Here is a 115,343-nt window from a genome sequence, read left to right as displayed (position 1 = left end):
GCGGGGCGTGCTCCGTGTTGATCGGCACAGAAATGCAGGCGATTGCGCAGGCTGACACTGCGTCTGATATATTGCAGCCCCATCATGAAGATGGAGCTTTCCGCTATCGCGCTGTTAACAGTTGCATCCTGACAATGGGGCAACTGGATGGCAAGGCGCTGGTTACGGTTGAGGGGCTTAAAAATTCACAGCTCCATCCCGTTCAGGCTGCAATGGCTGAAAACGGCTCGTCACAATGCGGGTTTTGTACGCCGGGCATTGTGATGTCCCTGAGCGGGCTTGCAGCAGAATGCGCAAGCACAGGCATCAAGGTTGATGATCAGCTGATTCACGATACTCTTGCGGGCAATCTTTGCCGTTGTACCGGCTACCGCCCGATTGTTGAGGCCGCACGCAAGGTGATAGCGCAAGGCGGAGCACCGGTTGCAATGCCGGCCTGCGGTTCCCTGCAGGATATCAGCCCGCAAACAGGTTTCAGCCATGGCGGCTCAACCTATCATCAGCCACATAGTCTTAAAGAGTTGCTGGCGCTGCGCAGGCAATATCCGCACAGCCTGTTGCTGGCAGGAGGGACTGATCTTGGCGTGGCATTGGCAGATTATCATGAAGACTGGGATGAGGTTATCCTGACATCGCATGTGCACGAATTGCGCGAGATCCGTGAGGATGCAACCTCTTTTCGGTTTGGCGCTGCGGTAATATGGGCAGAGGTGCTGCGTGCCATTCGTGATTTTTATCCCTCACTCACAGTTTTGCTGCGTCGTTTTGGTTCTGTGCAAATTCGCAATCAGGGCACAATCGGCGGCAATATCGGCACGGCAAGTCCGATTGGTGATGGTGCGCCGTCCCTGATAGGCCTTGGCGCAGAGATTGAGCTGGCAAACGCAAATGGCAGCCGTAGTCTGGCTCTGGAGGACTTTTTTCTTGATTACCGCAAAACGGAATTGCGCGCTGATGAGGTGATTGCTTCTGTTACTGTGCCAAAACTCAACTCAGGGCAGGATTATCGCGTTTATAAAATTTCCAAACGCTATGATCAGGATATTTCCACCGTTTGCGGGGCATTCCGGCTGACACGGGAAAATGGCATTGTGACAGATGCCCGTATTGCCTTTGGCGGCATGGCGGCAATTCCAAAACGGGTTAAAAGTGCTGAACAGGCTTTGCTTGGCAGGGTGCTGGATCAGGCGGCGGTTGCTGCCTGTGCGCAGGCTGTTGCTGCAGAGCTCAACCCTTTGAGTGACTGGCGCGGCAGTGCGCAATATCGCCTGATGGTGGCGCAAAATCTGGTGGAGCGTCTGCGCCGTGATCTTGCTGGTGAAGTGGTGGAGGTAATGGCATTATGATTGCACTTAATCAGCCTTTTCCCACGCCAAAGGGCGCTTTGGATAAAGTGGAGCGCAGCATTGTCGGGCATGGTGTTGTGCATGATTCTGCAAGCCGCCATGTGGCAGGCGCTGCAGCCTATATTGATGATATGCCGGAATTGCCGGATACGCTTCATGCAGCCTTTATCCTGTCGCCGGTTGCCCATGGCCGGCTAAAAGCTATGGATGCCAGCGCCGCATTGGCACAGGCCGGTGTTGTGGGGATATGGGATGCGCATGATATTCCCGGTATCAATGATGTTTCTCCCGGCCAGCCGGGCGAGCCGCTTTTTGCGGAAGAATTGCTGGATTATCAGGGGCGGCCAATTGCGGTGATTGCTGCCACAAGCTTTGAGGCAGCCTATAAGGCCGCCAAACTGGTGAAGCTGGATATTGAAGAGCTTGCGCCGGTCTTGGATGTGGAAGAGGCCCATGCCCGCAAAAGCTATGTCATACCGCAGCAGGTGGTGCAGCAAGGCGATGCCGGCACAGCCATTGCCAATGCAGAACACCGGTTTTCCGGCCGCCTTGCCATGGGCGGGCAGGATCATTTCTATCTTGAAACCCATATTGCCTATGCCATTCCCGGCGAGAACTGGCCGCAGGAAAACGGCGATATGCTGGTGCATTCCTCAACACAGCATCCAAGCGAGGTGCAGCATCACGTGGCGCATGTGCTGGGGCTTCATGCGCATGCGGTGGAATGTCAGGTGCGGCGCATGGGCGGTGGCTTTGGCGGCAAGGAAAGTCAGGCAACCATCATAGCCTGTGCTGCGGCACTGGTTGCCGCCAAGACCGGACGCCCGTGTAAACTGCGCCTCAAGCGCCGTGATGATATGATTGCCACTGGCAAGCGCCATGATTTTGTGGTGCATTGGCAGGCAGGGGCCGATAGCCGCGGCCGCATCAAGGGGCTGGATATTGAGTTTCTCGCCCGTGCGGGAAACCTGCCCGATCTCACAGGGCCTGTTATAGCCCGTGCGCTGACCCATGCGGATAATTCTTATTTTGTTGAACATGCGCATTTTATTGGTCATGCCTGCAAGACCAATACAGTGTCCAACACGGCATTTCGCGGCTTTGGGGGGCCGCAGGGCATTATCGCAATTGAGGCAATTATTGATACAATCGCCCGTGAGCTAAGGCTTGATCCCAATCAGGTGCGGGCAATTAATTTTTATGGTGATGAAACAGGGGATGAGACACCCTATGGCCAGAAGGTGGAAGATAACCGGCTGGTGCAGGTAACACAGGCTGTGCTCGATAGCAGCGAGTGGCAAAAACGCCGCGCGGAAATTGATGCCTATAATGCCGCCAATCCGCTTATCCGCCGCGGGCTGGCGATGATGCCGGTGAAATTTGGCATATCTTTTAACCTCACAGCACTTAATCAGGCCGGTGCGCTGGTGCATGTCTATCAGGATGGCTCGGTGTTTTTGAACCATGGCGGCACAGAGATGGGGCAGGGGCTGTTTATCAAGGTCGCGCAGGTTGTGGCTGAGGTGTTTCAGATTGATCTTGATATGGTGCGCATCTCGGCAACCGCCACCGGCAAAGTGCCCAATACGTCTGCAACCGCGGCATCAACCGGCTCTGATCTTAATGGCATGGCGGCTTTTAAGGCGGCAACGGCAATCAAAAAACGCATGGCAAAGGTTGCTGCCTTGCATTATGGCCTGGATGAGGGCGAGATTATATTTCGGGATAATCGTGTTTATGCAGGCAATGAATCCATGTCTTTTGGTGAGCTTGCCAGGCTCACATGGTCAAAACGTGTACAGCTATCTGAAGCCGCTCATTACGCAACGCCCAAAATCCACTGGGATGGCAGGACAATGCGCGGCCGCCCGTTTTTCTATTTCACCTATGGTGCGGCGGTTGCCGAAGTGGCGGTAGATACGCTGACTGGTGAGACGCGCTGTCTGCGGGCAGATATTTTGCAGGATGTCGGTTTTCCGCTTAATCCGGTAATTGATCTTGGCCAGATTGAGGGCGCTTTTGTGCAAGGCATGGGCTGGGTGACCTGCGAGGAATTATGGTGGGACAAGGCAGGGCGATTGCGTACTATTGGCCCTTCAACCTATAAAATTCCGGGGTCTCGTGATGTTCCTGAAATTTTCAATATACGTATATTGGAAAATGCACCAAACCGTGAAGAAACAGTATACCGCTCCAAGGCAATTGGTGAGCCGCCTTTGATGCTTGGCATTTCCGTCTGGCTGGCAATCCGTGATGCAATTGCTTCAATTGCAGATCATCAATGGGCACCGGAGCTGGATGCGCCTGCCACGCCGGAAACTGTGCTGAAATCGATTGTCAAACTGCGCGAGCGGTATAAGCAGGAACAGCAGGCATGAATCTGCAGGAGTTGAACACGCTGCCTGAGGGTGATTTTATCGCGGCTCTGGGTGGTATTTTCGAGCATTCCCCCTGGGTTGCTGAAACTGTGGCGGGCAAGCGGCCCTTTGCCTCTGTTTCAGCATTGCATCAGGCTATGGTGCGGGCAGTTACACAAGCGGATATCAATAGACAATTGGCGCTGATCCGTGCACATCCGGATCTGGCAGGCAAGGCGGCGCGTGCGGGCACCTTGACATATGCATCAACGAATGAGCAGAAAGGGGCGGGGTTAGACCAGCTGGATGATGCGGAATATGAGCGGTTTCATCGCTTGAATACTGCTTATAAACAGCGTTTTGATTTTCCTTTCATCCTTGCTGTTCGTGGTTTTGACGGCAAAGGGCATGATAAATTGTCCATTCTCGCCAATTTTGAAATGCGCTTGAAAAACACGCCTGAACAGGAAATTTCTGAGGCACTGCGGCAGATTGCGCGTATCGCTGAGTTGCGTCTGGGGGATATGCTTGGCCTGTAGATTATATGCAGCAGAAAAGGTGTGGTTATGGCAAAACTCTCAACCCATGTTCTTGATACTGCGCGTGGCAAGCCGGCCGCTGCAATGCGCCTTGAACTTTATCGGGTGAAGGGCAGCGGTGAGCTGGAACTGGTGAAACGTACAACCACCAATCTTGATGGTCGCACGGATGAGCCCTTATTGGGCGAAACGGATATGCGTGCAGGCATTTATGAAATCCAGTTTCATGTGGCTGAATATTTTGATTCACAAGGTGCGGATATGTCGAAACCGCCATTTCTTGATTTGATTCCGATCCGTTTTGCAATTGCGGATGAGGATGCCAATTATCACGTGCCGTTGCTGGTTAGCCCCTGGTCTTATTCTACCTATCGCGGCAGCTGATACATAAAGCGGGAAAATTTATCCCCCTCCCTTGTTTCTTTCCTAAACTTTTCCCGTTCTTGAACAGCGGGAAAAGCACAATATGGAAACAACACCTAATCTTAAAATGCCTTATATTCTGCCAAGTCAGGCGCAGAAGCACGTGACGCATAATGAGGCACTGCGCTCTCTTGATGCGCTGTTGCATCTCTCGGTTTTAAGTCGGCAATATTCTTCCCCTCCGGTTACTGCGCAGGAAGGGGCACGCTATCTGGTTGCGGCCACAGCAGCAGATATGTGGCAGGGGCAGGATGGCAATCTTGCAGCTTTTATGGATGGCGAATGGTTTTTTTTCACGCCGCTGCGCGGCTGGATAATGCATGTGGCGGATGAGAATGCGCTGTTTGTCTTTGACGGCAACCAGTGGCAAATGCTGCTCAATCCGCAGCCAATGGCCGGCATCAATACGCAGGCCGATACCTATAACCGCCTTGCTGTGGCATCAGATGCGGTTTTGCTCACCCATAATGGTGCTGGGCATCAGTTGAAAATCAATAAAAATTCAAGTGAGAATGCGGCAACTTTGTTATTTCAAAGCGGCTGGACAGGCTATGCGGAAATGGGTCTTGCCGGTGAGAATAATTTCAGCATCAAGGTTGCCGATGATGCAGGGCAATGGCGCCAGGCATTGCGGGTAGATCGCGCAAGCGGCAATATTGCCGTTGGTGCTGTGTGGCCAACTGCGCCTTTACATGTGGATGGAGCAATTCGTCCCGGAGCCTGTACTGTTGCAACTCTGCCCTCAGCACAAAATCATGGTGCCGGTTCTATAATTTTTGTAGAGACGCCAACCGGCGGAAAACTTGCTTATTCCGATGGTGCAAACTGGCTGTGGATACATGACAGCAGTTCTGTAACAGCGTAATTTCTTATAATTTTGTCAGGATTTTTATCCGGCCTTGGGGTGATATCATCATTGCAGGCCGGATATTTATTATTGAGTTTGAATTATTCATCAGGGCGCTTGTAAAACAAGCACCTGTTTATTTCACAAGCGTCATTCCCACGGCATTACGCCCCTTTAAAGTCGCACTATGTGGCTTAACGAAACAACGGTCACTGTGGAGGCTTTTTTGTTTGGGAATGCACATTCTTATAATGGGGGATTATAAAATCTTTAATGTAGTAATAAAATATGAATTGCTAATTTACTGATTTTAAAATTATTAATTATATTAGTTATTTTATATATAAGGCAGCTTCATCTGAAAACTGAGATGCAAGGCTACTGCCGGAAAAGGGGACAGAAAGAAGCATGATCTTGTTTGCAGGCCTTTCGACCCGGCTTTCAAAACTCCCACGTATAACAAAACAATTTATAACACTTTGTGTTGATATTCTTATTTTATTGCTGGCCGTCTATCTGGCTTATGCCTTGCGTTATGGTGTTCTGTTTGAACCGAATATAAAACAGGTATTTTTGATATTGGCAGCGCCTCTGGTGGCTGTATCGGTTTTTATCCGCTATGGCCTGTATCGTGCGGTTATTCGCTATTTGCCGGAAAAGGCGATCTGGTCGATTTTTCAGGCCACTGCTGTCGCGGCACTTTTATGGGTTGCGCTTGTGTTCCTCACCGAAATGACCGGTGGCACCGGTGTGCCGCGCTCTGTTCCGCTTATATATTGGCTGGTGGCAACAATTCTTATTTCAGCCTCGCGCTTTACGGCAAAATGGCTGTTGCATGATGCTTCCGGCCAGTTAAGGCGTGAGGCGGCGCTGATAATCGGCACAGGCGAGGCCGCGCAGCAACTTGCGGCAGCATTGCGCGCGCACAGTGATATGTTTGTTGCCGGATTTATCGGGCGTGAAACATCCCTGCAAGGAATGGATATTGCGGGCATCCGTGTCTATGCACCTGCGGCATTGGCGCAGCTTATTGATAATTATGGTGTCAGTCAGGTGGTGTTTTCTGATCCGCAAATGACTGAAGATGAGCGTAAATCCTATATTTCTATTTTGGGGCGCAAGAAAGTACGCAGCAGTATTCTGCCGCCGATTGCAGATCTTACCCGTGGCAAATATCTGCTTGGTGCTTTGCGCAAAGTGGAGATCGATGATCTGCTTGGCCGCTCTCCGGTGCCGCCGGATGAGACAATGCTGCAATCCATGATTGCGGGGCGCTCAATTATGGTCACGGGTGCAGGTGGTTCTATCGGCAGTGAATTATGCCGTACCATTATTAACTGGAACCCGCGCAGGCTGGTGCTTTTTGAGGCCAGCGAATTTGCGCTCTATCAGCTTGAACGCAAGCTGAAAATGCAGGCCCATTGCGAGATTGTGCCTGTGCTGGGATCTGTGACGCGTCAGGAATTGGTTGAGGAGGTGATTGCAGCACATCATATTGATACTGTTTATCATTGCGCTGCATATAAACATGTGCCGCTGGTGGAGATGAATCCGGTAGTGGGTATGCTCAATAATATTATGGGTACTAAAGCGGTTGCTGATGCCGTGCTGAACAGGCAGGTGCCGCGTTTTACTTTGATTTCATCGGATAAGGCCGTGCGCCCCGCCAATGTGATGGGGGCAACCAAACGCTGGGCTGAACTTGTGGTGCGTTATTATAGTGAGCTGGCACAGAAAAAGGGGAGTGGTCAGGTTTTTTCCTGTGTGCGTTTTGGCAATGTCCTGGGCTCTAACGGCTCTGTTGTTCCCCTGTTTCGCGAGCAGATTGCAGCTGGCGGGCCTGTTACGCTTACGCATGAACAGATGACCCGTTATTTCATGTCGATCAGGGAGGCGGCTGAGCTGATTATTCAAGCAGGCGCCGTTACCGGCAGTGGTGATACGGCGCTGCTTGAGATGGGAGAGCCGGTGAAAATTCGCGATCTTGCTGAAAATATGATTTTAATGGCAGGGCTGACAGTGCGTGATGAGGCTAATCCTGACGGGGACATTGCAATTTCTGTAACCGGTATCCGTGAGGGGGAGAAGCTTTATGAGGAGCTGTTCTATGATCCTGATAAGGCGCTGCGCACCAAACACCCTAAAATTCTTTGTGCAGAAAAACGTGGCCGTAAAGCCGCCGAAATACCTGAGCGCCTACAGCAATTGCAAATGCTGATTGATAATCATGATGTGGAAGGGGCAAGAAAGCTGTTGTTCAGCTTTATCAATTGATATTTATCTTGCGGCAGATTTGTCCGGCGCATTTATTTTCTTCGAAAATATTTTATCAATAATCCTGTAAGCAGCAGTGCAAACATAAGGCCTGCTATATGGCCTGACCTGTCGGGCAGGGCAACTAATATGGCCGCGATTGTGCCAAGCGCCAGATTAAGCAGTGCAATGCTTCCGGTAATTTTATAGACCGACATGCCGGAACGTTTGGCGACTTGATAGGCATGGGCAGAATGTGCCTGTAAAATATTTTCACCTCTGTAAAGGCGCAGCATTATGGTTGAGGCGGCATCAACAATATAATAGAGCGATAAAATAAGAGCAGGTATAATGCCTGCCTGCCGGGCAAAGAGCAGCAAGGTAACGGCACTGATCAGCCCCAGAGGCAAACTGCCGGAATCGCCGGAAAATATACGTGCCGGCGGACGGTTAAACAGAGCAAAGCCGGCCAATGCGCCGCTGGCGGCAAAGGCAATAATGCTGATGCTGTTATCCTGTAAAAAACAGGCGGCAATCAGGCCCAGTAAAAATAAGGGGATGCCCGCGCCGCTGACAGTGAGCCAATCCAGCCCGTCCATGAAATTGGTAACATTAATACAGCTGAGAATGGCAATAATCAGCAGAAAATATTCTGCAGGATAAGGCAGATAAGCCGGCAATAGCCGATACTGGCCGCCTAGTCCGTATAATGCGCAGGCTGCGGCTGCAAGCTGAAGGAACAGGCGGATGCGGACAGAAAGTTCATTCTTATCATCCAGATAACCGGTCACACATAAAAGCAGACAGGAAAAAACAAGGCTGCCGCCAAGCTGCAGCGGGATCAAACCAGCCGGCATGGCCAGCGTGATTGCCGCGCAGAATATAGGAATATAGGCCAGTCCGCCCAATTGCCGTGCGGCAGTGCTGTGATTGGAGCGCGAGGAGATTGCCGCTGCCAGAAAATCTTGCGCAGTAAAATGCGTGAGCAACAGGAGTAGCAGGCATGTCTGCGCCAGACATGAAATAAAGATCAGCATAAACAGCAACAAGAACACCACCCCATATTAAAAGAGATGATAGTATTAATAGCTGTTACTGGTTTGGTAAACCATTTCGGCTGTGCATCTGATACCGCAGTGAGCTGAAAATTTGCTGTGCGCTTGGTGTGGAAGCCAGGCAGCACGATCAGACATATAGGGCAGGTGCGGAGATTGAGCTCAACTGTTGGGGATTGGTTGTTTTAATTGTAAAAATCTCTTCACAGTGCATTGCACAATGAATTTCTTGCGGCTATAAGCCGGACGACCGCGAAAGAATCTCTTGATTTTTTGTTGGGGCGTAGCCAAGCGGTAAGGCAGCGGTTTTTGGTACCGCCATTCCCTGGTTCGAATCCAGGCGCCCCAGCCATATTTTTCCGTAAGAAGCCATATTTTTCCGCAAGCTTATTTTTATCACTGAATGAATAAAAAATAATTTTTATAATCTGTATTGCGGTTTTAATATATTTAATTAGTTTGTTTTAACAAAATAATGATCTTATTTTATGAGTTTTTTATTTTATTTTTTATAAATGTAAAATTTATTTTAAAATATTTTACTTTTAAAATTCTGTTAAATAAAAAAACATTTTTTGACTGGGATATCGATTTTTTTATTTAAAAATGATAAATAAATATTGCCTGTATAATTATATAAATAATGACACGCATTCCATTCTGCTATCTGTATAAAATTATTGAATAAAATTTTATAGAATGAACTGTGGTCAGTTGTTGTCAACAGCTTGAGAATGTGTTGTTGGAGGGGGTATTTGTTATCGACCCGGGAAGCGATAGTCGATGATTATACAATATATTTTGAATTTTGACGCACACTCATTATTTGTTGCAAATTCCATTTCGTTTGGAGCGTTTGCTGTTGCGTTTTTTTTCGCTTTTGTGAGGCAGCGTGATAAGGCCTATTGGTTTTATCTGATGATAGGCAATGTTGCTACGACATTGTGTTTTGTTACTTTTTTATTGGCAGATCGCGCGCAGGTATCGCATTTTATGATCGCCAATATTTTTCTTGTGCTTGGCATTGCATTGCGCTGGCAAGCGATAAGGGTATTTTTTTATCGTCAGCCTTCTTTTACCGTTCTTTGCGGATTTCCGGTTTTGGTACCGTTGCCCTATATGCTGTATTTTTACTGGGATTATAATTTTATTTTCAGTGCTATAAATATAATTATTCTCGTGGAGTTTGTATTTATTATTTATGAATTATTCCGTGACCGTAGTGAAAGCCTGCCTTCCCGCTGGGGGTTGGGAATTGCTTATAGTGTTATAGCTTTATTCACAGTCTTTCGGATTTTGCAGAGCTGGCTTGCAGAGACAGGAGCACTCTTTTTTTTACAGCAGAACAGCCTGTTGAACATTCATTTACTTGTGGTTTTAGTGCATATTATTGCAAGTGGTATTTTTGTAATTTCTCTGTCTTATGAGCGGGGTTTGTTTGAATTACGGCAAATGACGCTGCGGGATCCGCTGACAGATCTTTATAATCGCAGGGCATTTGAAATGATGTTGGGCAAGTTTCGCCCTGCAGACGGTTCTTTTGCGTTGATCATCCTCGATATTGATCATTTTAAGCGGGTTAATGATCTTTTCGGGCATGATGCCGGTGATATAGCTCTCAAACGATGCGCTTCCATTCTTAATCGGATGTTTCGCAAAACAGATTTTGTTGCGCGCATCGGCGGCGAGGAATTTGTGATAATCATGCCGGAAACAGCCATGGAAAAGGCGTTTGAATTTGCCGAGCGTGCCCGTGAGGCAATTGAGGAGGATGTATTTGAACACAATGGCAATCTGATCCGGCTGACAATCAGTGCCGGTGTTTGTCAGGCGGCGGCAGGTGCGGCATCTATGGCGGAAATTACCAGAAAGGCAGATGCCAGCCTCTATAGTGCAAAAAACAAGGGCCGCAACCGGGTGGAGATGTATGCAGCCTGAAAAGAGCAAATTTTTGGTTTGAAAAATGCCGGCAGGCTTTCCTTCAGCCTGTACAGTGCCGATATTTTGGCTCTTAAGATGTTTTTTTAAAAAGCCGTAGCGGGGTGTTTTTGCGCTTGAGGCGGATTGTGTTTTTTTCTGAAAGTGGCAGCTTCATTGGCGATAATGCCGGTATGCCTTGGCGATAGCTGAAGCTGATATTTGTGATTTTTTTGCGCTGTTATCTGCCGTAAACAGACATGTGTTTTATCGTCAGACAAGGCAGGATTATATAATATTCTGCGTTAATTCCTCTTGAAACCGGCCTTGGTTAAAAATTTTTCTATAGCGTGAGAACCGCGCAAATGCGGGCATTTATGCCGGTTTTACCATTGGAATTGCGTAAGTTTTTATAATTTCGCATTGATATCTTCTGCCATATCCTCATTATACGGGGCATGTCACAAATCTATAATAATATTTAACGGGCGAGGGGAGTAAGCTTATGCGTAAGACTTATCTGAAGATTGCAGGTGCATTGGCGGCTACAGTGTTGGCCGGGAGCGCATTGGCAGAAACCATCACAGTCTATACCGCTTATGAAGAAGATGAGGCGGCGGCATTTCTGGCAGAGGCAAAAAAGGCCTTGCCGGATGTGGATATCAATATGTTGCGCCTGTCCAATGGTGATCTTATCGCCCGTGTCATCGCTGAACAGGCTAATCCGCAACATGATGTTTTGTGGGGTGTTGCTGTAACATCACTTTTCAATCCGGATATTATCAAAACATTGGAGCCATATAAGCCGGCCGATGCGCAGGCCATTCCTGCACAATTCCGCGATAAGGAAGATCGCTGGTTTGCCGTTACCGGTTATATGGCGGCGTTTTGTGTTAATAATGAGCGCCTTAAAGCCAAGGGGCTGGCCATGCCAAAATCATGGGAGGATCTGACGGATCCTGCCTTTAAAGATGAGGTGGTTATGCCAAATCCGGCCTCTTCCGGCACCGGCTATATTCAGATTGATTCCCTTATTCAGCAGATGGGTGAGGAGAAGGGCTGGGCGTTTCTTGATCGTCTTGATAAAAATGTTGCGCAATATATCAAATCCGGTTCCAAGCCATGCAATGTTGCCTCTATGGGGGAATATACTGTAGGTGCATCTTTTGAGCTGCGGGCAATCAAGAATATTGCTGAGGGCTATCCTATCACTATGGTCATCCCTTCCGAAGGGGCGGGCAATGAGCTGGAAGCCAATGCGCTGGTTTCCACATCCAAACATAAAGAGGCTGCAAAACGTTTCCTTGATTGGACTGCGAGCAAGCCGGCTGCGGACGAATATTACAAGTGGAAGGCGATTGTGACTATTCCGGGCGGTGAAATGCCGGAAACATTCAAGAATGCAGGCCTGCCGGAAGATGTGTCGGAAGTCCTGTATCCGGTTGATTTTAAAGCAGCTGCCGATGAGCGCACCAAGATCATCGAGACATGGCAGAAAAAATACGAGCGCTAAAAAATAATGGCCGCCGGTTATCCGGTGGCCATTATGCCCGTAAGCTTGGCAATATCCGTTAAGCTTGGCGATATATTGTGAGGCAGGCAATATATTCTGCATGAATGCATAAGGTTGTCCGGCAAGCACAGCGGTGAAAACCGGTTCGGCAATATCTTCCTGCATATGTGAACAGGTTGCAGCTTATATCCGTCCGGCACTGCGCGGTAACCATTGCGTCCTTGTCAATATATGAGCTTTCCTCACAAGAGCAGAGAGCGAATTTTGCAAAGCGTGGCTGCGCGATTGTGCCTTTGCAGGCAAGACAGATAAAAATAATCATAAAACGGGGAAACTGCGGCGCATAATTATTCCGCAGGACAACAAAATACCAAAGGAAGCCGAACCAATGGATTTAAAAATTCAGAACATCATTAAAACCTATGGCACTGTTAAGGCGCTTGATAATGTATCTCTGAATATTCCGCATGGTTCTCTGGTGTGTTTTCTGGGTCCGTCCGGCTGCGGAAAAACCACTTTGTTGCGCTCGGTTGCCGGTCTGGAAGAGATTGATTCCGGTTCGATTATGCTTGGCAATGCCGATCTTTCCCGCACTCCGGCGCGTTCACGCAATTTTGGCGTGGTGTTTCAGTCATATTCGTTGTTTCCGCATATGACGGCGGCGCGCAATATTGCCTATGGTTTGGAATGCCGGCGCTGGACAAAAACGCAGATTGCAACACGTGTGCGTGAAATGCTTGATCTGGTGCATCTGGCTGATCAGGCTGATAAATTACCGGCACAAATGTCCGGCGGGCAGCAGCAGCGCATTGCCATTGCCCGCGCACTTGCGCCCAATCCCTCTTTGTTATTGCTGGATGAGCCGCTCTCAGCGCTTGATGCCAAGGTGCGTGAGGGATTGCGTAATGAGATCCGCTCTTTGCAGAAACGTGTCGGCATTACCACCATCATGGTTACACATGATCAGGAGGAGGCATTGGCCATGGCTGATGTGATTGTGGTGATGAAAGATGGCCATATTGAACAGGTTGGCACACCGCAAATGCTTTATCAGCAACCGCTTACCAGTTTTGTGGCTGATTTTATCGGCCGTATGAATATTTTGCCGCTGGATGAGGGGCAAGGCGGCGGGCTGCATTTTGCCGGCCAGAAGCTGCGGCTTCATGCGGATAACAAGGCAGATATGTCGCTGGTTAAAAAAGTTGGCATTCGTCCTGAGGCTGTCAGCCTTTTACCAGCCTCAGCACAGGTGGCGGGCGATAATCATTTTGCTGCAACCATTGGCGATCTCACTTATCTTGGGCATATATCCAGGCTGGATGTTATGCCTGATAACAGGCCGGATATAAAAATCAGCGTGGAAATGCATGGCGCCTTTAATGGCGGCGGGCATATTCCGCAAGCTGGTGATGCGGTAACGGTTCATCTTCCTGCTGAAGCCTTGCGGGTGCTGGCATGAGCAATTCGGAACTGACATTGACACAGCAGGGTGGCGCGGCACTCAAACGCGGTATTTTCAGCGATAATATGATCTCATGGGTGGTAACCATTGGTATGACTGCCCTGATCCTGATCTTTCTGGTGATGCCGCTCTGGGCAATTCTGGTGCTGGGTTTCAGCGCGCCCGATGGCTTTGGGCTTGGCAATTTTACCCGTACTTTCACCACCGCACGGTTCTGGACATTGGTGTTAAACAGCCTGGGCATGGCGCTTACCTGCACGGTTATTGTAACCGTAATGGCCTATATTTATGCCTATGCCCTGCAGCGGGCCAATGTACCGTTTAAACCCTTGCTGCGCATGGCGGCGCTGGTGCCGCTTTTTGCGCCCTCGCTGGTGCAGGCGCAGGGGCTGGTGCTTTTATTGGGGCGCAATGGCATTCTCAATCGGGAACTCAATCTTGATATTGATATTTACGGTTTCTGGGGGGTGGTGATCGCCAATGCGCTTTATGCTTTTCCCTATGCATTTCTCATTCTGTCAGCAGCACTTGCGGTGAGTGATGCCCGCCTGCATGAGAGCGCTGAGGTGCTTGGGGCGGGGCCGTGGCGCATTTTCCGCACACAGACTTTGCCTGCCACGCGCTATGGGCTGGCGGCGGCCTGTTTTGTCGTTTTCAATCTGGTGATGACCGATTTTGGTAATCCTATGGTGATTGGCGGTGATTTTAACGTGCTGGCCACAGAGGTCTATAATCAGGTGATTGGTCAGGCACAATTTGGCCTTGGCGCAGTGATTGGCATTGTGCTGCTGTTGCCGGCGGTTTTTGCTAAATTGCTGGAAAAAAGGCTGACGCGTCAGCAGCAGGCGTTGCTCACATCGCAGGCGCGGCCAATGGTGGCCAAAGCCTCGCCGCGGCGTGATCTGTTTCTGGGGCTTTATACCTATCTTGTCCTGGCGCTGATTATGAGTGTTATTGTGATTGTGGTATTGGCAAGTTTTGTCCGCCTCTGGCCATATAATATGACATTCACCCTGCAACATTATCAGTTTGATGTGCAAAATGGCACGGCACCTTTGTGGAACAGTGTCAAAATCAGTCTGGCGACAGCGGTAATCGGAGTAGCTATTGCCGGATTGACTGCCATTGCAGTGCAGAAGTTTAAAAATCCGCTGACAGGCCCGCTGGCTTTTCTGGCTATTTTGCCGTCGGCCGTGCCGGGGATGGTGCTGGGGCTTGGCTATGTGCTGGCCTTTAACAATCCGTCCAATCCGCTGCATTTTCTCTATGGCAGTTTTACACTGATTATCATTCTCAGCGTCTATTATAACCACGCCCATGCATTTCTGATTTCCTCAACCAGCCTGAAACAGATCAGCGGCTCCTTTGATGAGGCATCAACCATGCTTGGCGGCAGTGTTGTCACCACATTGCGCAAAATAACCCTGCCATTGCTGTGGCCGACATTGCTGGGTGTCGGGGTGCTGTTTTTCATGCGCACCATGGTATCTTTGTCGGCAGTGATTTTTCTCACCACACCGGCAACACAGGTGGCTTCAATTTCCGTACTGCAATTATCTGATCGCGGCGCGGTTAATCAGGCCGCAGCATTCTCGGTTTGTATCATGCTTATTGTGGTGCTGGCACTTTTGATTGTGCGGGGCATTCTCTGGGCGTTCGGTGCAAAAAATATAACGCTGATCCGCTAGAATAGCGCACTTAAGAAGGCTCGGATAAATAAAGCCCGCCTTGTTGATGAAGGCGGGCTTGTTATCCGGTGAAAGAGCGGCTCAGGCCGCTTTTTCAAGATTGATGCGCTGCGCAAGCCGCACAATGCCCGCACAGGCTTGGGCAATTTGTGCATCGGCAATGCTGAGGCTAAGCCGCAGAAAACCGGTGAGGTTGCTGCCAAAGGAATCGCCGGGCATTGTGGCAATTTTTTCTTCTTCCAGAAGGCGCATGGCAAATTCTGCGCCGCTCAGGCCGGTGGCGCGGATATCTGCAAGAATAAACATGCCGGCTTGCGGTATTTTGCAGGCAATGCCGGCCTTGCCATCTAGTTGCTGGGCAATCATCTGCGCACGGCGGTGGAAATTTTCCAGCATTTGCGCAGCAGCAGTTGCAGGGCGCGATAATGCATAGGCAGTCATATCCGCGATAAAGGGCTGTACGCCAAACAGGATGGATTCAGATAATGGCAACAGGCGTTCAGTAAATTCCTCCGGCCCCACGCACCAGCCGCTGCGAAAACCCGGCGCAGAATGTGATTTGGAAATGGAAGCAACAACCACAGTGCGCTCTGCCAGTTCCGGCAGATCAAGCGGCGAGGCAAATTCGCCATCAAAAACCAGCAATTCATAAACTTCATCGGAGATAATCCAGAGATTATGTTTGCGGCATATTTCTCCGATTGCGGCAATATCCTGCCGGCTTAGCATGGCGCCGGTCGGATTATGCGGGCTGTTAAGCAAAAGCACACGGGAGCGGGGCGTGATAACCTTTTCCAGATCTTCCGCCTGTAATCGAAACCCGTTTTTTTCATAAATCGGCACATAGACAGGGGTGGCGCCGGTGGCTTTGATCACACCTTCATAAGTGGCATAGCAGGGATTGGTGGTGATAACCTCATCACCCTTTTCCGCCAGACCAAGCATGGCAATGGCAAGTGCGCTTTGCGTGCCGGGAAAGCAGAGAATTTGTTGCTCGCTTATAGTGCGGCCGGTTCGTTTTGAATATTTGTCCGACAGGGCTTTGAGAACTGAGGCCTCACCACGCCCGCTTGTATAGCGGGTGCGGCCTGCCCGCATGGCGCGCGTTGCTTCGTCAATCATATCCGCCGGAGTGGGAATATCCGGCTCACCAATGGTCAGTTCAATAATTTCCTCGCCATTTGCCTTCATCTCGCGGGCGCGGATATGCACAGCCCATTTGTGCGATCCTTTATAGCCAAGACGCCCGGTAATCTGCGCATAATGCATTTTGAGCGTTCCTCCGTTTTTATTTATGCTTTGTTATTGATAAAGTTGCTGGCTTTGTAGCCTATGGCTGCAAACAAACACAGTGCTGTTTTGGTATGATGTCAGAAAAACAAACAAATTATGGTGAGGATGACGCCTTGCCTTTAGTGGCGAATTTTTATGCAGATTGTGGCGGCAGGGCAGGGGATGAATTAATCTGCTTGGAAGCAGCCAGCCATAGTGATAAGGCGGTAAAACACGGCCTGTGCCAATAGGACAGATGATAATAAATAGCCGCTTTGGCTGCCAATATACCGATGAGGTTGCAATGACAAATGCCAATCTGACACTTTTTATCTGCGAGGTGCTGATGGCGCTTGGCGCTTTTACAGCATTGACAGGTTTGGTGATTGTGCTCTTCTCCATTGATTTGCAGAAGAATGATGCACAAGCCGCATCGGGCAGGCCTTATATTTTGACAGGCTCCCGACATGTGCGCACAGGTCTGGTTCTGGCAGTACTGGGATTCCTTTTTATTGCACTGTCCAGTTTTTTTGAGCTGATTATATATTGATTGGCATCAGCCGTTAATCGGGGCATATATCTGTGCGGATATGTCCGGCGGCTATCAGGAACATCCGCCCCCCATATTGGCAAAAGCAAAGCAGATTTTAACAGTTTCGGTGTGTTTCATAAACTTGAATCATAACTGTTAAGCCGCTGTCATAATGAGCTTCTATTGCAGAACCACAGTTTCAACCAAGTGGGTTCTGCAATGTTCAGAAAAATTTCAATCGCTGCCTTGATGCTTTCAGTTTCTGCCACCGCTTCCGTGGCTGCCACCAATATCAGCTGGTGGCATGGTATGGGCGGTGCTAATGCCGATGTGATCAATGAGGTTTCCAAGCGCTTCAATGAATCGCAGCAGGCCTGCTCCCTCACACCGGTTTCAAAAGGCTCTTATGAAGAGGCTCTGGCTTCGGGTATTGCAGCATTCCGCTCCGGCGAGCAGCCAAATATTTTGCAGGTTTTTGATGCCGGCGCAGCCACCATCATCAATGCCAAAGGGGCAACTGTGCCTGCGGAAGATCTGATCAATAATGCCGGTTATAAATTTGACCGCAATGCCTTTATTGAAGGCGTGCGTTATTTTTATGCTGCGCCGGATGGCAAATTTGTCGGCATGCCGTTCAACTCTTCCGCGCCGATCATGTATATCAATACAGAGGCGCTGAAAAAGGCCGGTGTTGAGGTACCGAAAACCTGGGAAGAGTTTGAAGCCATTGCGCCAAAGCTTAAAGAAGCCGGCTATATTCCGCTTACCGCCTCACAGCTGACATGGCAATTTACGGAGAACTTTTTCTCCCGCCACAATATCCAGTTCGCCACCAATAATAACGGCTATGACAGTGTGCAGGACACCAGGCTGAAGGTGACGGATCCAAACCTCATCATGATGTTTGAGAAGCTGAAAGATTGGGCGGATAAAGGCTATTTCGGCTATTATGGAGCTGGCTGGGCTGATAACCAGAAACCGTTTGATGAAGGCAAGGTTGCTTTCTGGATCGGGTCTTCGGGTTCTTTTGGCGGCTTGCAAAAAGCTGCCAAAATGGAGTTCTCGGCTGATTTTCTGCCCTATTGGCAGGCAATTGACGGTGCAGGCACCAATACCTTTATCGGCGGTGCAGCCCTGTTTGCCATGGCCGGCAAGCCGGATGCGGAAAACAAATGCGTGGCTGATTTCTTCCAGTTCCTGACCTCGCCGGAAGTGCAGAAATATTACCATCAGGCAACGGGCTATGTTGCGATTACCAAGGCCGCTTATGAGTTGGCCAAAGCTGAAGGCTATTACGAAAAAACACCGGTTGCCGAAGTTGGCATCAAGCAGCTGATGCTGCCATCAGGTGAGTGGTCAAAAGGCTATCGTCTTGGTTTTTATCCGCAGATACGCAGCATCATGGAGCGTGAATATAACCGTATTTTTGCCGGTGAAACTTCAGTGAAACAGGCTTTCGAGACCATTGAAAAAGAAGGCAATGACCTGCTGACCCGTTTTGCGAAAACCGCAAACTAAAAAACATCTCATCAATATGATGAACGGGGTTGGCACGGAATATGCCGAACCCCGTTTTCAATCCGCTTCTTTTAAAATATGGGGATTTGCCGCGTGGCATATATCCAGACTTCACAATCATCAAAACTGGCAGGGCTGCGCTCACTTTTGCGGCTCTCAGGCAGGGCAGGGCAGGCAGAACCGGCAAAGCGTGTGCAGTTTAATGCGCAATGGCTGCCCTATCTGCTGCTGGCACCGCAATTGGCAGTGGTGCTGATCTTTTTTTACTGGCCGTCGGTACAGGCCATTCAATCATCCTTTTTTATCGAGGATCCGTTTGGCTTTGGTTCAACCTTTGTCGGGCTGGAAAATTACGCTGATGTTCTGATTAGCCCGGAATATCACAGCATTGCCGGTTTTACCGCAATCTTTACCATTTTAGTAACAGTCTTGTCGCTTGGTGCCGGCATGGTGCTGGCTGTCAAGGCTGATGCGGTTATCCGCGGCAATGCCGCTTATAAAACCGTGCTGATCTCAGTCTATGCCATTGCGCCGCCCGTTGCCGGACTTATCGGGATGATGATGTTTGATCAGCATATCGGCCCTTTCGTAAAAATGGCCTCATGGTTTGGCTGGGATATGAAAATCGGGCTGAATTATTTTGATACCGCCTTTGCGATGATTATCGTTTCGGTGTGGAAGCAGATCCCTTATAATTTTATTTTTATATTGTCTGGCTTACAGGCTGTTCCGGCTTCTGTGCGTGAAGCCGCGGTGATGGATTGCCGTTCCGGTGCGCGTCGTTTTTACACTGTTATCCTGCCTTTACTGGCGCCAACCGTATTTTTTCTGCTGATCATCAATATCACTTATTCGCTGTTTGATACTTTCGGCGTGATCGATGTGATGGTGAAGGATAAGGCGGCCAATAATCCGGTTACGCTGGTCTATAAAGTGTTTATGGATGGCTTCCGCGGCAATGATATTGGCAGTTCTTCGGCACAATCTGTCATTTTGATGCTGGTGGTCTTTGTTCTGACTATTGTGCAGTTCCGCTTTGTTGAGCGGCGTATTCATTATAATTGATCGGGTGACCCAAATGCATAAAACCAGATTGACCGATCATCTTATTCTGCTTGCCGGTGCATTATTTCTGATCTTGCCGGTGGTGGTGGCTTTTACCACTTCCAGCCATACAGCTGCGGATATTCATTCCAATGGCCTGTCTTTAAGCTGGGGTGATAATTTTACTGAAACTTACGAAAAAGTGCTGACCCGCGAGGGCGGTTTTACCGGGCAGATCACCGGTTCGCGGATGGTGATGAATTCGCTGATCCTTGGGCTTGGCTTTGCTATTGGCAAGATCGTGCTTTCAATGCTGGCGGCCTATGCGATTGTTTATTTCCGCTTTCGTTTTGCCACACTGGCTTTCTGGCTGATTTTCACCACACTGCTTCTGCCGCTGGAAGTGCGCATTGTGCCGTCTTATCAGGTTGTATCGTCTTTTGGCATGCTCAACAGCTATTCAGGATTGATCATACCCTTGCTGGCTTCAGCGACCGGAACATTCTATTTCCGGCAGTTTTTCAAATCCGTTCCTGATGAGCTGCTGGAAGCCGCCCGTATTGATGGGGCAGGGCCGGTCAAATTTTTTATTGATGTGCTGGTTCCCCTGTCACGAACCATGATTGCCGCCATGTTCATCATCATGTTCGTCTATGGCTGGAACCAGTATCTCTGGCCAATGCTGGTAACAACGGATGAGAGTTTTTTCACGCTGATGCGCGGTATCAAACAGATTCTGCAGGTGTGGGTGGGGTCGCAAATTCCTGATTATAACGAGGCTTTCGCCCTTGCTGTGCTGGCTATGGTGCCGCCGGTTCTGGTTGTGGTGGTGTTCCAGCGTTGGTTTATCAAAGGCCTGACCGAGAGCGACAAGTAACAAATTTCAAGGAGCCTTTGATGGCACAGGTTAAAATTGAAAATGTTTCAAAGATTTATGCAGGCGGTACCAAAGCCGTTAATAATGTAAATATTGATATCAAAGACGGCGAATTTATCGTGCTGGTCGGCCCCTCCGGCTGCGGCAAATCCACTTTGCTGCGCATGGTGGCGGGGCTGGAGACCATCTCTGAAGGCACTGTCAATATTGGCGGCCGTGCGGTTAATAATATGGAGCCGGCTGATCGTGATATAGCCATGGTGTTTCAGAATTATGCGCTTTATCCGCATATGAGCGTCTATGATAATATGGCCTATGGTTTGCGCAACCGCAAAACCCCGAAGGAAGAGATTGAAACACGTGTGGCAGAAGCTGCGCGAATGCTGGAGTTGCAGCCCTATCTGCAACGCAAGCCGCGTGCGCTTTCCGGTGGTCAGCGCCAGCGTGTGGCCATGGGGCGGGCAATTGTGCGCAAGCCTGCGGTGTTTCTCTTCGATGAACCCTTGTCCAATCTTGATGCCAAATTGCGCGTTTCCATGCGCGGTGAAATCCGCCATTTGCAGCACCGCCTTGGCACAACCTCAATTTATGTAACCCATGATCAGCTGGAAGCGATGACGCTGGCTGACCGTTTGGTGGTTCTGAATGGCGGACAGATTGAGCAGATTGGTGCGCCATTGGAGATTTATCATCAGCCTGCATCCACCTTTGTGGCCGGTTTTATCGGCTCGCCGGCGATGAACTTGTGTGATGCCACATTGCATCAGACACAATTGATGTTAGGCGCCGATGTGCTGCAATTGCATGATCTGCTACCGGTGCAGGGTGAAATTACCATTGGTATTCGTGCTGAGGATTTGCACCAGATTGCAGCAGATGAGCACACTCAGGAGCCGGTCTTGCAACTGCGCACGGATTATGTGGAGGAGCTTGGCGCGCAGCGCATTGTGCATGGTTATGCAGGCAATCAGAAACTGGTGGTTGCCCTGCCGCCGCAGGCACAGATCCATGAGCAGATGCGCCTGACCGTTGCGCGCGAGAAACTGCATTTTTTTAATAAACCAAGTGGTAAACGTATTGAAGTATCGCAAACGGCTGCAACTTCTATAAAAACCGCACAGGCTGTTTCTGCCTGAAGCCCGAGACATAGCATGACTGAAGTAAAAAGTGTTGAAACCATGATCCGCGCCACAGTGGATGCACTGGATGTGCCATCTCTGGAGGAGCGCCAGACTATTACACAACTGGATAAAACCGTATCTGCCCATGATGCAAAACTGGTTTCTATGGCCTGTATGACCCATGTTGAAACCGGCGGGCAGGCCGATGGGAAGAATTGCGCCGCTGCGCCGCTTGCTTTTCCCTTCAACGTGACGGCATGGAACATGGAGCGCTGCCTGTTTGCTAAAGAAAGTGCTGCCAAAATGCTGGCCGAAAAACCGGCAGTGGCACTTTTGAGCGAGATGGATAATGGCATGGCACGTACCGCACAGCGCAATACTGTTGCGGAACTTGCGCACCTTATGGCCATGGAATATGCCTATGGTGTGGAGTTTATCGAACTCGGCCTTGGCTCAGAGATCGAACATTCTTTTTGTAAGGATGATTTCAATGAAAAAGGATTTCACGGCAATGCGCTGATGTCCTCGGTGCCGATGCAGCGTATTTTTATTCAGCGTCTTGCCGGTGAGAGGCTGTGGTTTTTCAATGGCGGCGATCAACCCCGTCTTGGAGAGCGCAATGCCGTCGGCGCGGTGATTGAAACAGTTGACGGGCCGTTTCTGGCGGTTTCTGTGCATCTGGAAAGCGCCGCTCCGGCAGCTTATCGTGAAAAACAGGTGGCACAGCTTATTGATGCATTGGAAGCGGAATTCGGCACTATGCCGGTGCTGATTGGCGGTGATCTCAATACCGGCAATCATGCAGGGGGGGATTTTGAGGCGGAAGGTCTGTTTCGTGTGGCCGCTGAACGCGGCTTTACCCGTCACGGCGGCGCACCGGAACAGATGACCACCCGCCCGAGCCTGATCACCCGCTGGCCGGACCGCGCAATGAAACTGGACTGGTTCTTGAGCCGCGGGCTCAATATTACAGAAAGCAGGATTATCTCTTCACTGGATGAGAATGAACGCCCGCTCTCAGATCACGATATGATTGTCTGCCGTGTGGATGGTTTGGCATAAGCAGAAACAGCAGGGGCGCGGCGGTAACTCACGCGCCTTTATGCGCTCCGGCTTTGTGTAATTTCATTTCCCGCCGCCTTTGGGCGGAAGAGGCAATGCCCAGTTCCTCGCGATATTTGGCAACTGTCCGGCGGGCAATTGCAATGCCTTTGCCGGAAAGCACCTGCACAATAGCCTCATCCGACAGCACGGTTTCAGCATTTTCCTGGGCTATCAGGGCGCGGATTTTGCTGCGCACAGCCTCGGAGGCAAAATCGCCATGTGCTCCTTTGCCCTTGATAGCAGCATTGAAAAAATAGCGAAATTCATAAAGCCCTTGCGGGGTAAGCATATATTTCTGCCCTGCCACGCGGCTAATTGTGGATTCATGCATTTCAATGGCATCGGCCACCATTTGCATAGTCAATGGTTTTAATGCCTCAGCCCCCTGATCCAAAAAGTCCTGCTGTCGTGTGATAATTTCAGTGCCAACGCTTAAAATCGTATTGGCGCGCTGTTCAAGGCTGCGGATCAGCCAGCTTGCTTTGCTGCGGCATTGACGCAGAAAATCTTTTTCCTCTTTGCTGCGCGCTGCCTCACCAAGTTTGCGGCTGTAATCCTCATTCATTATTATGCGCGGCAAAGCCTGCGGGTTAAGCGTGGCCTGCCATTGCCCGTCTGTGGTTTTGCTGACCAGAATATCCGGTATGATGGTAATAGCCGGTGCGCTGTCAAAGATCAGGCCGGGTTTGGGGTTCAGCCCGCGCAATTCACCAAGTAAACCGGACAGGTCTTCGTTATCCAGATTACAGAGCTTTTTAAGGCTATTGAAATCGCGCTTTGCCACCAGATCAAGATGTTTGATAACAAGGCTCATTTCAGCACTCAACCGGTCATCGGCAATGAGTTGCAGGCGCAGACATTCCGCCAGATTACGGGCGAAAATTCCCGCCGGCTCAAAAGTCTGGCATTGGCGCAGTACTTTCATAATCTGCTCTGCTGAGACAGCAAGGCGTTTGGCAATCTGAGCAAAATCCGCATGAAGATAACCGGTATTATCCAGCGTTTCAGCTAAGGCTTCGGCAATCCTGCGCTCTGCAGGGTCACGAAAATCAAGATTGATCTGCTCTGCCACATGATCTTGCAGGCTGTGCTGCACAGTACCGAGATAATCGGCAGAGAAGCCCGCGCCGGATACGGATGAGGCTGAAGATCCGGCTGTTTTTTGCAGCAGCGGATTGGCTTCCGCTTCGCTGTGCACAAAATCCTCCAGCTCCGCACGGCTCATTTGCAGCAATTTGAGTGATTGCTGCATTTGCGGTGTCATTGTCAGCGATTGGGTTTGCCGTAAAACCGGTTTGGAAGATAGTGCCATTGCTCCAATTATAGCATGGTTTTCAATAGTGTTCACATATCATGAATTTACTATAGATCTGATATGGGAAATTATATTTTTGTATTTGAGGCTTGTCACAGGGCAAAAATATATGCGAGCGGCTCCCGCTTTTGCAATCATAAAGAAGCCCGTTTAGCACCGCCTGCCTGCGGTCATTTCTTCAGCTTGTCATAAGTGTTTTTGATTGGGGAGCGATCGCATCCGATCATCGCTTTTTGCGAGCGGAGCGGATGCGATCATTGTGAATTATTTATGGCCTCTGTTTCAGGACGGCTTCTTCAGTGCTGATACACCTTTCACGGCGGGTCGCAAATTTCCGCACGATAACATAGAACACCGGTGTCAGGAGCAGGCCGAAGAGTGTGACACCAAGCATGCCTGCAAAAACGGCAATGCCCATGACATGGCGCATTTCAGCGCCGGCACCCGTTGCGATGACAAGCGGGACAACCCCTGCGATAAAAGCGAGTGATGTCATCAGGATCGGCCGCAGGCGGAGCCGCGCCGCTTCAAGCACGGCGTTTAACGGGTCAACGCCCTCATCTTCCTTCGCTCGTGCAAACTCCACGATCAAAATGGCGTTTTTGGCGGCCAGACCAACCAGCACCACAAAGCCGATCTGGGTGAAGATGTTGTTGTCGCCGCCGGTAAGCCAGACGCCCGCTATAGCCGATAACAGCGCCATTGGTGCAATCAGCAACACGGCGAACGGCAATGACCAGCTGTTATATTGCGCGGCGAGAATGAGAAATGCGAGCAAAACAGACAGCGGGAAGATGTACATTGCTGTATTTCCGGCCTGTTTTTCCTGATAGGCAAGCTCGGTCCATTCAAAAGCCATACCGGACGGCAAGGTCTCGGTGATAATCTGTTCTATCGCGGCAGTTGCCTGTCCGAACGAGTAGCCGGCTGCAGGCCCGCCGCTGATATCGGCTGACGGGAAGCTGTTATAATGCATCACCCGATCCGGCCCCGAACTGCGCTTTATCGTTAGCAGGGCTGACAGCGGAATCATCGCGCCTTCTGCATTGCGCACTTTCAGCCGGCCAATATCTTCTGCCTGCATGCGGAAAGGAGCATCCGCCTGAACGATAACACGGTATGTCCGGCCAAAACGATTGAAGTCATTGGCATATAGCGAACCAAGATTAACCTGTAGCGTTTCGAATATGGTGTTGAGCGCAACACCTTGCGATTTGGCCTTCACACGGTCGATATCCACCTGAACCTGTGGCGCATTCACCTGAAAACTGGCCAGCATGCCGGCCAGTTCAGGCGCTTGCATCGCCTTTGCCATAATTGCACCCTGTGCTTTGGCAAGTTCTTCAAAACCAAGCCCCGCCCGGTCCTCGATCTGGAGTTTGAAACCGCCGGTTGAGCCAAGACCGGGCACCGGCGGCGGCGGAAAAATACCGGCGAAGCCATCGGGTATCTGGCTGAACCTGCTCATCAGACGACCTGCGATGGCGAAGGCAGACATTGAGGGATCCTTGCGCTCATCAAAAGGCTTGAGCATGGTGAACATCACGGCAGCATTAGGAATATTGACCATACCATTGACGGACAGCCCCGGAAATGCCACCACACTTTCCACGCCCGGTTCGGCAAGGGCGATCTGCGACATTTCTTTGACAACCGCCTCGGTCCGGTCGAGTGAAGCGCCGGTTGGCAATTGGGCTATCCCGACGAGATAATATTTGTCCTGAGCGGGGACAAAACCGCCGGGCACTGTCTGAAAGCCAATCCCTGTCAGAGCCAGCAGGCCGGCATAGACAAGTAGCACAAGTGAGCTTATTCTCAACGCACGGCGCACCGACCATACATAGGCATCAGAGGCAGCGTCGAAGAAGCGGTTGAACAATTTGAAGAACCAGCCGAACAGACGATCAATCACCCGTGTCAGGAGATCACGTTTCACTTTGCCGTGATGTGGCTTCAGGAGCACTGCTGCAAGCGCGGGGGAGAGCGTAAGGGAGTTAACGGCAGACAGGATTGTAGAAATTGCTATGGTGAGCGCAAACTGGCGGTAGAATTCGCCTTGCAGGCCGGACAGGAATGCAGACGGAATGAACACGGCCGAAAGAACAGATGTGATGGCAATGATCGGCCCTGTCACTTCGTCCATGGCCTTGCGGGCCGCTTCTTTCGGCATTTCTCCAAGTGCGATGTGACGCTCGACATTTTCAACGACAACAATGGCATCATCAACCACGATTCCGATGGAAAGTACGAGGCCGAAGAGTGACAATGTGTTCAGCGAGAAGCCGAACATATACATAAGTGCGAATGTGCCGACCAATGATACGGGCACTGCGACAAGCGGAATGATTGAGGCACGCCATGTCTGAAGGAAAAGCACCACAACAATCACAACCAGAACAATGGCCTCAAGCAGCGTCATCACCACTGCCTTGAGAGACGCCTTGACAAAGACGGTGGGGTCATAGGCAATGCGATATTCTATCCCTTCGGGAAAGCCTTTCTGCAATTCTTCCATAGTGCTGTGCACGGCATTTGCCACCTCCAATGCGTTGGCTCCCGGGCTCTGGATGATCTGCAATGCCAGCGCCGGCTTGCCGTCAAGAAGACTGCGCAGCGCGTAGGCATCTGCTCCAAGCTCGATACGGGCAATATCGCGTAAACGGGTAATCTGGCCATCCTTGCCGGTCTTGACGACAATATCGCCGAATTGCTCCTCGCTTGAAAGCCTGCCGAGCGTGTTGACCGTAATCTGGAATGCTGCCGTGGCATCCGGCTGCTGGCCTGTCGCGCCGGCAGCCACCTGCGCATTTTGCTCCTGTATTGCCGCCACCACGTCTGACGCGGTCAGGCCGCGCGCCGCCACTCTGGCCGGATCAAGCCACACCCGCATGGAATATTCACCGGCGCCCCAGACGAGTACATCCCCCACACCTGAGAGCCGTGCTAGCTGGTCGCGCACCTGCAATGTGGCGAAGTTTGACAAGTAAAGAGGATCATAGCGATCATCGGGCGATAAGAGATGAACAACCATCAGGACATCGGGCGAGGTTTTCTGTGTTACCACGCCGATACGCTGAACCTCCTGTGGTAAGCGCGGAAGCGCACGAGAGACGCGGTTTTGCACTTGAATTTGTGCCATGTCAGGATCAGTGCCCTGCTGAAAGGTCACTGTCAGCGTCATGCGCCCGTCAGTCGCCGCCTGCGAGCTCATATAGAGCATGTTCTCAACCCCATTGATCACCTGCTCCAGCGGGGCGGCAACCGTTTCGGCGATCACTTCGGGGCTGGCGCCCGGATAGCTTGCGGTGACTTGCACTGTCGGCGGGGTCACTTGCGGATATTCGCTCAAAGGCAGTTTCAGGAGTGTCAGACCGCCGCCGATCAGCATCAAAACAGACAGAACGACCGCAAAAATGGGGCGGTCGATGAAAAAACGCGGAATGTTCATCGATGCGCCTCCTGTGCTGCGGCAGTGATATGATCTTCATCTGCGGATTTGCCCGTCAGCATTGAAACCATCTGCGGATCAACTTGCATACCGGGGCGAACCAGCCCCTTGATGATGATTTTCTCACCGGGCTTGAGGCCGCTGGTAACAACACGCAAACCATCGATCATCGGCCCCAGTTCAACGAGCCGGTATTCGGCCTTGTTCTCAGCGCCAAGAGTGAGGACATAGCGGCGTCCCTGATCGGTGCCGATTGCCTGTTCGTCAATAAGTACGGTTTGAGCAGGCTCGGCGGTTGTAAGTTTTACCCGCGTGAAGAGGCCGGGTGCCAGCCGGCCATCCGGATTTTTGATAACCGCTCTGGCGCGGATTGTTCCTGTATTACGGTCGATACTGTTACTAAGAAAGTCAAGCTCACCGGGATGGGGAAAGCCTGTATCGGTCATCAGGCCGATATGCACCGGAAAATTGCCGCCATTCTGCCCTGAATTGCCTGCGCGTGCACGGGCAGCAAAATCAAGATAGGCGGCTTCGTCTATATCAAAATAAACATAAAGCGGATCGGTGGAGACAATTGTGGTAAGTAAGGTTGCAGCCCCTGTATTGCCGCCGGTGACGAGATTGCCTTGCGTGACAAGAATACGGTCAACCCGTCCGGCAATCGGTGCTGTGACGTGCGTGAAAGACAGATCAAGTTCTGCCCTTGCAACTGCAGCTTTGGCGATTTCAACCTGAGCCTGACGCTGACGGCGTGCGGCCCGCGCATCATCAAATGTCTTGCGTGAGACTGTCCCGTTCGGAGTGAGCATCTCAGCACGCCTGAAATCAATCTCGGCCTGATCGAGCAGAACCTTTGCTTGCTGCAACTCGGCGCTTGCAGCATTGAGGGCAACCTGAAACGGCCTCGGATCAATCTGGAACAGCAATTCGCCGGCTTGTACGAGACCGCCTTCCGGCACGCTGACCGCATCGATTGCACCGCCGACACGCGGACGCAACTCAACGGCTCTGACGGCTTCAATATGGCCGGAAAACTCCGCAAATGGTGCAATTTTACGCGTGATGACCTGTGCAACCGAAACTTGCGGGGCAGGCATTTGAGCCGGCTGTGCAGCAGCTTGTAATATGACGGATGACGAAACAAACGTCACCAGATTTGCAGCATATTGCCTGATCCCGTCACGATAGACAGCACCAAAAGTGCCTGCCGCAAGGATTGTCCCTGCAAATAGCAGGGTGGCGGCTTTACGACTCATGATCGTTCTCCTTCATAAGCGCGTCATCTCACAGGCTGAGATGACGGTAATTTTTTTATGAAGGTGCGGTTTCCAACCATGGTAAGGTCAAGATATGCAGAATAATTTTTTAAAGAAATTTTCTGATCTTGCTCGGCATGCATTCTGGCAGGATGCAGAAAGCAAAACAAATAAGCACGCCGCAATTCTTTCCGCGGCGTGCCTTTGGTTCATATGCAGATGTAAACCTTAAGCCCGAACGTCAATTATACCCATCATGCCGAGCTGTTCGTGTTCAAGTATATGGCAATGATACATACGCTGCCCCGGCAAATCCTGACGCAGCAGGATGCGAACTGTCTCTCCGGCAGTAATGTTTACGGTATCTTTCCATGCGCGGTAGGCCGGGCTGGAAACCTTACCGTCCTTTTCATACTCAACAATCTGGAACTGTGTCCCGTGTACATGAAAAGGATGATCCATATCCGCTTCGTTAACAATTTCCCAAAGCTCAACCTGACCGGCTTTCGAGACCTCATCAATGCGGTTCATATCAAAAGCCGCGCCATTGATCAGGAACTCCATCCCCATATTACGGGAAGACGGCGCCATGCCGGAATGATCCATAGCGTGCATCGGCATATTGCCATGGTTCATGCCGCCCATGGCTTCCGAAAGCACAAAACGGCGTGTAACAACCGGATTTTCAAGAGCCTCTATGGTGCGCAGCTTTGCCGGCAAGGGCGGCATTGCAGCCGCTGGCTTATCCGATATATGTGCTGTCAGCAGGGTCATGCCGGCCTCGTCCGGCTTGCCAGGCCCCATCCAGCCGCGATCATATTCAAGCGTTGTTAGCCTGGCTTCTCCCGGCTTGTCAAAAGCAACAATCAGCTCAACGCGTTCAGCCGGTGTGAGCAGCAATTCATCGATAGCGACCGGCTCTTCGATCAGGCCGCCATCCGTGCCGATAACGGTCATGCTGGCATTTTCGAATTTGAGGCGCAGAAAACGCGCATTGGTTGCGTTAAAGAGGCGTAACCGGCGTTTCTCGCCAAGGTTAGCAGCCATTATCGGGTTTTTTTGCCCGTTAACAAGTACATGATCGCCGATACGGCCGTTCATCATATCAGCCATGGTGCTTTCCGGCATTGTTCCGTTGGCAGCAATGCGAAGATCAGTAAACATAAGGATCGTATCGCCATATTCCGAAGGAACGGGATCATCTTTTGGTTTGACCAGAAAGATACCGGCAAGCCCGCGATAAACCTGCTCGGCGGTCAGGCCATGGGGATGAGGATGAAACCAGTAAGGTGCGGCACTGCCTTTAGGCAGGTCAAAAGCATAGATGCGCTCAGCGCCTGATGCCACCGGATCCATCGGATTGCCATCCTGATCGGCGGGTACCGGCATGCCATGCCAATGAATGGTCGTGGGTTCATTGGGGATCTCATTCGTGAATTTGATTTCAATTTTGTCCCCCTCATAGGCTTCAATCACGGGATTGGTGCCATTATAAAGCAGCACAGGCGTATCAAGCCCCTCGGCAAATTGCATAATACTAGGTTTTGCTGCAAGTTCTGCCTTAAACAGCCCCGGCAAACCCGATTGATTGGAAAGGCGAGGCAGCTCCTTGAGCGGCTGCCCCTCTGGCAATACCGGACCGGCACTTGTTGCGGGCATGGTGTGATTGGCATGACCATGCATGCCACCCATAGCCCCCATACCACTCATAGTGTGCTTTTGGGCTATTGCAGATCCGGCAATGACAAGCCCTGCGAGGCTCGTCAGAAAACTACGCCTGTGCATCAACTTTTTTCCTTTTGTTATTTGGCAGTAAATGACACTAAGGGGGGGGCAAGGGCTGCCCCCGATTGTCAAAGACTGTGGTTTGCCGGTCAGTCACGCCTCCGCTGCCGGTCAGGATGCGCTTTGCCGGAGACTTATGCTGTTGCGGGATAGCCCGCTTCATCAAGAACCTCCTGAAGGGCTGTCAGACTGGCGGTTGTTTCTACACGAACCATGCGCGTTTCCGGATTTGTCTCCACCTTGGCGGCAGGATCAACCGAAAGGATCGCCTTGGTAACAGATTTGGCGCAGCCGCCGCAGGTCATATTCTCGATTTTGAGATTCATGAGAAGTCTCCTTGTTTTGCTCTCATATTGCTGAATATGCAGCTTCCAACAATGGGAAGGTCAAGAGTGTTTTTTTAATTTTTTTGCTTGACCTTCCCATTGTTGGAAGCTGCATCCTTTGAGCGAATTGAAATTTTGAGACATTTCGAGACAAGAAAAGGAGGCGGCAATGAATGCGCCTGCTCAAGTAAAAAATCTGTCAACCAATCCGGCTGCAACATTATCATTGCCCATTGAGGGGATGACCTGTGCCTCCTGTGTGGGGCGTGTTGAAAGAGCGCTTAAAGCTGTGCCGGGCGTGGCCGATGCTGTGGTTAATCTGGCGACAGAAAAGGCCAATATCACAACAAATGCGCCGGTCGATCCTGCCACGCTCGTCAAGGCGGTGGAAGATGCAGGCTATGAGGTTCCGACAGGTTTTCTCGCCCCCGCGGCCTCTTCACTTGAAGTGATGATTGAAGGGATGACCTGCGCCTCCTGTGTGGGACGTGTTGAAAAAGCACTCAAAGCGGTGCCCGGCGCCACCAATGCGATTGTTAATCTTGCGACTGAAAAGGCCATAATTGAGGGCAGGGTCGATACGGCAGCCGTGATAGCGGCAATCGAAAATGCGGGATATGAAGCCAGGATAATTCCGGCCGCTACCGGCGGCGATCTGCTTGCGGAGGATGAGCGCGCTGAGAAAAAGGAAGCGGAACGCCGTGAATTGACACGGGATTTCATCATTGCGGCGGTGTTGACACTGCCGGTCTTCATTCTGGAAATGGGCGCACATATTATTCCGGGCATGCATCACCTGATTGCCTCAACAATCGGCATGCAGACGAATTGGTATATCCAGTTTGTCTTAACAACAATTGTCCTGTTTGTTCCCGGTATCCGCTTTTATAATAAAGGGCTTCCGGCGCTCTTTCGGCTCGCGCCTGATATGAATTCTCTGGTCGCGGTTGGTACGCTGGCTGCCTATGGCTATTCACTTGTGGCCACATTTGTGCCCGATCTTCTGCCTGCCGGAACCGTTAATGTTTATTTCGAGGCTGCCGCTGTCATCGTAACGCTTATTCTGCTCGGGCGGTTGCTTGAAGCACGCGCCAAAGGCCGCACATCTGAGGCAATCAAGCGTCTTGTCGGCCTTCAGGCCAAGACGGCACGTGTGCGCAGGGACGGCAAGACGGTTGATTTACCGATCGGCTCGGTTGTTTCGGGCGATATTGTTGAGATCCGCCCCGGTGATCGCATTCCGGTGGATGGCGAGGTGATTGAAGGGGAGAGCTATGTTGATGAATCGATGATCACCGGTGAACCCGTACCGGTTGCCAAAAAACACGGCAGTGCGGTGGTTGGCGGCACAGTTAACCAGAAAGGCGCTTTTAGCATCCGCGCAACTGCTGTTGGCGGCAATACGGTGCTTTCGCAGATCATCCGCATGGTGGAGGAGGCACAGGGATCCAAACTGCCTATTCAGGCATTGGTCGATAAGGTGACCATGTGGTTTGTGCCGGCAGTTTTCACTGTAGCGGCTCTGACCTTTGCAGCCTGGCTTTATTTCGGGCCGTCGCCGGCACTTACCTTTGCACTGGTCAATGCCGTTGCTGTGCTGATTATCGCCTGCCCGTGCGCCATGGGGCTGGCAACGCCAACCTCTATCATGGTGGGCACCGGTCGCGGTGCCGAGCTGGGGGTTCTTTTCCGCAAGGGTGAGGCATTGCAATTGCTGAAAGACGCAAAGGTGGTGGCTGTCGATAAAACGGGGACTTTGACCGAAGGAAAGCCGGCGCTCACCGATCTGGAACTGGCTGACGGATTTGAGCGGGAAAATATTCTCAGCCTTCTTGCCGCAGTTGAGGCCAAATCGGAACACCCGATTGCCCGCGCCGTTGTGGATGCGGCAATTAAGGAAAATATTGTTCTGCCGCCTGTGTCGGATTTTGAATCGGTGACAGGTTTCGGTGTCAGGGCGCAGGCCGGTGGCAAGCGTGTTGAGATCGGTGCAGACCGTTATATGGCTGAACTCGGCCATGATGTGGCAGGCTTTGCCAAGATTGCCGAACGTCTCGGCAATGAGGGTAAATCACCGCTTTATGCAGCAATCGACGGCAGGCTTGCGGCGATTATCGCCGTGGCTGATCCTGTTAAGGAAACAACGCCTGCGGCGATCAGGGCACTGCATGATCTTGGCCTCACGGTTGCGATGATCACCGGCGATAACAAGCGCACGGCAAAGGCTATAGCAGCGCGTCTTGGAATTGACGAGGTTGTTGCGGAAGTGCTGCCTGATGGCAAGGTCGAGGCGATCCGCCGCCTTAAGGCCGAACTTGGCAAGGTTGCCTTTGTTGGCGATGGCATCAACGATGCTCCGGCACTGGCCGAGGCAGATGTGGGGCTTGCCATCGGCACCGGAACCGATATTGCCATTGAAGCGGCAGATGTGGTGCTGATGTCCGGCAGTCTGCAAGGCGTGCCGAATGCAATCGCCTTATCAAAGGCAACAATCGGCAATATCCGGCAGAACCTGTTCTGGGCTTTTGCCTATAATTCGGCTCTTGTGCCTGTTGCAGCAGGGCTGCTCTATCCGGCCTATGGCATTCTTCTGTCACCGGTCTTTGCTGCCGGCGCCATGGCTTTGTCGAGTGTTTTCGTGCTCGGCAATGCGCTAAGGCTCAAGACTTTCCGCGTCTCTGCCCAAGGAGAGGGCGGCGTTGCATCACACCATCAGCCGGGACATGCACCGGCGCAATGATAAAAACCGAGCCTGCTTTGGCAGGCTCATTCTATCGTCAAGAAAAGGAATAAACGAATGACTGACAAGATTATTCCGCCGGTGATGCTTTATACAACGCCAACCTGTCCCGACTGCCATGCTGTCAAGCGGTGGCTTACAGATCAGGGTGTTTCATATGAGGAGCGGGATTTATCAGATACCCGGATAGCGGAGGAGGCAAAGGCGCGCACCGGTGTGCGTGTCGCGCCGATCACAATTGTGGGCGAACAGGTCTTTTACGGAACCTTTGCCAACCAGAAGCCGCGTCTGGAAGAAGCCCTGTCATCAGGCGCTGTTTGAGGGAAATCGCCATGACAAAACAAGTTGGAATCCGGCAAGCGGGGCGCAGCATTGCCGTGCCGGCTGGCGGCACTATTCTTGAAACGGCGCTAAAGCAAGGAATAGCCTATCCTCACGGATGCCGGTCAGGCCGCTGCGGCTCCTGCAAGTCACGGCTAATCAGTGGCGAGGTTGACCTTTTGCCGCATACGCGGTTTTCCCTGACGGAGGAGGAAAGAAGCCAGGGGCTTATTCTGGCATGCCGGGCGCAGCCGTTAACGGATTGCAAGGTGGCATGGCTTGATGAGGCTGAGGAGGCGGATTTTCCCGTTCGCACCTATCGCACACATGTTATTGCAATAGATGAGGCAACGCATGACATTAGCCGCATCAGGCTGGAGGTTGAAGCAGGCGGGACTGTCCCGTTCAGAGCCGGTCAATATGCGCACCTGACATTTAATGGCGTGCCGGCGCGCGATTATTCGATGGCAAATCAGCCCGGCCGCACCTGTCTTGAATTCCATATCAGGCATGTGCCTGGCGGCGCAACAAGCGGGCATGTTGCAAATTCACTCAAAATTGGTGACGAGGTTTTGGTTCGCGCGCCGCTTGGCAGCTCATTTCTGCGTGAGAATCACACCGGCCCGATCCTTGCTGTCGCCGGCGGATCCGGGCTTGCGCCGATTAAGTCAATTGTTGAAGCGGCGCTGGCCGGAGGTCTGCGGCAACCTGTTCATCTTTATTTTGGTGCGCGCACGGAACGCGATCTCTATCTGGTTGAACATTTCAGTCTTCTGGCAAGCAATTATGATAATCTCCGGTTTATTCCCGTCCTCTCGCAAGTAAGCCATTCCGATCACTTCCGCACCGGTCTGGTTACGGATGCGATTGTGAGTGATATTCAGGATCTTGATGGCTGGAAGGCCTATATGGCAGGGCCGCCTGCCATGATTGATACTGCCGGCATTTTGCTGCGTGAATTGGGGCTGCGCAATGAGGATATTCACGCGGATGTGTTTTTTACACCGGAAGAAGCAACCATATGAGACCGGAAAGGACAGGGGATGAATATTGGTAAGGCAGCAGCGGCATCGGGCGTATCGGCCAAGATGATCCGCTATTATGAATCGATCGGGCTGATCGCGCAGGCATCACGGACGTATAGCGGCTATCGCGATTATTCCGACAAGGATGTGCATACTTTGCGTTTTATCAGGCGTGCGCGTGACCTCGGTTTCTCGGTAGAGAAAATGACCGAACTGCTCACTTTATGGCGAGACCGGAGCCGGGCAAGCGCCGAGGTCAAGCGTGTTGCACTTGCACATGTTGAAGAGCTTGAGCAAAAAGCCCGCGAATTACGGGAAATGAGCATGACACTCAGGCATCTGGCTGAAAATTGCAGGGGCAATGACCGGCCCGACTGCCCGATTATCAATGAATTATCTGCAGATGATGATGTGCAGATTATTCCTGAAAGTGCCCGTCTTCGGTCAAGGGCTGCAGGCGGCAGATTTGGCCTGACCAGACGTTTCGGCCGTGCATAAATGCAAAAGATCATTTATCGCCTTTGCCGCATGAAAGGGGGATAGCTATGCTTGCCGGAAGCTCTCGCCTTTGCGCCTGACCTTCTTGATAGAATGATCAGCCTGATGGAATTCTGCTGCTTTGTTTTTGTGATTTTGTGTCCGTGATGCTGATTGGGCAGGAAATCCGCATCACGGAGCAGTATTAAACACAGCGCCATAGCTGTCAGGCATAAGACAATGAAGTCATTCTAAATGCCGGATACGCTTTCATTAAAACGGCAATATTTTAATAAGGGCTGTCTACTTTGCCTGTTTCCACATAAACTGTTTTGATCTGGCTATAATGCGAGAGTGCGGCAAGGCCGTTTTCGCGGCCGATACCGGAATTTTTATAACCGCCAAACGGTACTTCCACCGGTGTGAGATTATAGGCATTGATCCAGCATGTGCCGGCTTTAAGTGCCGCAATCACACGGTGACCGCGGGCGCTGTCGGCCGTAAACACACCGGCCGCAAGGCCGAATTCCGTATCATTGGCGCGGGCAATGACTTCATCTTCATCCCTGAAGGTCAAGATACTCATCACGGGGCCAAAAATCTCCTCCCGCGCAATGGTCATATCATCACTGACATCGGTGAAAATTGTCGGTTCAATATAAAAGCCGTTTTCCAGCCCCTGCAGGGCAGGCACGCCGCCGCCATAAACCAGATTTGCGCCTTCGGCTTTTCCTTTTTCAATATAGGATAAAACCTTGTCGCGCTGGATAAGGCTCATCATCGGCCCCATCTGGGTGTTCGGATCAAGCGGATCACCGATCTGAATGGCACGGGTGCGTTCAATCAGGCGGTTCACAAAACGCGCGGCAACTTCCTCATGCACAAAAACGCGGGTACCGTTGGAGCAAACCTGACCGGTGGAGTAGAAATTACCAAGCATGGCGCCGCCAATGGCATTTTCCAGATCGGCATCCTCAAATACGATCAGCGGAGATTTTCCGCCCAGTTCCATGGTAACCTGCTTCATACCGCTGCCGGCCTGCGCCATGATTTTCTTGCCCGTTGGTACCGAGCCGGTGAGTGAGACCTTGGTAACCTTGGGGTGGCTGACAAGCGCACTGCCGGCATCCCCAAAACCCTGAACCACATTGAAAAGCCCGTCCGGAAGACCGGCATCCTTATATATTTGCGCCAGTGCAAGGGCGGAAAGCGGGGTATTCTCCGATGGTTTGAAAACCACGGCATTGCCCATGGCCAAGGCGGGTGCGGATTTCCATGAAGCGATCTGGATCGGGTAATTCCATGCGCCGATACCAACGCACACGCCCAGAGCTTCACGGCGTGTATAGGCAAAAGGCCCGCCAAGTTCGACAAATTCACCGTTAAAACCGGAAATCACACTGCCAAAATATTCTATGGCATCGGCACCCGATGCTGCATCTGCCACTAATGTCTCCTGAATAGCCTTGCCGGTATCCAGCGTTTCCAGTTCTGATAATTGCTGATTGCGCTCGCGCATCAGTTCTGCTGCGCGGCGCAGAATACGGCCACGCTCAACGGGCTTGAGCTTTGCCCATTGTGCCTGTGCTTTTGCAGCGGCCTCCACCGCCTGTTCGATTATAGCCTGTGTTGCACCATGCAGGCGGGCAATCACTTCACCCGTGGCAGGATAGATCACATCAAAGGCACGGCCTGCTATATCTTCGACAAACTGACCATTGATAAAATGTGAGGCTTGCGGCTGTGCACGCATGAGACATTCCTTCAAAAAATTTGAGTGCAATTATGACTTAACGGTCAGAAATCTGCCAGCGCGGATTAATCCACGGCTCCTGATTGGAGCGCGGCAGCGGTGTTTTGCCCAGAATATGATCGGCAGCCTTTTCACCGGTCATGATTGAAGGGGCGTTGAGATTGCCATATGTGATACGCGGGAAAATTGAACTGTCAGCCACGCGCAGATTTTCCACACCGATCACACGGCATTCCGGATCAACCACAGCCATAGGATCGTTGACTGAGCCCATTTTGCAAGTGCCGCAAGGGTGAAAAGCACTTTCAGCATGATCGCGGATAAAATTATCCAGCTGTTCATCGGTCACCTGATCATCACCGGGCTGAATTTCCCGCCCGCGATAAGGGTCAAAAGCTTTTTGTCCGAAGATTTCGCGGGTGAGCCGGATGCAATGGCGGAAATCGCGCCAGTCATCAGGATGCGACATATAGTTGAACAGGATTTTCGGTTTGTCTTTCGGATTACCGGAACGCAAGGTTACCGAGCCGCGCGATTTGGAGCGCATCGGCCCCACATGCGCCTGAAAACCGTGGCCGCCTGCCGCTGCCTTACCGTCATAGCGGATGGCAACAGGCAGGAAGTGAAACTGGATATCCGGATAGTCCACACCGGCTTTTGAGCGCACAAAGGCAGCGCCTTCAAAATGATTGGTGGCACCAAGGCCGGATTTGAACAACAGCCATTCGGCACCGATGCGCGCTTTGGAAAACAGGTTGAGGCTGGAATAAAGCGTGATTGGCTGCAGGCATTCCTGCTGCACATAAACCTCCATATGATCCTGCAAATTAGCCCCGACACCGGCACGGTCTGCAACAACTTCAATGCCATGTTCACGCAGATGCTGCGCAGGGCCAATGCCCGAAAGCATCAGCAATTTGGGTGAATTGATGCTGGAAGCTGCAATAATCACCTCGCGCTTGGCTTTGATAATGCTGATGGCACCGGATTTATCTATCTCCACACCGGTGGCGCGGCCATTTTCAATCACAACCTTACGCGCGAAAGCATTGACCAGTGTCACATTGCGGCGTTTGAGGGCAGGGCGCAGATAGGCATTGGCGGCAGACCAGCGGCGGCCGTGATGGATGGTTTGTTCCATCGGGCCGAACCCTTCCTGCTTTGAACCGTTATAATCCTCAGTGGTTTCAAAGCCGGCTTGTTTGCCGGCCTCCTGAAAAGCGTGAAACAGCGGATTGCTGCGTTTGCCGCGTTGTACATGCAAGGGGCCGTCAGTGCCGCGCCAGCCTTCTTCACCGCCGTGGGAATGCTCCATGCGTTTGAAATAAGGCAGCACGTCTGCATAAGCCCAGCCCCTTGCGCCGCTTTCCTCCCAATGGTCAAAATCTTTGGCGTGGCCGCGCACATAGACCATACCATTAATGGAGGACGAACCGCCAAGCACCTTGCCGCGCGGCGTGACAAGACGGCGGCCGTTAAGATGCGGCTCCGGCTCGGTGCTGAAACCCCAGTCATAGGTGGCCATATTCATCGGAAAGGAAAGGGCAGCCGGCATTTGAATGAGAGGGCCGATATCAGTGCCGCCATATTCAATAACGATGACAGAATATTTGCCGTCCTCCGACAGGCGATAGGCCAAGGCAGAGCCGGCAGAACCCGAACCGATAATGATAAAATCTGCTTCCATACTGGTCTCCTTAATTCCGGTTGCGGGGCAAAATTTCCGGAGCATGCGCCAGTTGCACGCTGATATAATCCTCAACCAGCTCAATAGCTTTTGGCGCTTCCGGCGCATCGGCACCCAGGGCGTGGCGGATATAAAGCCCGTCGATCAGGGCGCCAATGCCCTTAGCAATATGTTGTGCGGCGCGCTTACTTGTCAGTTGCTCCAGTGCAAAACACAGATTGGAATGTAAGCGGCGGGCATAGACCCGCAGCAGGCGGCGCATTTCTGGTGATTGCTGGGCATGGGCATAAAAAGTGAGCCATGCGGCAATCGTTTCATGGGCAAATTGTGAGGCGGAAAAATTAACATTAATAATTGCGGAAAGCCGCGCGCGAGGATTATCGGCCGCCTGCAGGGCAAGGCGCAGATCCGAGCCAAGCTCGCTTAGCAAATGGCGCATTGTAGCCAGCAACAGCTGGTCTTTGCCGCCAAAATAATGATGCGCCAGCGCGGCTGAAACGCCGGCCTTGCGGGCAATTTGCGCCACAGTCACATCCAGCGAGCCGCGCTCGCCGATTGTCTGTATTGCTGCGCAGATCAGGTCTTTGCGGCGCAATTCTTCCATTCCGGTTTTAGGCATCAGGCACTCACAAATTTAAACGGGATGCGGTCATTATTGTTTTTATTGATTGATCAGTCAATCAAGATATTATTGTTGTTAAATATCAAATATTTATAATTTAAGTTAAAGCTGCGATGTAAGGGATATACGCAATTTATGCATTTTGACGAAAGGGGGCGGTTTTGCTAGAGCAGCCGCAGAGAATGATGCGGAGTTTTAATATGGCAAATCCGGTTTTGGTTGAAGTTGTGCGCGGTAATGTGGTGGAGAGCCGCCATAGTGGTGCGCTTTCTGTGTTTGACGGTGATGGCAATGCCGTTTTGAATATTGGCGATGTGCAGCGCCGCACCTATCCGCGCTCGGCAATCAAGGCTATTCAGGCGCTGCCTTTTGTTGAAAGCGGGGCGGCTGATGCTTATGGCTTTGGTAATGAAGAACTGGCCATGGCCTGTGCTTCCCATTCCGGTGAGCCGGAACATGTGGCGCGTGCGGCTTCAATGCTGGCAAAAGCAGGCCTGTCCTGTGAAGATCTGGAATGCGGCGCTCATTGGCCGTCTGATCAGAAAGTGCTGATTGAGCTTGCGCGCAGCGGCAAGGAGCCGACAGCCCTGAATAATAATTGTTCAGGCAAACATGCCGGTTTTCTCTGCACTTGTGCGCATATGGGGCTGAAAACCAAAGGCTATGTCAAGGCGGATTCGCAAATTCAGACCATTGTGCGGCAAACCATGCAGGATGTGACCGGAGCGCAGCACAGCCCTGATGAATATGGCACGGATGGCTGTTCTATTCCCACTTATGCAATTGGCCTTGATGCTATGGCGCGTGGTTTTGCCCGCATGGCAACCGGCAATGCGATGGCACCGGAGCGGGCCAAGGCCGCCAAACGCCTGCTCAATGCCTGTATGGCTGCGCCGTTTTATGTGGCCGGCAGCCGCCGTGCATGTACGGAACTTATGCAATTGGCGCCGGGACGGATTTTTGTCAAAACCGGTGCAGAAGGCGTGTTCTGCGGCGCAGTGCCTGAATTGGGGCTTGGCTTTGCCATGAAATGTGATGATGGCGCAACCCGAGCTGCGGAAATTATGGTGACCCGTTTATTGGCGCAGCTATTTGCCAAAGATGCAGAAATTTCTGCAAAACTGGAAGAAAAATCGACCCGTCCCATGAGTAACTGGAACGGCATTGATTTTGGTTTTATCGCACCCTCTGCAGAGATGGCAGAAAACCTGAAAAAAATATCAGTATGAGTTTACTGAAATATTATTAGAAGCTTGTATTTAAGCCGCATATTGTAGCTAATATGCGGCTTAAATATTTTTTATGTGGCTTGCTTTTGTTGTTGTTACTTCCTAACTTCAATTCATGAGTAGAGCTTTTACAAAAGAACTGGATGATGTGCCTGCCTTATTGGCAGAGCGTCCTGTCAGTCCGCACCGCAATCTTGTTACCCGTAACGGCCTTGCAATGATTGAGGCTGAGGTTGCACGCCTTCAACAGGCGCTGGCTCAGGCAACAGCTGCGGGTGATAAAAGTGCCATTGCGCAATTTTCCCGGGATTTGCGCTATTGGACGGCGCGCCGTGAGACTGCCGAACTGACTGAGGCGGACAGTGACAGTGATGTCGTGCGCTTTGGCATGCAGGTGGTGGTTGAGAATGAGGATGGCCGCCGCCAAAGCTGGGATATTGTGGGCGAGGATGAGGCTGATCCATCTCAAGGGTCAATCTCGCATATTGCTCCCCTTGCCGTGGCTCTGTTTGGTAAGGGCAAAGGTGAGCTGGTAATGGTCAATGGCCGCGAGTTTGAAATTATCAGTTTCAAACCTGTTGTATAATTTTGCAAAGGAAAGGGCTGGCCTTGATGTTAAAGCCAGCCTTTTTTGCGGAAATAATAAAGCGGTATCAAAGCAGAAATAATCATGACGATCAGGGCGGCCGGATAGCCCCATTTTTCTGATAATTCCGGCATAAAGCTGAAATTCATACCATAGATTGAGGCGATCAGTGTTGGCGGCATGAAGCCGACTGCGGCCACGGAGAAAATTTTAATAATCGCATTCTGCTCCACCGAGATCAGGCCGACAATTGTATCAAGCAGGAAATTGATTTTATTGGAAAGAAAATCAACATAATTCTCCAGCGACTGGGTATCGCGCTCCAGTGACTTAAGCCATGAGCGGGTATCCTTGGCCTGCGTTTTGGCGGAGGTGTTGGCCGTGAGATAGACCAGCAGCCGGCGCAGCCCGGAAAGACTTTCCCGCATGCGGGAAAGAAATGTCCCATGGGATCCTATCTCATTGAGAATTTCGCGAAAATTTTGGGTAGACATTGGCCGCATATTGGCCTGACGATGGTAAATACGGTGGGAAGCATTATCAATTTTTTCGCTGATATTCTCAACAAAATCTGCAAGGCGGTTAATATTGGCCTCAACAATACCAAGCATGATGCAAAGGCTGTTGGTGCGGTTGTTAACAAGGCCATTGCCGCTTTTTGATGTGCGTGATGCATAAAGCGCAAAGGCCTTTGGCTCTGCATAGCGCACACTGATCAGCAGCTTGTCGGTCATAATAAATGTAACAGGGCTGACAATACGGTGCTCGCCATGGCCGATATGAAGAAAGGGCGCGGTTAGAAATTGCGCGCCATTTTCACTGTAAAAGCGGTTGGATTCCTCAATCTCTCCCATATCTTCACGGGTTGGGATGGGGATACCGGTTTGTTCTTCCACATATTTTTCTTCTTGTCTGCTGGGGTTGAGCAAATCAATCCACAAGGCATCGGATGGCAGAATATGAGCACAGGCAGCATCAGAGTCAGGCATAGATGACGGCAAAACCGCCATATTTTCCTGATCAGCAGCAGTTGTGACGAGCAGATCGCCTTTGCGAAGATAGATGGTCAGCATGTTTTATTCAAAAGTCCCGGTAAATACAGACGAAATATAAGCGTTAAAGGCATTATAGAAACGGATATGTAAAGAACACATGTCAAAATGCAGTGTTTGTGTTGTCAGGTAAATATTGAATAAATAAAGAGAGATTTGCTTGTCTGGCATTGCGGATGCAGTATCCGGTCAGATATATCAATCAAATCCATAGCGGATTGATCAAGCACAGGAATTGATAGCAAATGCCCGCAATGAATGAGCCGCTTCTGGCAGAAAGAAATATGCAGGATAAAAACAGGGCTTCTGGCTCTGCATCCGGTTTGTCTCCTGCAGCCCGAACTGTACCGGAGCATCAGCATCGGGCAGGGCAGATCTATGCGGTGCCTGTGGCTGTATGTCTGGTTTTGATCGCTTTTAATCTGCGTCCGCTATTTTCCAGTTTGGCGGCCTTATTACCGGAAATTCTGGGCGCAACGGGTATTTCTGCTTTCACAGCAGGGTTGTTGACGACATTGCCGGTTTTCTGTCTTGGCTTTTTTGCTCCGCTCGCCCCGCGATATAGCGAAAGTATCGGCATGGAGCGTACATTGCTTCTGGCTGTTTTGCTGCTTGCTGCCGGCACATTCTTGCGCGGCACCGGCACTGTCAGCATGATGTTTGCCGGTACCATGTTGGCCGGAGCATGTATTGCTGTTTGTAATGTATTGCTGCCTGCACTTGTTAAGCGCGATTTTCCGGATAAAGCGGCCTTGTTGACAGGTTTTTACACAATGGCACTCAGCGGCGGCGCAGCCCTTGCGGCAGCCTTTACCCTGCCTGCCTACAAAGCCCTTGGCAATTCCTGGCAGATGGCGCTTGGCCTGTGGGCGCTTCCGGCACTGGTTGTTGCTCTGTTCTGGGGTGCGCTGACATGGCGGCAAAAACATCAGCGTATTGCCGCCAGGGGCAAGGTCAGCGGTTTATGGCGTGATAAAATCGCCTGGCAATTAACCTTGTTTATGGGCTTGCAATCATCTCTGGCCTATACGGTTTTTGGCTGGTTATCGCCCATTCTGCGTGAGCGCGGTATGGATGGTATTACAGCCGGCGCTGTGGTTTCTGTTGCAATTGGTGTGCAGCTTTTTTCCTGTCTTATTGTGCCGACAATTGCGGTGCGCTCCCGTAATCAGAGCCTGTTGAATGTGGTGCTGATCATCAGTGCCACCATAGCCACCTTGGCAATGCTCTTTATGCCGTTATGGTCTGTCTGGTATTGGGCAATTTTGCAGGGCATTGGCCTTGGCGGGCTGATTGCGGCAGCCATGACAGAGATTGTGCTGCGCTCGCCTGATCCGCGCGTGGCATCCCATCTCTCAGGCATGGTGCAGTTTGTGGGTTATATGATCGCCTCTGCCGTGCCGTTGCTGATCGGCATTATACATGATTTTACAGGCTCTTATAATGCAACTGCCTTTTTGTTTGTGCTGATTGGCCTTGTTGCCTCATGGAGCGGCTGGGGCGCAGGGCGGGCGTTGCATGTGCGCACGAGTGAATAAAGCCTGCAAACAAAACAGCCCCGCAAACAAATTGCGGGGCTGGTGTTTAAAAAAACCTGATCCGGATCAGATGAACTGGCTGAGACCCGGAATAGCGTTGACCACATCATCAACGGTTTGTGCGCCGGCTTTTTCCTTGGCAAAGGCAATGGTCTCTTTGGCAACACCGGTAATCTGTCCCATGCCGAGGCCTGCGCCCATCAGTTTGGAGCCAAGCCCCATAACGCCGCCCATCATATTGGAGAGAAAACCGCCTTTATCTGCAGAGGCGATCAACTCCTGCGCACCGGGAATACCGGCAATCAATGCGCCGACTTTGTCCTGCGGGCCTTCTTTTTCAAGAAAAGCGAGAATCAGGCCAACAGCTTTTTCTGCTGTTGCGTTGTCAACGCCGACATTATTGGCAATACGTGTAATCAGCTCTTCCATGGTGGTCTCCCAAAAAATTGACGTTTACGTAATAAGCATTCTGCAATGATGAAATCAAGCCTGCTGTGAACAGGATTAGCATAAATTTACGATGATTTTACGGGGCAATATTGTTCTGCTATAGCCGGGCAGGTATAGAATCTATGGCGCGGGTGCTGTTTCGGCAGTAAAAAAAGTATGAGCATAAACCGTTGAGGAGATGATAATGCCTGCAGAGGGAAGCATTTTTCTGGGTGCCAGCCGCAAACCGGATGACAGCTATCAGCAAGCTGAACAACTGGCGCTGAAATATGCCAACCGGCATGGCCTGATCACCGGAGCAACAGGCACCGGTAAAACGGTGAGCCTGCAGGTTATGGCCGAGGCTTTTTCTGCAGCCGGCGTGCCGGTTTTCTGCGCTGATATCAAAGGCGATTTATCCGGCATTGCCGCAATTGGCGAGAAAAGTGATTTTTCGGTCAGGCGCGCGGCAGAAATTCATCTTGAGCCTTATGACATGCGTGCTGCACCGGTTATTTTCTGGGATATTTTTGGCGAACAGGGGCACCCGATCCGCGCCACTATTTCAGAGATGGGGCCGCTTTTGCTCTCCCGTTTAATGAATCTGACCGATGCGCAGGAAGGTGTGCTGAATATTGCGTTCCGCGTGGCAGATGAAGAAGGGCTCTTGCTGCTTGATATGAAAGACCTGCAGTCACTGCTGACACATGTGGCAGAGCGTGCATCTGAATTATCTGTACAATATGGCAATATCAACAAGGCTTCGGTTGGTGCAATCCAGCGATCACTTCTGGTTCTGGAACAACAGGGCGGCACATTTTTCTTTGGTGAACCGGCATTGAATATTGCCGATTTGATGCGCACAACGACCGATGGGCGCGGTGTGGTAAGTGTGCTGGCGGCTGACAAGCTGATGATGAACCCGCGGCTTTATTCCACATTTTTGCTATGGCTGATGTCGGAACTGTTTGAGCAATTGCCGGAAATTGGTGATCCGGAAAAGCCGCATCTGGTGTTCTTTTTTGATGAGGCGCATTTGCTGTTTGATGAAGCGCCAAAAGCTCTGCTGGATCGTATTCAGCAGGTGGTGCGCCTGATCCGCTCCAAGGGGGTAGGTGTTTATTTTGTTACGCAAAATCCGCTGGATGTGCCGGAAGTGGTGCTGGCGCAACTAGGCAACCGCGTGCAGCATGCACTGCGTGCCTATACACCGCGTGAGACAACGGCGGTTAAGACAGCGGCCGATACATTCCGCCCTAATCCGGCTTTTGATACATTTAAAGCCATCACGCTGCTCTCCACAGGGGAGGCGCTGGTATCCACCTTGCAGGAAAAAGGCATTCCTTCGATGGTGCAGCGCACATTGATGCGTCCGCCATCATCGCGCATCGGGCCATTAACGGCAGAAGAACGCGCAAAGCTTGTGGCAGGCAGCCCGGTTGCAGGTCAATATGATCATATGATTGACCGTGAATCGGCCTTTGAAGTGTTGCAAAAACGCGCTGAAGAGAAGGTGGCTTCTGCAGAACAGCAAAGACAACAGCAGGAACAGGGCGGCTGGGCAGATTATTTGTCGGCCACACTTGGCGGCGGTAAGCGTGGCAGCCGCCAAAGCGTGGCGGAAACGGCGGTGAAAAGCGTGGTGCGTACAGTCAGCACCTCTCTTGGACGCGCTATTGTGCGCGGTATTCTGGGCAGTTTCAAACGCTGATACCGCTTATTCGCTCTCAAGGCATGGCGGTTTTATTCTTATAAGTGGATTTTTTAAAAAAAAGCCGGACTGGTTTACAGTCCGGCTTATGTATTCTCTTCATCTTCAAAAGATCATATGACCAAAATCGGGGATTTGCTTGGCACGCGGTCATAAAGATCAATCACATCCTGATTGAGCAGGCGTACACAGCCGGAAGAGACAGCCTTGCCGATAGACCACCATTCAGGATTACCGTGAAGGCGATAAAGCGTATCCACGCCGTCTTTAAAAATATACAGCGCGCGCGCGCCGAGCGGGTTGTTCAGACCCGGTGCCATACCGCCATTACGCACGCTGTATTTTTCCAGTTCCGGCTGGCGGGCAATCATGTCATCCGGCGGTGTCCAGCGCGGCCATTTGCGCTTCCATTGAATAATAGCGCGGCCCGACCATGAAAAACCTGCGCGGCCAATGCCCACGCCATAGCGCATGGCCTGCCCGTCCTGCATCACCAGATAAAGGAAACGGTTTGCGGTATCCACCACCACGGTGCCCGGCATTTCACCTGTCGGATCCTGAACAAGCTGGCGGTAATATTTGGGATCAATTTTCTGAAACGGAACAGCGGGAATTAAGTAGCCTTCATCTTCTACCGCTGCATACATGCTGGCATAAGGCCCGAGCGCGCCGCCATTATCATAGGCAGGCGGAGTTGCAGGCTCAGAATTGCCGCCCAGATCAATCACCGGAATATTGCCGCTGATTTGGGTGCAGCCCGCCAGTCCGGCAGCGGCCGTTACAGACAGCGCCGACATGAAGGAGCGGCGAGAGAGGATTTTTTCCATATTTAAACCAGTCTTTTCAGAGTGTTTAAAAAAATGATGAGCAAGCCTGATAAAGTTTTGCAACGGCATAGCCGCTACAGAAAGAATATCAGGCACAACCCGACAGAACCGTTTTTTCAGCAGCACGGCGCAAGCTGACAAAACGGATAAATGGCTATAAGCCGCAAAGACGGAACTGCCTGAAAGAATTGGATTTTTAGAATATGAGTGAAGTTTCCGGCAGAACATCCCCGCATAAAGCCGGTAAAAATTGCCATAATATGGCTAAGAACTTATGAATTTTTAAGAATGCAACTATGCGTATATGCCTGTTGCTGCATTGCAACATAAAGCGTTATATTATTACCTTTCTAAAATGATAAGCCTTATATGTCCTGTCGCCCTAATAGCGGCAAGGCCGTGTGGATTTTGCTTTTGTATTTTGAATAGCCATTTGGTTTTATTGCGGGTTTGGCTGTGTTTCGCAGTTTTTTATGATAATAATTTAAAATTTCCGTGATTTCATTCGGAACGGCGCTTGTGCGCATTGCCCGTGTGCGCTTGTCGGCCTATGTAAGACGGGCATGAAGAATTTGGGTGGCGGAAACTTGTGGCCGCCCACACCAAGAGGAGAAACACCATGGCTTTTGAATTGCCTGCTCTGCCTTATGATTATGATGCACTTGCCCCTTATATGTCGCGTGAGACTCTTGAGTTTCACCATGACAAGCATCATCAGGCCTATGTAACCAATGGTAACAAGCTGCTTGAGGGTTCCGGTCTGGAGGGAAAGAGCCTCGAAGAAATCGTTAAAGAAAGCTACGGTAAGAATCAGGCGTTGTTTAACAATGCCGGCCAGCACTATAACCACATTCATTTCTGGAAATGGATGAAGAAGAATGGTGGCGGCAACAAACTGCCGGCCAAACTGGAAGCCGCAATCAATTCTGATCTCGGCGGCTATGATAAATTCCGTGAAGATTTTATTGCAGCCGGCGCCGGTCAGTTTGGTTCAGGCTGGGCATGGCTGTCGGTTAAAAACGGCAAGCTGGAAATCTCCAAGACGCCAAACGGCGAAAATCCGCTTGTTCATGGCGCAACTCCAATTCTCGGCGTCGATGTCTGGGAGCATTCCTATTATATTGACTACCGCAATGCGCGTCCTAAATATCTGGAAGCATTTGTTGATAATATGATCAACTGGGATTATGTGCTTGAACTCTACGAAAAGGCCTGATTGCGGCTTGTCGTTAATAAAAGCCTCCTTCGGGAGGCTTTTTTATTTTGAAAAATACTTTTTGAATATTCTTTTCATAGATATTCTGGATATTGGCATTATAATCATTCTTAAGTCATGATTGCGGATTAAAAAAACGCAGTATGATAATATTTTATACCAAATAAAGGGACGTTTCATGCAAAAATCTGTTCTGGTTTTTTCTGCCTTGTTCATGATGGCGGGCGCGGCTGTGGCTTCACCTGTTGAAGATCGTCAGGCCTTGATGAAGGATATCGGCCGTTCAATGGGCGTGCTTGGCGCGATAATGAAGGGCGAAAAGCCATTTGAGGGCGAGGCTGTGCAGGCAGCATTGGAACAGCTGAAAGCTGATGCCGCCAAGATTGATGCAGATGCAATGTTCCCGAAAGGCTCGGAGGGAGGCGATACAGCTGCTGCGCCAAAAATCTGGGAGGATGAAGCCGGATTTAAAGCCGAGATTGAAAAATTCCGCACTGTTACCGCTGCCGCAGTTCAGAGCAAGCCGCAGGATGTGGATGCGTTGCGTGTCAGCATGAAAGAGGTGGGAATGAGCTGCGGCACCTGCCACCAGAATTATCGTATCAAAAAATAATTAGCCTTGCCTGCACATGTGTTGTCATGTGCAGGCTTTGTATATGAAGATATAAAGTTTTTTGACTTATAAGTGAGGATAAAATCAGGCATGAAACGTAAATTGATATCCGCTGCCTTGCTTTGCGGCCTGGCCGGATCCGGTGTTTTCTGGTTTCTGACGCAGCCGGTGCATATTGACCGCACGGCAATTGACAAGCTTGCGGCAGGGGATGTCAAAAACGGTGAACAGGTTTTTTATGCCGGTGGTTGCGCTTCCTGCCATGCCGCTCCGGGGGCAGAGGGGGAGGCAAGGCTGGTTTTATCCGGCGGCCATGAATTGAAAACAGATTTCGGCACCTTTACCGCACCGAATATCTCGCCTTCAGCTGCAGGTATTAAAGATTGGACATTGGCAGAATTTTCCGATGCCATGCTGCAGGGCATCGGGCGCAATGGTGAACATCTCTATCCGTCTTTTCCCTATACATCCTATACGCGTATGAAATTGCAGGATGTGGCAGATCTTTACGCTTTCATGAAAACATTGCCGGCTTCAGACGAGGTATCCAAACCGCATGAACTGGGCTTTCCCTATAATATCCGGCGCGGGCTTGGCCTGTGGAAAATGCTTTATCTGGATAAAGCTCCGGCAGTGCAGTTGAACAATCCGGATACACAGCTGCAACGCGGGCAATATCTTGTGGAGGCGCTGGGGCATTGCGGCGAATGTCACACGCCGCGCAATATTCTGGGCGGGCTTGAAATGACAAAATGGCTTGCCGGTGCTGTTTCGGCAGAAACAGACAGCCAGGGGCGGCGTGGTATTGTGCCCAATATTACCGATGGAGAGGGTGGTATTTCTAGCTGGAGTGTGAGCGATATTGCCTATGGCCTGGAAACGGGTTTTACACCGGATTTTGACTCGATGGGCGGCGCGATGACAGATGTGATTGCCAATACGTCAAAATTACAGCCGGCCGACCGCGAGGCTATTGCCGTTTATCTCAAGGCAATTCCTGCACATAAAAACGGTTATACATCGCAATAGTCTGAGAAGCTTAACGCCTGATACATCTGACTATGCGCGGCAGCCCTGCGCTATACAGGCTTTGCATTGTATAAAGCCAGCCGCGACATTCTTCCATAGAACGGAAGCAACGGTAGCGGCTGATAACCTCAGGGCTGTCATCATAGTTGAAAGCACTCTCCCCATAACCCTGAAACATGCCGACAATCACGCCGCTGCCGCGTGGCGGCGTGTTGCAACGCCAGCCGGCATATTCGCTGACATCTTTACGCACGGCAGCTTGTGCCGCCTCTGCATGCAGTGAAAACAGCATGGCAGTGCATAAAGCGGCGGCGCACAACCGGAAATGATTTTTATGCAGGAAATTTAAAGACATTAGCGGCATGGTCTGTTCCTTTCCGGTTGTGTTTTTGTGCAGCAACAAGGCAGAAGAGGCGCAGTGTTCCCATCTGCCTTGGCAGTGCTGCCTGTGGCTTAAAGCCTGCCTGCAACTTTCAGCGCAAAAGCATAATTATAGGCAACCTCTTCCAGCTGCGAGAAACGGCCGGAAACGCCGCCATGGCCTGCTTCCATGTTGATTTTTAACAGGACAGGATTGCCGCCGGTTGTTTTCTCGCGCAGTTTTGCAACCCATTTGGCGGCCTCCCAATAGGTCACCCGCGGATCCGTCAGGCCGGCTGTGGCCAATATTGGCGGATAGTTTTTTGCTTCAACATTATCATACGGGGAATAGGCCGCAATGGTTCGGTAATCGCTCTCCGATATAATAGGATTGCCCCATTCCGGCCATTCCGGCGGGGTCAGCGGCAGGCTGTCATCCAGCATGGTATTCAGCACATCCACAAAAGGCACATCGGCGATAATGCCGCTAAAAGCCTGCGGTGCCATATTGGCAACAGCGCCCATCAGCATGCCGCCTGCCGAGCCCCCGTGTGCGATAATACGATCATGGCTGGTAAAACCTTCTGCCACAAGATAATTGGCTGCGGCGATAAAATCGGTGAATGTATTGACCTTGTGTTCACGTTTGCCGTTTTCATACCAGGCAAAGCCTTTATCCTTGCCGCCGCGTATATGGGCAATGGCATAGATAAAGCCGCGATCTGCCAATGACAGGCGTGTGGTGGAAAAACCGGCAGGAATCGTGCTGCCATAAGCGCCATAGCCATAAAGCAGGCACGGGGCAGAACCATCAAGCGGCGTGTCCTTATGGGCAAGAATGGAAACCGGCACCAATTCGCCATCATTGGCCGGTGCAAGAATGCGGCGCGTAATATAATTCTCAATCACATGGCCGCTTGGAACTTCCTGTGTTTTCAAAAGAACCCGCTCACGGGTAACCATATTGTAATCAAAAAGCTGGGATGGCGTGGTCATGGATGAATAGGAGAAGCGGATCACGTCCGTGTCATATTCAGCACTGCCCTGAAGCCCCAGCGAATAGGCTTCCTCATCAAAGGCTATAGCATGTTCTGCGCCACTTGCCCGCTCACGGATAATAATGCGCGGCAGACCGTTATTGCGCTCCAGCCAGACCAGATGGTTCTTATATGCCGCCACATCCAGAATGATTGTTCCGGCCTTTTCAGGCACAACTTCGGTCCAGTTCTGCTTTTGCGGCGCGCTGACCGGCGCAGACATGATTTTGAAATCTTTGGCGCCGTCAATATTGGTCAGAATATAGAAAACATCGCCTCCTTCTGTGAGGTTATATTCAATACCGTTCTCACGCGCTGCAACCAGTTGCGGCTTTGCCTGCGGATCATTGGTCGGTATCAGCCAGACCTCGGATGTTTCATGATCCTGAATAGTGATAAAAATAAAATCATTCAGGGAACTGCCGCTAATATTCATAAAGAAACCGGCATCTTTCTCTTCATAGATAAGATGATCCTGTGCCTGTTTTGTGCCAATACGGTGATAGAATAATCTGGCGGGGCGATGATTATCATCCATTTCCACATAGAAAATCCCCCGGCTTTGAGCATCCCAAACGGCGCTGCCCGCTGTTGCGGTCAAAAGGTCGCTTCGATCTTCCAATGTGCCAAGATCACGGATTTTTATGTCGTAAAATTCAGAACCCTTAGTATCGGCAGACCAGGCAAGCAGGCTGTGATCAGGGGAGTAATCCAGCCCGCCAAGGCTGAAATAGGCCAGTTCTTCCGCCTGTTTGTCGCCATTGAGCAGCACTGTTTTATTGCCGCCGTCGCGTGCGGTTCTGAAATAATGCGGATGTTGCCCGCCGGTAATATAAGAAATACCATAAGCATAGGCGCCATCTTTAACAGGCACGCTGGAATCATCCTCCTTGATACGCCCGCGCATCTCTGCAAAAAGCTCTTGCTGTATATTTTTTGTATCTGCCATCAATGCAGCCTGATAGGTATTTTCCGCATCAAGATGATTACGGATTTTTTTATCCAGCAGGGAAGGATCGCGCAGCACATCCTGCCAGTTGGCAGCCCGTAACCAGTGGTAATCATCCTGCCGGGTTATGCCGTGGCGTGTATCGTTATATGCTGCCTTTTCCGTTACAGGGGCAGGAATATTAATAAAGGTATGTCTGGTCATAATGTTTCCGGTTGGTGTTGCGCAGGTTACAGATCCGGTGAAAGGTTCCGTGCCGGCAAGAATATCAAAAATGTTAGGTTTCGGTAAAATACAGGGCTATGCCGTTCATGCAATATCGCAAGCCTGTGGGGGCAGGGCCGTCGGGAAAAACGTGACCTAAATGCGCATCACAATCCGCGCAGCGGATTTCGGTGCGGTTCATCCCGTAGGAAAAATCCTCAAAAGCCTGCACGGCTTCCGGTTCTGCCGGACGGGTAAAACTCGGCCATCCGGTGCCGGAATCAAATTTATCTTCAGAGCGGTATAATAACCGGTCGCAACAAATACAATGATAGGTGCCGTGGCGCTTATTATCAAAATCAGGGCTGGAAAAAGCCCGCTCGGTGCCATGCTGGCGGGTAATCTTATATTGCTCCGGGGTGAGTTGCTCACGCCATTCAGCGTCGGTTTTTTGCACTTTCAGCTGCGGGCGCCGTGAATGGTTATCGGACATGATTCCTCTCCGGTATCAGGGGCTAACTCTTGTAATAAATGGGGATGTTAAACCGGCTTTTAAAGTAGTAAACCGGCTTGCTTGGAGTGAACAGATTTAATGAAGCGTATTGGTACCAGGCAGCTAAATATTTAAAAATACAGTTTTATTGATTTTAAAAATATTGAAACAGATTGTTGCATTTAAAAAGTGAGAGAATTGCCAGAAAAATGACTTAATATAACAATATCAACTTTTTTGATGAAAGGTGAATGCCCGTTACATTGGTCATATTGCTTGGCATTGCAGAAATATCCTGATTTTAAAATCGCCGGATAAATATTCTGAAAATCCGGCATTTTAAAGTGAATGTTTTTATGATGATAAGTATAAGTTCATGCGCCGGATATTTAATATGTTTTGTCTAGGCTCTGATAAGAAGGCTGGTTGGCAAGACTTTTATTTGGTGTGAGGCAGTTTATATTTGTTCGGTGAATGTTCAGTTTTGATTTTTTGATCAAATATCAGTGTTTCTCAGTGAAAAGTATAAAATAAATTTGACATTTTAATGTTTTTTATAGATATGAGAAGATGATTGCGGGTGGCGCTTTTAGTTTAGACTGGTTGATTGTTGGGCGGAAACGCTTCTTGAAAGTCTTTAGAAGAATTCCGTTTGAACAATTTTTATAGATAAAGGAAGTATAATGGAACATCCAGAGACTGTAGTTTCAGCTCATGAACTACTGCTTGGTCTTACGGCTGATGTTGTTGCTGCTTATGTAAGTAATAATTCTATTCGCGCAGGTGAAGTTCCTGCCTTGATCGCTGATGTTCATGCTGCATTTGCCCGCTCCGGCGTGCGTGAAGAAGTTGTTGCAGTAATTGAAAAGCCAAAACCGGCTGTTAATCCTAAAAAATCTGTTCATGACGATTATATTATTTGCCTTGAAGACGGTAAAAAATTCAAATCGCTCAAACGTCATCTTATGACGCATTATAATCTTACACCTGAGCAGTATCGTGAAAAATGGGATCTTGATCCTAATTATCCTATGGTTGCGCCCAATTATGCCGCAGCTCGCTCGGAGCTTGCCAAGAAAATGGGGCTGGGCCGCAAACGCAAAGCTGCCTGATCATTCAGGTTTGCTATGTCTATACCGTATTAGGCAACGGCATATTCTGTGCCGTTGCCGATTTATTATCAGATTAGTGTTATTACGGCTGTATGGCAGCTGTTTCTGCGGCGGTTATGCTGATGAGCCGGTCGCGTAATTGTTTGAGCGCAATATGCCGGTTAATATCATAGCCCCAATGCCGGTTAACGCCTTTTAATCTTTCTCTTCGCAGCAGCCTGTTCAATCTGGCAATTATATATTGTTTTTGTTCTGTGCTGGCATTTAAGGCCTGAGCAAGATCAATGCCGCAACTTAATTGCAATGCGGCTGCCTGGCTGGCATTGATCCGGTTTTCTTCTTTGTTTTTTAAGAACAGTTGTGTCTCTGCGCATAATGCTTGTGACATGGCAATGCCTCCGTTGCAAAGCCGGTATTTTCCTCTGCCTGCGGGAAGCGGGGATAAACTGAATGATTTGAAATAAATATGTATAATATGTAATATTATTTTATTTGTTCTTTAAAATTTAATTTTATTTAAATATATATGTTTTTATTGATATAAATTAATGTATTGGGTTTCGTTTTTTATTCTATAATTATATTAAATATTTTTAAATATTGAATTAAGTAAAGAATTTATTCCCGTATAAGTTTTTTATATTATCAAATATGCCATATGCGGAGGGCGTATGGTGCGTGATTTTTCTGATTTTATGTCCGGACATTCCGCGACACTCGCGGTCTTGCATGATTTATCTCTGTCCTGTCGTCCGTTTCTCCGGGCGGCAGATTGTTACACGCAGAAGCGGGAACATGCACAGACATTACCTGTTTATCTGTCCAATACCGGCGCAGACAAACGGATTATAACAAAGGGGGAAAGACAAAAGCAGGCAAGCAATATTTGTGAAGCTTTGTTTGTGCTGCTTTCATCTTATTTCAAGGTGCCGTTGCAGGAGTTGCGCAGCGTGCAGCGCGGCAAGAAGAATATCGCCAGAATAAGGCAGTTGGGCATGTATCTCGCCCATACGATGTTTGGCCTTTCTATGGCCGAGGTTGCCTGCGCTTTTAACCGCGAACGTACCACGGTCAAGCATGCCTGCCATGTCATTGAAGATATGCGCGAAGATGAAGCTTTTGACCGCAATGTCAGTGCTTTTGAATATCTTATCAGGATTATTTATTCAGACGGAGGCGTGGCCCATGAAAGATGATGTGCAAAGCATATTTTCTCTGACGGAGCAGCGTTTGATTTTGCGTTTGCTGCGTTTTTTGGTCAGGTCTGCTGCCCGTCTTGAAAATATGGCGCAAAATGGTTCGTGTCTCTTGATTAATAATGATGGAGCCTGTCTCGCTTCTGAGCTGAAAATTTTGCATAAACTCAATCAAAATGGGGCAATTGCCTGTGATAGTGAGATGGTGGAGCTGACTGTTCGTGGACGGCAGCTTTTATCATCCCTTAAAAAGCTTCATCCGGCATCAAAGACATTATCCGGAACGGAGGCCGGTTCTGCCAACGGGCAGATTGTTGGCGCAGGCCAGCCTGACCGGAAAATAGCGGTTAATATTGCGGAATCGCCTCTGGCTGTTTTGTACCGGTTGAAGGGAAAGAATGGCAGGCGCTTTCTGACTGATGAGGAGTTTCAGGCGGGTGAGCGCCTTCGTGCAGATTTTACACATGGCAATATGATGCCGCGTATTTCAGCCAATTGGGAGGCCGGCGTTGCTGGGCGCGTGCGCGGAGAGCGGGGCGGAGCGGCAGAAATGAGTGATCATGCTTTGGATTGCCGTGAGCGCGTTCATAAGGCGCTTGAGGCTGTGGGCCCTGAATTATCCGGCTTGTTGCTGGATATATGCTGTTTTCTCAAAGGGCTGGAGCAGGTGGAGCGTGAGCGGTTATGGCCGGCGCGCTCAGCTAAAATGCTGCTCAAGACCGCACTTGGTATTTTACATCGCCATTATTCGGCAGGCTTCGGAGGAAAAGGGAAAGGACGGCCGGTTATTTATCATTGGGGGGATCGTGATTATCGCCCTTCACTATAAGTTTGCTGAAAGTTTTGAAAAAGCGGCATAGTAAATCCGCCTTATGCAAAAGGATCCGGCCTTTTGCATAAGGTAATCAATTATGCGCTCATTTTAAGTGCGGCTTGTGCATCATGGCGGATACGCTGCACCATAGAGCGCAGGCCATTGGAGCGTTGCGGCGTTAAATGTTCATCAAGGCCAAGGGTTTTGAGCATAGTTTCCGCATCCGTGTTCAGGATAACAGAGGCTTTCTCGCCGGAATAAAGGGCAAGCAGAATAGCCACCAGACCGCGTACAATATGCGCATCAGAATCGCCTAAAAATTCCAGTACCGGATCTGTGCCCGCACCCTGTATGGTTTTCAGCCAGACCTGACTGACACAGCCGGGCACTTTATGATCATTATCGCGCGCATCTTCCGGATAAGGTTGCAGATCGCGGCCAAGCTCAATCACATAGCGGTAGCGGTCTTCCCAGTCGTCAAGAAATTCAAAGTCGGAAACGATGGCGCTGATCTTTGAATTTGTCATATGGTAACTCCGCTTTATAAAAATATCCAAGCGGCTTATAGACCATTTTAACTGTTATTGAAAAGTTTAATACAGATTTATCGCGGCGGCCTTTGTGCAGGCAGGGGAACTGACGATGTGGCTGAGGCCGGTTGTGCTGCCCCCGACTTGATAGGATTATCAGGATTGTTTTTTGTAAAAACCGGGCTCTCACCGTCTGTTTGTTGTGCGGCTTGCAATAAGGCTGATTTTCCGGCCGCACACAAGGCAGGATTGTGGTTACAAAAATCAATAATATCCTGCACTGTTTTTCCGGCCTGCAACAATTGTTTAACCGGATCCGGCGCATGTGTACTGGCCTGATTGTTCCCGGACGAAACAGCAGGCTGCTGCCGGTTTTGCCGGACAGGCTCGGGTGATTTATGAACCAGCCCCGGCATGATCAGAAAGACTCCGCCGAGCCAGAAAATACATTTCAGCAGAAATCGCATGTCCTAATTTTCCTGCCTTTCTGTTTCACCCCGCAGCTTGTTTGTCTTTTTCAGCATATGATGGCCGGATTAGAGCTTTTGCTCTTTTATATTTGCAAATGAAAAATAAGAACAAATCCTGATTTTTCACTATCAGGCAAATTCCTGAAGATTCTGATAAAAGAGTTTTAACAGATACTTACATTTTCCGGATGTGGAAATATTCCGTTTACCATAGCGGCAAAAGCATTGTGTTTTTTAACGAAAAACCCTTGGTTCCGGCCATTCATACAGCCCTTTTATCACTTCCTTAAAGTCTCTGCGTCCATTCTCAGAACATCCCGCAGCCCTGTTTTGGCACGGGACTGTAAATTTGTCCGAGTAAAAGTGAGTAAGCTGCGTGCACGGCATTTATGCAAAAACACTGAAAATGATTGGAAATGGTTTGCAGGTGGCCGCCTTGAAAAATCCCCTGTCTGCGCAGGAGGGCGTTCAGCCGTCATCCGCTGCATTTTCTGTTGTGCATTTGCGTTTTGCCTTGTTGCTTCAGCCGCTTTTTCTCACCATGGCGTTTTATAGCGTGCAGCCGCAAGCCGATTTTAACACGCTTCTCTTTGCAGGATTGTCCCTGATTGGCATTTCGCTGTTATTGCTGGCTGCGCAGGCATTTCATATCCATACCGGTTTAACGGCAATGGCGGCTTTGCTTGTTTATAGTGCCGTGCTGACTTTTGCCGCATCATCTGCCCATGCAGACAGTGCGCTGGTTTTGGCAATGGTGTTTATGTTGCCGCTGGAAATCTGGCTGGTAACGCATAGGCGCATTGCAGTTACTGCCGGCGCAGGGCTTGCAGCCCTGTTGCTCACTGTTGCTTTTATCAAGGGTACCAATACACAGCCAACATTGCCGGCCGGAATTTCCGCTGCATTGCTTTTTATATATATGGCAAGCATCTTGCTGCGTGTTCTGCCGCTGTCACGTGCTGTTTCTGCGCGGCAAGCCGCCTTTTCCGGCGCATTGGCTGATACGGATATGGAAGCCGCGCTGGATGCACTGATTATCCGCCTTGATAAGGACGGGCATATCCGCTCACTCTCGGATCACTGCGCAGCCCTGTTTGGCGTGGATCGTGCGGTGCTGGTCAACAGCCTGCTGTTTGATCGTGTCCATGTGGCTGATCGCGTCCATTATCTGGCATTTCTCAATGGTTTACAGAATACAAATTCTGTTATGAAAACGGCTGGTAAAACAGAAATCCGGCTGCGCTGTGTCGAAAATAATGCATCACAGCCGGATGAACAGGCGAAGATCTATTTCAATAGTTTTGAGATTGAAGGTCAGGTTACCGCAGGTCAGGGCTTTCTGATTGTTGCACGCAATATGGAACAGGCAAAGGCTGAACAGCAGCGCATAAGCCGCCAAAATGCAACAATTGAGAATCTGGAATTTTCCCGCAATCGTTTGCTGGGCACAGTAAGCCATGAACTGCGCACGCCGCTGAATTCGATTATTGGTTTTTCTGATCTTCTGCTCCATGATGTGGCAGGCCCGCTGCAAAGCGAAAAACAGCGTGAATATATTGATCTTATTCGCAAATCCGGCAGTCATCTTTTGGAGGTGGTCAATACGATTTTAGAGGCATCGCGCCTTGAGGCCGGCCGTTATCCGCTTGTGCAGGAGCGGTTTGCCATGCGTGACAGTGTTACCATGTGCAATGCCATGCTGATGCCGCTTGCAGAAAAAAAGGGCGTTATTCTTTGTGATCGTATTCACCCTTTGATACAGGATGTAGTGGCCGACCGGCGTGCTGTTCAGCAGATTTTGATCAATTTGGTATCCAATGCCATTAAATATACCAATAAAGGCGGCTGCGTTACGATTGATATTATGCCGGAAGCAGCACAATTGGTGATTTCGGTTTCAGATACCGGCATTGGTTTGACGGCGGAAGAAATTAACAGGCTTTGCCAGCCTTTTACCCGGATAGATGATGCGCAAACCTGTATGCAGGAAGGCACAGGTCTTGGTCTTTATCTGGTGAAGGGGCTTGTCAGCCTGCATCAGGGGCACATGGATATTCGCAGCCGCAAGGGCGAGGGCACCATTGTTACAATCAAACTGCCGCAGCCTGCCGGTTCATGTAATGCGGATAATAGCTCCTCAGAGCGGGTACAGACCGCAAATCCGGTATCATCCGGCACTATAACGCAGATGGGGCATGCGCAGGCTGATATGCATCGTGCCCTTGAACAGGTACGAACAACAATTATCAATCTTCAGACCCAGCAGGCAGAAAGTAGTTATGACGGGAAGACAGGGTCGCAGCGGCACAAAACGCAAGGGGAATTCCATGCGCAGGAACGCAAGACGGCGTAGTTTTGGCAGACGTTTTTTTGATGCGTGTTTAACCGGCGTATCGCGCGTGGCGCTGGCGGCGGGGGATGTTGTGGCGCGCAATCCGGTGGTTGCCGGCGGCGCAACAGCTTTTTTGGTGACACTGGGCTTTGTTGCCAGCAATGCAATCTGGTACCAGCCGCAGGCACATGAGAGCGTGTTTTTTATAACCCGCCCGCAGCAGGTCTTTCATGCACCGGCCGCAAGCGATGAGCTTGCGCGCAGATTAACCGGCACTGCCAATACACAGAAGCGGCAATCAGCAGCTGTGCCCGCGCAATCTGTCTCCAAAAAACAACAGGTTGCGGCAGTCCTGCCGGATACAACTGTGGATGGCGGCGACCTGCCGGCATTGGCGCCTAATGGCGATAAGCAGGTTGCAATTCTGCAATATAATCTGAAACAGCTTGGTTTTTATGACGGCAATGTGGATGGGCTGACAGGCCCGCAGACCCGTAAGGCACTGGAACAGTGGCAGAGCGTGCAGGCCAAACTTGCACCAAAGGCTGCAGGCGGCATGAATATTGAAGATGCAATTGCAGCCGGAGATAAAACAGCCTCCGCAATATCTGCGCCAGCCAGCCCTGCTATACAGACAGTTGTTGTGCCGCAAAGCCGTCCGCAGCGTGAGGTGCCGGTTTTTGAACCGGCAGAAGGCAGAAATGTATCTGTTCGGGAGCCGCAAAAAACGGTGGTGACGCAACAGCTCCCGCAACCGCAGACACAAGCGCAGGCAAAGGCTGCATCACAGCAGGCCGCCCCTGGGCAAACCATAAGTGCCGAGGAATTGGTGCGTATTCAGGCAGGGCTCAAGGCCTTTGGTAATGATATGGTGGTTGTGGATGGTGTGCCGGGAAAAACCACTGAAGATGCTATTCGTGAATTCCAGAAACTGTTTCGCCTTAATGTCAGCGGCAAGCCTGACCCTGAATTGATCAGTAAGATGCGGGAAATCGGGCTGATCAGCTAAATATTTGCCTGCCGGAAAGGGCAAGCTGCATCTGTGCAGCGTGCAGGAGATAAAAGACCGGCAGGGTAATGATGATAAAACAGGATATGTCTTGATGCGTCTGACAAGCGAGTTCTGGGTTTCCGCATTGATGCGGCGTATACGCGGAGCCGATGGTTTTGCCTATCTGGTGCGGCGCGGGGCAACGCAGGCCGGCGCGATTTTTATCAAGATACGCAACAAGGACGGGCAATATGATTTATATATGCCGGCACCGCAGAGTGAATATGACCCGGAACAGGTGGATGAGCGGCAATTTGTGCTTTATATGCAAAGCGATGATGAGCAGCTGATCAATGAGCGGCTGGAAAAGGAATTGCGTTTTGATCCGGATCTCTGGCTGGTAGAAATTGAGGACTGCGAGCAGGCTGCAGATATGCTAAGCGGCCATTAACCGGCAAATTTTCAGACTATGCGGAGCTTATTTTTCATTGTGCCTTTTTATGGCGTAAATCCAGATCATTATTGGCGGCATTGGTAAAATCGCTGATCTGATCTTCCGCCAGACTGCGCAATTTATCGCGCAGCTTGTCATTCATATCATCAGCTTTCCAGCGGCGCACGGCAGCCAGTGCCTGTTCTGTGCTGATGGAGCGGTAAATATGCACAAATTCGCGCAGCTGGTCGCGCTCACCATGTATCGTGCCAAGAACAGCAGTCAGGATCATATATGTATCCTGTGCTGACAGCCCGATAGCCTTTAGCGCCAGCGGCAATTGTGAATTTGGCCAGTTGCCAATAATTGTTGCTGCTCGGGCATAGCTGACATCAAGGGCGTCGGCCAATGCCGTGCGGAACAGGTTATTATCAATCAAAAGCGCCATATCAATAAGATATTCCGCAAGGGCAGGGCGCAGATGCGGATAGAGCGGCAGGCTGCCAAGGTCATGTGCGGCCGGCGCTGCAGCCGGCACGGTATGTGCGGCACTAACCGGTTCCCCCTGTTTGTTTGCCGGTATTGCGGGGGAAAAACAGGGCGTTTTTATATCTGCCCTGATATCTGTCCTGTCTTTTTCTTCCGCAGACAGCGGCACCGGCAGCGGTTCGGCTGTCAGGGATTGGTTGATGATTTTATCATCAAAACTTGTCAGCAGTGGTAAAAGCAGCGGGTCAACCGGATGCCGGCGGGCAATGATGCGGGCATGGGAGAGGCCGTTGCGCGCGATAATATCGGTAAGATCTGCAGTGCGCAGTACAGGAGAGCGCAGCAAAAGCGGCGCTGCAACCTCAATATTATCATTGGCAAGATCAAGCACCAGTTTGCGCGGCGCCACATCGTGCTGGGCAAGGATTGCTGAAGCCTGACGGCGTGCCCGCGGCGAGGCCGTTTCGAGCAGTGGCATGGCCAGATCTTCAAATTGCTGGCTTTCATAGCGGCCGGGACGCGTGAGCGAGGTAAAACCGGCCACGGCTGCAGCCAGCAGGTCATCGGTCTTGTGGTGTGCGGAATGACCACTTCCGGATAATGTTTCCAAAGCGCGGAATTGATCGGCGGTCACGCTTGTTTACCCCTTAACGCTACACAAATATGCGGCGCACTGATTATTTTTTCAGTGCACCCGGCCATAGTTTAGCGGGCAAGACTTAGCAATGAATTAACCATCGGCAGGATGTGAGCGTTTTTTTAATGTGTGTAAACAAATATGAGAACAAGATCTCTGATGCTCAATCTCACGAACGAATATTCATACATTCGGCAGATTTCATAAATTCTGTAATTTCATCGCGCCATGTTGCATCCGGTTCAAAGACGCGCAAAACAGCTATGCCTTCACCTATCGATTGGGCAATAATTACAGATTGCTCAAGTTGCGGCGGCAAGGCTTGTTCCAGAAGCATTTTTTGCAATGGTGTTGCAATCAGCACATCTGTGGTGGCGGAAACCTGATCATTGAGGCTGAAAGTAATATCACCCTGATGATTATAGATTGCCAGTGACCAGAACGGCACTTTACCAACCGCGCTGATATGAACAGCCCCGTTACGCAGATCAAAGCGGCAGGCGGCGCTGCGCATCAGCGGATCATTGCGCTGTGCCCAGTCTGCTCCTTCGATACTGTGGAACATTTCTGCGTTGCCCAGGGATTTTATCCGGTTCCACAATGTTTCTGAGGCATAGTCGGGTACAAGCAGGATAACCGCAATATGCACCATTGCCGCGCCGAGCAGCCCGAGCAACAGCGCATAGAGCAATTGCAAAAGACTGTGTCTCATTGCCCGTTCTCCGCACAGCTGTTTGATATAAGATGCAGAACCGGCATTTGCGGGTTTTCAAAACCGATTGAGGTGCCAAGATCCGTGTCATACAACGTCATGACCAGTTGATAAGGGCGTGTGCTGTTAAGCGCTAGCCAGTTGCCGCCTTGCGCATGTTTTGAAATGGTAATGCGAAAATCGCCGCCCTCCTGATACCAGATCATCTGGCTATGCAGTTTTTGCGGTAAGCCCTGTTGTTGTGCCATCGGACGATCCTGAAGATCGGTGGCATAAAGTGTCCAGAAGCGCGCGGCCGGTGTTTTACCTTGCAAAATGTAATCGCAATCAGGTTTGAGGGGGGCGCCTTTGTCATCCTGACGCAGCACAAATCTTTGCCCTTCCGCACTGCCAAGCGGCAGCAATGCCGCGCGGCTGCGTTGCGCGCGGGCATAAGGGTCGGCATCTGCACTGCCATAGAGCGGTGAGGCATGCCATTGGCCGATTGTCAGCCGGTTGAAGCCGTCAAAATGATCCAGCATATAAAGCGCGCTGGCTGCGCCCCCTGCAAGAGCAATCAGACAGATCAGGCCGGCCAGAAAAAGGGTTCTGAAAAATGTCATGGTTAAACCATAAAACACATCAGGTTAATATTGCCTGTCACTATAATTATTTCGGAATATAAAAATTACTATCTCCGGATCACAGGGAAGACAGGGTTGTCTGCCGTGGTGTTTTATAGGTGCGGAATTGTTCATGCAGGCTGCGCAGAAAACGCGTGGTATCGGAAGATAATACGCGCGGATAATCGGCTGCGGCTTCTGCTGTATGTGCACCCGCCGCATTGCCTTGCGCCACAAGCGGCTTATCTGTTGCCGGTGCTTGCTGAGGGAAGGGGTTCTTGATGCCCGGAATAGGTTTCAGGTCAATATTCTGATGCGCCTGCATCATCATCATCTGCCAGGTCATGGCAGGAATAATGCCTCCGGTCAGCTTGTTCATCGGTGCATAACTGTCATTGCCAAACCATACCGCAGCCGTATAATTGCCGGTATAGCCGACAAACCATGCATCGCGGTAATTTTGCGTGGTACCGGTTTTGCCGGCAACGCGTGTCATCGGCAAGGCCGCGCGCCGTCCTGTGCCGCGCTCCGGCACCTGCACCAGCATGCTGTTCATTTCAGCGACAGCTTTTTCTGAGAGCACGCGCTGCGGCTCAGGCATATCGCGTTTGTAATCCCAGAGAATTTTACCTTCCGGATCGGAGATTTGCACAATACCATGGCGCAGGCCGGCAAAGCCGCCATTGGCAAAAACACTGAAACCCGTTGCCTGATCCATAACCGTCATGCCTGATGTACCGAGCACCATAGTTTTATGATCAGAGATTTCCGATTCAATTCCCATGGCTTTGGCCAGCGCCACTATTGGTTTGGTGGTCAGATAATCTTTGGCAAGGCGCACCGGCACAGTATTATAGGATTTGACCAGTGCTGTCGTAAGATCGACCCGTCCGGCAAAAGAGCGGCCGTAATTACGCGGCATCCAGTTGCCCCAGGCAACCGGTGCATCGGAGATAATGGTATTGGGTGTCAGCCCTTTTTCCATGGCAACAGCATAGACATAAGGTTTGAAGGATGATCCGGCCTGCCGCAAGGCCTTGGTGGCGCGGTTAAACTGGCTTATCCCGTAATCACGCCCGCCAACAATTGCCCGCACAGCGCCATCATCGCCAATCACTACCGTGGCAGCCTCGGTTACCTTATATTGTTCCCCGTATTGGCGCAGGTGAAATTCAATCGCATCTTCCGCGGCTTTCTGAATATTGCTGTCAAGAGTGGTACGCACAATCAGATTATGCTGCGGGATGGTGCGGGTGATTTTTTTTACCTCATCAAATGCCCAGTCGAGAAAATAATCAGGATTTTCACTTTTGGCGCGGTCAATCACGCTGGCCGGATTGCGGCGAGCATAGGCCAGTTGACCTTCACTCATAAAACCCGCATCGGCAAGATTGGACAGCACCACATTGGCGCGTGCGCGCGCAGCCGGCAGGTTGACATGGGGCGCATATTTGGCCGGAGCCTTGAACAGGCCGGCCAGCATGGCTGCCTCGGCAAGATTAACATCCTTAACGCTTTTGCCAAAATAGAATTCAGAAGCTGCCGCAATGCCGAATGTGCCCCCGCCCATATAAGCGCGGTCGAGATAGAGCTGTAAAATTTCTGTTTTGCTCAGATTGGCTTCCAGCCAGAGTGCGAGAAATGCTTCATTGATTTTGCGTTTCAATGTTCTCTCATTGGAGAGAAACAGGTTTTTTGCCAATTGCTGCGAGAGTGTGGAGCCCCCCTGTACGACGCCATTGGCGCGCAGATTTTGCGAAAGAGCGCGGCTCAGGCCCCAAAAATCAATGCCTATATGTTCAAAAAAACGACGGTCTTCCGTTGCAAGAACGGCCTTGATAACATGATCCGGCAATTCGGCAATCGGCACGGCATTGCGGTGCATAATGCCACGTTGGCCGATTTCATTGCCGTAGCGGTCAAGAAATGTAACCGCATAATCATCCTGTATGCGCCAGTCTTTCCTGGTTTCCTCAAAGGCGGGTATGGCCAGAGCCAGCATGAGCACGCTGCCCAGCACGCCAAGCGTAAAGCCTTCATCGGCAAGCTCGATAAACAGCCGTTTCCAGCCGCGCACACGGAATTTGCGTGAGAAAATAGTGGCACTTTCCCAGAATTTGGCAATATGTGTAAAAAGATTATACAGGCTATTGTCTATCCAGGCATCAATCGCCATCAGAAACGGGCTTCGTATGAGGCGGCGTTTTTTCTTCTTGGGACTATGATGATCGGCCTGTTTGCTCATAACCGGAAAAGAACCTGTTTCGCTCACTCAAGCGGGATTTGTGTCAATTATTCTATCACATCCCTAGCATTGGCCAATAATGCAGAAGTGACAAGGAAGCGTTTAGAAATATGCTTAACGAAAATATGCGCGATTACAGATTGTTAAATATTTTACTGGATAAGCGAAAAAGAATGTGCTGTCGCAGAATAAAAAACAGGAATTTTATCCTTGACGGCGTGACGGTGTTAATGTAGATTTTAAATATAGTCAGAGAAGTGTGGCTGAATAATTTATTCAGCGGAATGAGCGTAGCATTTGTGCTGCGCTTTTTTATTATGAAGATTTTAAAACCGGTTTTGTGTTTGCAATAAACGGAGCCGGTGCAGCAATGCCAGAAAAGACCGGGCTCAAAAATATTGAGCCTCAAAACACAAAGCTTCAAAATTCAGAACCTTCAGAACCGGAGAGAGCCGGCAGCTTAAAACCACAGCAAAATACAGCGCATGAGCGTTTGCTGGCGGCCTATCGCCTGCAACGTCGCTTTCACATTGCCGCACCGGATATGGCGTTTCTTCTGGGGTTGAAACCGGAAATTTATTGCAGGCGTTTGCAAAAAGCGGGGCTGAATAGCCATGCAGCCGGTTTGCCGCAGCTGGATATTGAAGAACTTCTGATCAAAATAAATACAGAGTTGCAAAATTTTTCCAAAGCTGAAGGCCTGCCCGAAAAAAGTGCCGTGGAAGCCTTGGCCTCACTTGCAAAAGCAGTGAAAAGCATCAGTGAATTATCCAGGGAAACGCGGGCAGAGCAGGCGGGTAATCAGCCGGAGCAGGAGAGCGAGACAGGCGGTGTGAAGCCGGAGGATGTGCGTGAAGCCCTCAGCATCATCAATGCCAGAATTAGCGAATTGCGAACTGTATGAATTTTTGTCTGCCGCAGGTGTTGATGAGCAAACCATGATTGCAGTGAGCAAGGAGTGGCTGTTTCAGGGGCGGCTGGCACAATTGCCGGTTTTCCCGCGTCATGACTGGCGCAACTGGGTGATCATGGGGGGGCGCGGTTCCGGCAAAACCCGTGCCGGTGCGGAATGGATCAGCGGTATGGCGCAGGGGCTTGCGCCTTTCAGTGATAAAGCCTGCGGTCATATTGCCCTGGTGGGCGAGACGCTTGCCGATGTACGTGAGGTGATGGTTGAAGGGCCTTCAGGCATTCTTGCGGTCTCGCGTCTGCAAAGGCCGCGGCTTGAAACAACGCGGCGCCGGCTGGTGTGGGAGAGCGGAGCGGTTGCTTCCTTTTATTCGTCAGAAGACCCGGACAGTCTGCGCGGGCCGCAATTTTCAGCCGCATGGTGTGATGAGCTGGCAAAGTGGAAAAACCCGCAACAAACATGGGATATGCTGCAATTTGGTCTGCGTCTTGGGGTGTTTCCGCGGCAGGTGGTAACAACCACGCCTAAAATGCAGGCTTTGTTGCGTGATCTTCTGAATGATCCTGCAACCATTATGACTCATATGCGCACTGATGAAAATGCAGCACATCTGGCGCCGGCTTTTTTGCTGGCTATGCAAAACCGCTATGCAGGCACGGCTCTGGGGCGGCAGGAGCTGGATGGTGTGCTGATTGCAGATCGTGAGGATGCCTTGTGGACGAGAGCGCAATTGGAGGCGCTTTATGATCCGCATGTGCCGGATTTGCAGCGTATTATCATTGCGGTTGATCCGCCTGCCACTTCAACAAAGCACTCTGATGCCTGCGGTATAATTGTGGCAGGGCTGGATATGCAGGAACAGGCATGGGTGCTGGAAGATGCCACAATACAAGGTGTCAAGCCGCATCAATGGGCAGCGCAGATTGTGCGGCTTTATCATCATTATCAGGCTGATCTGGTGGTGGCTGAGGTCAATCAGGGCGGCGATATGGTGATGGCGGTGATCCATGCGCAGGATGCATCCGTTGCGGTGAAGGCCGTGCGGGCACAGCGGGGAAAATTTCTGCGGGCAGAGCCGGTTGCGGCGCTCTATGAGCAAGGGCGTATTCGCCATGCCCGCCATTTTGCGGAACTGGAAGATGAGATGTGTGATTTTGCCGTGAGCGGGCTGTCATCAGGGCGCTCACCGGACAGAATGGATGCGCTGGTCTGGGCATTGCACACATTGCTGCTTCAGGATGCGCATAAACCGCGTATTCGCCAGCTTCAATAAAGTTTAAACATCATCAGGTGAGGTGAATATGGTTCGATCATGGTCGTGGCCGTGGCGGCAGGGGGCTGCAAAAATACAGGCGCAGAAAGCCGCCGTGCCGCCCTCTGCCAAAATGCAGCAGGGTTTTGTGGCGCTGCATATAGATACGCAAGCGCGCTGGACAAGCCGCAATTATATGGCGCTGTCACAGCAGGGTTTTATGCGAAATCCGATTGTGCATCGCTGTGTTAAGATGATCGGCGATGCGGCGGCCAATGTTCCGCTATTGCTGTATCAGGGTGAGACAGAGCTGGAAGATCATCCGCTTCTGGATCTGCTGCGTGCGCCCCATGAAGGCGCGTGTGGTTCCGGATTTTTTGAGCAGCTTTACGGTTATTTGCTGCTATCCGGCAATGCCTATATTGAGCGGCTTGATTATGACGGGCAAACCAGAGAGCTGCATCTGCTGCGCCCTGAGCGGGTAACAATTGAGAGTGACAGCAATGGCTGGCCGCAGGCCTTGCTCTATCGCAATAATTCTGCCTGCCGCCGCATCAGCCTGAATGCCGGTTTTGATACCGGCCTGTCAGCGCGCGGCCTACATATGCGGTTGTTTCATCCGTTGGATGATCATTATGGTTTTCCGCCTTTGGAAGCAGCATTGATGGCGCTGGATATTCATAATGCCACTGCAGTGTGGAACAAGGCATTGCTTGATAATTCGGCGCGGCCATCAGGGGCGCTGGTCTATGCACCCAAAGACGGCGGCAATTTGAGCGAAGAGCAGTTTGACCGTTTAAAGGCTGAACTGGAGGAGGGCTATACCGGTGCCGGCGGTGCGGGCAGGCCATTGCTTCTGGAAGGCGGGCTGGACTGGAAAGCCATGGGGCTTTCGCCCAAGGATATGGATTTTATTGAGGCCAAACATGTGGCAAGTCGCGAGATTGCACTGGCTTTTGGCGTGCCGTCCATGTTGCTCGGCATTCCCGGAGACAATACCTATGCCAATTATGCCGAGGCCAACCGCGCTTTTTATCGTTTGACCATTCTGCCGCTTTTGACACGAACCGCACAGGCGCTGAGCAATTGGCTGTGTCCGCAATATGGCGCTGATCTGCGGCTTGAGCACGATCATGACCGAATTGATGGTCTGGCTGAGGAGCGTGAAGCCTTGTGGCGGCGCATTGGTGCGGCAGATTTTTTAAGTGATGCGGAAAAACGGCAGGCGGTTGGCTATTCTCTTGAACCGGAGGAGCACGACAATGAACCTGTTTAATCAGACGGGAGAATTAACGCAGGAACAGTGGATCTGGCTTGCTAAAATCACCGGTGCGGTTAGCGGTTCTGCCGTGTCACTTGCCTATATGCTGCCGAAAGGAAAGCGTGAGGCGGCTATCCGTTTTGCTGTCGGCCTGATTTGCGGGATGATTTTTGGCGGGGCGGCGGGTGTTAAAATTGCCGAACAGCTGGCGTTGAATGGCAGGCTGGGGCAGGCGGAACTGATGCTGATGGGATCGAGCGCGGCAAGTTTTGCCGCATGGACGGCACTTGGTTTTTTCAAACGCTTCACCGGCAGGCTCAAAAATCAGGACATTATTGCTGCACGCAAAAGGAGTGCTGCCGATGATCATTAAAACCGGCCAGTCCCTGCGGTTTGGCGGCTATGCCAGCTTGTTTTCCCTCACGGATTTGAGCGGTGATATTATTGAGCGCGGGGCTTTTTCCGCCAGCCTCAAACGCGGGCAACCGGTGCGTATGCTCTGGCAACATCAGGCGGATAAGCCTATCGGCATCTGGACGAGGATTATGGAAGATCAGCATGGTCTTTTTGTGGAAGGGCAATTGGCTGAAGGAGTGACGCGTGCCGGTGAAGCCTGGAAGCTGCTTCTGAATGGCGCATTGGATGGTTTGTCGATCGGTTTTCGTGCTTTGCGCAGCAAAAAAGCCGCCACCGGCAAAAGGCATATTCTGGAAGCCGAGCTTTGGGAAATATCGCTGGTTACATTTCCGATGCTGCCGCAGGCACGCATCACCACCCTTCAGCATAAACAACAGGATGAAAACAGCCTTGCGCGGATTATCCGGCAGGCTGCCTTTCACTTGCAGGGCGCAAGACAGTTTTAATTTTCTCTATCCGGTCGGTTTGTATCGGCTCATTACACTTAAACCTTAAAAAGGACAGGCAATGACGATCAAGCAAATGCACAAGGCAGACAAGGCACCGGCTATGGAAATTAAGGCACTGAACAGCCAGCAGGAGGTTGGGCAGGCTTTTGGTGAATTTATGCAGGCTTTTGAGGGTTTTAAACAGGCCAATGATGAGCGCCTGACCCAGATTGAAAAACATATGGGTGCTGATATTCTCACGGTTGAGAAAGTGGAGCGCCTCAACCGCGCATTGGATGAGCAGAAAGCGGCGCTGGATCAATATGTGCTCAAGCAGGCGCGCCCCAAACTTGCCGGGCAGGAGAGTGCCCAATGCAACGCCGTCGCGCGGGAGCATAAACAGGCCTTTGACCGTTATGCCCGCCATGGTGATGAACAGGCATTGCGCGGGCTGGAACACAAAGCGCATTCCTATGGCTCAGGGCCGGATGGCGGTTATCTTGTACCGTCTGAGCTGGAAGCAGCAATTGGCACAAGGCTGGCTGCGCTCTCGCCGGTGCGCGGGCTTGCAACGGTGCGTCAGGTTTCCGGTGCGGTATTGAAAAAGCCGTTTTCCATCAGCGGGCCGGGCACCGGCTGGGTTGGCGAAGAGGGGGCACGCCCGCAGACAACAGGAGCCAAACTGGCCGAATTGCAATTTCCTACCATGGAAATTTATGCCATGCCTGCGGCAACTGCCAGCCTGCTGGATGATGCGGCGGTGGATGTGGAACAGTGGATTGCGGCCGAAATTGAAACCGCTTTTGCAGAAGCAGAAAGTGCCGCTTTTATCACTGGTGATGGTGTGAACAAGCCGCATGGTTTTTTAATCTATGATACGGTTGAGGAAGAAGCATGGGCTTGGGGTAAACTGGGTTATCTGAAAACAGGTATTGCCGGTGCCTTGCCGGCCGATAACCCGTCTGATCTGCTGATTGATCTGGTCTATGCTCTTAAATCAGGCTACCGCCAGAATGCTCACTGGATGATGAATCGTAAAACACAATCAGCCCTGCGTAAGCTGAAAGACAGCAATGGCAATTATCTCTGGCAGCCGCCGGCTTCGCTTGGGCAGAAAGCTTCCTTCATGGGTTTTGGCCTGGTGGAGGCGGAGGATATGCCGGATATTGGCACAGACAGCACGCCGATTGCCTTTGGGGATTTTGCCCGCGGTTATCTGATTGTTGACCGGATTGGCATCCGCGTGCTGCGTGATCCGTATTCTGCAAAGCCATATGTATTGTTTTATACCACCAAGCGTGTGGGCGGTGGTGTGCAGGATTTTGATGCGATCAAATTGCTCAAATTTGCAGCCTGACAGGGCAGGGAAAAGGCGGTTTGGCTTTTTCTGGCGGTTGAATCATTCTGGCAGAGAATGATTTTATATCATTGAATCTACTAAAAATTACGGGAGATAGCATGGTTCTCCGTCTTGTAACGCCGCCGGCTAAAGAACCGGTGACGACAGCAATGCTGCGCTCATTTTTGCGCCTGCCGCCGGATCAGGAAGAAGATTTGCTGGTGCGCCTGATCCGCACGGCACGTGAGGTAATCGAGCAGCAATGCAATCTGGCAATATTGCCGCAAAGCTGGCATTTGCATCTCGCCAACTGGCCGCAATCGGGCAGGATTGCACTCTATAAAATGCCGGTAATCTCGCTTGATAAAGTCCAGGGTTTCAGTGCCGATGGCAGCGCAATTTTGTTTGGCGAAGAAGATTGGCGGCTGGATGCGGAAAGCCGCCCGCAACGGCTTTATTTGCGCAAGCCCCCGCTTGTAGCCATTGCGCGGGGCGTGGAAATTACGCTGACCGCCGGGCTGGCGGATGAACCGGAAGACCTGCCTGAAACATTGCGCCATGCCTGTGTGATGCTGGCCGCACATCTTTATGACAATCGTAATTCTGCCGATAACGGCACCCTGATGACCAGCCTTCCGGATATGGTGGCGCAACTGGTGGCGCTCTGGCTGCGACGGGGGCGGCTATGAACCTGCAATTCATTGATGCCGGACAGTTTAAAACATCCCTGAGCCTGCAGGAAAACCGTCCTTTATTCGATGACAGTGGCGGCTATCAGGAGCAATGGGTGGAGATTGCCATGCTCTGGGGCAGGATTGAACCGCAAAAAAACGGCGGCCAATCCTTTGCTTTGCAAACTATTCCCAATGTCACCCATCGCATCACCATGCGTTATCGCAAGGATATTCAAACCTCCATGCGGCTGGTTAGCGGGACAAGGCATTTCACTGTGCTGGGCCTGCTCGATCCTGATGAAACCCGGCGTTATCTCATTTGTTTGGTACAAGAGGAAATCCGATGAATTTTTCCATGCGCTTTATCTTTGAAACCTTGCTGCGCACCTTGCGCCTTGTTGGTCTGCAGGCTTGTGAGCAGGCATTATCCAACAAAAGAGACGGATTGTTTTTAAAAAATCCGGACAAAAAAACACCGTCTGCTGCGCCTGAACAGGACAATAAAGGATGACAGGGGCGGCATTGGCATTGCAAAAAGCAATTTTGGCGTGGCTTCAGGCCGCGCCTTTGCTGATGGCTAAACTGCACGGGCAGGGCATTTATGATCATGTGCCGCCCCATGCGGCATTTCCTTATATCAGCTTTGGCCAAAGTCAGGTCTATGCATGGGATACAGACAGCGCCACCGGCGAGGAGCATAGTCTGGTGTTGCAGATCTGGGCACGCTCCAACGGTCGCAGACAGGTGCTGGAGCTGATGATGCTGGTTGAAGAGCTGATGGAGGGGCTGATGCAGGTTTCTGAGGGCAGCAGCCAGAAACCGGATATTGGCGGCTATCATCTGGTTAATCTCACCCTGCAATCCTCGCAAACCCGCAATGATGAACTGCGCGATGGCTATAGCGGCCAATTGCGCTACCGCGCCATAACCGAAAAAATCGAAGGGATATGATGAATGGCAGCCCAGAGAGGAAAAGACCTGCTGCTGAAAATTGCAGCAGGGGATAATATATTTCAGACCTGTGCTGGTTTGCGCAGTAAGCGCATTGCTTTCAACGCGGAGACTGTTGATATAACTGATGCTGATGCTTCAGGGCGTTGGCGGCAATTGCTGGCGGGCAGTGGTGTGCAGCGCGCATCGGTCAGCGGGGCGGGTATTTTCAAGGATGCGGCATCCGATGCCTTGATCCGCACCGCATTTTTCAACGGTGATATTTTGGACTGGCAGATTATAGTGCCGGATTTTGGCACCGTCAGCGGCTTGTTTCAGATCACCGCGCTTGAATATGGCGGCGCACATGATGGTGAAGTGACCTTTGAAATCGCATTGGAATCCGCAGGTCCTGTCAGTTTTGGAGCGCAATCATGATGGTCAATGCCAGACGGGGGGGAATTGGAGCGGTTCTCAATGGCAGGGATTGGGTTCTGTGCCTCACGCTTGGTGCGCTGGCCGGGCTTGAGGCTTTTTACGAGGCTGAAGATCTCTCGGCTCTGATTGCCCGCTTTTCAACCGGCAGCCTGAAAGCGCAGGATATGATCCGCATCGTTACCGCAGGCTTGCGCGGCGGCGGCCATGATGTGACACAAGAGGATGTGGCCGATATGCGCATTGATGGCGGTGCGGTTGGTTTTGCCCGTCTTGTCACACAATTGCTGGAAGTTACATTTGGCATGACTACAGACGAGGCAAGCACCGAAAAGCCGGAAAATACAGCAAATTCAAAAAACTAGAAGCCGTAATTGAATCAATGTCTTTCCCCTGGGATGCCTTGATGCATTTCGGGTTGGGGCAATTGCGGCTTTCACCGCAGGATTTCTGGCAATTGAGCCTGCCGGAGATCCGGGCGATTAACCGGACCATGCGTGGTGGCAGGCAAGCGCCGTCACGCGCCATTCTCAACAGCCTGATGCAGGCTTTTCCTGATGGTGCAACATGAATGATACAGGCATACAGCAATCAGTCACAGTGTCGGTTGAGGCGGATACGAGCGGTTTTGACCGCGCTTTGGATAATTTGCAAAAGCGATCCGGCGCATTCGGGCAAAGCCTGACTTCAGCTTTTAAAAATGCGGTTACATCAGGCAAGGGGCTTGATGATGTGTTGCGCGGATTGGCTGCCAATATGGCTTCCATGGCGCTTGATGCAGGGATGAAACCGTTGCAGGGGCTGTTTTCTTCCATGTTTTCCGGCTTGATGGGAGGCTTGAGCGGCTTGGGCGGGGTTAAGCCTTTTGCCAAGGGCGGGGTGGTTTCCGGACCGACTTATTTTGGGCTGGGCAATGGTTTTGGTGTGGCGGGTGAGGCCGGAGCCGAGGCAATTCTGCCTTTGGCGCGGGGCAGCGATGGCAGCCTTGGCGTGGCTGCTGGCGGCGGGGGCGGGCGGTGCAGATTAATTTCAACATGTCATCGCCGGATGCCGCCTCCTTCAGCCGTTCCGAGGCGCAGGTGAGCGCCATGCTGGCACGCGCGGTGCGCCATGGTACCAGAAGGATGTGAGGAAGGCTTATGCAGGATCTGTCTTCATTTCATGATGTGTCATTTCCGCTTGGTGTATCTTTTGGCGCAACAGGCGGGCCGGAATGGCGCAATGAGATTGTGAGCCTGACCTCCGGCCATGAAAAGCGCAATGCGCGCTGGTCGATGTCGAGGCGTTTTTATGATGCGGGTACGGGTTTGCGCTCACTCAATGACCTGCGTGATGTATTGTGTTTCTTTGAGGCGCGGCGTGGTTCGCTTTATGCTTTCCGGTTTCGGGATCCGTTTGATCACCTCTCATCAAAGCAGGATGCGCCGCCGCAGCCGACAGATCAGATTCTGGGATTTGGTGATGGCGTAATCAGGCAGTTTCAACTGGTAAAATCCTATGGCGATTATCAGCGCATAATCACCAAGCCGGTTGCTGATACGGTGCAGCTTGCACTGGATGATGTGCCGGTTACAAGAGAAGCATATCAGGTAAATACACGCACCGGAATTGTTGAATTTGATGCAGCACATGTGCCGCCGCCGCAAGTGAAAGTGACGGCGGGTTTCCTGTTTGATGTGCCGGTGCGTTTTGATACAGATCGTTTGAGTGCCAGCATTGCCAGTTTCAAGGCTGGTGAAATTCCATCCATTCCGATTGTTGAGGTAAAGTGATGCTGACATTGGACAGGGAATTTGAATCACATCTTCAGGGCAATGTAACAACACATTGTTTTGCCTGGATTTTGCGCCGCAAGGATGGAGCGGTTTTTGGTTTTTGCGACCATGATAAATCATTGCTGCTTTACGGTATAAAATGTTCTCCGCAAAGCGGGATGAATGCTTCTGAAGCGGCAGGTCAGCTCGGGCTTGCTGTGGACAGTTCCGAAATTGAAGGGGTGCTGACGGGCGATGCGCTCAATGATGAGGATATTGAGCGCGGGCTTTATGATGGCGCTACGGTTGAGACTTATCTGGTAAACTGGGCGCAACCGCAGCAAGCTGTAATTTTACGAAAATGCGTGATCGGCAAAATTACACGCAGCGGCATAAAATTTATTGCTGAGCTGAAAAGCAGCACTGCCTTGCTGGATCGTGTTTTCGGACGGCGGGCCAAAAGGGGGTGCGATGCTGAATTTGCTGACAGGCGTTGCGCAATCAATCCGGATGATCCGCGCTATGCCGGTGAGGCTATTGTGGAAAATGTGAACGGGCAGGATGTAATTGTTTCAGGTCTGGGCGCCTTTCCTTCACACTGGTTTGAGCGGGGCAGGATCACCTGGCTGAGCGGCAAAAATCAGGGAAGCATCAACACGATTGTCTCTCATCTCGGCGAGGGGGAGGCTGCCAGCCTTATTTTGCAGGATTTGCCGGTCTGGCCAATTGAATCCGGTGATCGCTTTCACATATTGGCAGGCTGCGACAAGAGCTTTCAGCAATGTCGGGACCGCTTTGCCAATCATGAGAATTTTCGTGGTTTCCCGCATATTCCCGGCAATGATGCCGCTTATGCCTTTGCCGGCGGTGAAGGCAATTTTGACGGCGGAGTGCTGGTGCAATGACAAATATGACGATGAATGAAAGGGTTCTGGCCACTGCGCAGGAATGGCTTGGCACACCTTATCGCCATGGTGTCAGCCGTTTGCAGACAGGGTGCGATTGTTTGGGGCTGATACGCGGCATATGGCGCACAATTTATGGCGCGGAGCCGGAAGATGCCGGTACATATTCCCGTGACTGGGCAGAGCTTTGCCGTGATGAACCGCTGATTAATGCTGCAAGGCGGCATATGCATTTAAAACCGCTTTGCGCGTTGCAGCCAGGCAATATGCTGATTTTTCGCTGGCGCGATGGCGTGGCTGCCAAGCATTTGGGCATAATGGCGCAGAATAACCGCTTCATCCATGCTTATGATGGGCACGGTGTGGTGCTTTCTGCACTGGTTCCGCAATGGCGGCAGCGCATTGCGGCGGTTTTTTCCTTTCCTGAGAATTGCTGAAAATCTTCGGTTTGAAGACAGGTTATTTTTTCATGAGTACACTGGTTCTTCAGACGGCGGGCGGCATAATCGGCGGGTTGTTTGGTCCCGTAGGCGCGGCTATCGGCAGTGCTGTTGGAGCAATGGGCGGTTATATGGTTGATACCGCTCTGATTAATTCAACACGGCGTATTGAGGGGCCGCGTCTTACCGCCACCCGCCCGATGCAGGCAGAGGAAGGGGCGAGCCTGCCTGCTGTTTACGGTACAATGCGTGTCGGCGGTATCTTGATCTGGGCAACGCGTTTTGAAGAACAGAAAACCACCACCCGTCAGGGCGGTAAGGGCGGAGGACCCAAAACCACCACTTACAGCTATTATGCCAATGCTGCCTTTGCTGTGGCGCAGGGCGAGATTTCCGGCATCCGGCGGATATGGGCAGATGGGAAAGAACTTGATCAGACACAGGTCACAATCCGTATTTACAACGGCTCGGAAACACAGCAGCCAGATCCTTTGATTGAAGCCCGGCAGGGTAAAGGCAAGGCGCCCGCCTATCGTGGCACAGCCTATGTGGTGTTTGAACGTCTGCCCATTGATGCTTATGGTAACCGGTTGCCATTGCTGCAATTTGAGGTGATGCGCAATGTGGGCAGGCTTGCACAGGATATTCAGGCGGTGGCACTCATCCCCGGTGCAACCGAATTTGGTTTGTCGCCGCATACTGTGCGCGATGAGCCGCGCCCCGGTGAAACAAGGGCGCTTAACCGCAATAATCTTCGTGCCAAAAGTGACTGGACAGCATCGCTGGATGAGTTGCAGGCGCTTTGCCCCAATCTGAAAAGCGTGGCGCTGATTGTGCCGTGGTTTGGCACAGATCTGCGTGCAGGCGCATGCCGGATTTTACCCGGTGTTACCACGCGTGGCGCACGAAAACCAAGCCATCATTGGCGGGTTGGAACAACTGGCCGCACAGCTGCCCATCTGATTTCTGATAACGGAACAGAAAAGGCCTATGGCGGCACACCTGCCGATTTTTCTGTTATTGCCGCGATTAAAGATGCCAGAAAACGCGGGCTTAAGGTCACGCTTTATCCGTTTATTATGATGGATATTCCGGCAGATAATCAACTGCCGGCACTAGATGGGCAGGGTTTTCAGCCGGCTTATCCCTGGCGTGGCAGAATAGGTTTGCCGGAAGGAACCGATAAAACACCGGATGCAGGAACCCAACTTGAGCATTTTTTCAACGGTATCTGGGGCTATAGACGGTTCATCCGTCATTATATTGATCTTGCCCGTAATGCGGGCGGTGTGGATGCATTTCTGATCGGCTCGGAATTGCGCGGTCTCACGCAGATCCGTGATGAAAATAATGGATTTCCTTTTGTCAGCCATCTTTGTGAACTGGCTGAGACTGCACGCAGTGTTTTAGGTGCCGGGTGCAAGATTACCTATGGTGCCGATTGGTCGGAATATTTTGGCTATCATCCGCAGGATGGTAGCGGAGATGTCTATTTCCATCTTGATCCGCTCTGGGCGCATCCGGCCATTGATGCCATCGGCATAGATAATTATATGCCCTTGAGCGATTGGCGCGATGGCGATGAGCGCAGCATTGATCCTGCCCTGCCGCCTTCCGCTTATGATGAAAACGCTCTGCAAAATGCTGTTGCAGGCGGTGAGGGCTATGACTGGTATTATGCCTCGGATAAAGACCGGCAGGAGCGTAAGCGCACGGCTATAACCGACGGGCTGGCTGGAAAGCCCTGGATATTCCGCTATAAGGATTTGCGCTCATGGTGGCAAAATCAACATTTTAACCGCATTAATGGTGCAGAAGAGGCCCAGCCGACAGCATGGCAACCTATGTCTAAGCCCTTCTGGTTTACTGAGCTGGGCTGTGCAGCAGTTGATAAGGGGCCAAACCAGCCTAATGTGTTTCCTGATCCGAAATCCTCAGAAAATGCCGCTCCCTATTTTTCAGACGGTTCGCGCAGTGACCTTGCGCCGGATCGCTTTTTGCGTGCCCATTATGCTTATTGGAGCAGACCCGGCGGCCATAATCCGGTTTCGCCGTTTTATGGCGGTGCCATGCTTGATATATCGCAGATTTATGTCTGGGCGTGGGATACGCGTCCGTTTCCGGAATATCCGCTCAAGGCCGATATCTGGGGCGATGCGGCTAATTGGTCAACCGGCCACTGGCTTAACGGGCGCTTGAGTGGTGTGGCGCTGGATGAATTGCTGTTGGCTCTGTTGAAAGATTTCGGACTTGACGGCTTGGCGGATTGCAGTGGTGTGGAGGGCTATCTCTCCGGTTATGTTGCGGATAGTCCGTCCAGTGGCAGGGCATTGCTTGAGCCGCTAATGGATATATTCGGCCTTGTCGCTTTTGAGAGGGCTGATGAACAGCAAAGGCTGATTTTTCGCAACCTTTCACGGCGCATACAACCGGTTATATTGCAGGATTATGTGCTTGAAAGCGATAATCAGTGGCCGTTGCGTATACTGGAAGATGCTGAAGAACTGCCCGCCAGTGCTGAACTCTATTTTAATGATCCCTTACGCGATTATCAGCCGGCCAGTGCGCTTGCGCAGAAAAGCGGCTGGCAACGGGCAGGCAATGAAAGCTTGTCCTTACCCGCGGCAATGGAAAATGGACAGGCGCAGGGGCTGGCGGAAATCTGGCTGGAGAGAAAACGTGCAGAGCGCCGCATCCTCAGTTTTTCTGTACCATGGGCACAGGCCAGCTTGACAATTGGCGACAGGGTGCGGCTGCCGGAGCTTTCAGGAAATCGTGACTATATTATTACGCATTTTGAGGATGGGGAGGCAAGACGGGCAAAGGCTGTGGCACTGGCACCGGTATTACGCCGCCCGGATCGCAGCCGTATACCTGTGTTGCAACCTTCTGAAAGCGGGCAGATAGCTGGGCCGCCTTTGTTCTATATGCTTGACCTGCCACTTTGGCCGGGGGCGGAAAATGTGCAGGATCAGTTTCGCATTGCCTGTTATACAAAACCCTGGCGAGAAATTGCGCTTTATGCCTCACCGGAAGATAATAATTATAAATTGCGCAGGGTGGTGCCATTTACGGCAACCATGGGAGAATTGCAGAGCGAATTGCCGCCCGCTGCAAGCGGGCGCTTCATGCATCGGCAGAGCTTTGATGTGAGATTATACCGCGGAGAGCTGCACTCACAAACACGCACGCAGATTCTCAATGGTGCCAATAGCGCATTGTTGCAGGCTGGTGCCGGACAATGGGAAATTATGCAGTTTTTGCATGCAGAGGAAATTGCCGCAGATGTCTGGCGGTTGCATGGTTTGCTGCGTGGTCAATTGGGCAGTGAGGCTGAAGCTGCAATCACAAAACCAGTGGGAACAGCATTTATTTTGCTGGATGATAATGTGCTGCCGGCAGGCCTGCATCAGTCTGAGAACGGGCTGGTGCTGAACTGGCGGGCAGGCGCTGTGGCAAGTGATTTTACCGATGAATATTTTCAGACGCAACAAAGCGCGGGCGGGATGAAAGCCTTGCAGCCTTTATCGCCGGTCCATTTGCGTTACAAAAAAACCGCAAGCGGAAATATTGTCTTCTGCTGGATCAGGCGTGGCCGCATTGATGTTGACAACTGGATTGGTGAAGATATTCCGTTGGGTGAACAGGTGGAAAAATATCAGGTTTCCCTTTGGCAAAGCGGAGAGCTCGTGCATAAAACTGATGTGGCAGAGCCGTTATTTGTTTACTCACATGCTATGCAGACGGAAAACGGCATTGCTGAAAATGCACAACTTACATTCCGTGTTGCGCAAATCAGCCAGGCCTATGGTGCGGGCGCAGCTGCAGAATTGGCATTCACCTTGTGAACGTGCGGATCTTGCATGTTTTTTAAAAAATTGCAGCTATGCCGCAGATAACAAGTCTTTCGTTTTTTTAAAACAAATGCTAACGAAAGAACAAATTATGTGCTGAACAAAAATTGTCTTGTGCACGATATTGTTCATTCAACATTCAGGTATAAAGCGTTAAAGTGAGCGTTATGATGACACAAAAACGAGTTCGCACATTTTTCGCTGCTTCTGTTCTGCTGGCCGCTTCGCTCGGTTCGGTTCTGACAAGTACAGCTACTTCAGCGGGCGCAGCCAGCCTGCTCAAACATAACGCTGCCGGTTTGCAAAATGCGCGGGCAGCGGTTTCGAAAAAGCCGGTATTGCATTTGGTTGCAGGCGATTGTGCGGCTATTGGTCAGCAGGTTGCTGCGCAGCAAGGCGGCACACTGACCAAGGCGACAGCCGCGGTTCAGAACGGGGCGCCGGTTTGTATTGTTGTCGTTCTGGTTCCGGGGCGTGATGGCGAGCGTCCGCGCCGTGTGGAAGTGGCTGTTCCTGCCAAATAAATATTGCTGTTGCCTGTATTGCTGCCGTTATCATTAACGGCGGCATATTTTGTATAGTGCTGGGCTGCAATCTTTGCGCATACCGGTTATATTGCTGTTATGTTTTCTTCTGTCAAATCTGAAAAGGCTTGCTGATGCGAATTCTGATTGTTGAAGACGATAAAGATCTCAATCGTCAGTTGGCAGAGGCGTTGCGCGATGCGGATTATGTGGTTGATTGCGCCTTTGACGGGGAAGAAGGCCATTTTCTCGGCGATACGGAGCCTTATGATGCGGTGATTCTGGATATCGGTTTGCCGCAAATGGACGGGATCAGTGTGGTGGAGCGCTGGAGACGGGAAGGACGCACCATGCCGGTGCTGATGCTCACAGCACGCGACCGCTGGAGTGACAAGGTGGCGGGGATTGATGCCGGCGCCGATGATTATGTGGCCAAGCCTTTCCATATTGAAGAAGTATTGGCGCGGTTGCGCGCACTCATCCGCCGTGCAGCCGGGCATGCTTCTTCTGAAATAAGTTGCGGGCGGCTGGTTCTCGATACAAAAGCCTCCAAGGCAACTGTTGACGGTATGGCGCTCAAACTGACATCCCATGAGTTTCGCCTTTTGTCATATCTCATGCATCATATGGATGAGGTTATCTCCCGAACAGAACTGGTTGAACATCTTTATGATCAGGATTTTGACCGTGATTCCAATACGATTGAAGTATTTGTCGGGCGTCTGCGTAAAAAAATGGGTATCGACCTGATCGAAACCGTGCGCGGCATGGGCTACCGTATCCGTTCGGATGCGGGAGCAAATGACAAAGACAGAAAAGACTGAGATGAAGCGGCTCTCCGGGAAAATATTTATTCTCGGAATGCGCTCTCTGGCGCTGCGTGTGGTTACGCTCTCCACGCTTTGGGTTATTATCGCGCTTGTGGTGGTGGCAACATTAATTCAGTCGCTTTATCAGGATGCGGCTGAGCGCAGCTTTCAGCGCCTTCTTTCCGCACATCTTTACAGTCTTGTTGGTGCTGTGAGCCTGACCCCGCAAGGCGAATTGCACGGCCGCCCGGAACTGGGAGAAATTCGCTATGCCAGTCCCGGCTCCGGCTGGTATTGGTCGGTTGATCCGGTAACGCCCGCAGTCAAAGGGCATTTAAGATCGGTTTCGATGGGAGGCAAAATCATCCCCGTCAAATCAGTGTCTGAGGAGCCTTTTGATCAGTCATTCATGCGCAGCTATCTTGTCAGGACTGCTGGGGGGGAAGATCTCTCTGTGGTTGAAACAGAAGTTGTTCTTGACAGCACCGATAAGATTGCGCGTTTCAGGGTTATCGGCAATCTTGATGAGGTAAGGGAAGAGGTCGGGGATTTTCGCAACCGGCTTTATGCTTATTTAGGCATTTTTGGCCTTGGCAGTATTCTTATCAATGCAGCGATTATTCTGTTTGGTTTGCGGCCGCTTGATCATGTGCGCCATACTCTTGCCGATATTCGGGAGGGACGCAGCAACCGTGTGGATACAGATCTGCCGCTGGAAATTGCGCCGCTTGCACAGGAAATGAATGCGTTGATTGAAAATAATCATCGTATTGTTGAGCGTTCGCGCACGCAGGTTGGTAATCTTGCGCATTCGCTGAAAACCCCGCTCTCAGTGCTGGTAAATGAAGGGCGCAATATTGGCGGGCGGCAGGGGCATATTGTGATTGAGCAAAGCAATGCCATGCAGGTGCAAATCCAGCATTATTTGCAGCGGGCAAGAATTGCCGCACAACGGGATAGTGTTGTGTTTCGTGCACCGGTAACGCCGGTTCTGGTACGCATGATAAGGGTTACTGAAAAACTGAATCCTCATATGAAAATCAGCTTTTCCAACCTGTTGCCGGAGGCGGTTTTTGCCGGTGAAAAGGAGGATCTGGAAGAGATTGCCGGCAATATTATGGAAAATGCCGGTAAATGGGGAAAAACACATATTCATATAACCTTGCATAAGTCTGAGTTGATGCCGGCCGCATTTGATATGATTATTGAAGATGACGGGCCGGGATTGCCGCCAGAGCAGATCGCCGAGGCTCTTAAACGTGGTAAACGTATTGATGAGAGCAAGCCCGGAACCGGGCTGGGGCTGGCGATTGTGCAGGATACTGTGCGTGAATATGGCGGCCAATTGGCACTTGCAAAGGGTAAGCTTGGCGGGCTGGCGGTAAAAATAACACTGCCGCTGGTTGAAAATTGATTTTTTGCCTTTATCTGTCGTCGGGAGTAAAAGCCTGCCCGGATGGTTTCATGATTCAGTCGTAATCATCTAAAGGAATTGTATATTTTGTGATATTGTGGAAATGATTGCAGTCTGCGCAGGTCATTGTCATATTATCGCGTAAAATGTTTTTGACAGGATATTGTATTGCTCATGAGGTCGTTTTTCGCAGTTATATTGCGCAGGTTTGTTGTTATTCTGCCGTTTTTTGTTCTTGCAGCCTGTTCCTCTGTGTCTGGCTTTAAAGTGCCGGTTTTGTCTGCAGGCGGCGCGCAGGGTTCAGCTTCTGTCAGCAATAAAGTGCTGGCTCCTATGGGGAATGGCATTCTCGGAAATCTTGCGGCACAGCTTGCACCGTCTGACCGCCGCGCGGCAATTGAGGCAGAATATAAGGCGCTGGAATATGCCCCCAAAGGCACAGCTATCAGCTGGAAAGGGCGCTCAGGCACAGCTTCCGGCGAGGTGGTTGCCGCACAGCCATATCAGGTTGGCTCCCAGAACTGCCGTCAATACAGCCATAATGTCATAATTGACGGTGCGCCGCAGACAATGCGCGGCACTGCCTGCCGCAATGAAGACGGCAGCTGGTCCCCGCTGACATAATATTCAGCCTGATATCATTTTTCTGCGGGTGATTCTGCACGGTTATGAAAGGCTTGTTTTAAAGCTCAGGCCTTTCAAGCTGAATTTGTCTGCTGATATTTTTATTGTTGATGCCGTTATGGGCTGGCAAAACAATCGTTCATTTGCGGCCAAATGACCTATATGCATTTAATTCTGCGTCAGGCAGTTGGATTTATGGTGCAGGCAGATTAAGTCTCCGTCATGGATTTCTGGCTTATATCAACACTCTTAACCTTTGTTGCAATTCTGATTGTTATGTTGCCCCTGACACGAAAAGATGGCGTGTCGCAGGCGCAGGACAATGAGGACAGGTCTGTCTATATTCAGCAGTTGAAAGAGGTGGAATCTGATCTGGCGCGCGGCTTGCTTGATGAGCAGTCGGCGGAGCAGGCACGGCTGGAAATATCGCGCCGTATTTTGCAGAATGAGCGTAAACAGGCCAATAAAAGCGCATCTGAAAATAAAGATGAAGCATCAGGCGGCAGGAATTATATATTCAGCCGCAGTGCGCGTTTAACTGTTATTATCGTCTTGCTGTTTATTCCGGCCGTGAGCTGGGGGCTTTATGCCATGACCGGCTCACCGGATCTGCCCGCTCAGCCTTTGGCAGAGCGCCGCGCCAATAATAATCTTCAGGAGAAAAAAGCAGCTGATCTGATTGCGCAGGCTGAGGCACATCTGAAAAACACGCCGGATGACGGGCGGGGCTGGGCGATTTTGGCGCCGGTTTATTTGCGGCTTGGGCGCGTGGATGACGCGGTTAATGCCTATCGCAAGGCTTTGCAATTGCTTGGTGATGATACAGAACGCCTGATCGGCCTTGGGGAGGCGCTGATTGTGCAGGCGCAGGGCAGTGTTACAGAGGAAGCATTGCGGCTTTTTGAAAAAGCCGGCAAGCTTGATCCTGTCGATTTGCGCCCGCCGTTAATGCAGGCGCGTGCCTATATGCAGGCAGGTAAAGCCGATGCGGCAATTGCCGTGTTGCAGAAAATGCTTGATACTGCGCCTGAAAATGCACCATGGCGCGCCGATATTGCCCAGGCTATTACCAATATAAAGTCCACAGGCGGGGTTTCTGCGCCGGCGGGCAGTCTTGCTGCATCGCAGGCTCCGGTTGCACCTCGCGGTCCGACACAGGCCGATATTGAAGCCGCCGCACAGCTTGATGAACAGGGGCGCAAGGATATGATCCGCTCTATGGTGGATGGCCTTGCAGAAAAATTGCGTGAAAATCCATCGGATGCGGCAGGCTGGCAACGCTTGATCCGCGCTTATATGGTGATGGGAGAGCGTGAAAAAGCGCTTGATGCTTTGCGCAATGCTATAAAATCTTTACCGGAAGAAGATGCCAAAAGACTGCGGGAGACAGCCATGCAGTCTGGTCTTGATGTGAGCGGAGTTTTAAAATGACCCATAGTCAGCTTTCTGCACCAACATCTGCAAAATCTCAAATTTCTGGCATGATGCGGAGCCGCAAGCGTAAGCGTCTTATTTTGATCTCTGTGGCAATGGGGGTTCTGGCGCTTGCCGTGGCTTTGGTTCTGATCGCCTTCAGCCAGGATATCCGCTATTTCAGAACGCCGGATGATGTTACAGCGGAGGATATTGCTTCCGGCGCACGTTTCCGTCTTGGCGGGTTGGTTGAGGCCGGTTCAGTGGTGCGCGGCACTGATAAACATGTACGTTTTGCCGTAACAGATACGCTCAAACAGGTTACTGTTACCTATGAGGGTATTTTGCCTGATCTTTTTCGGGAGGGGCAGGGTGTTGTGGCGGAAGGCCGCTTTACACCCGATGGCGTGTTTGTTGCCGATAATGTGCTGGCAAAACATGATGAGAATTATATGCCCAAGGATGTTGCTGACAGCCTGAAGGAAAAGGGCGTCTGGGAAGGCAAATATTAATCCGTATTTTTACGGCATTCTGGCAGAAAACGGAAATATTTTAATATCTTATAATTAGCGGCCAGTGCAGCAGGAAAAAACAATGAGCGTTGAGATCGGACATTTCGCCCTTGTACTGGCATTGGCACTGGCGCTGGTGCAGTCGGTTTTGCCGGTCATTGGTGCAAGACGCAATGATATTCGTCTGATGAGTGTGGCTGAGCCTTGTGCAGCGGCCATATTTGCCTTGCTTTTGCTGGCTTCTGCCATGTTGGTGCATGCCTATATCGTTTCAGATTTTTCCGTACTCAATGTGGCGGAAAATTCACATTCCATGAAGCCGCTGCTCTATAAGATAACCGGCGTATGGGGCAATCATGAAGGCTCTATGCTGCTTTGGGTGCTTATTCTTGCTTTTTTCAGTGCTCTGGTTGCGGTTTTTGGTGGTAATCTGCCGCAAAGCCTGCGTGCCAATGTATTGGCCGTGCAGGCATGGATTGCCACGGCATTTTTAAGTTTCATCATTCTCACATCAAATCCGTTTATACGGCTTTTTCCCGCCCCTGTCGAAGGGCAGGATCTTAATCCTATCCTGCAGGATATCGGGCTGGCGGTGCATCCGCCGCTGCTTTATCTTGGCTATGTGGGCTTTTCTGTTTGTTTTTCTTTTGCTGTTGCGGCGCTGATTGACGGGCGTATTGATGCGGCATGGGCACGCTGGGTGCGGCCGTGGACTTTGACAGCATGGATTTTTCTCACCGGCGGCATTTCAATGGGCTCTTATTGGGCTTATTATGAACTGGGCTGGGGGGGCTGGTGGTTCTGGGATCCGGTGGAGAATGCTTCTTTCATGCCCTGGCTGATTGGTACGGCGCTTTTGCATTCGGCCATCGTGATGGAAAAGCGCGGCGCATTGAAAATCTGGACAATTCTTCTGGCGCTTCTTACCTTCTCCCTGTCGTTGCTTGGCACATTTCTTGTGCGTTCAGGTGTGCTGACATCTGTGCACAGTTTTGCCACCGATCCCGGGCGCGGTTTGTTTATTCTCGCCATTCTGGTGTTTTTTATTGGCGGCTCGCTGGCTTTGTTTGCCTTGCGTGCACAGGCCCTGACAACCGGCAGCCTGTTTCAGCCGGTTTCACGGGAGGGCACCTTGGTGCTCAATAACCTGCTTTTAAGTACAGCTACCGCGACTGTGTTGATCGGTACACTTTATCCTCTGCTTCTGGAGGCTTTGACCGGAGCAAAAATTTCTGTCGGCGCGCCATTTTTCAATATGACCTTCGGCCCTTTAATGATTCCGCTGCTGGCTGCGGTTCCCTTCGGCCCGCTTATGGCATGGAAGCGCGGCGATCTTTATGCCGTTGCCCAGCGTTTGATGTGGGCTTTTGCAGCATCGCTGATCGTGGCGGGCATGGTGTTGATGCTGATTGACCCGCGCGCGGTCTGGGCGGCAGCCGGTATCGGGCTGGCAGTCTGGGTTATTCTTGGCAGCCTGATGGATATTGTAACCAAGGCCGGATTTGGAAAAATTGAATTTTCGCGTGCGTTTCCGCGTCTGATCGGCCTGCCGCGCTCGGTATTTGGTACGGCTCTTGCACATGCAGGGCTTGGCATAACCCTGCTCGGCATTGTCTCTGTCACCAGTTTTGGCACAGAACAGGTTGTGACTATGCAGCCCGGGGATATTGTGCCGGTTTCAGGTTACAGCCTGCGTTATGACGGGCAGGCGCCGTTTAACGGCCCCAATTATACAGAGGATCAGGGCACATTCACCTTGCTGAATAAAGACGGCAAGCAAATCGGTTCGGTCATGGCCGCAAAACGCGTATATCCCGCACGTAATATGCCAACAACCGAGGCAGGTATTTTAACACGCGGTGTTAATCAATATTATATTGCACTGGGGGATACACTGGATAATGGAAAAACAGTCATCCGTATCTGGTGGAAGCCTTCTGTTACGCTGATCTGGCTTGGCACGCTTGCCATGATGTTTGGCGGTCTTTTGTCACTTCTGGATCGGCGTTTGCGTGTGGGCGCTCCGGCAAAAGCCAAAAAGACGGGCACTAAAAAACCGGCGGAACTGGCAAGGGGTGTATCGTTATGATGATTCAATGCCTTTTGCGCCCTGTTTTATCTCTTAGCCGCATATTGGTGCTTGCTGTTGCGGTGCTGGTAGCAGCACCTTTTACAACAATTGAGGCACTGGCGGTTAATCCGGATGAAGTGCTCAGTGATCCGGCCTTGGAAAAGCGTGCGCGCCATCTTTCTGCCGGTGTGCGCTGCATGGTCTGCCAGAACCAGTCGATTGATGATTCTGATGCGGATCTGGCGCGGGATTTGCGCCTTCTTGTGCGTGAAAGACTGGTGAAAGGTGATACGGATGACGAGGTGCTGGATTATCTGGTATCGCGTTATGGTGAATTTGTACTGTTGAAACCGCGTTTTGAGGCACGCACAATATTGCTGTGGAGCTTTCCGGTTCTGGTATTGCTGGGCGGTATCGCTATCATCTGGCTGTCAAGGCGCAAGGCTGTTTCTGCGCCATCGCATCTTGTTCCTCTGACAGAGGAAGAAAAGCAGCATTTGCAAAATTTGCTGGACGGCAAGTAAACTTTATTTTGCGCGTGGCTTGCGCAACCTTACCAAAAATTCATGTTTTAGAAATTTTCCGGTAATGTTCAATGAATTATCTCTTGTTCGGAACAGTTGATAAGCTGGCCGGACGGTTTTGATGAAAACAGGAATCACCGGCACCGCTCCAATTTTTGTTTTGTCGCATTGTCCGGACGCAATATGGTCACACATTCTTGCTGGAAATGCTTGACAGGTAACCTGCCTTTTCAGGAGATATTGAATGTTTGAAAATAAACTATCTTCAAAACGTGGTCTTATCCGCATTTTTATGTCCTGCGCATTGGCGGGAACAATTTTGGCCGCAGGCCCCGTGGCATCTTTAACTGCAGCCCATGCTGCGCCGGTGAGTGTTACGGCGCCGGCACAACCCGGCTTTGCTGAATTGGTAGAGAAGGTTCGTCCGGCTGTTGTCAGCGTGCGGGTAAAGAGCAATGTGCAAAATGCGCGTAATGATCGCCTGCAGATGTTTGGTGAAGGGTTTGACCAGTTGCCGGATGGCCACCCGCTGAAGCGGTTTTTCAAGGAATTTGGCAGTCCTTTCGGTCCTGATGGTGAAAAAGCGCGGCCGAACAAGCGCCAGAAACGCGGTGATCGCGGCCATGCCCGTCCGTTTGCGCAGGGCTCTGGTTTTTTCATTTCTGAAGATGGCTATCTGGTTACCAATAACCATGTTGTAGCCGATGGCGATGCTTTTTCCGTTGTGCTGGATGATGGTACAGAGCTTGATGCCAGATTGATCGGCAAGGATCCCCGCACGGATCTGGCTGTGCTGAAAGTGGATGCCAAGCGCAAATTCACCTATGTTGCTTTTGATGATGATGAGAACAATGTCAAGGTGGGCGACTGGGTTGTAGCTGTCGGTAATCCGTTTGGCCTTGGCGGCACTGTAACCGCCGGTATTGTTTCTGCCCGTGGCCGTGATATCGGCGCCGGCCCTTATGATGATTTTCTGCAGATTGATGCGGCAGTAAACAAGGGCAATTCCGGCGGCCCTGCCTTTGATCTTTCCGGCAAAGTGGTTGGCATTAATACGGCAATTTTCTCGCCCTCCGGTGGCAGTGTTGGTATTGCTTTTGCCATTCCCGCATCAACAGCCAGCAAGGTTGTGGATCAGCTGATCAAGAAGGGAACAGTGGAGCGCGGCTGGATCGGCGTGCAGATACAGCCTGTTACCAAGGAGATTGCAGAATCTGTCGGCCTGTCTGAAGATAAAGGTGCAATTGTTGCGGAACCGCAGGCTGATGGCCCTGCCGCCAAGGCAGGCATTGTTGCCGGTGATGTGATCACAGCCGTTAATGATGAGCCTGTAAAGGATTCACGCGATCTGGCGCGTAAGATTGCCGCGATTAATCCGGGTGAGAAGGCAAATCTTACAATCTGGCGCAAGGGCAAGGCTCAAACTGTCAGCGTTGATATTAAAGCCTATCCGGATGATCAGAAACAGGGCGGCAAGAGCGCCTCTTCCTCAACGCAACAGGGTGAGGAAAGCCTTGATGATTATGGCTTGACAGTCACACCTGATGAAAGCGGCAAAGGTGTTGTGGTAACAGATGTTGATCCGGACAGTGATGCGGCTGATAAGGGCATCCGCGCGGGTGATACGATTATCACAGTTAATAATAAGGAAGTAAAATCTGCCTCTGATGTAAATGCTGCAATTAATGATGCAGTGAAAAGCGGCCGCAAGGCTGTGCTGATGCAGGTGCAGAGCAATGGCCAGAACCGCTTTGTTGCCCTGCCGGTTGATCAGGGCTGATAGGGCACTGAAAAGGCGATAAAACATAAAAAGGCGGGGCTTGCAGGTTCCGCCTTTTTAATCATGATGCGGTTGAAAAAAGCCGCATGTGCCACAATGTGGCATAATGCAGGTGCTGACAGGTTTGCGGATAAGAGGATAAAGCGGCTATGCGCATTCTTATTATTGAAGATGACCGTGAAGCGGCGCGTTATCTGGAAAAAGCCTTTGCTGAAGCCGGACATATTGCCGATATTGCCGGTGATGGTGAAACCGGCTTTGCGCTGGCAGAAAGCAATAATTATGATGTGCTCATTATTGACCGCATGCTGCCAAGGCGCGACGGGCTTTCGGTTATAGCCGGTTTGCGTGCACAGGGGCTGACCACGCCGGCACTCATTCTTTCAGCTCTTGGTCAGGTGGATGACCGTGTAACGGGTTTGCGCGCTGGCGGTGATGATTATCTGACCAAGCCTTATGCTTTCTCCGAGCTTCTGGCACGGGTTGAGGTGTTGCAGCGCCGTGTCAGCCCCAAAGAGGCGGATACGGTTTATCGTGTTGGTGATCTGGAGCTTGATCGCTTGTCTCATACGGCGCGGCGCGGAACCAAGGATATCAATCTGCAGCCGCGTGAATTTCGCCTGTTGGAATATCTGATGCGCCATGCCGGACAGGTGGTTACCCGCACCATGCTGCTGGAAAATGTGTGGGATTATCATTTTGATCCGCAAACCAATGTGATTGATGTGCATATTTCCCGTTTACGGGCAAAAATCGAAAAAGATTTTGATGAGCCGTTGCTTCATACAGTGCGCGGTGCCGGCTATATGCTCAAAGCCGGTGCACCTGCAGGCAAAAGCAAAACAGCGGAAATATTCTGATGAGCAGGCTTGGCGCATTGTTGCGCACAACAGCTTTCCGGTTATCGGTGCTTTATCTTTTGTTGTTTTTGCTCAGTGCTATGGCATTGTTTTTTTATATGACCAATTTGTCGGTCAATTTTTTAACGGCGCAAACCCAAAAGGCATTACTGGACGAGGTTACCAATATTACCGGCGCTTATGAGCGCGGCGGCATACCGACACTGGTGCGCAGTATTGACCGGCGCTCACGCCAGCCCGGTGCGTTTCTTTATCTTATTACCGATTCTGCTGGCCGGATTCTTGCCGGCAATGTCGAGAGCCTTGAACCCGGCGTATTGGATAATAGCGGCATGTCTGAACGCCCTTTTTCCTATATGCGCTATGGCGAGCAGAATAATGCACGCAAACATAAGGCGATTGCCATTGTGCTTGCCATGCCAAACGGCATGCGTGTGCTGGTCGGCCGTGATCTGGGGGAGCCAGAACTATTTCGGGATATTATGCGCCGCGCTTTGGTGCTGGCGCTTGGCATTATGGCGGCAGGGGCATTTCTTATCTGGTATTTTGTTGGCCGCCGCGCCTTGCTGCGCCTCAAGCAGCTTTCCACATCATCACAGCGCATTATGGCAGGGGATTTGGGCGAGCGCCTTCCTGTCAGCGGATCCGGCGATGAATTTGACCGGTTGTCGTTAAATCTCAATGCCATGCTGGGGCGCATTGAGGAGCTGAATGACGGGCTGAAACATGTGTCTGATAATATTGCCCATGATCTGAAAACCCCGCTGACGCGCTTGCGTAATAAAGCAGAAGCCACCTTGTCCGGCGTTGGTGAAAGCGCCGAATATCGCGCGGCATTGGAGGATATTATTGCTGAATCTGATCAGCTTATCCGTACATTCAACGCTATTTTGATGATCTCGCGGCTGGAGGCGGGCTATTCTTCAGAAACAATGGAAATATTGCCGGTTCAACCGGTTTTGCAGGATGTGTGCGAGCTTTATGAACCCGTGGCGGAAGATGCCGGCCTGCGTCTGATTACTGAAATGGATGAGGATATCAGCCTGCGGATCAATCGCGAATTATTGGGGCAGACAATCTCAAACCTGATTGATAATGCGATTAAATATGCACAGCCGGATGAAAATAACAGTGGCAATGGCACTTTGCCGGCCATCACAATTGCCATGAAACGCGCTGGCAATCAGGTGCTGATCAGCGTGGCCGATCAGGGAACAGGCATTCCGGAAGATATGCGTGAGCAGGCAACCGAGCGTTTTGTCCGTTTGGAGGAAAGCCGCACCCGCCCCGGTTCCGGCCTTGGCCTCAGCCTTGTAAAGGCAGTGATGAAACTGCATGGCGGCAGCCTTAAACTGGAAGATAATCAACCGGGCTTGCGTGTTGTGCTTGCTTTTCCTGTGCCGGATGAGACAAAACAATAAATTATAAAATATTCTGGGATGGAAAAGCCTATGACCGGTTGCCTGTTTTTTGACTGCTCCCTGAAATCCTTAACAGTACCGGATCCGCAACAGGCTAAAACCTATCTGCAAAATCTAAAAAATGCCGCTGAAGAACAGGGCTGCAGCGGGCTTGCGGATTATTTGCAAAATACGGATGAAACCGGCTTTCTTGCGGCAGTGCTGGATTGCTCATCCTTTATCCGTGAAACTGTTGAGCGCCATCCGCAGATTTTGGAAAATCTTTTTGCCGCGCCGCTTGCAGAATGGTTGCAAAAACTCAATGCGCAAGCACTGGCTGCAGGTCAATCGCCGGATATGACAGAAAGCCTGCTGATGGCTGAATTGCGCTGTATAAAACGGCACGCGCATGTGCTGATCGCGCTGGAAGATCTGGCAGGGCTGAGCGATACGGTTAAAACCACGAGACGTTTGAGTGATCTGGCAGAGAGCTGTCTGCACGCAACGGTGCAATTTTTACTTTTGGAAAGTGATGCCAGAGGCAAGCTGGCTTTGCCCGACAGAGCTGATCCGGAAAAGCAAAGCGGCTTCATTGTGCTAGGCATGGGTAAATTTGGCGCCAGAGAGCTGAACTATTCTTCCGATATTGATCTGATTATTTTTATTGATAGCCAGCGGCCGGCCATTACCGATCCTTATGAATGTGTGGATCTTTTTTCGCGGATAGTGCGGCGGCTGGTAAAAATTATGCAAGACAGAACCGCAGATGGCTATGTATTTCGTGTGGATTTGCGGCTGCGGCCTGATCCCGGGGCAACACCGCTGGCTATACCGGTTAGCGCTGCCCTGCATTATTATGAAGGGCGTGGCCAGAACTGGGAACGTGCGGCGATGATCAAAGCGCGGCCTGTGGCAGGTGATTTGGCCGCGGGAGAGCAGTTTTTAAAAGAGCTTGCGCCCTATGTCTGGCGCAAATATCTCGATTATGCCGCAATTGCCGATATTCATTCAATCAAGCGGCAGATACATGCCCATCGCGGACATGGTGATATTGCTGTACGCGGGCATAATGTAAAACTAGGCCGCGGCGGTATTCGTGAAATAGAGTTTTTTGTGCAGACACAGCAATTAATTGCTGGCGGGCGCTTTCCTGAATTGCGCGGCGCGCAAACTCTGGCCATGCTGGAGCGGCTTTGCGAGCGGGGCTGGGTTGGCGAAAATGCGCGGGATCAGCTAAGCCGCAATTACCGTTATCTGCGCGATATTGAGCACCGTATTCAGATGATGGCGGATGAGCAGACCCATATCCTGCCCGAGGATGATGAGGGGTTTACCCGCATCGCCTGCATGATGGGCTATCAGGATAATGAGAGCTTTACAGAGGATTTTCTCAATGTTTTGCGTAATGTTGAAAAACATTATGCCGCTTTGTTTGAACAGGCGCCGGAACTTGGCAGCGGCGGCGGCAATCTTGTGTTTACCGGTGAGACGGATGATCCGGATACGCTGCAGACTTTGTCGCAACTTGGTTTTGAGCGTCCGGGCGATATTTGCCGGATTATCCGCACATGGCATTTTGGCCGCTATCGCGCCACCCAAACCGCCGAGGCGCGTGAACGCCTGACCGAGCTGACGCCGGCATTGTTGAACGCTTTTGCTGCAACCGAGCGGGCCGATGACACTTTGCTGCGCTTTGACCGTTTTTTGCAAGGACTGCCATCTGGTATCCAACTTTTCAGCCTGCTGCAATCCAATCCGCCATTGCTTGATCTTTTGGTGCTGGTGATGAGTGCCGCACCGCGCCTTGCTGAAATTATCACCCGCAAGCCGCATGTGTTTGACGGTATGCTCGATCCGCGGATTTTTTCGGAACTGCCAACCCGTATTTATCTTGAAGAGCGGCTGGACACATTTCTTAACCTTGAAGAGCCTTATGAAGAAACACTGGACAGGTTGCGGATTTTTGCAGATGAGCAGCGTTTTCTTATCGGCATCCGCCTGCTAACCGGTGCCATTGATGGCGTGCGGGCAGGGCGGGCTTTTTCTGATCTTGCCGATTTGATGATAGACAGGGCCCTCAACGCAGTGATCCGCGAATTTTCTGTGCGTCATGGTTCGGTTGCCGGCGGGCGTATTGCCGTGCTTGCTATGGGCAAACTTGGCAGCCGCGAGCTAACAGCCGGTTCGGATGTGGATATTATCCTGCTTTATGATCATGATCCGGAGGCTGAATATTCCGATGGTGAAAAACAGCTTGCCGCCTCGCAATATTATATCCGCCTCACGCAGCGCCTGATTGCGGCCTTGTCTGCACCAATGGCTGAAGGCGTGCTTTATGATGTGGATATGCGATTACGCCCAAGCGGTAATAAGGGGCCGGTTGCCACGCATATTGAGGCTTTTGGCAAATATCAGCGCAATGAGGCCTGGGCGTGGGAACATATGGCATTAACCCGCGCCCGCGCGGTTGCCGGTGAACCGTCTTTTATCAATGTGATTGAAAAAGAGATTGATGAAATTCTGACCATGCCCTCAGAGGTTGAAAAGACCGCGAAGGAAATGCGGGATATGCGCAAACTGATCGCCGCTGAAAAACCGCCGCGGGATAACTGGGATTTGAAATTGCGTGCCGGCGGGCTGATTGATCTGGAATTTATTGCGCAATTTGCTGTGCTGACAGGGCAGGTGGCAACAGAGGGGCGCAAAACCTCGACAGAGGCCAATCTGCATCAATTAAAAACCGGTTTTGCCACGCCGGTGCAGGCGGAGGAACTGGCCGCCGCCCATCATTTTTACAGCAATATGACGCAGATTATCCGCCTGTGTGTGGATGATGATACAAAACGGGAGGATTATCTGCCCGGCTTGCTTGATCTTCTGTGCCGCGCTGCTGAATTGCCGGATATTGCCCATGTGGAGCATCAGTTTGATCAAACGGCAGATATGGTGGCTGCAACTTTCAGGCAATTGCTGTAACGGAACAATCCGGTGGCGTCCGGTCAGTTTTGCAAAAAAAATCAGGCAGCCGCATCCGTTGCTGCCTTTGCAATATTTGGCTGCACCTTGCGGTCTGGAATGCGAACGGAAACAATCGTGCCGACACCTTCTGTCGAGCAGATGCGCAATGCACCATTATGCAGCTCTGCAAGGGAGCGTGAAATAGCCAGACCAAGGCCGGAACCGGTATGGGTTTTGGTAAACTGGTTTTCCACCTGTTCAAACGGATGGCCGAGTTTTTTCAGCGCATCACGCGGAATGCCGCAACCTGTATCTTTGATGGTCAGGATCAGCGCCTTGTTGATCTTGCGGGCCCGCACCAGAATGCGGCCGCCATCACTGGTGAATTTGACGGCATTGGACAGGAGATTGATCAGCACCTGTTTGATAGCGCGGCGGTCGGCATTGGCGGTAATTGTATCGGCAATACTGGTTTCAACCGCAATATGTTTTTGTTCAGCCTGCAGCGAGACCACACGCACGGTTTCCTCAATCAGCGGGCAGAGATCAATCTCTTCTCGGTCGAGGGAGAAATGTCCGGCTTCGATCTTTGACATATCCAGAATATCATTGATCACATTGAGCAGATAATTGCCGCTGGTATGAATATCATGAATATATTCTTCATAGCGGTCAGAACCAAGCGGGCCGAATGTGCCGGCCGCAATCATTTCTGAAAAGCCGATAATGGCATTAAGCGGCGTGCGCAACTCATGGGACATATTGGCAAGAAATTCAGATTTGGCACGGTTTGCGCTTTCAGCCCGTTCTTTTTCCGCGGCATATTTGGCAGCCAGTTCCGACAATTCACGCACGCGCTCTTTTTCCGCCTTGCGGGCAAGGCTCAGATCCTGAATGGTAGCCATCAGACGGCGCTCGCTATCCACAAGGCGTTCCTGATGCAGTTTCAGCTGGGTAATATCGGTGCCCACCGATACCAGGCCGCCATCCTGTGTGCGCCGCTCATTCACCTGCAGCCAGCGGCCATCGCCAAGCTGACGCTCAAAGGTCTGCGCCCCGCTGCGGTCATTCTCATTGGCCATACGGCGCTCAAAAGCGGCAGGGCGCAATAGCGGCTGAATATCCTCTCGGGTAACGCCGGCTTTAAGGGCGGTGGCCGGCAGACCGGCATATTCATTATATTTGCCGTTAGACATAACCAGACGGTTATCGGCATCCCAGAGCACAAAAGCCTCAGAAATACTTTCAATCGCCTCACGAATGCGCAGATCTGCCTCGGCGGTTGCCTGCGCAAAGCGGTGTTGTTCGCTCACGTCAAAGGCAATGCCTACCAGATGCACATCCCCCTCGCGGGCAATCTCTGCACGCACACGCATCCATACCCAGGTGCCGTCAGCATGGCGCATGCGCAGAACTTTATCAACCTGACGCAATTCACCCGACATGACCTGCGTGGCGATTTCATAAAGGTCACCATCCACCGGATTGACAATGGCGGCCACATCACCAAAGGACAGAACACTGTCCACTGCCTGATAGCCGAGCATTTCATACATTGAGCGTGACCAGTACATGCGGCCGCGCGCCATGTCCCAATCCCATAATCCGCAGCGCCCGCGTGCCAGCGCAAGATCAATGCGCTTTTGAATTTGATGCGAAAAATCATCAGCATCGCGTGCCCGCGCGGCCTGGCTGAAATAGGCATAAAGAATGGCAAGCAGCACGCCTGCCGTAGCTGCAAACAGCGTGATATTGAGCGACAAAATCTGCCGCCATTCTTTGTAAATATTTTTTTCACTGCTGAAAGCCAGCACAGACAGGGCGCCGCTGCCAGCTGAGCGCAGATTTTGCGGCTTTATTTTTTCCAGCGCGGCCAAAGCAGGTTCATTGCGATATTTGACAGGCTGCACACCAGCCCGTTCACCAAACATAAAGAGCGGCTGCGCTTCACTCAGTAATATATCTGCCTTGATACCCAGCAGCTGGCGCGGGGAGAGCGCGGCGATGATTTTAGCATTTTCATCCAGCACCGCCACTTCAAGATCAGGGCTGATCATGCCGCCGGCACGCAGATCAACCAGAAGATTTTGAATATCGCTGTAATCTTCATTTTGCGGTGCGCTGATTTGCAGTTGCTTTTCAAGTTTTTCAGCCGTGTGCGCGGCAGTGAGCGCCAGCGTCAGGCGTGCTTCTGTTTCAATTGCCGCCCGCTGATTAAAGAGCGACATCATACGCGCACCGGCGAGGATAACCAGAAAAGCAATAATAAGAACGGGAATAATACGACGCAGAACCGGCTCAAGCGACAGGAGCTTGCGATAGGCAGGGCCCGACAACAGATAGACATAGCCGGAAAGCTTTAAACGCCTGCCTCGTCTTTCTGAGGTGTAACGGACACCATTCGGCGCGCGATACGCGTCGGTATTTGCCATCCTGCGGCCCTCATCTGCGTGGTTGCTTTGAAGTGATTCGGCATCGTGAATCCGAATAACCCTAATGAATCAAATGTGATTCGCCCTGTCCAGTGCTTTTCATTAATTATTAATAAAAAATCACCACCGATTCGAAACTGATTCGATCAGCGTATGGAGATGATATTTTTCAGCGCAAAATGCACCGGCAATAGCATGGCTTTGATATGATTCAACAAACATGCCTTTGCCGGTTTTATAATTTGAGAAAAATGTGTTCTTTTTTAGAGCATTATGACCAGATCTGTTCCCGGTAAAAATTTCAGGCCAGCATCCGTTCGGTTATATCCCGCACATCGGTTGAGAGATTTTCCGTACGGGAAATCATATCCAGGGCTGATTTGATATGTGCTCTGCGTATAGGTTCCAGTGTTTTCCATGAGCGCAGACTGGTGAGCAGGCGTGCGGCAAGTTGCGGGTTGTGCTTGTCGATTTGCACAATGAGGGCGCTGAAAAACGCATAGCTTTTGCCATCTGCACGGTTGAAGCCCGCCGGATTGCCGGAAGAAAAATTGCCAAGCAGCGCACGGCAGCGGTTGGGATTATCAAGAGAAAATAACGGATGCTGCATCAGCTGTTGCACGGTTTCCAGCGTGTCTGCTGCCGGGCGTCGTGCCTGCACGGCAAACCATTTATCCATCACCAATGGTACAGAGCGATAATCATGCTCAAATTGCGCCAGTGCCGCAACGGCTTTTTCATGCGCTGCAAAATGATGGACAAGTATGGTGAGCGCGGCCAGCTTATCGGTCATATTATTGGCCGTTGCAAACTGGTTGTAAACACGATCCGGCGCCGCATCAGAAAAGGCGAGATAGCCGAGCAGGGCAGATTTCAGCGCACGTTTGCCGGCGCCTGCCGCATCAGGAGTAAAGGGCTGATCATCCTGCAGGGCATCATAAATACGGGCAAAAAGTGCTGCATTGGCATCAGCTATCGCGGCGCTTAATGCCTTGCGGCTGGCATGGATAAGATCAGGATCAATATTGCTGCCGATCTCGCGGGCAATATCCGCCTCATCAGGCAGGCTCAGGCACAGCGCCTGAAATGCGTGATCGAGTGTTTCATCCTGCACAAGCTCAGCCAGCAATTGCGCCAGAACCGGCGGTATGGAGAGCGGCTGCTGCCTGTGCATAAGACCGGCATTTTCAATAATGGTTCTGCTTAACAGGCGGGTGATTGCCTGCCAGCGGCCAAAGGCATCACTATCATGGCGGGCGAGAAAGAATTGCTCCTCATCATCCGATGGCTGATTAAGAAGTACCGGCGCGGAAAAACCACGCAACAGGGATAAGACCGGCTTTTCAGTAATATTGTGCAATGTCCAGCTTTGTGAGGCTTCATGCAGATGCAACACATCCTCCTGAAGATCCGCATTATTCTGCCCGGTCAGTGCCATATCCTTGCCATCTGCGCCAATCAATGCAAATTTTATCGGAATATGCATGGGCTGTTTGTGGCTTTGGCCAGGAGTCGGTTCGGTTTTTTGCTCCAGTGTCAGACGCAGGGTTTTGGTGGCGGCGTTATAATCCGAATAAGCTGTTACAAGCGGCGTGCCCGCCTGATCATACCAGCGCGAAAATTGCGCCAGTGAGCGGCCGGATACATCTTCAAAAACCTTGATAAAATCCTCAATTGTCGCGGCTAGCCCGTCATGACGGGTGAAATAGAGATCCAGCCCTTTATAAAACAGATCATCCCCGAGAATAATCCGCAGCATGCGGATCAGCTCGCTGCCTTTTTCATAAACGGTTGCAGTGTAGAAATTATTGATCTCGCGATATTCCCGCGGCCGCACCGGATGCGCCAGAGGGCCGGCATCTTCAGGAAATTGCTGGGCTTTAAGTGTTTTAACCTCATCAATTCGCTGTACTGCGCGCGAGCGCATATCGCTGGAAAATTCATGATCACGATAGACTGTCAGCCCCTCTTTGAGGCAGAGTTGGAACCAGTCGCGGCAGGTTATGCGGTTGCCTGTCCAGTTATGGAAATATTCATGGGCAATCACCGCCTCAATACCGGCATAATCACTATCCGTGGCAGTTTGCGGATCAGCCAGCACATATTTATCGTTGAAAATATTCAGGCCTTTATTTTCCATCGCCCCCATATTGAAATCGGACACAGCGACAATGTTGAAAACATCAAGGTCATATTCACGGCCATAGACATCTTCATCCCAGTGCATGGCGCGTTTCAATGCGTCCATGGCATAAGCAGCGCGGTTTTCATTGCCGTGTTCCACATAAATATTCAGCGCAACCTGTTTGCCGGAACAGGTGGTAAACTGATCACTTATCACGCCGAGCGATCCTGCCACCAGCGCAAACAAATAAGAGGGTTTGGGGTGCGGATCATGCCACAGGGCAAAATGACGGCCGTTTTCCAGATCACCGGATGATACAAGATTGCCGTTTGAAAGCAGAACAGGAGCCGCCTGTTTGCAAGCCTCAAGGCGCACAGTATAAACAGAGAGAATGTCCGGCCGGTCAAGAAAATAGGTGATCCGGCGAAAACCTTCCGCTTCACATTGCGTGGTGTAAATATTGCTGGAGCGATAAAGCCCCATCAATTGCCGGTTTGTTGTGGGGTTGATTGCGGTAACAATTTCCAGCGTAAAATTGTCATCCTGCGGGAGATTGCGGATTGTCAGCAAATCCGGCGTTACTTCAAAATCAGTGGCCGGCTGCCCGTTGATTTTCAGTTTTTTCAGGGTAAGTTCATCACCATCCAGGATAAGCGGGGCATGCATATCCGCAGTGCTGCGCCGCTCAATGGCAAGTTTTGCTTCAACCACGGTCTCGCTTGGTTCCAGCGTAAAATTCAGCTCGGTCTTGCGGATAAGATAATCGGACGGGCGGTAATTTTCGAGACGAAAAATATGGCCTGTATCGCTGCGCATGGCTGCTCCTGAAATTATGCTGGAAATGCCGGAATAAATTTTCTTAAAACCGGCAGACGGTGTTTTAATCCAAATAGCGGTCAAAACATAAAAGCATTTGCCGGATAAGTAAAACCGGACAAACTTGTATAAAATCGCTTTTTTGCACTCAGATGTGCATTATTTGAATCAATTTATACGAGAAAATGGCTAATGCGCTGAAATCACTTGTATTTTATAAAAATAATTTTTTATTTTAGTACAAATAAATGCTTTTAGCCTGTAGCAGCTTCACAGGATATTTCTCTTTCATTAACTGTTTGAAATATAATTAAAAAAATATGGCTATAGAAAATTGATTTTCAATTGTATGCTGCGGTCAGGAAAAAGAATTTGCCTTATTTAAAAGGCAGTTAAGGAATCCCGCCGTGAATGCTCCTGAGCGCACTCTGCCGCAGGCTGTCAGCGCCGCTGCCTCAAGTGATCAGCGCCCTTTGCTTGGTATCACCTGTAAGGTGATCTCCGTTGTTGTTTTCGTAATAATGTCTACCTTGTTAAAGGCTGCAGAGGGGATACCCTCCGGCGAGCTGGTCTTTTTCCGCTCATTTTTCGCGATTTTTCCGATTGTCATTTATATGAGTTTCACGCGTCAGCTAAGCGTTGCCTTGCAGACATCCGATATTTTCGGCCATATCTGGCGTGGTGTGGTTGGCGTTTTGTCGATGATGTGCGGTTTTTATGCGCTCACATTATTACCGTTGCCCGAGAGTATTGCCATCAATTATGCATCACCATTGATGATCGTGGTATTGAGTGCAATTTTTCTTAAAGAACAGGTGCGTATTTATCGCTGGACAGCGGTTCTGGTTGGTTTCGCAGGGGTGCTGATCATTGTATGGCCGCGGCTCAGCCTGTTTTCCCATGGCGGTTTCAGTCAGGCAGAGGCAATGGGCGCGCTTTTTGCCCTGTCCGGCGCATTGCTCTCGGCTGTGGCGATGATGCTGGTGCGCAAGCTGGTCAAACATGAGCGCACGCCAACCATTGTGATGTATTTCACGCTGACCTCAACGGTGATTGCATTGGCAACATTGCCTTTTGGCTGGGTTGTGCCGGAACTATGGCAACTGGCCTTGCTGATTGCAGCAGGTTTTGCCGGCGGCATTGCACAGATTTTTTTGACTGAATGCTACCGCCATGCGGAAATGTCTACCATTGCGCCATTTGAATATACATCCATGCTGCTGGGGCTTGGTATCGGCTATGTGGTGTTTGGCGATGTGCCGACTGTGCAAATGCTGCTTGGCAGTGCCATTGTGATCGGCGCTGGTGTTTTCATCATTTACCGTGAACAGAAATTATATGGCAGGAAACAGGCTAAAAAACTGATCAAGCATTAGGGTTTCACATTATAACCCTGTGTCAGCGGTTGCTTTTGTTTCTGCGTTTTCTTCTTCCGGCATATCGCTGCGCGGATCCATCTGGTAACTTTCCGGCGTATTGATATTTTTGGTGGCCTGATATTTGAATTCGGTTTTAAGATCGCTGATGGCAGGGCGCTCGCGCAGGCTGATGCGCCACAGGGCGTGCAGGCCGTAGGCGGCAAAACAGGCAAGCAAGGTGAGCGGCATGCCTTGTTTGCCAAAATTTTCCATCATATGTGCGGCCAATTGCGGGCCGATAATATTGCCGACGCCATAAACAATCAGCAGGCCGCCGGAGATTTTTACAAATTCATTGGCTTCAGCATAATCATTGGCATGGGCAACATTGAGGCTGTAAATCGGGAACAGTACGGCTCCCATAAGAAAAATCACAATATATCCGCTCAAACCCTCAGCGGGCGAGAGCATCAGCAACACCGCAGAAAGCACCACGCCGATTATGCCGCTGAGCACCATAATATAGCGCCGGTCAACAAAATCAGAAGCGCGCCCCAGCGGATATTGAAAAATTGCCCCGCCAATCATGGCTGTTACCAGCATGGTGGCAATGCTTAAATTGTTGAGCCCGTTCATCTGGCCGTAAACCGGTGCAAGAATATTCCACGAACCGGAAATCAGCCCGGCAATCAGTGAGCCGATAACAGCTGCAGGCGAGCGCCGGTAAAGCCCTTTAATATCAAGTGATACCTGAGTCAGCGGCTTTGGGGATTCCGCCCGTGACAAGGCTGTTGGTATCAGCGCGAAACTGTATATCAGCGTGCAGAGAATGAATAATGTCTGTGTTGAGGGGTCACCGAAAGGCAGGATATATTGTCCGGCCATGGTGCCGATCATGGTGGTGATCATATAGATCGAAAAGATCATGCCGCGGCTTTCATTGGTGACGCGCTCATTGAGCCAGCTTTCCACCACCATATAACCGCCGGCGAGAGAAAAACCTGCAAGGCAGCGAAAAGCCATCCATGCATAGGCATTAATGATCAGGGAATGCAGCAAAAGTGACATGCCAAGAATAGTGAGCAGCACGGCAAAAACACGCACATGCCCGACATTGCGCACAAAGATCGGCACCACCAGACAACCGGCTGTGAAGGCGAGGGAATAAAAAGTACCCATCCAGCCGATAGTGATGGTTGACCAGCCTTCCATACTGGCGCGAATAGGCAGCAAAAGCCCCGCAAGCCCGCCCGCCATAAGCATAAGAAGCGTGCTGAAAAGAAGCGCTGTAACAGGCAGTAACTGAGCTGGCATGGAATTATCCGGACACAGGCATAAACCGCCATTTGCGGCGTTTACGGAGCTAATCTGATCAACGACGCTTTATTGTAAAAAACAATGCAGGGATACTGGCTTTTCAGTCTGCCGGCATAATATTTTATTACACAAACTTATATGACGGCCATATATGGCGGAATTGTCATGGCTGCGGATATTATTATGCAAATTTTTATTGTGTAATGGGTGTTTATGGCCGTCATGCCGCAGCAATAAGGCGCATCAGACGGCAATATTTTCCAGCTTTAATTTTACCATCAGCCAGTCTTCCCATGCAAAGCGTTTCTGCGCAGGGGTGCGCAGCAGATAATCAGGGTGCAGGCTGGGCATCAGGGCAATTTTTGTGCCGCTTGCAGTTTGGTAAGCGCGCCATTTGCCGCGCAATTTATAAATCGGCTCGCGCAAGCCCGTCAGTGCCTTGGTTGCAGGGTCGCCAAGCACCACTATGATTTGAGGGGCAACAAGTTCAATCTGCCGTTCAAGAAACGGGCGGCACAGCGCCTGTTCCAGCGGCGTGGCAGAGCGGTTGCCGGGCGGGCGCCAGGGCAGCATATTGGCAAGATAGGCTTTATCGCGTGACAAATTGATGGCCGCGAGAATTTGATTAAGCATATGCCCTGCTGCCCCGGAAAATGGCACGCCTTCCAGATCATCATCGCGCCCCGGTGTGTCGCCGATTATCATTAATTGCGCATCCGCCGCACCATCGGAAAAGCAGATATTCTTGGCAGTCATCTTCAGGCGGCAACCGTCAAATCCGGCCATGGCTTGCTGCAATTGATCAAGATTTGTTGCGGTCATGGCCAGTTGCCGTGCCTGTTCCAGCAAAATTTCCGGCGCAATAACAGCCTGTGCAGCAACGGCTTTTGTTTGGGGCGCCGGTTGTTTTGGCTCTCCGGATAAAGATGCATGATTGCCTTGCGGAGCTGCAATCTTGCCGGCCTGTAACTGATGCCGTATGTTTGCATCTGCACTTTTGGCTGCGTTTTTTTGTGCGGCCGTGTTAAGATTTGGTGCGGAATTCTGCGCTTCTGCAAAACGGTCAATCGCTGTATCTGCCAATGCGCAATCAACGCCTGCCTCCGCATAAAAGCGAATCAGGTCTTCCCAATTGGCAAAATGTGCAGTGTCTGACACGCGGGTTTTCCGGTTTTTAAGAGTGGCAAGGCTTGTTTTATATGTGAGGTCGCAAATTGGCGCGGCTTTGGCAAGGCTTTTCCGGAGGCTTTACGCCTTGCTTGTTCAAAAATGATTTACGTTGACGTTTACGTAAGTTTTATTGCATGGTGTTGATGAACAATCGCTAACCTGTATGCCGGTTTCGGACAATAGGACGCATATGCACTGTGTTACAACTCTGTATCAGAGTACACGTGATAAGCGCGGTTTCGGGATCAGGTGTACCGGTTTTATAGGTAACTGCGTTAAACCAAGGGACAGGGCGGTTTTGTAATAAGACTGTCCGGCTAAGTGGGAACAAGATGCTACGGAGGCATGCATGAGCGACGTACACGAACTCCCGGAACGTGAGAGCATGGAGTTCGACGTTGTGATCGTCGGCGCCGGTCCGGCCGGCCTTGCTGCGGCGATCCGCTTTAAACAAATTAATCCTGAATTATCTGTTGTGGTGCTGGAAAAGGGCGGCGAGGTTGGCGCGCATATTCTTTCCGGCGCGGTTGTTGATCCTGTGGGGATCGACAAGCTGCTGCCGGATTGGCGCAAGGAAAGCGACCATCCGTTCAAGACCCCTGTGACTGATGACCGGTTTTTGGTGCTGGGCCCTGCGGGGTCGGTGCGTTTGCCAAATTTTGCAATGCCGCCATTGATGAACAATCACGGCAATTACATTGTATCGCTTGGCAATGTTGCCCGCTGGCTTGCAGGCCATGCTGAAAATCTTGGTGTGGAAATTTATCCGGGCTTTGCTGCGGCTGAAGTGCTCTATAATGATTCCGGTGCGGTTATTGGTGTTGCAACCGGTGATATGGGCGTTGAACGCGATGGTAAGCCCGGGCCGAATTTTACCCGCGGCATGGAACTGCACGGCAAATATGTGTTGTTTGCAGAAGGTGCGCGCGGTTCGCTTTCCAAGCAGGTAATTGCAAAATACAAGCTGGATGAGGGGCGTGAACCTGCCAAATTCGGCATCGGGTTGAAGGAGCTTTGGCAGATTGATCCGGCCAAGAGCAAGCCCGGGCTGGTGCAGCACTCTTTCGGCTGGCCGCTGGATATGAAGACCGGTGGCGGTTCCTTCCTGTATCATCTGGAAGATAATCTGGTGGCCGTTGGTTTTGTGGTGCATCTCAACTACAAGAACCCGTATCTCTCACCATTTGAGGAATTCCAGCGTTTCAAGACACATCCGGCAATCCGCCCGACTTTTGAAGGGGCAAAACGCATCTCTTACGGTGCGCGCGCCATTACAGAGGGCGGCTGGCAATCGGTACCGAAGCTGAGTTTCCCCGGCGGGGCGCTGATTGGCTGTGCGGCCGGATTTGTGAATGTGCCGCGCATTAAGGGCTCACATAATGCTGTATTATCGGGGATTTTTGCAGCTGATAAAATTGCGGCCGCCATTGCGGCCGGCCGCAATAATGACGAAGTGGTTGAGATTGAAAATGAATGGCGCTCTACCGCTATCGGCAAGGATCTCAAGCGGGTGCGCAATGTCAAACCGCTATGGTCGAAATTTGGCACATTGATCGGCGTGGCTCTTGGCGGGCTGGATATGTGGACAAACCAGTTGTTCGGTTTCTCGTTCTTCGGCACTTTGAAACATGGCAAAACAGATGCGGCATCGCTGGAGCCGGCGGCCAAACATAAGCCGATCAGCTATCCGAAACCGGATGGTGTGGTGACTTTTGATCGTCTGTCCTCGGTCTTTTTATCCAATACCAATCATGAGGAAGATCAGCCGGTGCATTTGCAGGTGAAAAACCTGGAGCTGCAGTTGAAATCCGAGCATGATGTATTTGCAGGGCCTTCAACACGTTATTGCCCGGCAGGGGTTTATGAATGGGTTGAGAAGGACGGCAAGGAAACTTATGTCATCAATGCGCAGAACTGTGTGCATTGTAAAACCTGCGACATCAAAGACCCGAACCAGAATATCAACTGGGTTACGCCACAAGGCGGCGAAGGACCGGTTTACGCAAATATGTAATATTTGTGGTAGCAAACCGTGTCCGTCTCGACCGCCGTTACCAGAGAACTCCGGCGAAGGACCGGTTTACGCAAATATGTAATATTTGTGTAACGGATTGATCCGGAGATAAACAGCATCAAAAAAAGGCGCCTGAGAGGGCGCCTTTTGGGTTAAACCAGCTGTGCATCAGCTTGCCGGTTCTCTTTTGTCGAGCCGGAGACAGGGGCGGGTACAGAAAATTCCAACAAAACAGGCAGGTGATCCGAGCCGGAAGGCATGTCTGTTTTTACGCTGCGGGGAGTGACTGTTTCATTGATCAGAATCTGGTCAATAGGCAGGCCAATCCATTTTTTCAAAGCGTCGGGCAGTGCTTCTGTCAGCCATGTTGCGCCAATAGCGGGCAGGTGGCGGGTTTCACTTATTTTTTCAATTTTGCGTAATGCATAGCTCCACGGGGTGGCATTGAAATCACCGGCAATAATAACCGGAATACCGTGGGCATCAGCCATTGGCTCCAGCGCGGGGCGAAGAATTTCAAATTGTTTTGCCTGTTTATAAGGCCATGGCCAGGATTGATGCAGCGATGATATCAACACATTGGTGCCGCCGAGATTGACAAGGGCTGTTGCCAGCACGCCATCTCCGGTGCAGACGGGGCTGCCAAACTCGGAAAATGGACGGCGGGAGAGAATGCCCACACCCCAGCGGTAAGGCAGCGTGCCGCATTGATGGTGGTAGGGATAATTGCCTTCCAGTGTTTTCAGCCATGGCTGCCATTGTTCAGAGCCTTCCTGATAGGTGATAATATCCGGCTTGTTGCGGGCAATCGCCTGTAAAATCCCCTTCGGATCAGGATTATCCTGTTGCAGGTTGATTTGCATCAGCCTGTAGGTGACGCTGTCTGTTTCAGCGGGTGCAGGGTTGGAAAAATGGATGGTGGTTGCCAGAGCGCCAAAACCCAGCAATGTCACCATAGCTGCTTCGCGGCGCAGATGTGTGAATAACAGCATGATACCGCCGGCAGCCATGAGCACTGCAATATGGGCGCGAAAATGTGCAAAACTGTCCAAGGCAGGATGCAGGCGGCCAAAAAAGCCCAGAACCAGTGGCACAGAGAGCGCCACAAGCATAATTAACAGGGCAAAGGGCAGAGGGGAGGCGTGTTTGGCTGAAAAGTTTGTTTTTTCGCAGGACATGGAAACCGCATGGCAGAAAAAGGGGCAATTCATGCTCTGATGGCTGTGAAAAACAGCTTTATCATGGCAGGCCGCCCTGTAAAAACAGGGCGGTTGTGCCAAAGCATAGCCTATTGAAATGCAGTTTCATAGAAGCTGCGCAATTTGCGTGAATGCAGCCTGTCCTGCGGCATGGCAGCAATTTTCTCCATGGCGCGGATGCCGATTTGCAAATGCTGGGCCACCTGTTTCTTGTAAAAATCCGTGGCCATGCCCGGCAGTTTCAATTCACCATGCAGCGGCTTGTCAGATACGCAGAGCAAGGTGCCATAAGGCACGCGGAAGCGAAAACCATTGGCGGCAATGGTGGCCGATTCCATATCCAGCCCCACAGCGCGCGATTGCGATAACCGTTGCACAGGGCCGCGCTGATCGCGCAACTCCCAGTTGCGATTATCAATTGTTGCAACTGTGCCGGTGCGCATAATGCGCCTGAGAGCATGGCCTTGCAGGCCGGTGATTTCCTCAACTGCTTCTTCCAAAGCAATCTGAATTTCTGCAAGAGCGGGAATTGGCACCCAGATTGGCAGGTCATCATCCAGCACATGGTCTTCCCGCACATAGGCATGAGCCAGCACATAATCACCAAGCTGCTGGCTGTTGCGCAGGCCTGCACAATGGCCAAGCATCAGCCATGCATGGGGGCGCAGCACTGCAATATGATCTGTAATGGTTTTGGCGTTGGAGGGGCCGACACCAATATTGACCATAGTAATGCCTGAACCATCAGGCTTGACCAGATGATAAGCGGGCATTTGCGGCAGGCGTGCCGGCTCTGTGCCTTGTGAAGGTGTGCTGTTACCGGCAAAAGTGACAAGATTGCCAGGCTCGACAAAGCGGGTGAAGCCGCCGCCGCCTTCAGCCATCAGCTTGCGCGCATAGGCGCAGAACTCATCCATATAGAATTGGTAATTGGTAAAGAGCACATAATTCTGGAAATGCATCGGGCTGGTAGCCGTATAATGCGAAAGGCGCTGCAGGGAATAATCCACGCGCTGGCCGGTAAATGGCGCCAGCGGCATAACATCCAGCGTTTGAAACTCCGCATCGCCATTGACAATACTGTCATCGGTATTGGAGAGATCCGGCACGTCAAACATATCGCGCAGCGGATATTTAAAAGCCTCTGATACGGCCGCTTCCACATGCGTGCCTTCTAAAAAGGCAAAATGCAGCGGAATTGGCGTGGTTGATTGCTGCACAATCACCGGCACCTCGTGATTTTTAATCAAAAGCCGGATTTGCTCGATCAGGTAAGTGTCGAACAGGTCAGGGCGCGTCAATGTGGTTGCATAGCCGCCGGGCAGGCTGACATGGCCATAGGCAAGGCGCGTATCAACATGGGCAAAACTGGCAATGGAAAGGCGCAGCTCCGGATAAAAGGCGCGAAAACGCTGGGGGGCAATTTCCCCCTTGGCGATTTTATGAAAAGCATCACGGAGAAAAGCGGTATTCCGGTCGTAGATTGCACGCAATGCGTCAACCGCAGCGCGGGCATCAGTAAATGATTCCGGAGCCGGTGGCTCGGGCGAGACAATGCCTGTTGCAATGGGGCCTGTTGCGATAGAGCCTGTTGAAATAGGATCGGCAACAGACTGGCCGGTAAATGGGTCGATTCTTTTGCTCATGCGCCATTATAACCGGATTTCTTACAGTTTATATGGCAGGTTTAAGGGGATAGTGTGCCGATTACCGCTTTGGTTAATTTCTTTTTCTTGCCGGCTCTGCCTGTTTGCTGCCTGCTGTGGCCGGCCTGTTTACTGCTTATGATAAGCACAATTTTCAGAAAGACGACTTTTCAATAAGGCTATTTTTGCAACGCCACAACCAGAACCAGACCTGCAGGGCTGATCTTGCCGCCGGTATTGGCAGCAATGCCGGTAAAAGCGGCGACAGGTGCTACAAAAATAAGGCTGAACACGGTAATTCTGATGGCGAGCATCAAACTTTCCGCCAGCAGTGCAGGGCGCAGAAAAGCCGGCATTTAGCGCTCCTGTGTCTGTTGTGGATGTAACACTGGCGAGGGCTTGTTGTGCTTCAGCACGATATGGGAAGACGGTGATATATGGAGATGTTTATAGGCGCTGTGCCGGTATGTTTCATTCATCACGCTTGCGCCGAGAAAGCCGCTGCCAAGAAGAAACAGGCTGATAATGGTGAAACCGCGATAAAGCATGAATGCCCCCTGTTGCCTTGTGATGCTGATCTTATTGTGCATCAGGATAAATCAGCGGGCGTGAACCAATGCTGAGGTGGGCATTCATCGGGCGTTTAATATTGTAAACCTGTATTCATTATATGTTTTTGGTAAAAATCAGAAATTTTCCTTGGTGGGAATTGCTATTTATATAGTCATCACTATATTAATAGCTATCGCAGGCAATTGGTATTGCAGGGGCATAAGTGCGCCTCGGATTGGTCGCTCATATTGAGTGCTGTATTTTGCCTTAAAGAGGAAGAGAGAACGGAGACAGAGAGCAATGACTGATAAAGCCAAAACACAGACCAGGCCGGTGGAGCTCTATTACTGGCCAACGCCAAATGGTTGGAAAATCAGCATAATGCTGGAAGAATTGGGCATTCCTTATGAGGTGAAATATATCAATATCGGTAAGGGCGAACAGTTTGAGCCATCTTTTTTGAAAATCGCCCCCAATAATCGTATGCCTGCCATTATAGATCCGGAAGGCCCGGACGGTCAGCCTATCTCGGTTTTTGAATCGGGTGCTATTCTGCAATATCTGGGGCGCAAATTCGGCAAATTTTATCCCGATGATGAGCGCCGGCGTGTTGCTGTTGATGAATGGCTGATGTGGCAGATGGGTGGTCTGGGGCCGATGTCCGGCCAGGCAGGGCATTTCCGTATTTATGCACCGGAAAAGGTGGAATATGGCATTAACCGCTATACCAATGAGGTAAACCGTCTTTATGGCGTGCTGGATCGCCGTCTGGAGGGGCGCGATTATATTGCAGGCGATTATTCAATTGCCGATATTGCCTGTGTTGGCTGGATAAGCATTTATAAGAATTTTGATCAGAAACTGGAAGATTTTCCGAATTTGAAGCGTTGGTATGAAACGGTCTCAGCGAGACCTGCTGTGCAGCGTGGCCTGGAACTGGGCAAAGCTGAGCGCGAAAAGAGCAATCTTGCCACCGATAAAGACGCGCAAAGCGTATTGTTTAATCAAAAAGCACGTTAATCATCATCAGTCACCATTGTGACAGACAGGTGATGTGTAAAGACATTTTATCGCAAAAACATAACATTGCGTGGCACCTGTACCACGCAATGTTTTTGTTTTACTGGCGTGTCAGCTTTTCTGTCTTACAAATCAGGCCGCCGGCAACACAGCCTGCCAGCGATAATGTGTTGCCGCTGACGCTGGCTTTGCCGGAATAGGTTTTTCCTTCATCAAGCTTGTTAACGCTACCCTTGTAGCTGCCGCCCTTGCCGGTCATCTTGCCGATGGATTTGCCCTTATATTCACCATTCATCACAGTGCCGCAATAATTGTCTCCGCCGCAATTTTTATACTCAATCACTGTGCCGGATGCCCGCTTCCAGGTGCCGATAATCGGCTCAGCCGCCAAAGCAGGGCCAAAAGACACAGACAGGGCGAGCATTGCAAATAAGCTTTTTTTCATCAGTTCCTCCCAAAGATGCGCAAGCTTCATATTACAGGTGTTTACGCTCACGTAAACGTAATCCAAACTTGCGGGAATGAAAAGAGCCGATTTTAAGACGTGAAAACCCTGGCAAGACCGTTTTTGTTTCGGCTTTTAAAACGCCGCTAGCTTGTGGCCAGATATCGGCCGGGCTTGTGGTTGATGGCAATAATAATATTCATCACCACGGCGCCGATAAGTGAAATGGCAACCTGTTGCGCAGACAGGTAAAATACCGAAAGCGCCATAAGCACAATATCCAGCACAAGCTGGAACCAGCCGGCGCGTATATTATAATTATCCTGTAAATAGAGTGCGAGAATATTGATGCCGCCCACACCTGCGCGGTGCCGGAACAGGGCGAGCACGCCCATACCCATAAGAGTTCCGCCCATAAGTGCCGCAAAAACGGGCTGTAAACTGGAAAAATCAATCCACAGCGGAAAGAGCTTGGTGAAAACAGACATCAGCGCCACCGCCACAAATGTGCGGATGGTAAAGCGCCAGCCCATGCGCTTAACGGCAAGATAATAAAATGGCAGATTGATGATAAAAAATGTCACGGCAAATTGCCATGATGTGGCATAATGCAAAAGCAAGGCCACGCCGGCAGTGCTGCCGGTCATAAGATTGGCCTGTGCATAGAGCGTGAGGCCAAGGCTGACAAAGCTGGTGCCGATCAGCATGGCGACAACATCTTCATAAAAACGGTGGCGCTCGGGAGCGGAAATAACCGGTAGCGCGGATAGTGCATCGGATGTGGCGACATCTGCCATTTGGAAACCCTGAAATCAATGCCGGCATTATGATTGCGCCGGATATGGGGATGATAAAATACACTGAAAATCGCAACAGTCTTGCAAGGCTTGTTGGTGGTCTCTGTTTAGAGCAAAATTTGCGTAAAATCAGCGGTGAGAAAATTGTTATTTTAAGGGCTTATATAATTGGAATCTGTATTGCCCGGGCATTATTTATTGCAATAATTGCGCATTCATCACCGGTTCTTTGTTGGGATTTTGGCAAAATTCTGGCAAAATACTATGTATAAACAAGCCTCATATGGAATTTATATAGAATATTGTCATAAATTTAAGCATGTCAAAAGCTTATAAAAATGCTATTTTCCATGCAAACAATATAGCAGGATGTATTATTGCTTCACGCTGCGTCAAAAGCTTTCAGAATTTGTGAGAGGGTTTTGATAGCGGAATATTATAGGTTACGGACGAAAATGTGCTTCAGGCACAAACTGCTTCAGGCACAGTGTTTTATATTTATTGAGGAGAACAGTGATGAAGATTCAAACGCTCAGCCGGCTGACCGGCGCAGCATTGCTGACAGGCATGGCCGTCTTTGTCATGTCTTCGCCGGCAAGCGCACTCACTATGGCTGAATGCAGTGCAAAATATCAGGCCGCTAAAGAGGCCGGCACTCTCGGCACCATGAAGTGGAATGATTTCCGCAAGGCACAGTGCGGCTCTGATGCCGCTGCCGCACCGGCGGCTGCGCCGGCAAAGCCAGCCAAACAGGCCAAACAGGTAAAATCCGCACCGGCTGATGCCGCCAAAGGGCTGACAATGCAGCAATGTTCGGCAAAATATAAAGCCGCGCAGGAATCCGGCCTTGCTGCCGGCCTGAAGTGGAATGCATTCCGCAAGGCTGAATGTGGCCCTGGTGCGCATCCGGAAATGGTTGGTTCGGTTTCGTCCAAGGAGCCGCCGGCACCAACGATTGCCGCACCAAGCGGCGTAAAATTCCCGACTGCGGTTTCTGCAAAATATGCCAATGAGACCGAAGGCAAGCAGCGCATGAAAACCTGCCTTGACCAGTATTATGCCAATAAAAGTGCCAATACGTTGAATGGTTTGCGCTGGATCCAGAAGGGCGGCGGTTATTACAGCCTTTGCAATGCCCGTCTCAAAGGTAATTCCTGATTTCTGTTGAATGTGATTGTGCCTTGATAAGGCAAGGGGCACGGGCAGGGTGATTTCGCTCTGCCCGTGCTTCTGTCTCCTGCATATGGCTCTTTTCAGATCTTCAGGATAGTTTTGATAAAAACACCCGCCGCAAATATGCGGCGGGTGTTTTATTTATTGCAGCCATTATCAAAAACGGCCTTGATGATTTGCTTATAATTTATGCCTTTTTGGCCGGTTTGGCCTTGGGTTTTGCTGCGGGTTTGGTTTTGGCTTTTGCGGCAGATTTTTTGGCCGTTGAGGAGGCTGCTGCCTTTGAGGTTGCCGCCGGTTTGGTGCCGGCCGGTTTTGTCATAAGTTTTTTTGCCTGTGCGCTCCAGTTTTCACGTTCCGCACGTCCGGCAAAACCGATTGCGCGGTTGAGCCATGCGGTTTGCTCAGGGTTTAAATCTGCAAGCTGGTCATAATGGAAAATTCCGGCTTTATAGAGCTTTTCCTGAATTGCCTTGCCTATTCCGCCAATCTGCGTCAGATCATCGGCAATACCTCGTCTTGGTTTTTTAAGCAGCTCCGGTTCATGGCTGGGCGCAGGTTCTTTTTCTTTGGCAGGAATATCCGCTCCCCCCGCTTCTGAATTTTTGCTGGTCGCCGCCTTGCCATAGGCAGGGCCCACAGGCTCGGCGGCAGGGGTGGATTTGATTGCCGGCGCTCTGCTTTCAGCCTTGGTTGCGACCAAAGTTGCGGCGGGCGTTGCGGGCAGACCGGAGGCGGGAGACAAAGCAGAGGCAGGCGCATGATGATGTGCCGCTTCTGCAGGCTTTGGCTGTGGCGCAGGCTTATTTGCCTGTGCTGCGGATTTATCTTCTGCCTCATTACGGGCGGCAGGCGATGCCGGGCTAATAGCCGGAGAAATGGTTTTTGCTGCCGGTTCTTTGGCTGATTGATTGTTGAATTTTGAATAAATCAGCCCGAGGAGAAATATGATAACACCGATCAGGGCGATCCAGAGCAGAAAATCCATTCATTTCTCCTTATAATATATGCAGAATATTATGTGCAGATCAGCCGTCAGAATAAAGCCGCATACCCTGCTGCCTGCACAATTTGCAATAAAACGCTGCCCTGTTTTACGACAGGGGCGGGCATATGTGTCCTGAGAAATATAACAGATAGAGTAAAACTGCAAAATCCCGGCTTTTATAAAGCGTGGGGATAAGGTGGCAGTGATATAATTTTTAAAATTGCACAAACCAAAAAACCGGCAGACAGGCTGCCGGTTCTTCTGTAACCTTGCGGTTAAATTCAGGCGTTTTGCTTAGAAAGAACGCTGGAAGCGGATCATACCACCCCAAGCATCTTTACCGGCAACGTCAGCAGCATATTTGTCGGTGTTTTTCCACTTGGTGTAGGAAACTTCCGGAGTAATGGTGAAGCCAGGAACCAGCTTGTAAGCTACGTTAGCTGTATAAGCCTGTTTGCCCCAGTCTTCGTAAGCAGCCTGTACGTTGAAGGTAGCCTTTTCGGTTGCCTTGAACTTGGCGCCGCCCCAGACAGCCCAATCGCCGCCCCAGTTGCCGTAGGTGCCAACAGCTTCTTCATAAGAAGCATAGCCGCCCTGTACCCATACGGAGAACTGGTCAGTTACGTTTACATCGAGGCGAACCTTACCGGCCCATTCTTCGATTTCAGAGTCGTAAGCTGCAACACCGGCGATCGAACCCCAGGCCTGTTCAAACTTCAGACCACCAACAACATGTGGCATGTAGTTGTTGATCACGCCGTCATATGGCTTGTCGTTTTTGCCGAGAGCTTCACCCTTCCAGCTGAAAGCATCGACTTTTTCACCCTGTTCAGCAGAGATGATAGCCGAGAAACCGTTGCCGGCAGAGAAAGTGTAGCTGATCAGGTTGGTGTCGTAGTTACCTGGAGAAACAACGTCATCATTCATGACATCGCCGAGGTAGCCGGTGAAGGTGTGGAATGCAGATTCATCTTTACCGATGCGCAGACCACCCAGTTCAATATAAGCATATTTCAGCTTGGTGTAAGAACCGTCTTCTTTACCGAAGGCGCCGTTTTTAAATTCAAAACGGTTTTCAGTGAAGGTTTTCAGAGTACCGAGTTCGGTTTCAGAAGCGGTGTGAGTGCGCAGGGTGAAGCGGGCGTTCTTTTCCCAGGTCTTGCGATCCTTGCCGGAATAGACATCGTCACCGCCTTTTGCGTCGTAACGAACGTAACCGGAGATGCGCAGGCAGGTTTCAGTGCCAGGAATATAGAAGTAACCAGCGCCGTAAGCATCGCAAACGCGTACATATTCAACAGCTTCTGGTTCTGGTGCAACGATGGCATCGGCAGCCTGAGCGCC

Annotated in this window: 101 protein-coding genes, 1 tRNA gene and 2 pseudogenes (1 of these 104 running past the window's edge); 69 read left to right on the top strand and 35 right to left on the bottom strand. The window is 51.0% G+C overall.

Features of this window, described 5'->3' with window-relative positions; translation table 11 throughout:
* The 6 genes from xdhA to ACSTTO_RS11615 form a co-directional block, all read left to right on the top strand.
* Positions 1–1,346, top strand: partial view of a xanthine dehydrogenase small subunit gene (xdhA, locus tag ACSTTO_RS11640; protein ID WP_439273376.1) — the 3' portion only. The gene continues 136 nt to the left of window position 1, outside the view; only the last 1,346 of its 1,482 coding nucleotides appear in the window; its start codon lies beyond the left edge, outside the window; it ends in the stop codon at positions 1,344–1,346.
* Entirely contained in the window at positions 1,343–3,724 is a 2,382-nt protein-coding gene (gene xdhB / locus ACSTTO_RS11635; protein ID WP_439273375.1) for a xanthine dehydrogenase molybdopterin binding subunit, read from the top strand. Before xdhA ends, xdhB begins: the two co-directional genes overlap by 4 nt.
* Positions 3,721–4,242: a 2-oxo-4-hydroxy-4-carboxy-5-ureidoimidazoline decarboxylase gene (gene uraD / locus ACSTTO_RS11630; protein ID WP_439273374.1), complete on the top strand. Its 522-nt coding sequence runs from the start codon at positions 3,721–3,723 to the stop codon at positions 4,240–4,242. Before xdhB ends, uraD begins: the two co-directional genes overlap by 4 nt.
* 27 nt (positions 4,243–4,269) lie before the next feature.
* Positions 4,270–4,626 carry a hydroxyisourate hydrolase gene (uraH, locus tag ACSTTO_RS11625; protein ID WP_439273373.1) on the top strand — a complete coding sequence of 119 codons (357 nt, stop codon included), beginning with the start codon at positions 4,270–4,272 and terminating at the stop codon, positions 4,624–4,626.
* Between the two features lie 82 nt (positions 4,627–4,708).
* On the top strand, positions 4,709–5,530 hold the full coding sequence (locus tag ACSTTO_RS11620) for a DUF2793 domain-containing protein (protein WP_439273372.1): 822 nt from the start codon (positions 4,709–4,711) through the stop codon (positions 5,528–5,530).
* A gap of 390 nt (positions 5,531–5,920) precedes the next feature.
* Complete coding sequence (locus ACSTTO_RS11615; RefSeq protein ID WP_439273371.1) at positions 5,921–7,786, top strand: polysaccharide biosynthesis protein; 1,866 nt, start codon at positions 5,921–5,923, stop codon at positions 7,784–7,786.
* A gap of 32 nt (positions 7,787–7,818) precedes the next feature.
* On the opposite strand, the gene ACSTTO_RS11610 is transcribed toward ACSTTO_RS11615, so the two are convergent.
* Positions 7,819–8,811: an MraY family glycosyltransferase gene (locus tag ACSTTO_RS11610; RefSeq protein WP_439273808.1), complete on the bottom strand. Its 993-nt coding sequence runs from the start codon at positions 8,809–8,811 to the stop codon at positions 7,819–7,821.
* Positions 8,812–9,097: 286 nt separating this feature from the next.
* Here ACSTTO_RS11610 and ACSTTO_RS11605 point away from each other — a divergent pair.
* The 5 genes from ACSTTO_RS11605 to ACSTTO_RS11585 all read left to right on the top strand — a co-directional run bounded on the left by ACSTTO_RS11605 (position 9,098) and on the right by ACSTTO_RS11585 (position 15,400).
* Positions 9,098–9,172 (top strand) — tRNA-Gln (locus tag ACSTTO_RS11605).
* Between the two features lie 641 nt (positions 9,173–9,813).
* Positions 9,814–10,758, top strand: coding sequence for a GGDEF domain-containing protein (locus ACSTTO_RS11600; RefSeq protein WP_439273370.1), 945 nt, complete (start codon positions 9,814–9,816; stop codon positions 10,756–10,758).
* Positions 10,759–11,242: 484 nt separating this feature from the next.
* Positions 11,243–12,250, top strand: a complete 1,008-nt coding sequence (locus tag ACSTTO_RS11595; protein WP_439273369.1) for an ABC transporter substrate-binding protein — start codon at positions 11,243–11,245, stop codon at positions 12,248–12,250.
* A 388-nt stretch (positions 12,251–12,638) separates the two neighbouring features.
* Positions 12,639–13,709, top strand: a complete 1,071-nt coding sequence (locus ACSTTO_RS11590) for an ABC transporter ATP-binding protein (RefSeq protein ID WP_439273368.1) — start codon at positions 12,639–12,641, stop codon at positions 13,707–13,709.
* Complete coding sequence (locus ACSTTO_RS11585; protein ID WP_439273367.1) at positions 13,706–15,400, top strand: ABC transporter permease subunit; 1,695 nt, start codon at positions 13,706–13,708, stop codon at positions 15,398–15,400. Before ACSTTO_RS11590 ends, ACSTTO_RS11585 begins: the two co-directional genes overlap by 4 nt.
* An 81-nt stretch (positions 15,401–15,481) precedes the next feature.
* On the opposite strand, the gene ACSTTO_RS11580 is transcribed toward ACSTTO_RS11585, so the two are convergent.
* Positions 15,482–16,669 (bottom strand): pyridoxal phosphate-dependent aminotransferase, encoded by a 1,188-nt coding sequence (locus ACSTTO_RS11580; RefSeq protein ID WP_439273366.1) that lies wholly within the window; start codon positions 16,667–16,669, stop codon positions 15,482–15,484.
* A 307-nt stretch (positions 16,670–16,976) separates the two neighbouring features.
* Between ACSTTO_RS11580 and ACSTTO_RS11575 the strand changes: the two genes are divergently transcribed.
* The 6 genes from ACSTTO_RS11575 to ACSTTO_RS11550 all read left to right on the top strand — a co-directional run bounded on the left by ACSTTO_RS11575 (position 16,977) and on the right by ACSTTO_RS11550 (position 22,826).
* Positions 16,977–17,222 (top strand): hypothetical protein, encoded by a 246-nt coding sequence (locus tag ACSTTO_RS11575; RefSeq protein WP_439273365.1) that lies wholly within the window; start codon positions 16,977–16,979, stop codon positions 17,220–17,222.
* A 201-nt stretch (positions 17,223–17,423) separates the two neighbouring features.
* Positions 17,424–18,722 (top strand): extracellular solute-binding protein, encoded by a 1,299-nt coding sequence (locus tag ACSTTO_RS11570; protein ID WP_439273364.1) that lies wholly within the window; start codon positions 17,424–17,426, stop codon positions 18,720–18,722.
* A 135-nt stretch (positions 18,723–18,857) separates the two neighbouring features.
* Positions 18,858–19,787 carry an ABC transporter permease subunit gene (locus ACSTTO_RS11565; RefSeq protein WP_439273807.1) on the top strand — a complete coding sequence of 310 codons (930 nt, stop codon included), beginning with the start codon at positions 18,858–18,860 and terminating at the stop codon, positions 19,785–19,787.
* Between the two features lie 13 nt (positions 19,788–19,800).
* Positions 19,801–20,643, top strand: a complete 843-nt coding sequence (ugpE, locus tag ACSTTO_RS11560; RefSeq protein ID WP_439273363.1) for a sn-glycerol-3-phosphate ABC transporter permease UgpE — start codon at positions 19,801–19,803, stop codon at positions 20,641–20,643.
* A 20-nt stretch (positions 20,644–20,663) separates the two neighbouring features.
* Complete coding sequence (locus ACSTTO_RS11555; RefSeq protein WP_439273362.1) at positions 20,664–21,779, top strand: sn-glycerol-3-phosphate import ATP-binding protein UgpC; 1,116 nt, start codon at positions 20,664–20,666, stop codon at positions 21,777–21,779.
* Between the two features lie 15 nt (positions 21,780–21,794).
* Positions 21,795–22,826, top strand: a complete 1,032-nt coding sequence (locus ACSTTO_RS11550) for an endonuclease/exonuclease/phosphatase family protein (RefSeq protein ID WP_439273361.1) — start codon at positions 21,795–21,797, stop codon at positions 22,824–22,826.
* Positions 22,827–22,854: 28 nt separating this feature from the next.
* Here ACSTTO_RS11550 and rpoN read toward each other — a convergent pair whose 3' ends face one another.
* The 5 genes from rpoN to ACSTTO_RS11525 all read right to left on the bottom strand — a co-directional run bounded on the left by rpoN (position 22,855) and on the right by ACSTTO_RS11525 (position 30,998).
* The gene (gene rpoN / locus ACSTTO_RS11545; RefSeq protein ID WP_439273360.1) at positions 22,855–24,180 is read right to left on the bottom strand and encodes an RNA polymerase factor sigma-54; all 1,326 of its coding nucleotides are present in this window, start codon (positions 24,178–24,180) and stop codon (positions 22,855–22,857) included.
* 271 nt (positions 24,181–24,451) lie between these two features.
* The gene (locus ACSTTO_RS11540; protein ID WP_439273359.1) at positions 24,452–27,631 is read right to left on the bottom strand and encodes an efflux RND transporter permease subunit; all 3,180 of its coding nucleotides are present in this window, start codon (positions 27,629–27,631) and stop codon (positions 24,452–24,454) included.
* A complete protein-coding gene (locus ACSTTO_RS11535) occupies positions 27,628–28,887 on the bottom strand; it encodes an efflux RND transporter periplasmic adaptor subunit (protein ID WP_439273358.1) in 1,260 nt (419 codons plus the stop codon). Before ACSTTO_RS11535 ends, ACSTTO_RS11540 begins: the two co-directional genes overlap by 4 nt.
* A 228-nt stretch (positions 28,888–29,115) precedes the next feature.
* Positions 29,116–30,672: a multicopper oxidase family protein gene (locus ACSTTO_RS11530; RefSeq protein ID WP_439273357.1), complete on the bottom strand. Its 1,557-nt coding sequence runs from the start codon at positions 30,670–30,672 to the stop codon at positions 29,116–29,118.
* A gap of 134 nt (positions 30,673–30,806) precedes the next feature.
* The gene (locus ACSTTO_RS11525; protein WP_439273356.1) at positions 30,807–30,998 is read right to left on the bottom strand and encodes a heavy-metal-associated domain-containing protein; all 192 of its coding nucleotides are present in this window, start codon (positions 30,996–30,998) and stop codon (positions 30,807–30,809) included.
* Between the two features lie 169 nt (positions 30,999–31,167).
* Between ACSTTO_RS11525 and ACSTTO_RS11520 the strand changes: the two genes are divergently transcribed.
* Genes ACSTTO_RS11520 through cueR form a run of 4 tightly spaced genes read left to right on the top strand, consistent with a single transcriptional unit; the run spans position 31,168 to position 35,582 of the window.
* Complete coding sequence (locus ACSTTO_RS11520) at positions 31,168–33,738, top strand: heavy metal translocating P-type ATPase (protein ID WP_439273355.1); 2,571 nt, start codon at positions 31,168–31,170, stop codon at positions 33,736–33,738.
* Between the two features lie 57 nt (positions 33,739–33,795).
* Entirely contained in the window at positions 33,796–34,059 is a 264-nt protein-coding gene (locus tag ACSTTO_RS11515) for a glutaredoxin family protein (protein ID WP_439273354.1), read from the top strand.
* Positions 34,060–34,070: 11 nt separating this feature from the next.
* Positions 34,071–35,084, top strand: coding sequence for a 2Fe-2S iron-sulfur cluster-binding protein (locus tag ACSTTO_RS11510; protein WP_439273353.1), 1,014 nt, complete (start codon positions 34,071–34,073; stop codon positions 35,082–35,084).
* A gap of 18 nt (positions 35,085–35,102) precedes the next feature.
* The gene (cueR, locus tag ACSTTO_RS11505) at positions 35,103–35,582 is read left to right on the top strand and encodes a Cu(I)-responsive transcriptional regulator (protein WP_439273352.1); all 480 of its coding nucleotides are present in this window, start codon (positions 35,103–35,105) and stop codon (positions 35,580–35,582) included.
* A 268-nt stretch (positions 35,583–35,850) separates the two neighbouring features.
* Here cueR and betB read toward each other — a convergent pair whose 3' ends face one another.
* From betB to betI, 3 genes are read right to left on the bottom strand one after another with little or no spacing between them, the layout of a single operon-like run.
* Entirely contained in the window at positions 35,851–37,314 is a 1,464-nt protein-coding gene (gene betB / locus ACSTTO_RS11500; RefSeq protein WP_439273351.1) for a betaine-aldehyde dehydrogenase, read from the bottom strand.
* A 37-nt stretch (positions 37,315–37,351) separates the two neighbouring features.
* Positions 37,352–39,001, bottom strand: coding sequence for a choline dehydrogenase (gene betA / locus ACSTTO_RS11495; RefSeq protein ID WP_439273350.1), 1,650 nt, complete (start codon positions 38,999–39,001; stop codon positions 37,352–37,354).
* Between the two features lie 10 nt (positions 39,002–39,011).
* Complete coding sequence (gene betI, locus ACSTTO_RS11490) at positions 39,012–39,620, bottom strand: transcriptional regulator BetI (RefSeq protein WP_439273349.1); 609 nt, start codon at positions 39,618–39,620, stop codon at positions 39,012–39,014.
* Between the two features lie 203 nt (positions 39,621–39,823).
* Between betI and ACSTTO_RS11485 the strand changes: the two genes are divergently transcribed.
* Both ACSTTO_RS11485 and greA read left to right on the top strand, forming a co-directional pair.
* Positions 39,824–40,852: an asparaginase gene (locus ACSTTO_RS11485; protein WP_439273348.1), complete on the top strand. Its 1,029-nt coding sequence runs from the start codon at positions 39,824–39,826 to the stop codon at positions 40,850–40,852.
* A 115-nt stretch (positions 40,853–40,967) separates the two neighbouring features.
* Positions 40,968–41,438 carry a transcription elongation factor GreA gene (greA, locus tag ACSTTO_RS11480; protein WP_439273347.1) on the top strand — a complete coding sequence of 157 codons (471 nt, stop codon included), beginning with the start codon at positions 40,968–40,970 and terminating at the stop codon, positions 41,436–41,438.
* A 29-nt stretch (positions 41,439–41,467) separates the two neighbouring features.
* Here greA and corA read toward each other — a convergent pair whose 3' ends face one another.
* Entirely contained in the window at positions 41,468–42,511 is a 1,044-nt protein-coding gene (corA, locus tag ACSTTO_RS11475; protein WP_439273346.1) for a magnesium/cobalt transporter CorA, read from the bottom strand.
* A 224-nt stretch (positions 42,512–42,735) separates the two neighbouring features.
* Here corA and ACSTTO_RS11470 point away from each other — a divergent pair, with 224 nt between their 5' ends.
* Positions 42,736–44,028: a CynX/NimT family MFS transporter gene (locus tag ACSTTO_RS11470; protein WP_439273345.1), complete on the top strand. Its 1,293-nt coding sequence runs from the start codon at positions 42,736–42,738 to the stop codon at positions 44,026–44,028.
* A 66-nt stretch (positions 44,029–44,094) separates the two neighbouring features.
* Here the strand turns inward: ACSTTO_RS11470 and ACSTTO_RS11465 are convergent, their stop codons facing one another.
* Positions 44,095–44,457 (bottom strand): DUF2267 domain-containing protein, encoded by a 363-nt coding sequence (locus tag ACSTTO_RS11465; RefSeq protein ID WP_439273344.1) that lies wholly within the window; start codon positions 44,455–44,457, stop codon positions 44,095–44,097.
* A gap of 199 nt (positions 44,458–44,656) precedes the next feature.
* On the opposite strand from ACSTTO_RS11465, the gene ACSTTO_RS11460 reads away from it, so the two are divergent.
* Positions 44,657–46,168 (top strand): helicase HerA-like C-terminal domain-containing protein, encoded by a 1,512-nt coding sequence (locus tag ACSTTO_RS11460; RefSeq protein WP_439273343.1) that lies wholly within the window; start codon positions 44,657–44,659, stop codon positions 46,166–46,168.
* 113 nt (positions 46,169–46,281) lie between these two features.
* Here ACSTTO_RS11460 and ACSTTO_RS11455 read toward each other — a convergent pair whose 3' ends face one another.
* Positions 46,282–46,995, bottom strand: coding sequence for a L,D-transpeptidase (locus tag ACSTTO_RS11455; RefSeq protein WP_439273342.1), 714 nt, complete (start codon positions 46,993–46,995; stop codon positions 46,282–46,284).
* A gap of 619 nt (positions 46,996–47,614) precedes the next feature.
* On the opposite strand from ACSTTO_RS11455, the gene ACSTTO_RS11450 reads away from it, so the two are divergent.
* The 3 genes from ACSTTO_RS11450 (at position 47,615) to ACSTTO_RS11440 (ending at position 49,853) form a co-directional block, all read left to right on the top strand.
* The gene (locus tag ACSTTO_RS11450; protein ID WP_439273341.1) at positions 47,615–48,211 is read left to right on the top strand and encodes a superoxide dismutase; all 597 of its coding nucleotides are present in this window, start codon (positions 47,615–47,617) and stop codon (positions 48,209–48,211) included.
* Positions 48,212–48,389: 178 nt separating this feature from the next.
* Positions 48,390–48,824, top strand: a complete 435-nt coding sequence (locus tag ACSTTO_RS11445; protein WP_439273340.1) for a c-type cytochrome — start codon at positions 48,390–48,392, stop codon at positions 48,822–48,824.
* 90 nt (positions 48,825–48,914) lie between these two features.
* Entirely contained in the window at positions 48,915–49,853 is a 939-nt protein-coding gene (locus tag ACSTTO_RS11440) for a c-type cytochrome (RefSeq protein WP_439273339.1), read from the top strand.
* 10 nt (positions 49,854–49,863) lie between these two features.
* Here the strand turns inward: ACSTTO_RS11440 and ACSTTO_RS11435 are convergent, their stop codons facing one another.
* The 3 genes from ACSTTO_RS11435 to msrB form a co-directional block, all read right to left on the bottom strand.
* Positions 49,864–50,145, bottom strand: coding sequence for a metallophosphoesterase (locus ACSTTO_RS11435; protein WP_439273806.1), 282 nt, complete (start codon positions 50,143–50,145; stop codon positions 49,864–49,866).
* 161 nt (positions 50,146–50,306) lie between these two features.
* Complete coding sequence (locus ACSTTO_RS11430) at positions 50,307–52,403, bottom strand: S9 family peptidase (RefSeq protein ID WP_439273338.1); 2,097 nt, start codon at positions 52,401–52,403, stop codon at positions 50,307–50,309.
* Positions 52,404–52,476: 73 nt separating this feature from the next.
* Positions 52,477–52,896, bottom strand: a complete 420-nt coding sequence (msrB, locus tag ACSTTO_RS11425) for a peptide-methionine (R)-S-oxide reductase MsrB (protein WP_439273337.1) — start codon at positions 52,894–52,896, stop codon at positions 52,477–52,479.
* 683 nt (positions 52,897–53,579) lie between these two features.
* Between msrB and ACSTTO_RS11420 the strand changes: the two genes are divergently transcribed.
* Positions 53,580–54,008 carry a Ros/MucR family transcriptional regulator gene (locus ACSTTO_RS11420; RefSeq protein ID WP_439273336.1) on the top strand — a complete coding sequence of 143 codons (429 nt, stop codon included), beginning with the start codon at positions 53,580–53,582 and terminating at the stop codon, positions 54,006–54,008.
* An 82-nt stretch (positions 54,009–54,090) separates the two neighbouring features.
* On the opposite strand, the gene ACSTTO_RS11415 is transcribed toward ACSTTO_RS11420, so the two are convergent.
* Positions 54,091–54,396: a cytoplasmic protein gene (locus ACSTTO_RS11415; RefSeq protein WP_439273335.1), complete on the bottom strand. Its 306-nt coding sequence runs from the start codon at positions 54,394–54,396 to the stop codon at positions 54,091–54,093.
* Between the two features lie 283 nt (positions 54,397–54,679).
* Between ACSTTO_RS11415 and ACSTTO_RS11410 the strand changes: the two genes are divergently transcribed.
* Positions 54,680–55,204, top strand: coding sequence for a helix-turn-helix domain-containing protein (locus ACSTTO_RS11410; protein ID WP_439273334.1), 525 nt, complete (start codon positions 54,680–54,682; stop codon positions 55,202–55,204).
* Entirely contained in the window at positions 55,194–56,033 is an 840-nt protein-coding gene (locus ACSTTO_RS11405; RefSeq protein WP_439273333.1) for a DUF6456 domain-containing protein, read from the top strand. The genes ACSTTO_RS11410 and ACSTTO_RS11405 overlap by 11 nt, the downstream gene beginning before the upstream one ends.
* A gap of 80 nt (positions 56,034–56,113) precedes the next feature.
* On the opposite strand, the gene ACSTTO_RS11400 is transcribed toward ACSTTO_RS11405, so the two are convergent.
* Both ACSTTO_RS11400 and ACSTTO_RS11395 read right to left on the bottom strand, forming a co-directional pair.
* Complete coding sequence (locus ACSTTO_RS11400; protein ID WP_439273332.1) at positions 56,114–56,545, bottom strand: SufE family protein; 432 nt, start codon at positions 56,543–56,545, stop codon at positions 56,114–56,116.
* A 77-nt stretch (positions 56,546–56,622) separates the two neighbouring features.
* Positions 56,623–57,015 (bottom strand): hypothetical protein, encoded by a 393-nt coding sequence (locus ACSTTO_RS11395; RefSeq protein WP_439273331.1) that lies wholly within the window; start codon positions 57,013–57,015, stop codon positions 56,623–56,625.
* A gap of 439 nt (positions 57,016–57,454) precedes the next feature.
* On the opposite strand from ACSTTO_RS11395, the gene ACSTTO_RS11390 reads away from it, so the two are divergent.
* The 3 genes from ACSTTO_RS11390 to ACSTTO_RS11380 all read left to right on the top strand — a co-directional run bounded on the left by ACSTTO_RS11390 (position 57,455) and on the right by ACSTTO_RS11380 (position 60,792).
* Positions 57,455–59,371, top strand: coding sequence for a sensor histidine kinase (locus ACSTTO_RS11390; protein WP_439273330.1), 1,917 nt, complete (start codon positions 57,455–57,457; stop codon positions 59,369–59,371).
* The gene (locus ACSTTO_RS11385) at positions 59,346–60,359 is read left to right on the top strand and encodes a peptidoglycan-binding domain-containing protein (RefSeq protein ID WP_439273329.1); all 1,014 of its coding nucleotides are present in this window, start codon (positions 59,346–59,348) and stop codon (positions 60,357–60,359) included. Before ACSTTO_RS11390 ends, ACSTTO_RS11385 begins: the two co-directional genes overlap by 26 nt.
* Before the next feature lie 94 nt (positions 60,360–60,453).
* Positions 60,454–60,792 (top strand): DUF1491 family protein, encoded by a 339-nt coding sequence (locus ACSTTO_RS11380; RefSeq protein ID WP_439273328.1) that lies wholly within the window; start codon positions 60,454–60,456, stop codon positions 60,790–60,792.
* A gap of 34 nt (positions 60,793–60,826) precedes the next feature.
* Here ACSTTO_RS11380 and ACSTTO_RS11375 read toward each other — a convergent pair whose 3' ends face one another.
* The 4 genes from ACSTTO_RS11375 to ACSTTO_RS11360 all read right to left on the bottom strand — a co-directional run bounded on the left by ACSTTO_RS11375 (position 60,827) and on the right by ACSTTO_RS11360 (position 65,390).
* Entirely contained in the window at positions 60,827–61,897 is a 1,071-nt protein-coding gene (locus ACSTTO_RS11375; protein ID WP_439273327.1) for a DUF2336 domain-containing protein, read from the bottom strand.
* A gap of 172 nt (positions 61,898–62,069) precedes the next feature.
* Complete coding sequence (locus ACSTTO_RS11370; protein ID WP_439273326.1) at positions 62,070–62,612, bottom strand: DUF1254 domain-containing protein; 543 nt, start codon at positions 62,610–62,612, stop codon at positions 62,070–62,072.
* The gene (locus ACSTTO_RS11365; protein WP_439273325.1) at positions 62,609–63,214 is read right to left on the bottom strand and encodes a DUF1214 domain-containing protein; all 606 of its coding nucleotides are present in this window, start codon (positions 63,212–63,214) and stop codon (positions 62,609–62,611) included. Before ACSTTO_RS11365 ends, ACSTTO_RS11370 begins: the two co-directional genes overlap by 4 nt.
* A gap of 79 nt (positions 63,215–63,293) precedes the next feature.
* Positions 63,294–65,390 carry a transglycosylase domain-containing protein gene (locus ACSTTO_RS11360; RefSeq protein WP_439273805.1) on the bottom strand — a complete coding sequence of 699 codons (2,097 nt, stop codon included), beginning with the start codon at positions 65,388–65,390 and terminating at the stop codon, positions 63,294–63,296.
* Between the two features lie 439 nt (positions 65,391–65,829).
* On the opposite strand from ACSTTO_RS11360, the gene ACSTTO_RS11355 reads away from it, so the two are divergent.
* From ACSTTO_RS11355 to ACSTTO_RS11210, 30 genes and pseudogenes are all read left to right on the top strand, one after another.
* Positions 65,830–66,363, top strand: a complete 534-nt coding sequence (locus tag ACSTTO_RS11355; protein ID WP_439273324.1) for a hypothetical protein — start codon at positions 65,830–65,832, stop codon at positions 66,361–66,363.
* Positions 66,332–67,642 (top strand): DNA-packaging protein, encoded by a 1,311-nt coding sequence (locus ACSTTO_RS11350; RefSeq protein WP_500690826.1) that lies wholly within the window; start codon positions 66,332–66,334, stop codon positions 67,640–67,642. Before ACSTTO_RS11355 ends, ACSTTO_RS11350 begins: the two co-directional genes overlap by 32 nt.
* 28 nt (positions 67,643–67,670) lie before the next feature.
* Positions 67,671–68,897, top strand: coding sequence for a phage portal protein (locus tag ACSTTO_RS11345; protein WP_439273323.1), 1,227 nt, complete (start codon positions 67,671–67,673; stop codon positions 68,895–68,897).
* Positions 68,884–69,255, top strand: a complete 372-nt coding sequence (locus tag ACSTTO_RS11340) for a DUF6107 family protein (RefSeq protein ID WP_439273322.1) — start codon at positions 68,884–68,886, stop codon at positions 69,253–69,255. The genes ACSTTO_RS11345 and ACSTTO_RS11340 overlap by 14 nt, the downstream gene beginning before the upstream one ends.
* Positions 69,245–69,664: pseudogene (locus ACSTTO_RS11335) on the top strand (HK97 family phage prohead protease); the annotation flags it as partial. The gene ACSTTO_RS11340 and the pseudogene ACSTTO_RS11335, both read left to right, overlap by 11 nt.
* 142 nt (positions 69,665–69,806) lie before the next feature.
* Entirely contained in the window at positions 69,807–71,084 is a 1,278-nt protein-coding gene (locus ACSTTO_RS11330; protein ID WP_439273321.1) for a phage major capsid protein, read from the top strand.
* A 101-nt stretch (positions 71,085–71,185) separates the two neighbouring features.
* Positions 71,186–71,755, top strand: coding sequence for a head-tail connector protein (locus ACSTTO_RS11325; RefSeq protein WP_439273320.1), 570 nt, complete (start codon positions 71,186–71,188; stop codon positions 71,753–71,755).
* Positions 71,752–72,087, top strand: coding sequence for a phage head closure protein (locus tag ACSTTO_RS11320; RefSeq protein WP_439273319.1), 336 nt, complete (start codon positions 71,752–71,754; stop codon positions 72,085–72,087). The genes ACSTTO_RS11325 and ACSTTO_RS11320 overlap by 4 nt, the downstream gene beginning before the upstream one ends.
* Positions 72,084–72,251 (top strand): hypothetical protein, encoded by a 168-nt coding sequence (locus ACSTTO_RS11315; RefSeq protein WP_439273318.1) that lies wholly within the window; start codon positions 72,084–72,086, stop codon positions 72,249–72,251. Before ACSTTO_RS11320 ends, ACSTTO_RS11315 begins: the two co-directional genes overlap by 4 nt.
* Positions 72,248–72,691, top strand: a complete 444-nt coding sequence (locus ACSTTO_RS11310; RefSeq protein ID WP_439273317.1) for a DUF3168 domain-containing protein — start codon at positions 72,248–72,250, stop codon at positions 72,689–72,691. The genes ACSTTO_RS11315 and ACSTTO_RS11310 overlap by 4 nt, the downstream gene beginning before the upstream one ends.
* A 3-nt stretch (positions 72,692–72,694) precedes the next feature.
* Positions 72,695–73,108: a phage major tail protein, TP901-1 family gene (locus ACSTTO_RS11305; RefSeq protein WP_439273316.1), complete on the top strand. Its 414-nt coding sequence runs from the start codon at positions 72,695–72,697 to the stop codon at positions 73,106–73,108.
* On the top strand, positions 73,102–73,470 hold the full coding sequence (locus tag ACSTTO_RS11300) for a gene transfer agent family protein (protein WP_439273803.1): 369 nt from the start codon (positions 73,102–73,104) through the stop codon (positions 73,468–73,470). The genes ACSTTO_RS11305 and ACSTTO_RS11300 overlap by 7 nt, the downstream gene beginning before the upstream one ends.
* Before the next feature lie 17 nt (positions 73,471–73,487).
* Entirely contained in the window at positions 73,488–73,676 is a 189-nt protein-coding gene (locus tag ACSTTO_RS11295; RefSeq protein WP_439273315.1) for a rcc01693 family protein, read from the top strand.
* A pseudogene (locus ACSTTO_RS11290) lies at positions 73,673–74,235 on the top strand (phage tail tape measure protein). Before ACSTTO_RS11295 ends, ACSTTO_RS11290 begins: the two are co-directional and overlap by 4 nt.
* Before the next feature lie 9 nt (positions 74,236–74,244).
* Entirely contained in the window at positions 74,245–74,877 is a 633-nt protein-coding gene (locus tag ACSTTO_RS11285; protein WP_439273314.1) for a phage distal tail protein, Rcc01695 family, read from the top strand.
* Entirely contained in the window at positions 74,877–75,764 is an 888-nt protein-coding gene (locus tag ACSTTO_RS11280; protein ID WP_439273313.1) for a phage/gene transfer agent baseplate hub protein, read from the top strand. The genes ACSTTO_RS11285 and ACSTTO_RS11280 overlap by 1 nt, the downstream gene beginning before the upstream one ends.
* Positions 75,765–75,769: 5 nt before the next feature.
* Positions 75,770–76,201 carry an NlpC/P60 family protein gene (locus ACSTTO_RS11275; protein WP_439273802.1) on the top strand — a complete coding sequence of 144 codons (432 nt, stop codon included), beginning with the start codon at positions 75,770–75,772 and terminating at the stop codon, positions 76,199–76,201.
* Between the two features lie 32 nt (positions 76,202–76,233).
* Positions 76,234–80,052 carry a baseplate multidomain protein megatron gene (locus ACSTTO_RS11270; protein WP_439273312.1) on the top strand — a complete coding sequence of 1,273 codons (3,819 nt, stop codon included), beginning with the start codon at positions 76,234–76,236 and terminating at the stop codon, positions 80,050–80,052.
* A gap of 173 nt (positions 80,053–80,225) precedes the next feature.
* Positions 80,226–80,582, top strand: a complete 357-nt coding sequence (locus ACSTTO_RS11265) for a hypothetical protein (protein WP_439273311.1) — start codon at positions 80,226–80,228, stop codon at positions 80,580–80,582.
* A gap of 134 nt (positions 80,583–80,716) precedes the next feature.
* On the top strand, positions 80,717–81,406 hold the full coding sequence (locus ACSTTO_RS11260) for a response regulator transcription factor (protein WP_439273310.1): 690 nt from the start codon (positions 80,717–80,719) through the stop codon (positions 81,404–81,406).
* Positions 81,407–81,494: 88 nt separating this feature from the next.
* A complete protein-coding gene (locus ACSTTO_RS11255) occupies positions 81,495–82,805 on the top strand; it encodes an ATP-binding protein (protein WP_439273801.1) in 1,311 nt (436 codons plus the stop codon).
* Positions 82,806–82,979: 174 nt separating this feature from the next.
* Positions 82,980–83,429: an RT0821/Lpp0805 family surface protein gene (locus ACSTTO_RS11250; RefSeq protein ID WP_439273309.1), complete on the top strand. Its 450-nt coding sequence runs from the start codon at positions 82,980–82,982 to the stop codon at positions 83,427–83,429.
* A gap of 222 nt (positions 83,430–83,651) precedes the next feature.
* The gene (ccmI, locus tag ACSTTO_RS11245; protein WP_439273308.1) at positions 83,652–84,860 is read left to right on the top strand and encodes a c-type cytochrome biogenesis protein CcmI; all 1,209 of its coding nucleotides are present in this window, start codon (positions 83,652–83,654) and stop codon (positions 84,858–84,860) included.
* A gap of 50 nt (positions 84,861–84,910) precedes the next feature.
* Positions 84,911–85,354, top strand: coding sequence for a cytochrome c maturation protein CcmE (ccmE, locus tag ACSTTO_RS11240; protein ID WP_439273800.1), 444 nt, complete (start codon positions 84,911–84,913; stop codon positions 85,352–85,354).
* Positions 85,355–85,436: 82 nt separating this feature from the next.
* Positions 85,437–87,443 (top strand): heme lyase CcmF/NrfE family subunit, encoded by a 2,007-nt coding sequence (locus tag ACSTTO_RS11235; RefSeq protein ID WP_439273307.1) that lies wholly within the window; start codon positions 85,437–85,439, stop codon positions 87,441–87,443.
* Complete coding sequence (locus tag ACSTTO_RS11230; RefSeq protein WP_439273306.1) at positions 87,440–87,949, top strand: cytochrome c-type biogenesis protein; 510 nt, start codon at positions 87,440–87,442, stop codon at positions 87,947–87,949. The genes ACSTTO_RS11235 and ACSTTO_RS11230 overlap by 4 nt, the downstream gene beginning before the upstream one ends.
* Before the next feature lie 244 nt (positions 87,950–88,193).
* On the top strand, positions 88,194–89,729 hold the full coding sequence (locus ACSTTO_RS11225) for a Do family serine endopeptidase (protein ID WP_439273305.1): 1,536 nt from the start codon (positions 88,194–88,196) through the stop codon (positions 89,727–89,729).
* 149 nt (positions 89,730–89,878) lie between these two features.
* Entirely contained in the window at positions 89,879–90,589 is a 711-nt protein-coding gene (locus tag ACSTTO_RS11220) for a response regulator transcription factor (protein ID WP_439273304.1), read from the top strand.
* Positions 90,586–92,010, top strand: coding sequence for a sensor histidine kinase (locus tag ACSTTO_RS11215; protein WP_439273799.1), 1,425 nt, complete (start codon positions 90,586–90,588; stop codon positions 92,008–92,010). The genes ACSTTO_RS11220 and ACSTTO_RS11215 overlap by 4 nt, the downstream gene beginning before the upstream one ends.
* A 30-nt stretch (positions 92,011–92,040) precedes the next feature.
* The gene (locus tag ACSTTO_RS11210; protein ID WP_439273303.1) at positions 92,041–94,965 is read left to right on the top strand and encodes a bifunctional [glutamine synthetase] adenylyltransferase/[glutamine synthetase]-adenylyl-L-tyrosine phosphorylase; all 2,925 of its coding nucleotides are present in this window, start codon (positions 92,041–92,043) and stop codon (positions 94,963–94,965) included.
* Positions 94,966–95,006: 41 nt separating this feature from the next.
* Here ACSTTO_RS11210 and ACSTTO_RS11205 read toward each other — a convergent pair whose 3' ends face one another.
* Positions 95,007–97,379 (bottom strand): PAS domain-containing sensor histidine kinase, encoded by a 2,373-nt coding sequence (locus tag ACSTTO_RS11205; RefSeq protein WP_439273302.1) that lies wholly within the window; start codon positions 97,377–97,379, stop codon positions 95,007–95,009.
* A 301-nt stretch (positions 97,380–97,680) separates the two neighbouring features.
* On the bottom strand, positions 97,681–100,320 hold the full coding sequence (pepN, locus tag ACSTTO_RS11200; protein ID WP_439273301.1) for an aminopeptidase N: 2,640 nt from the start codon (positions 100,318–100,320) through the stop codon (positions 97,681–97,683).
* 407 nt (positions 100,321–100,727) lie between these two features.
* On the opposite strand from pepN, the gene ACSTTO_RS11195 reads away from it, so the two are divergent.
* The gene (locus tag ACSTTO_RS11195) at positions 100,728–101,696 is read left to right on the top strand and encodes a DMT family transporter (RefSeq protein WP_439273300.1); all 969 of its coding nucleotides are present in this window, start codon (positions 100,728–100,730) and stop codon (positions 101,694–101,696) included.
* A 9-nt stretch (positions 101,697–101,705) separates the two neighbouring features.
* Here ACSTTO_RS11195 and ACSTTO_RS11190 read toward each other — a convergent pair whose 3' ends face one another.
* Positions 101,706–102,992 (bottom strand): MFS transporter, encoded by a 1,287-nt coding sequence (locus ACSTTO_RS11190; RefSeq protein ID WP_439273299.1) that lies wholly within the window; start codon positions 102,990–102,992, stop codon positions 101,706–101,708.
* A 246-nt stretch (positions 102,993–103,238) separates the two neighbouring features.
* On the bottom strand, positions 103,239–104,153 hold the full coding sequence (locus tag ACSTTO_RS11185) for a uracil-DNA glycosylase (RefSeq protein ID WP_439273298.1): 915 nt from the start codon (positions 104,151–104,153) through the stop codon (positions 103,239–103,241).
* 361 nt (positions 104,154–104,514) lie between these two features.
* On the opposite strand from ACSTTO_RS11185, the gene ACSTTO_RS11180 reads away from it, so the two are divergent.
* Positions 104,515–106,179: an electron transfer flavoprotein-ubiquinone oxidoreductase gene (locus ACSTTO_RS11180; protein ID WP_439273297.1), complete on the top strand. Its 1,665-nt coding sequence runs from the start codon at positions 104,515–104,517 to the stop codon at positions 106,177–106,179.
* Positions 106,180–106,331: 152 nt separating this feature from the next.
* Here the strand turns inward: ACSTTO_RS11180 and ACSTTO_RS11175 are convergent, their stop codons facing one another.
* From ACSTTO_RS11175 to ACSTTO_RS11160, 4 genes are all read right to left on the bottom strand, one after another.
* A complete protein-coding gene (locus ACSTTO_RS11175) occupies positions 106,332–107,357 on the bottom strand; it encodes an endonuclease/exonuclease/phosphatase family protein (RefSeq protein ID WP_439273296.1) in 1,026 nt (341 codons plus the stop codon).
* Between the two features lie 110 nt (positions 107,358–107,467).
* Positions 107,468–109,024 carry an AMP nucleosidase gene (locus tag ACSTTO_RS11170; RefSeq protein ID WP_439273295.1) on the bottom strand — a complete coding sequence of 519 codons (1,557 nt, stop codon included), beginning with the start codon at positions 109,022–109,024 and terminating at the stop codon, positions 107,468–107,470.
* Positions 109,025–109,203: 179 nt separating this feature from the next.
* Positions 109,204–109,380, bottom strand: a complete 177-nt coding sequence (locus tag ACSTTO_RS11165) for a hypothetical protein (protein WP_439273294.1) — start codon at positions 109,378–109,380, stop codon at positions 109,204–109,206.
* Complete coding sequence (locus ACSTTO_RS11160) at positions 109,381–109,572, bottom strand: hypothetical protein (protein WP_439273293.1); 192 nt, start codon at positions 109,570–109,572, stop codon at positions 109,381–109,383.
* 304 nt (positions 109,573–109,876) lie between these two features.
* Between ACSTTO_RS11160 and ACSTTO_RS11155 the strand changes: the two genes are divergently transcribed.
* Positions 109,877–110,596, top strand: a complete 720-nt coding sequence (locus ACSTTO_RS11155; RefSeq protein WP_439273292.1) for a glutathione S-transferase family protein — start codon at positions 109,877–109,879, stop codon at positions 110,594–110,596.
* Positions 110,597–110,696: 100 nt separating this feature from the next.
* On the opposite strand, the gene ACSTTO_RS11150 is transcribed toward ACSTTO_RS11155, so the two are convergent.
* Together ACSTTO_RS11150 and ACSTTO_RS11145 are read right to left on the bottom strand one after the other, a co-directional pair.
* A complete protein-coding gene (locus tag ACSTTO_RS11150) occupies positions 110,697–111,041 on the bottom strand; it encodes a DUF2147 domain-containing protein (protein WP_439273291.1) in 345 nt (114 codons plus the stop codon).
* A 146-nt stretch (positions 111,042–111,187) separates the two neighbouring features.
* Complete coding sequence (locus ACSTTO_RS11145; RefSeq protein WP_439273290.1) at positions 111,188–111,838, bottom strand: YitT family protein; 651 nt, start codon at positions 111,836–111,838, stop codon at positions 111,188–111,190.
* On the opposite strand from ACSTTO_RS11145, the gene ACSTTO_RS11140 reads away from it, so the two are divergent.
* Together ACSTTO_RS11140 and ACSTTO_RS11135 are read left to right on the top strand one after the other, a co-directional pair.
* Positions 111,820–112,110 carry a hypothetical protein gene (locus tag ACSTTO_RS11140; protein WP_439273289.1) on the top strand — a complete coding sequence of 97 codons (291 nt, stop codon included), beginning with the start codon at positions 111,820–111,822 and terminating at the stop codon, positions 112,108–112,110. The two genes, ACSTTO_RS11145 and ACSTTO_RS11140, sit on opposite strands and share 19 nt — an antisense overlap.
* A gap of 244 nt (positions 112,111–112,354) precedes the next feature.
* Positions 112,355–112,996 carry an antifreeze protein gene (locus ACSTTO_RS11135; protein ID WP_439273288.1) on the top strand — a complete coding sequence of 214 codons (642 nt, stop codon included), beginning with the start codon at positions 112,355–112,357 and terminating at the stop codon, positions 112,994–112,996.
* 202 nt (positions 112,997–113,198) lie between these two features.
* On the opposite strand, the gene ACSTTO_RS11130 is transcribed toward ACSTTO_RS11135, so the two are convergent.
* Both ACSTTO_RS11130 and ACSTTO_RS11125 read right to left on the bottom strand, forming a co-directional pair.
* The gene (locus tag ACSTTO_RS11130; RefSeq protein ID WP_439273287.1) at positions 113,199–113,999 is read right to left on the bottom strand and encodes a helix-hairpin-helix domain-containing protein; all 801 of its coding nucleotides are present in this window, start codon (positions 113,997–113,999) and stop codon (positions 113,199–113,201) included.
* Positions 114,000–114,293: 294 nt separating this feature from the next.
* Positions 114,294–115,343 (bottom strand): porin (locus ACSTTO_RS11125; RefSeq protein ID WP_439273286.1); only part of this gene is annotated, 1,050 nt, incomplete at its 5' end.

The sequence above is a fragment of the Pseudochrobactrum albidum genome (assembly GCF_051851455.1).
Classification (GTDB): Bacteria; Pseudomonadota; Alphaproteobacteria; order Rhizobiales; family Rhizobiaceae; genus Pseudochrobactrum.
This window is presented reverse-complemented; position numbering and strand designations above follow the sequence as displayed.

Bases quoted from the DNA above. Each gene is read 5' to 3' on its own strand.
- ACSTTO_RS11395 (WP_439273331.1), bottom strand. From the start codon at position 57,015: ATGCGATTTCTGCTGAAATGTATTTTCTGGCTCGGCGGAGTCTTTCTG.
- uraH (WP_439273373.1), top strand. From the start codon at position 4,270: ATGGCAAAACTCTCAACCCATGTTCTTGATACTGCGCGTGGCAAGCCG.
- ACSTTO_RS11175 (WP_439273296.1), bottom strand. From the start codon at position 107,357: ATGTCCTGCGAAAAAACAAACTTTTCAGCCAAACACGCCTCCCCTCTG.
- ACSTTO_RS11270 (WP_439273312.1), top strand. From the start codon at position 76,234: ATGAGTACACTGGTTCTTCAGACGGCGGGCGGCATAATCGGCGGGTTG.
- ACSTTO_RS11385 (WP_439273329.1), top strand. From the start codon at position 59,346: ATGCGCAGGAACGCAAGACGGCGTAGTTTTGGCAGACGTTTTTTTGAT.
- ACSTTO_RS11320 (WP_439273319.1), top strand. From the start codon at position 71,752: ATGAACCTGCAATTCATTGATGCCGGACAGTTTAAAACATCCCTGAGC.
- ACSTTO_RS11310 (WP_439273317.1), top strand. From the start codon at position 72,248: ATGACAGGGGCGGCATTGGCATTGCAAAAAGCAATTTTGGCGTGGCTT.
- ACSTTO_RS11415 (WP_439273335.1), bottom strand. From the start codon at position 54,396: ATGTCACAAGCATTATGCGCAGAGACACAACTGTTCTTAAAAAACAAA.
- ACSTTO_RS11355 (WP_439273324.1), top strand. From the start codon at position 65,830: ATGCCAGAAAAGACCGGGCTCAAAAATATTGAGCCTCAAAACACAAAG.
- ACSTTO_RS11145 (WP_439273290.1), bottom strand. From the start codon at position 111,838: ATGGCAGATGTCGCCACATCCGATGCACTATCCGCGCTACCGGTTATT.
- ACSTTO_RS11345 (WP_439273323.1), top strand. From the start codon at position 67,671: ATGGTTCGATCATGGTCGTGGCCGTGGCGGCAGGGGGCTGCAAAAATA.
- ACSTTO_RS11620 (WP_439273372.1), top strand. From the start codon at position 4,709: ATGGAAACAACACCTAATCTTAAAATGCCTTATATTCTGCCAAGTCAG.
- ACSTTO_RS11165 (WP_439273294.1), bottom strand. From the start codon at position 109,380: ATGCCGGCTTTTCTGCGCCCTGCACTGCTGGCGGAAAGTTTGATGCTC.
- ACSTTO_RS11275 (WP_439273802.1), top strand. From the start codon at position 75,770: ATGACGATGAATGAAAGGGTTCTGGCCACTGCGCAGGAATGGCTTGGC.
- ACSTTO_RS11210 (WP_439273303.1), top strand. From the start codon at position 92,041: ATGACCGGTTGCCTGTTTTTTGACTGCTCCCTGAAATCCTTAACAGTA.
- ACSTTO_RS11140 (WP_439273289.1), top strand. From the start codon at position 111,820: ATGTGGCGACATCTGCCATTTGGAAACCCTGAAATCAATGCCGGCATT.
- betI (WP_439273349.1), bottom strand. From the start codon at position 39,620: ATGCCTAAAACCGGAATGGAAGAATTGCGCCGCAAAGACCTGATCTGC.
- ACSTTO_RS11410 (WP_439273334.1), top strand. From the start codon at position 54,680: ATGGTGCGTGATTTTTCTGATTTTATGTCCGGACATTCCGCGACACTC.
- ACSTTO_RS11260 (WP_439273310.1), top strand. From the start codon at position 80,717: ATGCGAATTCTGATTGTTGAAGACGATAAAGATCTCAATCGTCAGTTG.
- ACSTTO_RS11615 (WP_439273371.1), top strand. From the start codon at position 5,921: ATGATCTTGTTTGCAGGCCTTTCGACCCGGCTTTCAAAACTCCCACGT.
- ACSTTO_RS11330 (WP_439273321.1), top strand. From the start codon at position 69,807: ATGACGATCAAGCAAATGCACAAGGCAGACAAGGCACCGGCTATGGAA.
- rpoN (WP_439273360.1), bottom strand. From the start codon at position 24,180: ATGGCACTATCTTCCAAACCGGTTTTACGGCAAACCCAATCGCTGACA.
- betB (WP_439273351.1), bottom strand. From the start codon at position 37,314: ATGCGTGCACAGCCGCAAGCCTCACATTTTATCAATGGTCAGTTTGTC.
- ACSTTO_RS11205 (WP_439273302.1), bottom strand. From the start codon at position 97,379: ATGGCAAATACCGACGCGTATCGCGCGCCGAATGGTGTCCGTTACACC.
- ccmE (WP_439273800.1), top strand. From the start codon at position 84,911: ATGATGCGGAGCCGCAAGCGTAAGCGTCTTATTTTGATCTCTGTGGCA.
- ACSTTO_RS11465 (WP_439273344.1), bottom strand. From the start codon at position 44,457: ATGGAAGAGCTGATTACACGTATTGCCAATAATGTCGGCGTTGACAAC.
- ACSTTO_RS11510 (WP_439273353.1), top strand. From the start codon at position 34,071: ATGACAAAACAAGTTGGAATCCGGCAAGCGGGGCGCAGCATTGCCGTG.
- ACSTTO_RS11460 (WP_439273343.1), top strand. From the start codon at position 44,657: ATGATAATGCCTGCAGAGGGAAGCATTTTTCTGGGTGCCAGCCGCAAA.
- ACSTTO_RS11550 (WP_439273361.1), top strand. From the start codon at position 21,795: ATGACTGAAGTAAAAAGTGTTGAAACCATGATCCGCGCCACAGTGGAT.
- ACSTTO_RS11420 (WP_439273336.1), top strand. From the start codon at position 53,580: ATGGAACATCCAGAGACTGTAGTTTCAGCTCATGAACTACTGCTTGGT.
- ACSTTO_RS11590 (WP_439273368.1), top strand. From the start codon at position 12,639: ATGGATTTAAAAATTCAGAACATCATTAAAACCTATGGCACTGTTAAG.
- ACSTTO_RS11580 (WP_439273366.1), bottom strand. From the start codon at position 16,669: ATGCATTATGCGCAGATTACCGGGCGTCTTGGCTATAAAGGATCGCAC.
- ACSTTO_RS11450 (WP_439273341.1), top strand. From the start codon at position 47,615: ATGGCTTTTGAATTGCCTGCTCTGCCTTATGATTATGATGCACTTGCC.
- pepN (WP_439273301.1), bottom strand. From the start codon at position 100,320: ATGCGCAGCGATACAGGCCATATTTTTCGTCTCGAAAATTACCGCCCG.
- ACSTTO_RS11525 (WP_439273356.1), bottom strand. From the start codon at position 30,998: ATGAATCTCAAAATCGAGAATATGACCTGCGGCGGCTGCGCCAAATCT.
- uraD (WP_439273374.1), top strand. From the start codon at position 3,721: ATGAATCTGCAGGAGTTGAACACGCTGCCTGAGGGTGATTTTATCGCG.
- msrB (WP_439273337.1), bottom strand. From the start codon at position 52,896: ATGTCCGATAACCATTCACGGCGCCCGCAGCTGAAAGTGCAAAAAACC.
- ACSTTO_RS11575 (WP_439273365.1), top strand. From the start codon at position 16,977: ATGACAAATGCCAATCTGACACTTTTTATCTGCGAGGTGCTGATGGCG.
- ACSTTO_RS11595 (WP_439273369.1), top strand. From the start codon at position 11,243: ATGCGTAAGACTTATCTGAAGATTGCAGGTGCATTGGCGGCTACAGTG.
- xdhB (WP_439273375.1), top strand. From the start codon at position 1,343: ATGATTGCACTTAATCAGCCTTTTCCCACGCCAAAGGGCGCTTTGGAT.
- ACSTTO_RS11405 (WP_439273333.1), top strand. From the start codon at position 55,194: ATGAAAGATGATGTGCAAAGCATATTTTCTCTGACGGAGCAGCGTTTG.
- ACSTTO_RS11365 (WP_439273325.1), bottom strand. From the start codon at position 63,214: ATGACATTTTTCAGAACCCTTTTTCTGGCCGGCCTGATCTGTCTGATT.
- ACSTTO_RS11230 (WP_439273306.1), top strand. From the start codon at position 87,440: ATGATGATTCAATGCCTTTTGCGCCCTGTTTTATCTCTTAGCCGCATA.
- ACSTTO_RS11220 (WP_439273304.1), top strand. From the start codon at position 89,879: ATGCGCATTCTTATTATTGAAGATGACCGTGAAGCGGCGCGTTATCTG.
- ccmI (WP_439273308.1), top strand. From the start codon at position 83,652: ATGGATTTCTGGCTTATATCAACACTCTTAACCTTTGTTGCAATTCTG.
- ACSTTO_RS11555 (WP_439273362.1), top strand. From the start codon at position 20,664: ATGGCACAGGTTAAAATTGAAAATGTTTCAAAGATTTATGCAGGCGGT.
- ACSTTO_RS11155 (WP_439273292.1), top strand. From the start codon at position 109,877: ATGACTGATAAAGCCAAAACACAGACCAGGCCGGTGGAGCTCTATTAC.
- ACSTTO_RS11285 (WP_439273314.1), top strand. From the start codon at position 74,245: ATGCAGGATCTGTCTTCATTTCATGATGTGTCATTTCCGCTTGGTGTA.
- ACSTTO_RS11135 (WP_439273288.1), top strand. From the start codon at position 112,355: ATGAAGATTCAAACGCTCAGCCGGCTGACCGGCGCAGCATTGCTGACA.
- ACSTTO_RS11535 (WP_439273358.1), bottom strand. From the start codon at position 28,887: ATGAGTCGTAAAGCCGCCACCCTGCTATTTGCAGGGACAATCCTTGCG.
- ACSTTO_RS11250 (WP_439273309.1), top strand. From the start codon at position 82,980: ATGAGGTCGTTTTTCGCAGTTATATTGCGCAGGTTTGTTGTTATTCTG.
- ACSTTO_RS11150 (WP_439273291.1), bottom strand. From the start codon at position 111,041: ATGAAAAAAAGCTTATTTGCAATGCTCGCCCTGTCTGTGTCTTTTGGC.
- ACSTTO_RS11360 (WP_439273805.1), bottom strand. From the start codon at position 65,390: ATGGCGATTGATGCCTGGATAGACAATAGCCTGTATAATCTTTTTACA.
- ugpE (WP_439273363.1), top strand. From the start codon at position 19,801: ATGCATAAAACCAGATTGACCGATCATCTTATTCTGCTTGCCGGTGCA.
- ACSTTO_RS11585 (WP_439273367.1), top strand. From the start codon at position 13,706: ATGAGCAATTCGGAACTGACATTGACACAGCAGGGTGGCGCGGCACTC.
- ACSTTO_RS11540 (WP_439273359.1), bottom strand. From the start codon at position 27,631: ATGAACATTCCGCGTTTTTTCATCGACCGCCCCATTTTTGCGGTCGTT.
- ACSTTO_RS11180 (WP_439273297.1), top strand. From the start codon at position 104,515: ATGAGCGACGTACACGAACTCCCGGAACGTGAGAGCATGGAGTTCGAC.
- ACSTTO_RS11520 (WP_439273355.1), top strand. From the start codon at position 31,168: ATGAATGCGCCTGCTCAAGTAAAAAATCTGTCAACCAATCCGGCTGCA.
- ACSTTO_RS11440 (WP_439273339.1), top strand. From the start codon at position 48,915: ATGAAACGTAAATTGATATCCGCTGCCTTGCTTTGCGGCCTGGCCGGA.
- ACSTTO_RS11435 (WP_439273806.1), bottom strand. From the start codon at position 50,145: ATGCTGTTTTCACTGCATGCAGAGGCGGCACAAGCTGCCGTGCGTAAA.
- cueR (WP_439273352.1), top strand. From the start codon at position 35,103: ATGAATATTGGTAAGGCAGCAGCGGCATCGGGCGTATCGGCCAAGATG.
- greA (WP_439273347.1), top strand. From the start codon at position 40,968: ATGAGTAGAGCTTTTACAAAAGAACTGGATGATGTGCCTGCCTTATTG.
- ACSTTO_RS11430 (WP_439273338.1), bottom strand. From the start codon at position 52,403: ATGACCAGACATACCTTTATTAATATTCCTGCCCCTGTAACGGAAAAG.
- ACSTTO_RS11380 (WP_439273328.1), top strand. From the start codon at position 60,454: ATGCGTCTGACAAGCGAGTTCTGGGTTTCCGCATTGATGCGGCGTATA.
- ACSTTO_RS11600 (WP_439273370.1), top strand. From the start codon at position 9,814: ATGATCGCCAATATTTTTCTTGTGCTTGGCATTGCATTGCGCTGGCAA.
- corA (WP_439273346.1), bottom strand. From the start codon at position 42,511: ATGCTGACCATCTATCTTCGCAAAGGCGATCTGCTCGTCACAACTGCT.
- ACSTTO_RS11515 (WP_439273354.1), top strand. From the start codon at position 33,796: ATGACTGACAAGATTATTCCGCCGGTGATGCTTTATACAACGCCAACC.
- ACSTTO_RS11340 (WP_439273322.1), top strand. From the start codon at position 68,884: ATGAACCTGTTTAATCAGACGGGAGAATTAACGCAGGAACAGTGGATC.
- ACSTTO_RS11130 (WP_439273287.1), bottom strand. From the start codon at position 113,999: ATGGATTTTCTGCTCTGGATCGCCCTGATCGGTGTTATCATATTTCTC.
- ACSTTO_RS11305 (WP_439273316.1), top strand. From the start codon at position 72,695: ATGGCAGCCCAGAGAGGAAAAGACCTGCTGCTGAAAATTGCAGCAGGG.
- ACSTTO_RS11470 (WP_439273345.1), top strand. From the start codon at position 42,736: ATGCCCGCAATGAATGAGCCGCTTCTGGCAGAAAGAAATATGCAGGAT.
- ACSTTO_RS11170 (WP_439273295.1), bottom strand. From the start codon at position 109,024: ATGAGCAAAAGAATCGACCCATTTACCGGCCAGTCTGTTGCCGATCCT.
- ACSTTO_RS11485 (WP_439273348.1), top strand. From the start codon at position 39,824: ATGGCAAATCCGGTTTTGGTTGAAGTTGTGCGCGGTAATGTGGTGGAG.
- ACSTTO_RS11315 (WP_439273318.1), top strand. From the start codon at position 72,084: ATGAATTTTTCCATGCGCTTTATCTTTGAAACCTTGCTGCGCACCTTG.
- ACSTTO_RS11400 (WP_439273332.1), bottom strand. From the start codon at position 56,545: ATGACAAATTCAAAGATCAGCGCCATCGTTTCCGACTTTGAATTTCTT.
- ACSTTO_RS11235 (WP_439273307.1), top strand. From the start codon at position 85,437: ATGAGCGTTGAGATCGGACATTTCGCCCTTGTACTGGCATTGGCACTG.
- betA (WP_439273350.1), bottom strand. From the start codon at position 39,001: ATGGAAGCAGATTTTATCATTATCGGTTCGGGTTCTGCCGGCTCTGCC.
- ACSTTO_RS11570 (WP_439273364.1), top strand. From the start codon at position 17,424: ATGTTCAGAAAAATTTCAATCGCTGCCTTGATGCTTTCAGTTTCTGCC.
- ACSTTO_RS11265 (WP_439273311.1), top strand. From the start codon at position 80,226: ATGATGACACAAAAACGAGTTCGCACATTTTTCGCTGCTTCTGTTCTG.
- ACSTTO_RS11160 (WP_439273293.1), bottom strand. From the start codon at position 109,572: ATGCTTTATCGCGGTTTCACCATTATCAGCCTGTTTCTTCTTGGCAGC.
- ACSTTO_RS11325 (WP_439273320.1), top strand. From the start codon at position 71,186: ATGGTTCTCCGTCTTGTAACGCCGCCGGCTAAAGAACCGGTGACGACA.
- ACSTTO_RS11445 (WP_439273340.1), top strand. From the start codon at position 48,390: ATGCAAAAATCTGTTCTGGTTTTTTCTGCCTTGTTCATGATGGCGGGC.
- ACSTTO_RS11530 (WP_439273357.1), bottom strand. From the start codon at position 30,672: ATGCACAGGCGTAGTTTTCTGACGAGCCTCGCAGGGCTTGTCATTGCC.
- ACSTTO_RS11370 (WP_439273326.1), bottom strand. From the start codon at position 62,612: ATGAGACACAGTCTTTTGCAATTGCTCTATGCGCTGTTGCTCGGGCTG.
- ACSTTO_RS11190 (WP_439273299.1), bottom strand. From the start codon at position 102,992: ATGCCAGCTCAGTTACTGCCTGTTACAGCGCTTCTTTTCAGCACGCTT.
- ACSTTO_RS11350 (WP_500690826.1), top strand. From the start codon at position 66,332: ATGCCAGAATTAGCGAATTGCGAACTGTATGAATTTTTGTCTGCCGCA.
- ACSTTO_RS11455 (WP_439273342.1), bottom strand. From the start codon at position 46,995: ATGGAAAAAATCCTCTCTCGCCGCTCCTTCATGTCGGCGCTGTCTGTA.
- ACSTTO_RS11295 (WP_439273315.1), top strand. From the start codon at position 73,488: ATGTCTTTCCCCTGGGATGCCTTGATGCATTTCGGGTTGGGGCAATTG.
- ACSTTO_RS11225 (WP_439273305.1), top strand. From the start codon at position 88,194: ATGTTTGAAAATAAACTATCTTCAAAACGTGGTCTTATCCGCATTTTT.
- ACSTTO_RS11280 (WP_439273313.1), top strand. From the start codon at position 74,877: ATGCTGACATTGGACAGGGAATTTGAATCACATCTTCAGGGCAATGTA.